97 protein-coding genes and 2 tRNA genes (1 of these 99 running past the window's edge) are annotated in these 115,343 nt (G+C 70.3%); 38 read left to right on the forward strand and 61 right to left on the reverse strand.

All coding sequences use genetic code 11. The annotated features are described in order from the left end of the window. Positions 1-28 precede the first annotated feature (28 nt). On the forward strand, positions 29-961 hold the full coding sequence (gene cofC, locus ACWEOW_RS07620) for a 2-phospho-L-lactate guanylyltransferase (protein WP_452268574.1): 933 nt from the start codon (positions 29-31) through the stop codon (positions 959-961). A gap of 65 nt (positions 962-1,026) precedes the next feature. On the opposite strand, the gene ACWEOW_RS07625 is transcribed toward cofC, so the two are convergent. From ACWEOW_RS07625 to leuC, 3 genes are all read right to left on the reverse strand, one after another. After that, entirely contained in the window at positions 1,027-1,737 is a 711-nt protein-coding gene (locus tag ACWEOW_RS07625) for an HU family DNA-binding protein (protein ID WP_452268575.1), read from the reverse strand. Between the two features lie 283 nt (positions 1,738-2,020). Then, on the reverse strand, positions 2,021-2,614 hold the full coding sequence (gene leuD / locus ACWEOW_RS07630; RefSeq protein ID WP_452268576.1) for a 3-isopropylmalate dehydratase small subunit: 594 nt from the start codon (positions 2,612-2,614) through the stop codon (positions 2,021-2,023). Positions 2,615-2,617: 3 nt separating this feature from the next. Beyond that, positions 2,618-4,054: a 3-isopropylmalate dehydratase large subunit gene (gene leuC, locus ACWEOW_RS07635; protein WP_452268577.1), complete on the reverse strand. Its 1,437-nt coding sequence runs from the start codon at positions 4,052-4,054 to the stop codon at positions 2,618-2,620. A 142-nt stretch (positions 4,055-4,196) separates the two neighbouring features. Between leuC and ACWEOW_RS07640 the strand changes: the two genes are divergently transcribed. The 3 genes from ACWEOW_RS07640 (at position 4,197) to fgd (ending at position 7,054) form a co-directional block, all read left to right on the forward strand. Continuing rightward, complete coding sequence (locus ACWEOW_RS07640) at positions 4,197-4,949, forward strand: IclR family transcriptional regulator (RefSeq protein ID WP_452268578.1); 753 nt, start codon at positions 4,197-4,199, stop codon at positions 4,947-4,949. Positions 4,950-5,079: 130 nt separating this feature from the next. Beyond that, positions 5,080-5,994 (forward strand): L,D-transpeptidase family protein, encoded by a 915-nt coding sequence (locus ACWEOW_RS07645; RefSeq protein ID WP_452268579.1) that lies wholly within the window; start codon positions 5,080-5,082, stop codon positions 5,992-5,994. A 52-nt stretch (positions 5,995-6,046) separates the two neighbouring features. Beyond that, positions 6,047-7,054 carry a glucose-6-phosphate dehydrogenase (coenzyme-F420) gene (gene fgd, locus ACWEOW_RS07650; RefSeq protein ID WP_452268580.1) on the forward strand — a complete coding sequence of 336 codons (1,008 nt, stop codon included), beginning with the start codon at positions 6,047-6,049 and terminating at the stop codon, positions 7,052-7,054. Positions 7,055-7,123: 69 nt separating this feature from the next. Here fgd and ACWEOW_RS07655 read toward each other — a convergent pair whose 3' ends face one another. Continuing rightward, positions 7,124-7,621 carry a DUF4188 domain-containing protein gene (locus tag ACWEOW_RS07655; RefSeq protein ID WP_452268581.1) on the reverse strand — a complete coding sequence of 166 codons (498 nt, stop codon included), beginning with the start codon at positions 7,619-7,621 and terminating at the stop codon, positions 7,124-7,126. A 72-nt stretch (positions 7,622-7,693) separates the two neighbouring features. Between ACWEOW_RS07655 and ACWEOW_RS07660 the strand changes: the two genes are divergently transcribed. Further along, complete coding sequence (locus ACWEOW_RS07660; protein ID WP_452268582.1) at positions 7,694-8,314, forward strand: MerR family transcriptional regulator; 621 nt, start codon at positions 7,694-7,696, stop codon at positions 8,312-8,314. Positions 8,315-8,351: 37 nt separating this feature from the next. Next, positions 8,352-10,553: a bifunctional lysylphosphatidylglycerol flippase/synthetase MprF gene (locus ACWEOW_RS07665; RefSeq protein ID WP_452268583.1), complete on the forward strand. Its 2,202-nt coding sequence runs from the start codon at positions 8,352-8,354 to the stop codon at positions 10,551-10,553. Positions 10,554-10,557: 4 nt separating this feature from the next. Here the strand turns inward: ACWEOW_RS07665 and ACWEOW_RS07670 are convergent. From ACWEOW_RS07670 to ACWEOW_RS07705, 8 genes are all read right to left on the reverse strand, one after another. Beyond that, a tRNA-Glu gene (locus ACWEOW_RS07670) sits at positions 10,558-10,630 on the reverse strand. 90 nt (positions 10,631-10,720) lie between these two features. After that, positions 10,721-10,792 (reverse strand) — tRNA-Gln (locus ACWEOW_RS07675). Positions 10,793-10,852: 60 nt separating this feature from the next. Further along, positions 10,853-11,602: an HAD family hydrolase gene (locus ACWEOW_RS07680; protein ID WP_452268584.1), complete on the reverse strand. Its 750-nt coding sequence runs from the start codon at positions 11,600-11,602 to the stop codon at positions 10,853-10,855. After that, positions 11,599-12,252: a GNAT family N-acetyltransferase gene (locus ACWEOW_RS07685; protein WP_452268585.1), complete on the reverse strand. Its 654-nt coding sequence runs from the start codon at positions 12,250-12,252 to the stop codon at positions 11,599-11,601. Before ACWEOW_RS07685 ends, ACWEOW_RS07680 begins: the two co-directional genes overlap by 4 nt. A 13-nt stretch (positions 12,253-12,265) precedes the next feature. Then, the gene (gene gltX, locus ACWEOW_RS07690) at positions 12,266-13,873 is read right to left on the reverse strand and encodes a glutamate--tRNA ligase (RefSeq protein WP_452268586.1); all 1,608 of its coding nucleotides are present in this window, start codon (positions 13,871-13,873) and stop codon (positions 12,266-12,268) included. A gap of 67 nt (positions 13,874-13,940) precedes the next feature. Further along, on the reverse strand, positions 13,941-14,720 hold the full coding sequence (locus ACWEOW_RS07695; protein WP_452268587.1) for a fumarylacetoacetate hydrolase family protein: 780 nt from the start codon (positions 14,718-14,720) through the stop codon (positions 13,941-13,943). Positions 14,721-14,741: 21 nt separating this feature from the next. Then, positions 14,742-16,226, reverse strand: coding sequence for a hypothetical protein (locus ACWEOW_RS07700; protein WP_452268588.1), 1,485 nt, complete (start codon positions 16,224-16,226; stop codon positions 14,742-14,744). A gap of 19 nt (positions 16,227-16,245) precedes the next feature. Next, on the reverse strand, positions 16,246-16,965 hold the full coding sequence (locus ACWEOW_RS07705) for an SDR family NAD(P)-dependent oxidoreductase (RefSeq protein WP_452268589.1): 720 nt from the start codon (positions 16,963-16,965) through the stop codon (positions 16,246-16,248). A 131-nt stretch (positions 16,966-17,096) separates the two neighbouring features. On the opposite strand from ACWEOW_RS07705, the gene ACWEOW_RS07710 reads away from it, so the two are divergent. Further along, positions 17,097-17,978, forward strand: a complete 882-nt coding sequence (locus ACWEOW_RS07710) for a 3-methyladenine DNA glycosylase (protein WP_452268590.1) — start codon at positions 17,097-17,099, stop codon at positions 17,976-17,978. Between the two features lie 294 nt (positions 17,979-18,272). Here the strand turns inward: ACWEOW_RS07710 and ACWEOW_RS07715 are convergent, their stop codons facing one another. Then, the gene (locus ACWEOW_RS07715) at positions 18,273-18,914 is read right to left on the reverse strand and encodes a GNAT family N-acetyltransferase (RefSeq protein ID WP_452268591.1); all 642 of its coding nucleotides are present in this window, start codon (positions 18,912-18,914) and stop codon (positions 18,273-18,275) included. A gap of 177 nt (positions 18,915-19,091) precedes the next feature. Here ACWEOW_RS07715 and ACWEOW_RS07720 point away from each other — a divergent pair, with 177 nt between their 5' ends. The 3 genes from ACWEOW_RS07720 (at position 19,092) to ACWEOW_RS07730 (ending at position 20,686) form a co-directional block, all read left to right on the forward strand. Continuing rightward, positions 19,092-19,565 (forward strand): VOC family protein, encoded by a 474-nt coding sequence (locus ACWEOW_RS07720; RefSeq protein ID WP_452268592.1) that lies wholly within the window; start codon positions 19,092-19,094, stop codon positions 19,563-19,565. Between the two features lie 122 nt (positions 19,566-19,687). Continuing rightward, entirely contained in the window at positions 19,688-20,047 is a 360-nt protein-coding gene (locus tag ACWEOW_RS07725) for a YciI family protein (RefSeq protein ID WP_452268593.1), read from the forward strand. A gap of 21 nt (positions 20,048-20,068) precedes the next feature. Beyond that, entirely contained in the window at positions 20,069-20,686 is a 618-nt protein-coding gene (locus tag ACWEOW_RS07730; protein ID WP_452268594.1) for a M23 family metallopeptidase, read from the forward strand. Positions 20,687-20,688: 2 nt separating this feature from the next. Here the strand turns inward: ACWEOW_RS07730 and ACWEOW_RS07735 are convergent, their stop codons facing one another. Next, positions 20,689-21,072 (reverse strand): VOC family protein, encoded by a 384-nt coding sequence (locus ACWEOW_RS07735; protein WP_452268595.1) that lies wholly within the window; start codon positions 21,070-21,072, stop codon positions 20,689-20,691. Between the two features lie 150 nt (positions 21,073-21,222). Further along, on the reverse strand, positions 21,223-21,771 hold the full coding sequence (locus ACWEOW_RS07740; RefSeq protein ID WP_452268596.1) for a TetR family transcriptional regulator: 549 nt from the start codon (positions 21,769-21,771) through the stop codon (positions 21,223-21,225). A 102-nt stretch (positions 21,772-21,873) separates the two neighbouring features. Between ACWEOW_RS07740 and bioB the strand changes: the two genes are divergently transcribed. Genes bioB through bioD form a run of 4 tightly spaced genes read left to right on the forward strand, consistent with a single transcriptional unit; the run spans position 21,874 to position 26,213 of the window. Continuing rightward, the gene (bioB, locus tag ACWEOW_RS07745) at positions 21,874-22,974 is read left to right on the forward strand and encodes a biotin synthase BioB (RefSeq protein WP_452268597.1); all 1,101 of its coding nucleotides are present in this window, start codon (positions 21,874-21,876) and stop codon (positions 22,972-22,974) included. After that, positions 22,967-24,310, forward strand: coding sequence for an adenosylmethionine--8-amino-7-oxononanoate transaminase (locus ACWEOW_RS07750; RefSeq protein ID WP_452268598.1), 1,344 nt, complete (start codon positions 22,967-22,969; stop codon positions 24,308-24,310). The genes bioB and ACWEOW_RS07750 overlap by 8 nt, the downstream gene beginning before the upstream one ends. Beyond that, positions 24,307-25,512, forward strand: a complete 1,206-nt coding sequence (locus ACWEOW_RS07755) for an 8-amino-7-oxononanoate synthase (RefSeq protein ID WP_452268599.1) — start codon at positions 24,307-24,309, stop codon at positions 25,510-25,512. Before ACWEOW_RS07750 ends, ACWEOW_RS07755 begins: the two co-directional genes overlap by 4 nt. Before the next feature lie 5 nt (positions 25,513-25,517). Beyond that, on the forward strand, positions 25,518-26,213 hold the full coding sequence (bioD, locus tag ACWEOW_RS07760; RefSeq protein ID WP_452268600.1) for a dethiobiotin synthase: 696 nt from the start codon (positions 25,518-25,520) through the stop codon (positions 26,211-26,213). On the opposite strand, the gene cimA is transcribed toward bioD, so the two are convergent. Then, a complete protein-coding gene (cimA, locus tag ACWEOW_RS07765; protein ID WP_452268601.1) occupies positions 26,192-27,790 on the reverse strand; it encodes a citramalate synthase in 1,599 nt (532 codons plus the stop codon). The genes bioD and cimA overlap by 22 nt on opposite strands. Before the next feature lie 416 nt (positions 27,791-28,206). Here cimA and ACWEOW_RS07770 point away from each other — a divergent pair, with 416 nt between their 5' ends. Beyond that, the gene (locus ACWEOW_RS07770) at positions 28,207-28,692 is read left to right on the forward strand and encodes a hypothetical protein (RefSeq protein WP_452268602.1); all 486 of its coding nucleotides are present in this window, start codon (positions 28,207-28,209) and stop codon (positions 28,690-28,692) included. A 164-nt stretch (positions 28,693-28,856) separates the two neighbouring features. Here the strand turns inward: ACWEOW_RS07770 and ACWEOW_RS07775 are convergent, their stop codons facing one another. Continuing rightward, positions 28,857-30,560, reverse strand: a complete 1,704-nt coding sequence (locus ACWEOW_RS07775) for a DUF222 domain-containing protein (RefSeq protein ID WP_452268603.1) — start codon at positions 30,558-30,560, stop codon at positions 28,857-28,859. A gap of 183 nt (positions 30,561-30,743) precedes the next feature. Here ACWEOW_RS07775 and ACWEOW_RS07780 point away from each other — a divergent pair, with 183 nt between their 5' ends. Next, positions 30,744-32,219: a carboxylesterase/lipase family protein gene (locus ACWEOW_RS07780; RefSeq protein ID WP_452268604.1), complete on the forward strand. Its 1,476-nt coding sequence runs from the start codon at positions 30,744-30,746 to the stop codon at positions 32,217-32,219. A gap of 4 nt (positions 32,220-32,223) precedes the next feature. Here the strand turns inward: ACWEOW_RS07780 and ACWEOW_RS07785 are convergent, their stop codons facing one another. From ACWEOW_RS07785 to ACWEOW_RS07835, 11 genes are all read right to left on the reverse strand, one after another. After that, positions 32,224-32,961 (reverse strand): gamma-glutamyl-gamma-aminobutyrate hydrolase family protein, encoded by a 738-nt coding sequence (locus ACWEOW_RS07785; RefSeq protein ID WP_452268605.1) that lies wholly within the window; start codon positions 32,959-32,961, stop codon positions 32,224-32,226. Between the two features lie 67 nt (positions 32,962-33,028). After that, the gene (locus tag ACWEOW_RS07790; RefSeq protein WP_452268606.1) at positions 33,029-33,796 is read right to left on the reverse strand and encodes a 3-oxoacyl-ACP reductase; all 768 of its coding nucleotides are present in this window, start codon (positions 33,794-33,796) and stop codon (positions 33,029-33,031) included. A gap of 38 nt (positions 33,797-33,834) precedes the next feature. Next, positions 33,835-35,208 carry an aldehyde dehydrogenase family protein gene (locus ACWEOW_RS07795; RefSeq protein ID WP_452268607.1) on the reverse strand — a complete coding sequence of 458 codons (1,374 nt, stop codon included), beginning with the start codon at positions 35,206-35,208 and terminating at the stop codon, positions 33,835-33,837. An 82-nt stretch (positions 35,209-35,290) separates the two neighbouring features. Beyond that, on the reverse strand, positions 35,291-36,658 hold the full coding sequence (locus ACWEOW_RS07800; RefSeq protein WP_452268608.1) for a glutamine synthetase family protein: 1,368 nt from the start codon (positions 36,656-36,658) through the stop codon (positions 35,291-35,293). A gap of 50 nt (positions 36,659-36,708) precedes the next feature. After that, entirely contained in the window at positions 36,709-37,440 is a 732-nt protein-coding gene (locus ACWEOW_RS07805) for a FadR/GntR family transcriptional regulator (RefSeq protein WP_452268609.1), read from the reverse strand. A gap of 53 nt (positions 37,441-37,493) precedes the next feature. Continuing rightward, positions 37,494-39,965: a GcvT family protein gene (locus ACWEOW_RS07810; protein ID WP_452268610.1), complete on the reverse strand. Its 2,472-nt coding sequence runs from the start codon at positions 39,963-39,965 to the stop codon at positions 37,494-37,496. Beyond that, positions 39,962-40,900 carry a phosphotransferase gene (locus tag ACWEOW_RS07815; RefSeq protein WP_452268611.1) on the reverse strand — a complete coding sequence of 313 codons (939 nt, stop codon included), beginning with the start codon at positions 40,898-40,900 and terminating at the stop codon, positions 39,962-39,964. Before ACWEOW_RS07815 ends, ACWEOW_RS07810 begins: the two co-directional genes overlap by 4 nt. Before the next feature lie 7 nt (positions 40,901-40,907). Then, positions 40,908-42,497: an amino acid permease gene (locus ACWEOW_RS07820; RefSeq protein WP_452268612.1), complete on the reverse strand. Its 1,590-nt coding sequence runs from the start codon at positions 42,495-42,497 to the stop codon at positions 40,908-40,910. Positions 42,498-42,694: 197 nt separating this feature from the next. After that, the gene (locus ACWEOW_RS07825) at positions 42,695-43,507 is read right to left on the reverse strand and encodes an HAD family hydrolase (protein WP_452268613.1); all 813 of its coding nucleotides are present in this window, start codon (positions 43,505-43,507) and stop codon (positions 42,695-42,697) included. A gap of 20 nt (positions 43,508-43,527) precedes the next feature. Next, positions 43,528-44,652 (reverse strand): branched-chain amino acid aminotransferase, encoded by a 1,125-nt coding sequence (locus ACWEOW_RS07830; protein WP_452268614.1) that lies wholly within the window; start codon positions 44,650-44,652, stop codon positions 43,528-43,530. A gap of 217 nt (positions 44,653-44,869) precedes the next feature. Further along, positions 44,870-45,934 carry a 3-isopropylmalate dehydrogenase gene (locus ACWEOW_RS07835; RefSeq protein WP_452268615.1) on the reverse strand — a complete coding sequence of 355 codons (1,065 nt, stop codon included), beginning with the start codon at positions 45,932-45,934 and terminating at the stop codon, positions 44,870-44,872. A 503-nt stretch (positions 45,935-46,437) separates the two neighbouring features. Here ACWEOW_RS07835 and ACWEOW_RS07840 point away from each other — a divergent pair. Further along, complete coding sequence (locus tag ACWEOW_RS07840; RefSeq protein WP_452268616.1) at positions 46,438-47,736, forward strand: AI-2E family transporter; 1,299 nt, start codon at positions 46,438-46,440, stop codon at positions 47,734-47,736. A gap of 112 nt (positions 47,737-47,848) precedes the next feature. Here ACWEOW_RS07840 and serA read toward each other — a convergent pair whose 3' ends face one another. Beyond that, positions 47,849-49,432, reverse strand: coding sequence for a phosphoglycerate dehydrogenase (gene serA / locus ACWEOW_RS07845; protein WP_452268617.1), 1,584 nt, complete (start codon positions 49,430-49,432; stop codon positions 47,849-47,851). Positions 49,433-49,680: 248 nt separating this feature from the next. Here serA and ACWEOW_RS07850 point away from each other — a divergent pair, with 248 nt between their 5' ends. Continuing rightward, the gene (locus ACWEOW_RS07850; protein ID WP_452268618.1) at positions 49,681-50,445 is read left to right on the forward strand and encodes an SDR family oxidoreductase; all 765 of its coding nucleotides are present in this window, start codon (positions 49,681-49,683) and stop codon (positions 50,443-50,445) included. 61 nt (positions 50,446-50,506) lie between these two features. Here the strand turns inward: ACWEOW_RS07850 and ilvC are convergent, their stop codons facing one another. The 3 genes from ilvC to ACWEOW_RS07865 all read right to left on the reverse strand — a co-directional run bounded on the left by ilvC (position 50,507) and on the right by ACWEOW_RS07865 (position 53,991). After that, positions 50,507-51,535: a ketol-acid reductoisomerase gene (ilvC, locus tag ACWEOW_RS07855; RefSeq protein ID WP_452268619.1), complete on the reverse strand. Its 1,029-nt coding sequence runs from the start codon at positions 51,533-51,535 to the stop codon at positions 50,507-50,509. 136 nt (positions 51,536-51,671) lie between these two features. Continuing rightward, the gene (ilvN, locus tag ACWEOW_RS07860) at positions 51,672-52,184 is read right to left on the reverse strand and encodes an acetolactate synthase small subunit (RefSeq protein ID WP_452268620.1); all 513 of its coding nucleotides are present in this window, start codon (positions 52,182-52,184) and stop codon (positions 51,672-51,674) included. A 1-nt stretch (position 52,185) separates the two neighbouring features. Next, positions 52,186-53,991, reverse strand: coding sequence for an acetolactate synthase large subunit (locus ACWEOW_RS07865; protein ID WP_452268714.1), 1,806 nt, complete (start codon positions 53,989-53,991; stop codon positions 52,186-52,188). A 341-nt stretch (positions 53,992-54,332) separates the two neighbouring features. On the opposite strand from ACWEOW_RS07865, the gene ACWEOW_RS07870 reads away from it, so the two are divergent. From ACWEOW_RS07870 to ACWEOW_RS07880, 3 genes are all read left to right on the forward strand, one after another. Further along, positions 54,333-55,007, forward strand: coding sequence for a GNAT family N-acetyltransferase (locus tag ACWEOW_RS07870; protein ID WP_452268621.1), 675 nt, complete (start codon positions 54,333-54,335; stop codon positions 55,005-55,007). Further along, positions 55,004-55,972 (forward strand): GNAT family N-acetyltransferase, encoded by a 969-nt coding sequence (locus ACWEOW_RS07875; protein ID WP_452268622.1) that lies wholly within the window; start codon positions 55,004-55,006, stop codon positions 55,970-55,972. The genes ACWEOW_RS07870 and ACWEOW_RS07875 overlap by 4 nt, the downstream gene beginning before the upstream one ends. Before the next feature lie 82 nt (positions 55,973-56,054). Further along, entirely contained in the window at positions 56,055-56,489 is a 435-nt protein-coding gene (locus ACWEOW_RS07880; RefSeq protein ID WP_452268623.1) for an SRPBCC family protein, read from the forward strand. A gap of 159 nt (positions 56,490-56,648) precedes the next feature. On the opposite strand, the gene ilvD is transcribed toward ACWEOW_RS07880, so the two are convergent. The 4 genes from ilvD to ACWEOW_RS07900 all read right to left on the reverse strand — a co-directional run bounded on the left by ilvD (position 56,649) and on the right by ACWEOW_RS07900 (position 61,710). Then, the gene (ilvD, locus tag ACWEOW_RS07885; RefSeq protein WP_452268624.1) at positions 56,649-58,349 is read right to left on the reverse strand and encodes a dihydroxy-acid dehydratase; all 1,701 of its coding nucleotides are present in this window, start codon (positions 58,347-58,349) and stop codon (positions 56,649-56,651) included. 83 nt (positions 58,350-58,432) lie between these two features. Then, positions 58,433-58,957, reverse strand: coding sequence for a SixA phosphatase family protein (locus tag ACWEOW_RS07890; protein WP_452268625.1), 525 nt, complete (start codon positions 58,955-58,957; stop codon positions 58,433-58,435). A gap of 69 nt (positions 58,958-59,026) precedes the next feature. Then, positions 59,027-61,090, reverse strand: coding sequence for a YhgE/Pip family protein (locus ACWEOW_RS07895; RefSeq protein WP_452268626.1), 2,064 nt, complete (start codon positions 61,088-61,090; stop codon positions 59,027-59,029). Further along, complete coding sequence (locus ACWEOW_RS07900; RefSeq protein ID WP_452268627.1) at positions 61,087-61,710, reverse strand: hypothetical protein; 624 nt, start codon at positions 61,708-61,710, stop codon at positions 61,087-61,089. The genes ACWEOW_RS07895 and ACWEOW_RS07900 overlap by 4 nt, the downstream gene beginning before the upstream one ends. Positions 61,711-61,804: 94 nt before the next feature. Between ACWEOW_RS07900 and ACWEOW_RS07905 the strand changes: the two genes are divergently transcribed. Further along, on the forward strand, positions 61,805-62,452 hold the full coding sequence (locus ACWEOW_RS07905) for a TetR/AcrR family transcriptional regulator (RefSeq protein WP_452268628.1): 648 nt from the start codon (positions 61,805-61,807) through the stop codon (positions 62,450-62,452). A 185-nt stretch (positions 62,453-62,637) separates the two neighbouring features. Here ACWEOW_RS07905 and ACWEOW_RS07910 read toward each other — a convergent pair whose 3' ends face one another. The 3 genes from ACWEOW_RS07910 to ACWEOW_RS07920 all read right to left on the reverse strand — a co-directional run bounded on the left by ACWEOW_RS07910 (position 62,638) and on the right by ACWEOW_RS07920 (position 65,072). Further along, entirely contained in the window at positions 62,638-62,934 is a 297-nt protein-coding gene (locus tag ACWEOW_RS07910; protein ID WP_452268629.1) for a MoaD/ThiS family protein, read from the reverse strand. Between the two features lie 17 nt (positions 62,935-62,951). Next, positions 62,952-64,034: a WD40/YVTN/BNR-like repeat-containing protein gene (locus ACWEOW_RS07915; protein WP_452268630.1), complete on the reverse strand. Its 1,083-nt coding sequence runs from the start codon at positions 64,032-64,034 to the stop codon at positions 62,952-62,954. A 96-nt stretch (positions 64,035-64,130) separates the two neighbouring features. Next, entirely contained in the window at positions 64,131-65,072 is a 942-nt protein-coding gene (locus ACWEOW_RS07920) for a 2-hydroxyacid dehydrogenase (RefSeq protein ID WP_452268631.1), read from the reverse strand. 75 nt (positions 65,073-65,147) lie between these two features. Here ACWEOW_RS07920 and ACWEOW_RS07925 point away from each other — a divergent pair, with 75 nt between their 5' ends. Continuing rightward, entirely contained in the window at positions 65,148-66,332 is a 1,185-nt protein-coding gene (locus ACWEOW_RS07925; RefSeq protein WP_452268632.1) for a PQQ-dependent sugar dehydrogenase, read from the forward strand. 116 nt (positions 66,333-66,448) lie between these two features. Further along, positions 66,449-67,111, forward strand: coding sequence for a DUF937 domain-containing protein (locus ACWEOW_RS07930; RefSeq protein ID WP_452268633.1), 663 nt, complete (start codon positions 66,449-66,451; stop codon positions 67,109-67,111). Positions 67,112-67,159: 48 nt separating this feature from the next. Here ACWEOW_RS07930 and gatB read toward each other — a convergent pair whose 3' ends face one another. From gatB to ligA, 11 genes are all read right to left on the reverse strand, one after another. Next, a complete protein-coding gene (gene gatB, locus ACWEOW_RS07935; RefSeq protein ID WP_452268634.1) occupies positions 67,160-68,713 on the reverse strand; it encodes an Asp-tRNA(Asn)/Glu-tRNA(Gln) amidotransferase subunit GatB in 1,554 nt (517 codons plus the stop codon). Between the two features lies 1 nt (position 68,714). Further along, positions 68,715-70,244 (reverse strand): Asp-tRNA(Asn)/Glu-tRNA(Gln) amidotransferase subunit GatA, encoded by a 1,530-nt coding sequence (gatA, locus tag ACWEOW_RS07940; protein ID WP_452268715.1) that lies wholly within the window; start codon positions 70,242-70,244, stop codon positions 68,715-68,717. Positions 70,245-70,374: 130 nt separating this feature from the next. Next, positions 70,375-70,671, reverse strand: coding sequence for an Asp-tRNA(Asn)/Glu-tRNA(Gln) amidotransferase subunit GatC (gatC, locus tag ACWEOW_RS07945; protein ID WP_452268635.1), 297 nt, complete (start codon positions 70,669-70,671; stop codon positions 70,375-70,377). Positions 70,672-70,749: 78 nt separating this feature from the next. Next, positions 70,750-71,766: a branched-chain amino acid ABC transporter permease gene (locus tag ACWEOW_RS07950; RefSeq protein WP_452268636.1), complete on the reverse strand. Its 1,017-nt coding sequence runs from the start codon at positions 71,764-71,766 to the stop codon at positions 70,750-70,752. Beyond that, positions 71,763-72,632, reverse strand: a complete 870-nt coding sequence (locus ACWEOW_RS07955) for a branched-chain amino acid ABC transporter permease (RefSeq protein WP_452268637.1) — start codon at positions 72,630-72,632, stop codon at positions 71,763-71,765. Before ACWEOW_RS07955 ends, ACWEOW_RS07950 begins: the two co-directional genes overlap by 4 nt. 102 nt (positions 72,633-72,734) lie before the next feature. Continuing rightward, positions 72,735-73,979 (reverse strand): ABC transporter substrate-binding protein, encoded by a 1,245-nt coding sequence (locus tag ACWEOW_RS07960; RefSeq protein WP_452268638.1) that lies wholly within the window; start codon positions 73,977-73,979, stop codon positions 72,735-72,737. Positions 73,980-74,064: 85 nt separating this feature from the next. Then, positions 74,065-74,829 (reverse strand): ABC transporter ATP-binding protein, encoded by a 765-nt coding sequence (locus tag ACWEOW_RS07965; protein WP_452268639.1) that lies wholly within the window; start codon positions 74,827-74,829, stop codon positions 74,065-74,067. Next, the gene (locus tag ACWEOW_RS07970; RefSeq protein WP_452268640.1) at positions 74,822-75,577 is read right to left on the reverse strand and encodes an ABC transporter ATP-binding protein; all 756 of its coding nucleotides are present in this window, start codon (positions 75,575-75,577) and stop codon (positions 74,822-74,824) included. Before ACWEOW_RS07970 ends, ACWEOW_RS07965 begins: the two co-directional genes overlap by 8 nt. Before the next feature lie 254 nt (positions 75,578-75,831). After that, positions 75,832-76,365 (reverse strand): DUF1990 family protein, encoded by a 534-nt coding sequence (locus tag ACWEOW_RS07975; RefSeq protein WP_452268641.1) that lies wholly within the window; start codon positions 76,363-76,365, stop codon positions 75,832-75,834. Between the two features lie 32 nt (positions 76,366-76,397). Further along, a complete protein-coding gene (locus tag ACWEOW_RS07980) occupies positions 76,398-78,125 on the reverse strand; it encodes a DUF222 domain-containing protein (RefSeq protein ID WP_452268642.1) in 1,728 nt (575 codons plus the stop codon). 279 nt (positions 78,126-78,404) lie between these two features. Beyond that, positions 78,405-80,585, reverse strand: coding sequence for an NAD-dependent DNA ligase LigA (gene ligA / locus ACWEOW_RS07985; protein ID WP_452268643.1), 2,181 nt, complete (start codon positions 80,583-80,585; stop codon positions 78,405-78,407). Between the two features lie 145 nt (positions 80,586-80,730). Between ligA and ACWEOW_RS07990 the strand changes: the two genes are divergently transcribed. Beyond that, complete coding sequence (locus ACWEOW_RS07990) at positions 80,731-82,236, forward strand: long-chain-fatty-acid--CoA ligase (protein WP_452268644.1); 1,506 nt, start codon at positions 80,731-80,733, stop codon at positions 82,234-82,236. Between the two features lie 46 nt (positions 82,237-82,282). Here ACWEOW_RS07990 and ACWEOW_RS07995 read toward each other — a convergent pair whose 3' ends face one another. After that, complete coding sequence (locus tag ACWEOW_RS07995; RefSeq protein ID WP_452268645.1) at positions 82,283-84,460, reverse strand: glycogen debranching N-terminal domain-containing protein; 2,178 nt, start codon at positions 84,458-84,460, stop codon at positions 82,283-82,285. 214 nt (positions 84,461-84,674) lie between these two features. Between ACWEOW_RS07995 and ACWEOW_RS08000 the strand changes: the two genes are divergently transcribed. From ACWEOW_RS08000 to ACWEOW_RS08020, 5 genes are all read left to right on the forward strand, one after another. Further along, positions 84,675-85,736 (forward strand): substrate-binding domain-containing protein, encoded by a 1,062-nt coding sequence (locus ACWEOW_RS08000; RefSeq protein WP_452268646.1) that lies wholly within the window; start codon positions 84,675-84,677, stop codon positions 85,734-85,736. A gap of 1 nt (position 85,737) precedes the next feature. Then, complete coding sequence (locus tag ACWEOW_RS08005) at positions 85,738-87,003, forward strand: sugar ABC transporter substrate-binding protein (protein WP_452268647.1); 1,266 nt, start codon at positions 85,738-85,740, stop codon at positions 87,001-87,003. A 180-nt stretch (positions 87,004-87,183) separates the two neighbouring features. Continuing rightward, positions 87,184-88,284, forward strand: coding sequence for a carbohydrate ABC transporter permease (locus ACWEOW_RS08010; RefSeq protein WP_452268648.1), 1,101 nt, complete (start codon positions 87,184-87,186; stop codon positions 88,282-88,284). Then, positions 88,281-89,135, forward strand: coding sequence for a carbohydrate ABC transporter permease (locus ACWEOW_RS08015; RefSeq protein ID WP_452268649.1), 855 nt, complete (start codon positions 88,281-88,283; stop codon positions 89,133-89,135). The genes ACWEOW_RS08010 and ACWEOW_RS08015 overlap by 4 nt, the downstream gene beginning before the upstream one ends. A 158-nt stretch (positions 89,136-89,293) precedes the next feature. Next, complete coding sequence (locus tag ACWEOW_RS08020; protein ID WP_452268650.1) at positions 89,294-90,526, forward strand: Ig-like domain-containing protein; 1,233 nt, start codon at positions 89,294-89,296, stop codon at positions 90,524-90,526. A gap of 21 nt (positions 90,527-90,547) precedes the next feature. Here the strand turns inward: ACWEOW_RS08020 and ACWEOW_RS08025 are convergent, their stop codons facing one another. Beyond that, positions 90,548-91,528: a methionine synthase gene (locus ACWEOW_RS08025; protein ID WP_452268651.1), complete on the reverse strand. Its 981-nt coding sequence runs from the start codon at positions 91,526-91,528 to the stop codon at positions 90,548-90,550. Between the two features lie 38 nt (positions 91,529-91,566). On the opposite strand from ACWEOW_RS08025, the gene ACWEOW_RS08030 reads away from it, so the two are divergent. Beyond that, a complete protein-coding gene (locus tag ACWEOW_RS08030; protein WP_452268652.1) occupies positions 91,567-92,478 on the forward strand; it encodes a GNAT family N-acetyltransferase in 912 nt (303 codons plus the stop codon). On the opposite strand, the gene mnmA is transcribed toward ACWEOW_RS08030, so the two are convergent. The 3 genes from mnmA to ACWEOW_RS08045 all read right to left on the reverse strand — a co-directional run bounded on the left by mnmA (position 92,453) and on the right by ACWEOW_RS08045 (position 98,174). After that, positions 92,453-93,589 (reverse strand): tRNA 2-thiouridine(34) synthase MnmA, encoded by a 1,137-nt coding sequence (gene mnmA, locus ACWEOW_RS08035; protein WP_452268653.1) that lies wholly within the window; start codon positions 93,587-93,589, stop codon positions 92,453-92,455. The genes ACWEOW_RS08030 and mnmA overlap by 26 nt on opposite strands. Then, complete coding sequence (locus tag ACWEOW_RS08040) at positions 93,586-94,776, reverse strand: cysteine desulfurase family protein (protein ID WP_452268654.1); 1,191 nt, start codon at positions 94,774-94,776, stop codon at positions 93,586-93,588. The genes mnmA and ACWEOW_RS08040 overlap by 4 nt, the downstream gene beginning before the upstream one ends. A gap of 161 nt (positions 94,777-94,937) precedes the next feature. Beyond that, positions 94,938-98,174 carry a S8 family serine peptidase gene (locus ACWEOW_RS08045; RefSeq protein WP_452268655.1) on the reverse strand — a complete coding sequence of 1,079 codons (3,237 nt, stop codon included), beginning with the start codon at positions 98,172-98,174 and terminating at the stop codon, positions 94,938-94,940. 174 nt (positions 98,175-98,348) lie between these two features. Here ACWEOW_RS08045 and ACWEOW_RS08050 point away from each other — a divergent pair, with 174 nt between their 5' ends. Beyond that, positions 98,349-98,834, forward strand: coding sequence for a hypothetical protein (locus ACWEOW_RS08050; RefSeq protein WP_452268656.1), 486 nt, complete (start codon positions 98,349-98,351; stop codon positions 98,832-98,834). A gap of 154 nt (positions 98,835-98,988) precedes the next feature. On the opposite strand, the gene ACWEOW_RS08055 is transcribed toward ACWEOW_RS08050, so the two are convergent. The 5 genes from ACWEOW_RS08055 to ACWEOW_RS08075 all read right to left on the reverse strand — a co-directional run bounded on the left by ACWEOW_RS08055 (position 98,989) and on the right by ACWEOW_RS08075 (position 102,616). Continuing rightward, positions 98,989-99,945, reverse strand: a complete 957-nt coding sequence (locus tag ACWEOW_RS08055) for an electron transfer flavoprotein subunit alpha/FixB family protein (RefSeq protein WP_452268657.1) — start codon at positions 99,943-99,945, stop codon at positions 98,989-98,991. Positions 99,946-99,997: 52 nt separating this feature from the next. Continuing rightward, on the reverse strand, positions 99,998-100,789 hold the full coding sequence (locus tag ACWEOW_RS08060) for an electron transfer flavoprotein subunit beta/FixA family protein (protein WP_452268658.1): 792 nt from the start codon (positions 100,787-100,789) through the stop codon (positions 99,998-100,000). Between the two features lie 131 nt (positions 100,790-100,920). Further along, positions 100,921-101,256, reverse strand: a complete 336-nt coding sequence (locus tag ACWEOW_RS08065; protein WP_452268659.1) for a hypothetical protein — start codon at positions 101,254-101,256, stop codon at positions 100,921-100,923. Between the two features lie 71 nt (positions 101,257-101,327). Next, on the reverse strand, positions 101,328-102,107 hold the full coding sequence (locus ACWEOW_RS08070; RefSeq protein ID WP_452268660.1) for an enoyl-CoA hydratase/isomerase family protein: 780 nt from the start codon (positions 102,105-102,107) through the stop codon (positions 101,328-101,330). Then, the gene (locus tag ACWEOW_RS08075) at positions 102,107-102,616 is read right to left on the reverse strand and encodes a hypothetical protein (protein WP_452268661.1); all 510 of its coding nucleotides are present in this window, start codon (positions 102,614-102,616) and stop codon (positions 102,107-102,109) included. Before ACWEOW_RS08075 ends, ACWEOW_RS08070 begins: the two co-directional genes overlap by 1 nt. A 45-nt stretch (positions 102,617-102,661) precedes the next feature. Here ACWEOW_RS08075 and ACWEOW_RS08080 point away from each other — a divergent pair, with 45 nt between their 5' ends. Both ACWEOW_RS08080 and glgX read left to right on the forward strand, forming a co-directional pair. Beyond that, complete coding sequence (locus ACWEOW_RS08080) at positions 102,662-103,438, forward strand: endonuclease/exonuclease/phosphatase family protein (protein ID WP_452268662.1); 777 nt, start codon at positions 102,662-102,664, stop codon at positions 103,436-103,438. 18 nt (positions 103,439-103,456) lie between these two features. Further along, positions 103,457-105,595: a glycogen debranching protein GlgX gene (gene glgX, locus ACWEOW_RS08085; RefSeq protein WP_452268663.1), complete on the forward strand. Its 2,139-nt coding sequence runs from the start codon at positions 103,457-103,459 to the stop codon at positions 105,593-105,595. Positions 105,596-106,190: 595 nt separating this feature from the next. On the opposite strand, the gene glgP is transcribed toward glgX, so the two are convergent. Continuing rightward, on the reverse strand, positions 106,191-108,779 hold the full coding sequence (gene glgP / locus ACWEOW_RS08090) for an alpha-glucan family phosphorylase (protein ID WP_452268664.1): 2,589 nt from the start codon (positions 108,777-108,779) through the stop codon (positions 106,191-106,193). Between the two features lie 488 nt (positions 108,780-109,267). Here glgP and ACWEOW_RS08095 point away from each other — a divergent pair, with 488 nt between their 5' ends. The 4 genes in view from ACWEOW_RS08095 to glgB are tightly spaced (at most 4 nt apart) and all read left to right on the forward strand, a layout consistent with a single transcriptional unit that may run on beyond the window. Next, positions 109,268-111,271 (forward strand): alpha-1,4-glucan--maltose-1-phosphate maltosyltransferase, encoded by a 2,004-nt coding sequence (locus ACWEOW_RS08095; protein WP_452268716.1) that lies wholly within the window; start codon positions 109,268-109,270, stop codon positions 111,269-111,271. A gap of 4 nt (positions 111,272-111,275) precedes the next feature. Beyond that, positions 111,276-112,982: a maltose alpha-D-glucosyltransferase gene (gene treS / locus ACWEOW_RS08100; protein ID WP_452268665.1), complete on the forward strand. Its 1,707-nt coding sequence runs from the start codon at positions 111,276-111,278 to the stop codon at positions 112,980-112,982. Then, complete coding sequence (locus tag ACWEOW_RS08105) at positions 112,982-114,409, forward strand: maltokinase N-terminal cap-like domain-containing protein (RefSeq protein WP_452268666.1); 1,428 nt, start codon at positions 112,982-112,984, stop codon at positions 114,407-114,409. The genes treS and ACWEOW_RS08105 overlap by 1 nt, the downstream gene beginning before the upstream one ends. Further along, positions 114,406-115,343, forward strand: the 5' portion of a protein-coding gene (glgB, locus tag ACWEOW_RS08110; protein ID WP_452268667.1) for a 1,4-alpha-glucan branching protein GlgB. The gene runs 1,351 nt beyond the window's last position; the window shows 938 of its 2,289 coding nt (coding positions 1-938); it begins with the start codon at positions 114,406-114,408; its stop codon lies off the right edge, out of view. The genes ACWEOW_RS08105 and glgB overlap by 4 nt, the downstream gene beginning before the upstream one ends.

A 115,343-nucleotide genomic window follows, 5' to 3' on the forward strand; every position in this document is an offset into this window, starting at 1 on the left:
CCGATCCGAGTGGGACGATTGCGCAAGCATGTCGACTCCCCCTTCCGTCCCGTCGAGCGCGGCCGCGCGCTCGAGCGCATCCTCTCCCACCGCGCCCGAGCGATCCTCGCCGGGTGCCGGCGACGGCCCTGGCCAGAGGTGGCACGTCGTCGTCCCGGTCAAGGACACGCGCCACGGCAAGTCGCGGCTGGCACGAGCCGTCGGGCGCGACCGTGCCGACCTGAGCCATGCGATCGCGACCGACACCCTCGAGGCCGTGGTCTCGGCCGTGGGTGCGCCGCAGGTCATCCTCGTGACGGCCGACACGGCACTGGACCGGGAGTGGCGCGAGCGCGGAGTACTCGTCGTGCCCGAGCCGGGCACGGGGCTCAACGGCGCCATCACCGCAGGTATGCAGCAGGCCGGGCAGGGAGCCCGGGTGGCCGCGCTGCTCGGCGACCTTCCGGCGCTCGACGCCTGGTCGCTGCGCACGGCCCTGGTCGTTGCGGGGCGGCACGACGAGGCGTTCGTGCCGGATGCGGACGGCACCGGCACCGTCCTGCGATCCGGGACCGGGTTCACCCCGAGGTTCGGGCATCTCAGCGCAGCCCAGCACGAGCGTGACGGGGCGTCGCGCCTCGACCTGGCGCTGCCGCGGCTGCGCACCGACGTCGACGACGCGAGGAGCCTCGCCGCAGCCAACGCGCTCGGCCTGGGTCGGGCGACGCTGTCGGTCCTGCAGGACCGCGCATCTGGTTGGATCAGAGCCATGCAGGCGACCGTCCACCGCTTCGACCCCGAGACGCGTTCCGGCAGCGTGCTGCGCGACGACGGCGTCGAGCTGCACTTCTCGGCACCGGCCTTCGAGTCGAGCGGCCTGCGCCACCTTCGCGTCGGCCAGCGCCTCACCATCGACGTCGTCGACGACCTCGTCGTCGCGATGCGCATCGTCGGGATCGGCACCGGGCAGGCGATCCGCTAGAGCGCCCGGAGTCACGGGCCGGCATCGTTGTCCGGCCCGTGACCCTTCGACCCAGCGGGCGGCGCTCAGCGAGCCGCGGTCTTCTTGGCGGTCGTCTTCCTCGCGGTCGTGGTCTTCTTCGCGGCAGTCGTCTTGGCGGTCGTGGCCCGTGCCGTCGTCTTCTTCGCGGTCGACTTCGCGGCAGTCTTGGCCGGGGCGGCCTTGGTTGTCGTCGTCTTCTTCGCCGCGGCCGCGGTGCGGGCCGGGGCGGCCTTGGTCGCCGTCGTCTTCTTGGCTGCCGCCGCGGTGCGGGCCGGGGCGGCCTTGGTCGCCGTCGTCTTCTTCGCCGCGGCCGCGGTGCGGGCCGGGGCGGCCTTGGTCGCCGTCGTCTTCTTCGCCGCGGCCGCGGTGCGGGCCGGGGCAGCCTTGGTGGTCGTCTTGCGCACGGCCGTCTTCGTGGCTGCCGCGGTTGCGGTCCCGGCCGAAGCACGCGACGCGGCGGACTCGGTCTTCGACAGCTTCTTGCTGCCGGCGACGATGTCCTTGAAGTTCGTGCCCGACCGGAACTTCGGGACACGGGTCTTCTTGATCCTCACCGTGGCACCGGTCTTGGGATTGCGCCCGGTCCGGGCAGCACGGTCGGCGCGTTCGAAGGTGCCGAAGCCGGTGATCCCGACCTTGCCGCCCTTGGCCACCTCGCGGATCACCACGTCGAGGAACGCCTCGAGGGCGTCGGATGCCACCTTCTTGCTACCGAGCTTGGCCTCAAGGGCGTCGATCAGCTCTGCCTTGTTCACGTCTTCCCCTCCAGAGGACTGTCGGTGTCAGGCGACCCGACGATGTGTCCGGAACCAGTCCGGCTAACTCACGACGTTAGGCCGCTGACGTGGGCGCGTCCATCACCTCGGGAGGGGTTTTTCATTGTGTCGCAAGGACTTTGACCCCTCGGGGGCCGCCCCTCAGACGTCGGTCAGGCACTCTTCGACCGGCATCTCTCGGCACAACGAACAACGGATCCCGTTGCAGTGCAACGGGATCCGTTGAGTCAGCCCAAACCGGGCGTTGTCCGGCGGACGGCTCTCAGGCGGGCGTGGTCACCGGCTTGTGGCTCGGACGACGCAACTCGAAATCTGCAACCTCGTCCTCGTGTCGCAGGGTCAGTCCGATGTCGTCGAGGCCCTCCAGCAGCCGCCAGCGGGTGTAGTCGTCGATCTCGAACGGGGCCACGATCTCTCCAGCGCGGACCGTCCGGCTCACGAGGTCGACGGCGATCTCCGCACCCGGGTTGTTCTCCAGGTACTTCCAGATCAGCTCGACGTCGTCCTGGGCGACCACGGCGGTGAGCAGGCCCTGCTTGCCGCTGTTTCCACGGAAGATGTCCGCGAAGCGCGAGCTGATGACGACCCGGAAGCCGAAGTCCATCAGCGCCCAGACCGCGTGCTCGCGGCTCGACCCCGTGCCGAAGTCCGGCCCGGCCACGAGAACCGACCCATCGGCATACACCGGGCTGTTGAGGATGAACGACTCGTCCTTGCGCCAGGCGGCGAACAGGCCGTCCTCGAAGCCCGTGCGCGTGACGCGCTTGAGGTACTCGGCCGGGATGATCTGGTCGGTGTCGACGTTGCTGCGTCGCAGGGGCACCCCGACGCCGGTATGCGTCTCGAACTTCTCCATGGCTCAGGCCTCTCCGGTCGTGGCGGACGCCAGCGAAGCGTCGGCGGTCTGCAGGTCGGCGGGGCTGGACAGCGTGCCGCGGAGGGCGGTGGCGGCGGCGACGAGGGGGCTGACGAGATGGGTCCGACCGCCCTTGCCCTGGCGGCCCTCGAAGTTGCGGTTGGACGTCGAGGCGCTGCGCTCGCCCGGCGCGAGGGTGTCGGGGTTCATCCCGAGGCACATCGAGCAGCCGGGAAGACGCCACTCGGCTCCGGCGGCCGTGAACACCTTGTCGAGGCCCTCGGCCTCGGCCTGGAGCCGGACCTTGGCAGAGCCGGGGACCACGAGCATGCGCACGCCGTCGGCGACCGTGCGGCCCTTGACGACGGCGGCTGCGGCGCGGAGGTCCTCGATGCGACCGTTGGTGCACGAGCCGACGAAGACGGTGTCGACCTTGATGTCGCGCAGCGGTGTGCCGGGCTCGAGACCCATGTAGGCCAAGGCGTTCTCGGCCGCGAGGCGGTCGGACTCGTCGGCGAACGTCTCGGGGTCCGGCACGGACTCGGACAGCGGGAGGCCCTGGCCCGGGTTGGTCCCCCACGTCACGAACGGCGTCAGCGCCGACGCGTCGATGTCGACCTCGGCGTCGAAGACGGCGTCGTCATCGGTGCGCAGCGCGGTCCACTCGGCGACCGCGGCGTCCCAGTCGGCCCCGGACGGCGCGTGCGGACGGCCCTCGAGATAGTCGAACGTCGTCTGGTCCGGCGCGATCATGCCGGCGCGGGCGCCGGCCTCGATCGACATGTTGCATACCGTCATCCGGGCCTCCATCGACAGCGCCTCGATGGCCTCGCCGCGGTACTCGATGACATAGCCCTGGCCGCCGCCCGTGCCGATCTTGGCGATCACGGCGAGGATGATGTCCTTGGCCGTGACACCGTCGGCGAGGTGGCCGTGGACGTTGACGGCGAGCGTGCGGAACGGCTTGAGCGGCAGCGTCTGCGTCGCGAGGACGTGCTCGACCTCCGAGGTGCCGATGCCGAACGCGAGAGCGCCGAAGGCGCCGTGGGTCGAGGTGTGGCTGTCGCCGCAGACCACCGTCATCCCGGGCTGGGTGAGGCCGAGCTGAGGGCCGACGACGTGGACGATGCCCTGCTCCGCGTCGCCCATGGGGTAGAGGCGGACGCCGAACTCCTCGCAGTTGCGGCGCAGGGTCTCGACCTGGACCTTCGACACCGGGTCGGTGATCGGGCCGGGCGTGGTCGGGACGTTGTGGTCCTCGGTGGCGAGGGTCAGGTCGGGGCGACGCACCGGGCGGCCGGCGAGCCGGAGCCCGTCGAAGGCCTGCGGACTGGTCACCTCGTGGAGCAGGTGCAGATCGATGTAGAGCAGGTCGGGCTCCCCATCGGCGCGACGAACGACGTGCGCGTCCCAGACCTTTTCGGCCAGTGTCCCTGACATCTCTTCCCTCCGCCGTGACTGTCTCTCGGGCGAGCGCGCGCGGCATCGAGGACCTGGTCGCGACATCGCTCATCCGCAAGCGTGGACCTTTTGTGGGCCCAGTGGATTGACGTCTCAGTGCCTGAGACGTCAATATCAGTGCATGGACAACTCTTCTGGGGTCGGCGTACTCGACAAGGCGGCCACCGTGCTGGGCGCCCTCGAGGCAGGCCCAGCCACCCTCGCCCAGCTCGTCGGGGCCACCGGCCTGGCGCGTCCCACGGCGCACCGCCTGGCCGTGGCCCTCGAGCACCACCGGCTCGTCTCCCGTGACATGCAGGGCCGCTTCGTCCTCGGCCCACGTCTCGGCGAGCTCGCGTCGGCGGCCGGCGAGGACCGGCTGCTGGCAGCGGCCGGCCCGGTGCTCGGCGCCCTGCGGGACCACACCAACGAGAGCGCGCAGCTGTTCCGGCGCCAGGGCGACCAGCGCATCTGCGTCGCCGCAGCCGAGCGCCCCGTGGGCCTGCGCGACTCGATCCCCGTGGGTGCCACGCTGTCCATGCTGGCCGGCTCGGCCGCCCAGGTGCTGCTCGCGTGGGAGGAGCCCGACCGGCTCCACCGTGGCTTGCAGGGTGCGGCCTTCTCGGCGACGACGCTGTCCGCGGTCCGTCGGCGTGGTTGGGCCCAGAGCGTGGCCGAGCGCGAGGCCGGAGTCGCCTCGGTGTCGGCCCCGGTGCGCGGGCCGTCCGGACGGGTCGTCGCAGCCGTGTCCATCTCGGGCCCGATCGAGCGCCTGTCGCGCCAGCCGGGGCGGCTCCACGCGGCGACCGTCGTCGCCGGGGCGAACAAGCTCACGGAGGTGCTGCGCCGCCACCACGCGCAGCAGCAACAGCAGCAGCAACAGCAGAACGCCTGACCCAGCCAGGCAACGGATCGGTCACGATCGTCACCCCGCCCGCCGCGTGTGACAACCCTTTATGCCCCCACCGCGTCACTCTCGATGTCACGATCAGACTTCAGGTGTCGCGTTCAGATGGGGGACGAGGATGCAGACAGCTTTCAGGCGTGCCGTTGTGGTGACCGGCGCGCTCGCAGTCATCGCGGCCTCTGCCGCGTGCACCGCCGACGGCGGCTCTCAGGCGGCCGCGACGCAGGTCCGCCACGGGTCGGTGACCACGAGCCCACCCGGGGAGCCGAGCAGTATGCCGCCCGCCCCGCCCAGCAACACGCCGACGGTCCCGCCGAGCACGACCCCACCACAGTCCCCACCGCCGGCCACGCCGCCCTCGGCCACGCCGGCGCCCCCGCCCGTAGTGCTCCTGGCCCGGGGCGACTCCGGCCCCAAGGTGCGCTCGCTCCAGGCCCGGCTGCGCCAGATCGGCTGGTTCGAGGGCGACGTCTCGAACAGGTACGGCACGCGGACGGTCGCCGCCGTCCGAGGCTTCCAGGCCAAGCGTGGCTACGAGGCCACGGGACAGCTCGATGAGAAGACGTACGACAAGCTGGTGTCGATGACCCACCGTCCGACGGCGGACGAGCTGGCGAACGTCAAGCCCAAGCCGGAGCCGAGCGCCGGCTCGACCTCGTGGGACGTCGACCCGAGGTGCCTCGTCGGCCGGGTCATGTGCATCAGCAAGAGCACCCGCCGGCTCACGTGGGTCATCGACGGCGTGCCGCAGTACGGCTTCGCCGTGCGGTTCGGCAGTGACGAGCTGCCCACCCGCGAGGGCGTGTTCCACGTCTACAAGAAGAAGGTCGACGTGATCTCGAACCTCTACCACACGCCGATGCCCTACAGCATGTTCTTCTCCGGCGGCCAGGCGGTGCACTACTCCTCCAACTTCGCCCGGCTGGGCTACACGGGAGCGTCGCACGGGTGCGTCAACGTCCGGGACTGGGACGGCATCGTGCGCCTCTACAACGAGAGCCGGATCGGGGACGCGGTCGTCATCCACTGGTGATGTCGGTCGTAGGCTGACGGGGTCCGCTCCCCCACTGCGACAAGGAGCTCCCGTGCTCAAGGTTGGTTGGAAGGCGTCGGCCGAGCAGTTCGGCGCTCGTGAGCTCGTCACGTACGCAGCGCAGGCCGAGAGAGTAGGGCTCGACTCCGTCTTCATCTCCGACCACTTCCAGCCCTGGCGCCACCACGGTGGCCACGCGCCGTTCGCGATGTCCTGGCTCGCGGCGGTCGGCGAGCGCACCGAGCGGGTGATGCTCGGCACCTCCGTCATGACGCCGACGTTCCGCTACAACCCCGCGGTCGTCGCGCAGGCCTTCGGGACTCTCGGCGCCCTGAACCCGGGCCGTGTCGTGCTCGGCATCGGCACCGGCGAGGCCCTCAACGAGGTCGCGGTCGGCGCGTCCGGGTCGCCGTGGCCGGAGTTCAAGGAGCGTTTCGCCCGGCTGCGCGAGGCCGTCACCCTGATGCGCCGGCTGTGGACCGAAGAGCGGGTCGACTTCGAGGGCGACCACTACCGCACCCACGCTGCCACGGTCTATGACCGGCCGGCCGAGCCGGTCCCGGTGTACGTCGCCGCGGGCGGTCCCCTGGTCGCGCGGTATGCCGGCCGGTCGGGGGACGGGTTCATCTGCACGTCCGGCAAGGGCCGGGAGCTCTACGAGGACAAGCTGCTGCCCGCGGTCGACGAGGGCCTGGAGAAGTCCGGGCGCACTCGGGAGGACATCGACCGGATGATCGAGATCAAGCTCTCGTACGACCGCGACCCGGACCAGGCACTGCACAACGTGCGGTTCTGGGCACCGCTGTCGCTCTCGGCCGAGCAGAAGCACGGGGTCGAGGACCCGGTCGAGATGGAGCGACTCGCGGACGAGCTGAGCGACGAGCAGATCGCCAAGCGCTGGATCGTCACGAGCGACCCCGCAGAGGCCGTCGCCCAGGTGCGGCAGTACGTCGACTGGGGCTTCAACCATGTGGTCTTCCACGCGCCCGGGCACGACCAGGCACGGTTCCTCGATCAGTTCGCGGCCGACGTGCTGCCGGGTCTGCGCGAGCTCGGCTGAGCTTTTGGCGCCTCGCTTCGCTGCGGCGCGAGCCGCGCCGCCTTTGAGGCGTTATGCTCCGATTCCTTCTCAGGCGGCGTTCTGGAGCCGGGCGTGCCGGCGACGGGAGCGGTCGTCGGTGAGCCCGAACGCCTTGCCCAGCCCGGTGGGCGGCATCGCGACGTAGAGGCTCTCGTGCGCACCGGCAGGGACGGCATATGTCTCGTGCCAGATTCCGACGGCGCCGGAGGCCTTGCGGCCGCGTCGGTAGAACGCCGCCCACGCCGGGCGGTGGCGCCGCTCCGGGTCGTTGGCGTAGGCGTAGATGTCCTCGACGCTGCGCCAGTACTGCACGACCGTGGGCCCGCGCATCCCGACGAGCGTCCGGGCCTCGAGGAAGCCGAGGTCGGGCCCCTCGCCGCGCGCGTGGGCGGCCTTGGCGGCATACAGCTCGGCGATCATGCCGGGCATCGCCGACACGACCGGCCCCCAGAGGTCGGGTCGCCAGAGGTGGTTGATCCGCATCCCGATGAGGAAGACCGCAAGGTCGCCGTCGTGCGTGTGGCTGGTGTGGGTGGACGCCGACATGACGAGCTCCTTCGATAGTCTGACTATCCAATCTTGGACAGCGGTACTATCCAAAGTCAAGAAGGAGGGCGGATGAGAATCTCCGAGCTAACCGACCTGACCGGCGTGAGCATCCCGACGCTCAAGTACTACCTGCGCGAGGGCCTGCTCCCGGCCGGCGAGGCCCAGGGCGCGACGAGAGCCAGCTACGACGAGCGCCACGTCGAGCGGGTCCGCCTGATCCGCACCCTCATCGACGTAGGCCGGCTGTCGATCGAGCGCGTCCGCGAGGTCGTCGCAGCGCTCGACGACCCACCGGGCACGAGGCACGAGCTGCTCGGCACCGCGCACGCGGTGCTGCGGTCGACGACCGCCGGGCCGGAGGCGAGCGAGCCGAGCGCCCGAGCCCTGGCGCAGGTGGACCGGCTCGGCCTCCCCCGCTGCGAGAGCTCGTCGGCATCGACTCAGCTGGCCCGCGCACTCACCGACGCGGAGGCCGCGGGCTGGCCGCTGGCCGACGCCGCGATCGACACGTGGTATGCCGCGATGGTGGAGATCGCGCAGAGCGACGTCGTGCCCGAGCTCGCCGACATGAGCCCCGGCGACGCGCTGCGCTATGTCGTGGTCGGCAACGTGCTGACCGACCCTGTCATCATCGCGCTGCGCCGAGCGGCCCAGGAGATCGTCAGCAGCCAGCGCCTCGATCGCCACTAGGCTGACGCCAACGGCTTCTACGTGGCCAGGGGGTGGCGTGGCGATCGACGCGGCAGCGGAGGGCGACGTCGACCGGACGGCCGGCGCCGGCCGTCTCGCGCGCCTCGCCCGGCTCCTGCGACGGGTCCCGTTCACGGTCACGGTCGCGACGATCATGTTCGTCCTCGGGGTCGCAACCCAGTCGCTGTGGTCGCCGCTCAACGATCGTCCGCTGCTCGACGACGTCGCCTACGGCCTGCCCAGCCTGCAGGCCGGGCTGTGGTGGACGCCCGTCACCGGCGCGTTCTTCGCGCTGATCCCCGCCCAGTACCTCCCGGTGCTCGGTGGCGCCGCCCTGCTCATCGGCTGGTCCGAGCTGCGGCTCGGCACCCGCCGCGTGGCCGTCGCCGCGGTCACCTGCCACCTCGTCGGTGTACTCGGGTCGTCGCTGCTGCTCCTGCTGTGGTCACGGGGCACGTGGGACTGGGCGGACCGCCTGGCCCAGGTGGTGGACGTCGGCTTCAGCGCCGGCGCTCTGGGCGCCGTCACCGCCGCCTCCGCGACCCTGACGCCGCCCTGGCGCGGCCGGCTGCGGACGCTCCTGCTCCTTTATGCCGTCCTGTCCCTGCTCTACATCGGCGTCCTCTGGGACCTCGAGCACTTTCTCGCGGTCCTGACCGGGCTGCTCCTCGGTCCGGTCCTGATCGGGCGCCGTCCGAACCCGCCCGGACTGCGCCTGACCCGGCACGAGTGGCGGATCACGGCCTTCACCCTGTTCGTCGTCAGCGCCCTCGTGCGCGTCGTGCTCTACTTCACGCCCTCCGACGGCCCGCTCGGCGCGACGACCGACGACACCGACGCGACGGCTGTCCTGTTCGGCGCGGCCATCTCGCTGCTCCTGGCGAACGGGCTGCGCAAGGGGTCCCGCCGGGTCTGGCACCTCGCCGGCATGCTCACGACCCTCTCGCTCGTCTCCGGGATCCTGCTGCTGCTCCTCGAGGTCTACGCCCCCGATCGGCTCAACGGCGCCGGCCAGGTCGCATCCTCGGTCCCGCAGCTCGCCGTCGACGTCCTGCTCTGGGCCGTGCAGCTCTGGGTCATCGTGGCAGGCCGCTCGGCCTTCCGAGCCCGACCCAGCCGCCGCGGCCGTGCGCAGTCGCTGGCGGGGATGAGCGACCGCGACGCCGCGGTGGAGCTGCTCAAGACCCATGGCGGGACGACGATGTCGTGGATGGGAACGTGGCCGGACAACAACTGGTTCATCCAGCGCGACCAGGCGGGCGTCCCCACGGGCTACCTCGCGTTCCAGACACACCGGGGCGTCGCCATCGGGCTGGGCGACCCCGTTGCCGCCGACGCGGCCGCTCGAGCGGCGGTCCTGGGCGCGTTCGCCGACGACCGCGAGGCCGCCGGCGAGCTGAGCTGCTTCTTCTCCGTCACCGACGAGGTCCTCGACTGGGGCCGCGCGAACGGCCGTCGCGACGTCCTCGTCGCCGAGGAGGCGATCATCGACCTGCCCACGCTCGAGTTCCGGGGCAAGAAGTGGCAGGACGTGCGGACGGCGCTCAACCGGGCCGCCAAGGAGGGCATCTCCTACCGCGAGGGCCACCTCGCCTCGATGCCGCGCGGCATCACCACCCAGGTCCGGGCGATCTCCGAGGTGTGGGTGGGCGACAAGGGCCTGCCCGAGATGGGCTTCACGCTCGGCGGCGTCGACGAGGCGCTCGACCCGGACACCGTCGTCGGGCTCGCCGTCGACGCGGACTCCACGGTGCACGGCATCACGTCCTGGCTCCCGGTCTACTCGCCGGGAGGTCACGTGCGGGGCTGGACGCTCGATGTCATGCGCCGGCTCCCCGACGGCTTCCGCCCGGTCACCGAGTTCCTCATCGCGAGCGCGTGCCTGTCCTTCAAGGACCGCGGCGCCGAGGTCGTCTCGCTCTCGGGTGCACCGCTGGCACATGCCGGGGCGGGCGGCGCCGACAGCGAGCCGCTCGACCGGCTGCTCGGCACGCTCGGCGAGGCCCTCGAGCCCCTGTACGGCTTCCGCTCTCTCGAGAGCTTCAAGCAGAAGTTCTCACCGCGCAGCGAGCCAGTCCATCTCGTGTTTCCCGACGAGGCGGCGCTGCCACGGATCGGCCTGGCGCTGACCGCGGCATACCTGCCGGGCGCGTCGATGCGCGAGCTCGCCATGGCCGGCATCCGGGCCCGCCGGCATACAGAAGCTCCCCGGACCCTAGGGGGATCCGGGGAGCTCTGACACGTAGCCCCGACGGGATTCGAACCCGCGCTACCGCCTTGAGAGGGCGGCGTGCTAGGCCGCTACACAACGGGGCCGTGAGCGGTGCCGAGCAGACTCGGCACAGGAGAGAACCTTACCGTGAGGGCTTGATTTCTCCGAATCGGCCCACCTGGCGTGGACCGGAGCTGGGGTACCAGGACTCGAACCTAGAATGACGGAACCAGAATCCGTAGTGTTGCCAATTACACCATACCCCAAGGGGTTTCACTCCCCAGCGCGCCCGAGGGCCATTCTGTGGGGTGAACCGAAGAGGAATACTACCGGTCGACGGGCGGTCTCCCAAATCGGTCGGTGAGCGCGGCCGTGACCTCGTCGAGTGAGCGCACGGTCGCCACGTCCGCCGCGGTGCCGGCGCCGGCTCGGTCCAGCCACAGCCCGCGCAGCCCGGCTGCCTGCGCCCCGAGGACATCCCATTCGAGGTTGTCGCCGATACAGACGATCGTCTCGGGCACCAGGTCCAGCAGCCGGCAGGCCTCGAGGTAGACCCTAGGGTCCGGCTTGCCGAAGCCGAGCGTGTCGGTCGTCACGACGATGTCGAACCGCTCGTGCAGGCCGACCGCCTCGAGCTTGACTCGGGTCGGCGCCTCAGCGGAGTTGGTGAGCAGAGCAACCGGCAGACCGGCGGTCTCGGCCGCCGTGAGCAGGCCCAGAGTGTCCGGAAACAGCCGTTGTGCGAGGCGGAAGGCCGGCGCGTAGGCGTCCTCGTAGGCCAGGTGTGCACCGTCCGGCAGCTCGACCCCGTAGGCCCGGGCAACCTCGCGCAGTCGCCCCTCGCGCATCGCGTCGAACGCGAGGTCGCCGGCGGCATACCGCGCGAACCACCGCTCGGGGTCGTGGTAGTACCGCTGCGCCATGGCGCGATGGTCCGACCGCTCCGGCCAGATCGCCGCCGCCGCGTCTGTGCCCGCGACCACCATGGCCTGCTGGGTGTCGACGATGGTGTCGTCGAGGTCGAGAAGCAGCCCCTTGGACCCGCCGAGGACCACGTCCAGCGTGTGGGCCGTCATCGCCCAGCCTCCATCCCGAAGAGCGGCAGGGCGGCCTCCACCCCGTCGATGTGTATGCCGGAGGACAGCCCGGACGTCTCCCACACAGCCCGTTCGAGGCGGACGTGCTGAAGCTGCTCGCCGGAGTGCTCGAGGACCGACGTGTGGGTGTCGACGTAGCCGAGCCGGCGCGAGACCCCGAGTGAGGCGGCGTTGCCGACGACCGCGGAGCTGATCGCGGCCTCGGCACGCAGGGGACCGAAGGCGAGAGCCAGCACGGCTGCCCGCATCCGGGTGCCGAGGCCCCTCCCCAGGGCCTGCGGGACCAGCCAGGACGACGAGTCGACGGTGCGGTCGGAGCGCCAGTCCGGCCCCTCGAGCCACTGCATGCCGACGACGTCACCTCCCTGCTCCGCGGACCGCACGACGAACGGCAGGGCCCAGTCGTCGGGCGACCACATGCCGAGAGCGCGCCAGTAGCCCTGGGCCACGACGGCTCTCCGGTTGGCAGATCGGTCAAACGCCGCGTAGGTGGTCGCGTGGGGGTTCAGCTCGAGGTCGCCGGGCAGGAGCGCCCAGACGGTCGGCAGGTCTGCCTCGACCATGACACGCAGGTCCAGGCCGGCCAGGCGCACGCGTATGCCGTGCAACGGCCAGACGGGGTCGCTCACACCACTCTCGACATCACAGCGAGTCGCGGAGCGCGCGAAGGCGGCTCAGCGTCGAGGTCTTGCCGAGGATCTCCATCGACTCGAACAGCGGCGGCGAGATCCGTGCCCCGGACACAGCGGTGCGCAGCGGGCCGAAGGCGAATCGCGGCTTGATGCCGAGACCGTCGACGATCGCCCCGCGCAGGGCTCCCTCGATGGTCGGGGCGTTCCAGGCGCTGCCGGTGCCGAGCACGGCGCGGCCGTGGTCGTCGATGTCGCCGAGCACGTGCAGAGCGGCGTCGAGGACCTGCGCCGAGTCGTCCTTGAGCGTGGCCCGTGCGTCGTCCGCGATCTCGAGCTGGTCGTCGGCCACGAAGAAGGGGCCGACGAGAGCGGGCGCCTCGGTGAGCAGGGCCATCCGCGGCTGGATCAGCTCGGCGACGGCTTTGAGCCGCCCCAGCTCGCCGAGGGAGGGGTTGTCGCCGAGGATGCCGGCGTCCTGGAGGTAGGGCAGGAGGCGGCCGGCGAAGTCCCCGGTGTCGAGGGAGCGGATGTAGACACCGTTGAGCCACTCGAGCTTCTTGAGGTCGAAGATCGGGCCGATGGGGTTGACCTTCGCCCAGTCGAAGGTGCGGCTGAACTCGTCGAACGTGAACACCTCGACGTCGTTGCCCTCGTCGTCCTGCTGCGGCGGATAGGCAAGGAGCGCAAGGAAGTTCACCAGGGCCTCAGGCAGGTAGCCCTGCTCGCGGAACCAGGTCAGGCGGGCTGCGGGGTTCTTGCGCTTGGAGATCTTCGACTTGTCGGTGTTGCGCAGCAGGGGCATGTGCGCGAACTTCGGCGGCTCGAGCCCGAGCCACCGGTACAGCAGGATGTGCTTCGGCGTCGAGCTGATCCACTCCTCGCCGCGCACGACATGCGTGATGCCCATCTCGTGGTCGTCGACGACGACCGCGAGGTGGTAGGTGGGGAAGCCGTCGGCCTTGAGGATCACCTGGTCGTCGGGCGTCGGGGCGGAGACCTTGCCGCGGATCACGTCGTCGAAGACGAGCGGCACGTCGTCGGGGATGAGCATCCGCACGACAGGCGTCTCGGTGAAGCCAGGCAGGGCCGCGCGTTCCTCACGGGTCTTGCCGAGACAGAGCCGGTCATAGCCGGTCGGTTGCTTCGTCTTCTGCTGGACCTCACGCATCTGGTCGAGGCGCTCCTTGGAGCACCAGCAGTAGTAGGCGTTGCCGGACTCGACGAGCCTGTCGACGTAGGGCCGGTACGTCTCCAGCCGCTCCGACTGGCGGTAGGGAGCGAAGGGGCCGCCGATGTCGGGCCCCTCGTCCCAGTGCAGGCCCAGCCAGGAGAGGGTGTCGTACAGCTGGGCCTCGCTGTCCTCACGGAAACGGGCGCGGTCGGTGTCCTCGACCCGCAGCACGAACTGCCCACCCTGCTGGCGGGTGAAGGCGAGGTTGAACAGCGACATGTATGCCGTGCCGACGTGAGGGTCGCCCGTCGGGCTCGGGGCCACGCGGGTGCGGACCGGGCCCCGGCCGTCGGACGTGCTCCGGCGCGGCTCCGGAGCGGGCCGCACCTCGACCTGGCTGGCGTCGGGAAGGGCACTGCTCGGCATACCTGCTGTGTCGTCGCTCATGGTGCGACCAGCCTAGTGGCCGTCGAGAGGGCCACGAGGAGGGTCACAGAGAGGGTCACAGAGGGGGTCACCGACGAACGAAGGTGTTGGTCAGCGACCCGATGCCCTCGATCTCGACGGTGACTTGCTGGCCGGCCTCGACGAGGCCGACTCCGGCCGGTGTGCCGGTGAGGATGACGTCGCCCGGCAGCAGCGTGAAGGCCGCCGAGGCGTGCTCGATGATGGCCCCGATGCCGTGCACCATGTCCGCGGTCGTGCCGTCCTGGCGCACCTCGCCGGCGAGGGTCGTGGTGATGTGCAGGTCAGCGGGGTCGAGCTCGGTCTCGATCCACGGGCCGAGCGGGCAGCTCGTGTCGAAACCCTTCGCGCGGGCCCACTGCCCGTCGCTGCGCTGCCAGTCGCGGGCGGTCACGTCGTTGGCGATGGTGTAGCCGTAGATGCACTCGGCGGCGTTCTCGGCCTTGACGCCCTTGGTGATCGTCTTGATGACGACGGCGAGCTCGCCCTCGTAGGAGACCTCGCTGCTCCCCGTGGGCAGCACGACCGGGTCGAACGGGCCGACGACCGAGGTGTTGGGCTTGAAGAACATCATCGGCTCGGCCGGTGCCTCGCCGCCCATCTCGGCGGCGTGGTCGGCGTAGTTCTTGCCGATCGCCACGACTTTCGACCGTGGGATCACCGGCGCGAGCAGGCGGACGTCCTCGAGCAGGACCGGACCGGCGCCGCTCGGCTGCAGGCCGACGTACAGCGGGTCTCCGGCCAGCGGCGTGATCACCTCGCTGCCGGGGTCGCCCTGGACGATGCCGTATGCCGGGTCGTCCCCGGTCGTGTACCTCGCGATGCGCACGGGCCCCAGCCTACGACCGAGTCACCGCGGCTCGACGATGGTCACCCGTGTCGGCGCACCCGGCGTCCCTGCGCGACCAGACCGGTACTCGCCGAAGCCGACACAGGTCCACAGCAGGCAGCCGAGGTCGTCACCGAGGCCCTGCGGCCCGTCCTCGCCGAGGAGCGCGGGGACTGCCGAGTCGATGAAGGTCATGCCGCTCGCGGCGGCGCCCAGCGCCCCGGCGACGAGGTGGAGTCGCCCCTCCACCAGGCCGCCGGCGAGCTGCACCTCACGGTACGCATGGTCATCGATCTTCCTGAGGTCGACCGCCGAGATCGCCACGTACGCAGCGTCTTTGGCGAGTCCCTGCTCGAGCGCGGCGACGTAGAGCTCGTGGCGCATCGCGGACTCGTCGACACTCCTGATGGCGTTGTCCAGGTCGGGCCACCGGTACACGCCTGAGGGGACGTCGTCGACCGCGTTGACCGCCACCCAGTGCGGGACGTCGATGCCGCGCATCGCGACGGCCATGGTGTCGGCCAGCACTGCCCTCGGGATCGACCGACTGGGGTCCAGCCTGCGGATCGAGCCGCGCCCGAGCACGATGTCGTCGATCGTGCGGTCGCGGTCGGCGGCGGGGACGGCGGCCACGACTCGGACCGGCTCGCCCCGTCCGAGCTCCGGGCCCCAGGCCTCGCGGTCGCCGGCATGCTGGGCGCTGGTCACGAGCGGGAACACGCGACCGTCGGAGTCGAGGTCGCCGTCGTCAGCCGGCCCGGCCGGCGTCGACGCGGGGACGCCCGCGCCGAGCGCCACAACAGCGACAGGGAACTCGTCAGTGCCGTCCGCCCCGACGAGGTCGGCGAGCCCGCGGTCCGGGAAGTCCAGGTGCAGCCGGGCAGCGAGGCCCGCCGAGTCGGCCACGGCGAGCAGCTGCGAGAGCATCGTCCCCGCGTCCCAGTAGATGTGCCTGAACCCGCGCTCGCGGTAGCGCCAGCCGGTGCGCCACGGGATCCCGGTGACGACGACCGATGGCGTGTCACCCGACGGTGGGGGGCCGGTCGTCACGAGCGCGTGCTCGGCCGGGTCGTACCAGTGCACGCCGGGAGGCAGGGGCTCGGTCGCGTCCTCCGGGACGACGACGTAGAGCTCGAGGGGGAAGCGAGCTCCCGCCGAGCCCGCGGCGCGGTACACCATCGCGTTGCCGTGGTACTCGGAGGTGCGCGTCACGCCTGCCGAAAGGAAGAGCAGCCGTCCGAGCGAGTGCAGGTCGACCGGCTGCCGCGCCACGGCGACCGAGCCGGACAGGACGTCCAGCGCAGGCGCCGGCGCGGGTCGCAGCTCCCGCGGGAGCGCCACACGCGGCAGGTTCTCGTTGTAGTGCTTGTAGTGCCGGGGCCGGTGCGCGCGGTCGTTCGGCTCGAAGCCCCGCACGACCCGCTCGTCCGGATGGGGCGCCGTCCAGTCATTGTCCGTGTAGGTCGTCAGGCGGTGGACCAGCTGTGTCGGTGTCTCCTCGGCCATGGACCCATCATCCCGACCGTCAGACCCAGCCGCCGTCGACGCGCAGGGTCTGACCGGTCACGTACGACGAGTCCTCGCCCGCGAGGAACAGCACCGGCCCGACCATCTCACCGACGAGACCCGGCCGCCGGAGCGAGGTGTGGGCATCGATCCAGGCCCGCTGGTCGCCGTCTTCCAGGAAGCCGTTCATCCGCGTCGGGAACCATCCGGGCGACACGGCATTCACCCGTATGCCGCGCGGGCCCCATTGGTACGCAAGCTCCCTCGTCAGCGCGACGAGTCCGGCCTTGCTGGCCGTGTAGGACGCGAGGCCGTACCGGTCCATCACCGCGAAGGCCGACACGGACGCGACGTTGACGATGCTGCCGCCCCCGCTGTTGGCCATGTGCTCGGCTGCGAGCTGGCACAGATGCATCGCGCCGACGAGGTTGGTCTCGACCGTCCGGGCGATGCCGTCGAGCGGTTCGTTCTCGGCGGGGCCGGCCTGGGCGTAGCCGGCGTTGTTCACGAGGACGTCGATGCGGCCATGGCGGGCGACGACCTCCGCGACGAGCCGCTCCCGGTCCTCGGACACTCCCACGTCGGCCCGCACCTCGGTGTGGTCGTCCGTCGCATCCTCGACATGTCGCGCCGAGACGACGAGCCGTGCGTGGGCGTCCCGGAACGCCTCCGCGAGACCTGCCCCGATCCCCATGGTCCCGCCTGTGAGCAGGACGACCTTGCCCTCGACACCGGTCATGGGTCGATGGTGACCCCTGGGGGTGGCTCGCGTCTTCACTTCGCCCAGATGAAAGACCTTGCGGGACCGGACGATCCGCACTTGGCTCGGGGCGTTTGGGTCGGATGCCGCCACGCGCCTACCCTCGACGGGTGCAGATCCTGACCGAGACCGAGTGGCGCGAGCGCGCGACGGCCCATGCGGCCCGCGTCGACGCCGCCACATCGGCGCACCTCGCGCGGCGGCAGGACCACCGCAAGCACCCGGTCGAGGACTTCCTGTTCACGTACTACTCCTTCAAGCCGGCCCAGCTCCGCCGGTGGCACCCTGGCGCAGGCGTGGCCCTCGAGGCCGCTCATCGCGCTCCGCATCGCGACTGGCGGTTCTACCGAACCATCGGAGAGGTCGTGGGGGTCGACATCGAGGCCTTTGTCGTCGACCGCGGTGAGACGCTCCGGTTCGTGCGTGAGCTGGTCTCGAGGACCGCTGCACGGCAGGGACGCTTCGGGTGCTTCGGCATGCACGAGTGGGCGATGGTCTACCGCCTCGACCAGTCGGACGTCCGGCACTCGGACTGGCCGCTGCGCCTGGGGCAGGACGGCACCGACGCCGTCGTCGAGAGCCATCACATCGCGTGCTCGCACTACGACGCCTACCGCTTCTTCACCCCGGCCGCAGCTCCACGAAACTCGTTGTCGCCCACGCGAGCCGACCAGACGGCATACGAACAGCCTGGCTGCCTCCATGCCGGGATGGACCTCTACAAGTGGGCCCACAAGCTCCTGCCGGCCATGCCGAGCGACCTCGTCATGGACTGCTTCGAGCTCGCGCGGGACATCCGCGGGCTCGACATGCGCGCGGCGCCGTACGACCTGCGCGAGCTCGGCTACGAGCCCGTGCGCATCGAGACTTCAGAGGGCAAGGCGCAGTATGCCGCCGAGCAGCGCGCCTTCGCCGCGCGCGGTCAGGCGCTGCGAGAGCGTTTGGTCGCGGCGATCGATCTCTTGTTCAGCCCTCCAGGTCAGTCCGAGTAGGTCCGCCGGGCCATCTTCGTTCCAGCAGACCCTTGACGGACATACCGAGTTGGGGATGTTGTATGCACGCTCTGCCGCATACAGAATCCAGCCGGAGAGGGACCTGGTAGCCGAATCCGCGAACATCGCCTGCCAAGTCCGGCCGCGGCTGGATCTTGTAGCGGGCCCAGTCCCTTTCGCCGATGCCCGGTGGCACCACAGTCGACCAGATGCTCACTTGTCGCGCCACATCAACGCCACGCGCCGCAACAACCGACCGGTTGGTCGACTGTTGTGGGATCACGCTGTGTGCTGTCAGGACAAGGGCAGCAGGGCGTGACAGGCCTCGAGGTTGTGGAGCTGGATGTCATCTCGGCGTCGTTGTCCCCAGCTGTCGCTGGTGAGCCGCCACCGGTTGAGCAGGGCGGGCTCGCCTTGCCTGGTCGCCCAGTCGAACCCGTTGGGGTCGTAACCGAGTCCCCGCGAGATCGCGTTGGAGCCAGGGTTGTCGACGAAGGCGTCGCTCGATGCTTCCTTCGCCCCGAGGCCGTCGAAGGCGAGGTGGAGGACCGCCTCGCGCATCTCGCGTCCGATCCCCCGGCCGCGCTGGTCGACCGACAGCCAGGAGAACGTGGTGACCGTCCCGAGTGTGGAGAAGCTCACCCCGGTCAGTGTCTGTTCGCCGACGGGCCGGCCGTCGACCATGACCACGAAGTAGAGCCGCCAGGCGTCCGGCTCGACCCTGCCGCGGCCACGCCAGATCGCCCGGAGCCAGTTGGCGACGCGCAGGTCGGGATCAGTCTCGTAGAACGACATCGGGTCGTCGTACGGAGCCGGATCGGCATGGGTCTTGCCCGCGCGCACGAGGTCGGCGAGCTGGTCCAGCAGCTCGTCCGTGGCGCTGCGCAGCTCCAGCGTCGGCGTGCTGACCCGCATGTCGAGGAGCGGATAGCTCATCACCCAGAGATCCAACCTCAGAAGGTGGCGACGATGCACACGGTTTTTGCACGGCCGAGGTGTCGACCGGTCATTCGCGGCGATCGCGCGGTCACGAGACCCGGATCGGGCACCGGCTCGGGCAATACTGTCCTGACCGGACCCGGTCGGGAGGGTCCCGGACGTGAGGAGACGCACATGGCATCGGTACGCACGCACCTGTGGTTCGGAAACGACAAGGCCGTCGAGGCTGCCAACTTCTACGCCGAGCACATCCCGAACTCGGCCGTCACGAGAGTGTTCACGGCCCGCGCCGAGCCCGACAGCGCCGTCGCCGAGGTCGTGGAGTTCACCGTCGCCGGACACGAGGTGACCGGGCTCAACGCGGGACCGGAGTTCCAGCTCAACGAAGCGTTCTCCTTCTATCTGCGGGTCGACGGGCAGGACGAGGTGGACCGGTTCTGGGAGATCCTCACCGCCGACGGCGGCGAGCCTGGTCCTTGTGGCTGGTGCAAGGACAAGTTCGGAGTCTCGTGGCAGGTCATCCCCCGCGAGCTCGAGGAGCTGTCGGGCGACTACGCCACCGCGGCCAACCAGCGGGTGTGCCAGGCGATGCTGAAGATGGGCAAGATCGACGTCGCCGGACTTCAGGCGGCGTACGACGGAGCCTGATCGCCCGACGCCGAGGTCCGAACCGACATTTCAGGTGCCATCGTGTCGGATTCGCGTGTCGCTGTTCGTGGAGTAGGTGTCAACGCGGACCGACCTGGCCCGCCAGAGCAGAAGGAGCAGTTGTGACCGAGTACCTCCTCTACTTCAACCAGCAGTGGGTGGGCGACCACACCGAGGAGTGGTTCCGCGGCCGCGGACCGCTCGCCATGGCGGTCGTGAACGAGATGAAGGCTGCCGGCGTGTACGTCTTCGCCGGAGGGCTGGAGGAGGAAGACGGCCCGGTCTACAACGCGGACCCCACCAACGGCACCCCGTTGATCACCGACGGACCCTACGTCGAGACCAAGGAGTTCCTGGGCGGGTTCGCCGTGGTGGACGTGGCCGACGACGAGACCGCCAAGATGTGGGCGGGCAAGATCGCGAAGGCATGCGGCTGGCCCCACGAGGTTCGCCGGTTCAAGCCGCAGCCACAGACCGACTGACTCGATACTGGATTCGCTGCCATGGGCGGGGCCTTGGACCTGGCGTTTCCGTTCCGCGGACGGTGGCTGGTCCAGAACAGCCCTGCCAACCGTGTACCCAGCCACGGCACCACGGCATTCGCCAGCGCGTACGCCATCGACTTCGTGCCGGTAGGCGACGACGGCAGGTCAGCCCCCGTGAGATTCTCGACGCTCGTCCGGAGCGAGTCACCAGACCGTTTCCCGGGTTTCGGCCAGCCGGTGCTCGCCCCGGTCGAGGGATCCGTCATCACCGTGGACGACCGGGCGGAGGACCACCACGCCTTTCGGGGACTGCCGTCCGTCGGCTACGCACTCACGCAGCGCCGACGGGCGGCGGCAGGCTGGCCGGCTCTCGCCGGCAACCATGTGCTGATCGCCACGCGCTCCGGGGTCGTCGTGGCCCTGTGCCACCTCCAGCAGGACAGTGTGCGGGTCCAGCCCGGCCAGCCGCTGCACATCGGGCAGGTCATCGGACGATGCGGCAACTCCGGCAACAGCACCGAACCCCACGTTCACGTGCAGGCCTCCGACGGGACGGACCCCGAGCACGCTCGACCCGTGCCGGTCGCCTTCGACGGCACGCTCCCCCGCAACGGCGAGGTCGTGCACATCGAGTGACCTCAGTCGTCGACATAGAGGCAGAACGGGTGCCCGGCCGGGTCGTAGCAGACCCGGACGTCGTGCTGGGGCTGGAACTCGGCCACCTGCGCACCGACGCTCACGGCATACGCAGTGGCGTCATCGAGGTCGTCCACCTGGATGTCGAGATGGATCATCATCAGCGGCTCCCCGGGGCGGCTCGGCCACACTGGCCTGACGTAGTTGGGCTCGCGCTGGAAGGACAGGTTGTACCCGGCCGTGTCGTCCGGGGCGAGCGTCGCCCACTCGGGTGAGTCCTTGTAGAGCGTCCAGCCGAGGAGCTGCTGGTAGAAGTGTGCAAGCTCCGACGCGTCGGGCGCGTCGAGGACGACGCCGAACCATGGGCGGGACCGGGTGAGAGGCATCCCTCACTCTGGCATCACGGACGTATCAGATCGGAGCCGACGCGCTCTGAACGGTGTCGGCGAAGGTACAGGCACGCGCGTCGACGACATCCACTCCTTACAGGGGGGTGGTGCTGGGCGGGGCCTGAGCCGCCCAGCACTTTCGCGCGTCTAGTGGGCCGTCAGGCCCCGGACGATCACGCCCAGGCCGACCTCGAACGCCTTCAGCTCGCCCATCGTGTCGACCACGACCGCGTCCGGATCGACGTCGGCGGCCAGCGACCGATTCTGTTGCGCCGCAACGGATCCCAGAATGTGGTTCAGAACGAGGCCGGCGATCGCATCGCGCTCGCCGACCGGTACTCCAGAACGTGCGACGAGCGCCGCCAGGTGACGCATCGGCCGCCCGGGCTCGACGGCATAGGCCAGGGCCACGACGTCGGCACCGTCGGGGACCTGCACGAGCGCTTCCCGGATCGCGACCGCGAGGCTCGCCAGGGCCTCGCGCGGCGGTTGGTCCGGGCTCGGCTCGGGAATCCGGGCGAGCAGGGCATCGGCGACCTCGACGAGCAGCTCCTGCTTGTTCGCCACGTGCCAGTAGATGGCTCCGGGCGCGACCCCGAGCTCGCGCGCGAGCCGACGCATCGTGAGATCGGCGAGGCCATAGCGGCGCAGCAGGTCCACGGCGGCGCCGACGACCTGGTCCCGGCTCAGTGCCATGTCACCCCTGCTCCCGTCACGTTGACAGCCGAGCCTAGCCACCCGGCATACTGAACGCTGTTCAAGTTGAACACCGTTCAACGCCGAGCGCAAGGAGCCCGCATGACCCGCCGTTTCGAGGACCTCGCCGACGCCGTGCTCGCCGGCACGCCTGCGACGCCTGACGACGCGCTCGACGTGCTCCGAGCTACCGACGACGAGCTTCTTGCCCTGGTCGGGGCGGCAGCACGCCTGCGCCGCAAGCACTTCGGCAACACGGTCAAGGTCAACTACCTCGTCAACCTCAAGTCGGGCCTGTGCCCGGAGGACTGCCACTACTGTTCCCAGCGGCTCGGGTCGACGGCCGACATCCTCAGGTACACCTGGCTGCGGGCTGACGAGGCCGTCGCCCAGGCCGAGGCGGGCCTGCGTGGGGGCGCGACCCGCGTCTGCATGGTCTCCAGCGGGCGCGGCCCCACCGACCGTGACATCGAGCGGGTCGCCGGCATGGTCGGCGCGCTCAAGACCGAGCACCCGCAGGTCGAGGTGTGCGCCTGCCTCGGCCTGCTCAAGGACGGCCAGGCAGAACGCCTCCGCGAGGCTGGCGTCGACGCCTACAACCACAACATCAACACGGCCGAGTCGCACCACGACGAGATCGTCTCGACACACACGTACGCCGACCGCGTCGACACCGTGACCAAGGCCAAGAGCGCGGGCCTCTCCCCCTGCTCCGGCCTCATCGCCGGGCTCGGCGAGACCGACGAGCAGCTCGTCGAGGCGCTGTTCGCGCTCAGGGCGCTCGACTCCGACTCGATCCCCGTGAACTTCCTCATGCCGTTCGACGGGACGCCGCTCGAAGGCACCTGGGAGCTGACGCCGGCGCGCTGCCTCAAGATCCTCACGATGGCGCGGTTCGTGTGCCCCGACAAGGAGATTCGCATCGCAGGCGGCCGTGAGATGCACCTGCGCTCCCTCCAGGCTCTTGCTCTGCACGTGGCCAACTCCATCTTCCTCGGCGACTACCTCACGTCCGAGGGCCAGGCTGCCGAGGCAGACCTCGAGCTGATCCGCGACAACGGCTTCGTCGTGCTGGGATCGAGCGGGAACACCGGCCCCGGCGACGGCGTCGATCCGTCCGGCGCGCTCTTGACCGCCATGACCGGCCACGACCCGGCCAAGCGACGACGTGGAGCCGGGACGAACCTGCTGCCCAATGCGTGACCCCCGGCCGGGGCCGGCCGCTACCCTCGCCCCTTCGGTCGTGCAGCGCGACCGAGGTCTCGTCTGGCACCCCTACGCCCCTCTCGACGGTCCCGAGCCGTATGCCGTCCGGTCGGCTGACGGGGTCCGGCTCGGGCTCACTGCGGCTGACGGCACGCGGTTCGAGGCCGTGGACGCCATGGCCTCGTGGTGGTGCGCGATCCACGGGTACCGTCACCCGGCGCTCGATGCCGCCGCGCACGCGCAGATCGAGCGCTTCAGCCATGTCATGTTCGGCGGCCTGACCCACGAGCCCGCAGTCGCCCTGGCCGAGCGCCTCGTGGCCTTGGCTCCGGGTCCGATGGCCCATGTCTTCTTCGCCGACTCAGGCTCCGTCTCGGTCGAGGTGGCCCTCAAGCTCAGCCTCCAGTACCAGGCGGCGACCGGTCGACCGCGCCGCCAGCACTTCCTCACCGTTCGGGGCGGCTACCACGGCGACACCTTCGCCGCGATGAGCGTCTGCGACCCGGTGGACGGGATGCACTCGGCCTTTCCCGGTGCTCTCGCGCCGCAGGTCTTCGCGCCTCGGCCACCAGCCGCCCGGTTCACCCAGCGGTGGGAGGTTGATGAGCAGGCACAGACCGCCTGGGAGGCCGAGTTCCGCGACCTGGCGCGACGGCATACCGACGACCTGGCTGCGATCGTCGTCGAGCCGGTGCTTCAGGGCGCCGGGGGGATGCACGTCTACCACCCGCATGCCCTGCGGGTCATGCGAGACGTCGCGGACGAGCACGGCCTGCTGCTGGTGGTCGACGAGATCGCGACCGGATTCGGCCGCACGGGAAGGCTCTTCGCGACCGAATGGGCAGGAGTGGCACCTGACGTGATGTGCGTCGGGAAGGCGCTCACCGGCGGATATCTCACTCTCGCAGCGGTGCTCACGTCCCGCGCGGTGGGTGAGGTGATCACGCGCTCGGAGTTCCGGGCTCTGCTGCACGGCCCGACCTTCATGGCGAACCCGCTCGCGTGTGCGGTCGCCGACGCGTCCCTCGACCTCGTCGAGTGCGGGTGGACGGACAACGTGTCACGCGTTGGTCGTGCGCTGAATGAGTTCCTTTCTCCTGCAACGGAACTGGACGGCGTGCGCGACGTCCGCACCCTCGGCGCCGTCGGTGTGGTCCAGCTCGACCGGCCCGTCGACGTGACCCGCGTGACCCGCGCTGCACTCGAGCGCGGCGTGTGGGTACGACCGTTCCGCGACCTCGTCTACACAATGCCACCCTACGTCTGCGGCGAGGACGACATCCGGACCATCGCCGACGCTGTCATCGGCGCCATCGAGGAGGTGCACTCGTGACCACGAGCGTGTGGGACGGCTGGCTGCGCGAGCGCGCGGCCCTGCGGACGCAGCGGGGAGTCGAGCGGCAGGACCCCGTCCTGCGGCTCGGTGGTCGCCTCGCTGGCGCGCACGACATCCTCGACCTCGCATCGAACGACTACCTCGGGCTCTCCCAGGACGCACGAGTGGTCGCCGGAGCGCGCGAGGCGCTCGAGCGGTACGGCGCATCGGCCACGGCCAGTCGCCTCGTCACCGGCACGCTCCCGGTCCATCGCGAGCTGGAGGCGGCGCTCTGCCGCCTGACCGGCCAGCCGAGCGCCCTGGCCTTCTCCACCGGGTATGCAGCCAACCTCGGCGTGCTCACCGCGCTCAGCGGGCGCGGGGCGGAGGTCCTGCTCGACGCCCACGCACACGCCTCGCTGCACGATGCGGCGCGCATGTCGCGTGTGCCCTACGCGACCTTCGCCCACAACGACCCGGCGGCTCTCGACAGCCAGCTCCGGCTTCGCGCGGGAGCACGCGTCGTCGTGGCCGTCGAGTCGATCTACTCGGTTCTCGGTGATGCGGCACCGCTCCTCGACCTCGTCGACGTCTGCCGCCGGCACGACGCCCTGCTGGTCGTCGACGAGGCCCACGGCATCGGGGTCGCCGGCCACGGGAGGGGGCTGGTCGACGAGCTCGGACTCGTCGGGAGCCCGAACGTCGTGCTCACCGTCACGCTGTCCAAGGCGCTCGGGTCGCAGGGCGGTGCCGTGCTGGCCCCCGTTGCCGTCCGGGACCACCTCGTGAACACGGCGCGCACCTTCATCTTCGACACGGGCCTGGCTCCGGCTGCCGCAGGGGCTGCCCTGACGGCCGCAGACATCATCTCGGACGACCCGACGCTGTCCGCAGCCGTGCGGGCCAACGCACGGACGATCGCCTCCATCTGTGGCATCGACCGCGCCGTCGGCGCCGTGCAGTCGCTGCCGATGCCCAGCCCCGACGCGGCCGTGTCCGCGGCGCTCACCCTGCGCCAGCACGGCGTGCTCGTCGGGTGTTTCCGCCCGCCCAGCGTCCCGGACGGCATCTCACGCCTGCGCATCACCGCTCGAGCGGACCTGTCGACGTCGGAGGTCGCCGAGGCCGCCGCTCTGGTGGCCACCGTCGTGAGCCCCGTCCCGGGCCGCGCTCTCGGCAACGGCGCGAGCACCCGCACAGCTGGCTCGCTCCCCCGGTGACCGGCATGAGGCTGCCCCCCGTGGTCGTCGTCACCGGGACCGACACCGAGGTCGGCAAGACCGTCGCGACGGCGGCGCTCGCGGCACTGCTGGTTTCCGTGGGACGCAGCGTGACGGCATACAAGCCCACCCAGACGGGCGTCGAGCCCGGCGAGCCCGGCGACATGGCCGAGGTGGCCAGACTGGCGGGCGTGTCAAGCCACGAGGGAGTCCGGCTCAGGGCAGCGATGGCACCGCGCCCCGCCGCGGCAATCGAGGGAGCGGCCCTCCCCACGCTCGCACAGCACCTCGCGACGGTCGCACAGCTCGCCGCGACACACGACCATGTGCTCGTGGAGGGTGCGGGCGGGCTGCTCGTCGAGCTCACGGAGGCGGCTGAGACGCTCGCGGACCTTGCGAAGGCGCTGCCGGGAGCGGGGGTCGTCGTCGTGGCCCGCAGTGGGCTGGGCACGCTGAACCACACGATGCTGACACGAGAGGCCCTGGCGCACAGGGAGATCGAGTGCTCCGGCATGGTGCTGGGTGCTTGGCCGCAGGAGCCGAGCACGGTCGAGAGGACGAATCGCGAGTACCTCGCGTCACTCCCCGAAGGCCTTCTCGGCGCGATCCCTCAGGGAGCGCCGAGCCGTGGTTCCGAGACGTTCCGCGGCGAGGCGCCGGTCTGGCTGGCCGCCCTGGCTCAGCGGATGGGCACTCCCTGACGCAGCAGGCCGTGCACGATGCCGTCGGTCAGGGCCCGCCACGACGCGGCGAGGATCGAGCCCGCGACGCCGATGGTGTCCCATGACGTCTCGCCGTCCGACGTCTCGATGAGTACACGCGTGATCGCGTCGGTGCCGTGGGACGCGTCGAGGATGCGGACCTTGAAGTCGATGAGCTCGAGCTTCTCGATCTCGGGGTACGCACGGGTCAGGGCGTCGCGGAGTGCGTGGTCCAGCGCGTTGACCGGACCGTTGCCCTCACCGGTTGCGATGAGGCGAGCACCGTCGGCGCGGAGCTTGACCGTGGCCTCTGAAGTCGCGTCGCCCACGGCCGATGAGCCGCTCGCGCCGGTCGAGTCCGTGATGACCCTCCAGGACTCGACCTCGAAGTAGTGCGTGCAGCCCGGCTGGAGCGCCTCACGGACCATGAGCTCGACCGTCGCGTCGGCCGCGTCGAACGTCCACCCGCGCAGCTCGAGGTCCTTGACCTCGGCGAGCACCTTGGCGACGACGTCCGGGCGGTCGGACAGGTCGAGCCCGGCCTCGCGGGCCTTGAGCTCGATGCTCGCCCGCCCGGCCATGTCCGAGACGAGCGTGCGCATGCCGTTGCCCACCTGGGCGGGGTCCATGTGCTGGTAGAGGTCGGGGTCGACCTTCAGCGCGCTGGCGTGCAGGCCTGCTTTGTGCGCGAACGCGCTCGCACCGACGTACGGCTGACGGCTGTAGGCGGGGACGTTGGTGACCTCGCTGATCGCGTGGGCGATGTGCATGGCCCGGCGGAACGACTCGGGCGCCATCGCGTCGAGGCCGAGCTTGAACTGGAGGTTCGCGGCGACGGTGATGAGGTCGGCGTTCCCGGTGCGCTCGCCGTAGCCGTTCACCGTGCCCTGGACGTGGGTCGCGCCGGCGCGAACGGCTGCGACCGAGTTGGCGGCCGCACAGCCGGTGTCGTTGTGACAGTGAGCACCGATCCGGGCTCCGGTCGAGGCGATGACGTCGGTGACGACCTGCTCGACCTGGTGCGGCAGCATGCCGCCGTTGGTGTCGCAGAGCACGACGACCTCGGCGCCGGCGTCGTGCGCGGCGCGCACCACCGACAGCGCGTAGTCGCGGTCGAGGTGCCAGCCGTCGAAGAAGTGCTCGGCGTCGAGGAAGACCCGGCGCCCTTGGCCGACGAGGTGGCTCACGGTGTCGCGCACCATGGCGAGGTTCTCGTCGAGCGTCGTGCGCAGGGCTTCCTCGACGTGCCGGACGTGCGACTTCGCGACGAGGCAGACCACTGATGCGCCGGAGTCGACGAGCGCGCGGACCAGCGGGTCCTCTGCCGCCGTCCCACCGGCACGGCGGGTCGCCCCGAAGGCCGCGAGGGTCGCGTTGCGCAGGTGCAGCTCGGTCTTGGCGCGCTCGAAGAACTCGGTGTCCTTCGGGTTCGCTCCGGGCCAGCCACCCTCGACGAAGTCGACCCCGAGGTCGTCGAGCAGCTCGGCAATGGCCAGCTTGTCCGACACCGAGAGGTTGAGCCCCTCCTGTTGGGCGCCGTCGCGCAGGGTGGTGTCGTAGACGTGCAGGGCTTCCATGACCTCGATTGTCCTCGATCTCGGAGTGGTCGCCGACCACCTCTGGTGGCGGTCCGGCCTGTGCAGGTTGCTGCTGCGACTCGCGCTCTTCTCGTATGCCGTCCGGCCGGGTGTGGCCTCGCGACGCCTCCCTCATGGGTGGATCGGGAAACAAAAAGACCCCCCAAGGGTTGGGAGGTCTGCGCGACGAGGGTCTCTCGTCGCGCTATTCGATAATGAGCGTGCAGGTGGGCACGAGTCGCTTCATCACACGCTCAAGGTAGGGTGCCGGCCCGTCGAGCGAAACGCCTGGTCCGGATGCTGGACGGCCAGCGGCCCGCCCTCGCGTCTGGGAGACTCCGGGGCGTGACCCACAACCGCTCATGCACCTTCAGACTCGCCCTGCGGTCCCATCGGCGCGCGCCAAGAGTCGTCGCGTGATCCTGCTGTTTGCCCGCTCGGTCCGATCGGTGTGGTCATTTCTCGTCATCGGGCTTGGCCTCATGTTGGCCCTGCTGGGCGTCGTGGCGCTGACAGCGTCGGCCGAGCCGGGCGAGGCGAAGGACACCCACGTCAGCGGTCTGGTCATCGGCGCCGTCTGTGCCGCGCTCGGGACCGCTTTCACGTATGGAGGCGCACGTATGGGCGTCTTCGCGCGCGGCGACGGTGTCATGGTCCGTCAAGCCTTCGGCCGGGGACGAACACTCGGGCCGGACGAGATCGCGGGCTTCACTACGGGTGAGGCGGCACATCAGTCGATGCCACTCATGCTGATCTACCCGGTCATCCTCTCGCCCGAGGGATTCGACGTTGGTGTTACGTCACTGGCGTCCTTGCGCGTGGTCCCGGGAGCTCGACGACAGGTCCAGTCGGCGATCCTGCGGATGAGCGAGTGGACGGGCAAGCCAGTACACCCGGAGTGACTGGCGTGCGTCGCGCGGTCGTTCTCGGCATAGCAGCCCAGCGCGACGGGTAGTCGCGGACCGGCGCCGGCGATCACGGCTGCGGCCGCGTCCGCGTCCCTCCGTGAGCTGGCCAGATGTTCCAGTGGTGCGGAGGTAGCGGGTCAGGTGCTCGGCCGTGAACCTCAGGGGGGTGCGGGACGGGTCCCGGTCCTCGTACTGGTCTTGGCGGGTCGCGCCGAGGATGCCGTCGACGCCGATACCGATGAGGTCGACATGGCCGTCGGGCGGGTCTGCGGGCGTGGTGGCCGGTGCCAGGTGACCTCCCATGGGGTCACTTCAGCTGTGAGGCCGAGCTCGTGGACTCGGGTGTGGTGGCGGCCGCAGAGCAGGGCTCCGTTGAGCAGGTCGGTCGGCCCGTCGTTGACCCAGTGGACGACATGGTGAGCGTCACACCACTGCGCGGGAACCGTGCAGCCCGGGTACGAGCAGCCGCCGTCGCGGGCCGCCAGAGCCAGGCGCTGAGCCGGGGTGAAGTACCGCTCGGTGAACCCGAGGTCCAGCACCTGCGAGGGCCCGCCGAGCACCATCGGCACGATCCCGGCCTCACACGCGAGCCGGCGCACGGTGCCCGCGGAGAGCACCTCGTCGTCACCGGCCACACCGGCGCCTTGGACGAGACCGGCCAGGGCCTCGTGGGACATGGTGACCACCACCTTGGCCCGCGGTGTCCGGGTCACCCCCATCGGGGCGGCCACCGCCCGAGCGACCAGCTCCAGCAGCGCGTCAGCACGTCGAGTCGCGGGCAGCCGCGGGTCGGCCACCGGCACGGCACAGACCTCACATGCCGGCCCGACAAAGCGCCAGTCCGGTAGCCCAGCGTGCGTATCCGGGTCTCCGGCCAGCCCTTGTTCGCCGGCCCGGCGATCCGGCCCGGAGTCATCGACGGAGGTGCCCGGTTCGGGGATCAGGTGCCCACAGACCGGGTGCCGGTACGGCGCCGCACGCTCTGCCCAGTCCAGGTCTGGCCGCGGCCGGGCCAGCGGGTCGATCGCGGCATCAAGCACCGCCGCGCCCTCGGGATCCAGTCGCAGCCGATACTCGACCAGACCCGCGGAGCGACCCACTCGAGACAGCGACCGACCCGCCCGCATCCGCGCATCATCGGCCTCTACCTGCTCGGCCGGCCGCAGCGAGACCCGCGCCCGAGCAACCACCCGACGCAGCTCTTTCGCCCCCAGCACCCCGGCCTGCTCCACCATCGAGTCGACCACACCCTCGAGATGCTCGCGCTCGGCGTACGTCACCGCGTCCTGGTGGAACCGCACGATCACCGCAGCCCGGTCCACCGTGGTCGCGCCCGAACGCAGCATCCGCGCCAGCGGCCGCCACCGCGGCTCGGCTAGCACCGCACCCACGGCCGTCAGCTCTGCCGCCCCCGCACCATCCAGGACCGGCGCATGAGCCGCGATCCAGTCGTTGCGCGAGAGCCCCTCTCGCATCCCCAGACCACGCGAGGTCACCTCGCCCGCCAACACCGCCGTCAGGGTGTGAGCGGCATCGCGCACCCGTTGCGCCTGCTCGATCGCGTCCCCAACCCCGGCCTCCGGCATGCACCACGTCGGGTACGACCGAGCGATCAGCCAGATCTCCTCCGAGATCGAGGCCAAGCGGGCGGCGAGCCCAGGCATGCCCTGCAGAGCCTCCAGCTCCGCACCCGCCCCCGGCTCAGCCGACGCCAGCAACGCCAGCTGGGTGACCGGGTCCATGACCTCACGTGGCTTCGCCGCCACTCCGGGTCCCGCTGACGCACCTGGGTCCCGCTCCGGCGAAGGGGCGCCCTCGGGCGCGCCCGGTCGGCGCTCCTGGTCGCAAGCTGTCGTGCTCATGAGTCAAACATATGATCGACCACCGACAGCCGTCCGTCGCTACCCACAGCAAACCGATGCAAACAGCCGAGTTGTCCACAGCGTGGAGCCGCCGCACCCACACGGCTCCCTGGTCCGCGTCGTCGACCACGACGGAGGGGAAATGGCTGGCGCCGTCGAAGCCCAGACGGCGACCATTGCTGCGTGCACATCGACATCGAGGTGGCCGGCGGCGTCGTGCGCGGCGGTTCGGAGGGCGAGCTCGCGGTCTGGCGCGGCATACCCTACGCAGAGCTCCCCGAGCGCTTCGGTGCGCCGCAGCGCGCCTCCGCCTGGGCCGGCATACGGGAGGCGCTGAGGTTCGGGCCGCCGCCTCCGCAGCCCGGCATCTTCGGGATGGACACCCTGGCCGCAGACGGCGACCAGGGTGTCGAGGGCGGCGACGACTGGCTGACCGTCAACGTGTGGTCGCCCGAGGTCGACGGTCGCCTGCCCGTGATGGTGTGGATCCAGGGCGGCGCCTACACCTTCGGAATGTCCGGCCTGCCCGAGTACGACGGCAGCAACCTGGCGCGCGACGGCGTGGTGGTGGTGACGTTCAACTACCGCGTCGGCCTCGAAGGGTTCGGGTACGTCGAGGGACTGCCCGCCAACCGGGGTCTCCTCGACCAGGTCGCCGCGCTCGAGTGGGTGCAGGCCAACATCGGCGCGTTCGGAGGTGACCCCGACAGGGTCACCGTCTTCGGCCAGTCCGCCGGCGGAGGCTCGGTGGCAGCGCTGCTGGCGATGCCGCGTGCAGCAGGGCTGTTCCACCGAGCCATCGCCCAGAGCGTGCCCGGCACGTTCTTCACACCTAGGCTTGCCGCAGACATCACCCGAGCGTGCGCTGCCGAGCTCGGCCTGGAGGCGGCGGCCGGCCTGCCCACGGTCGATCCGGACCTGCTGCCATCCGCCGGGGACGCCCTCTCGGGCCACCTCGCCGAGCACGCTGACCGGTGGGGCCGAGCGGCACACGCGCTCATCCCGTTCGCGCCGGTCGTCGACGGAGACGTGCTGCCCACGACGCCGTGGCAAGGACTCACGGGCGACGTCGAGCTGATGGTCGGGCACACACGTCACGAGCAGCGCCTGCTCACCCTCATCAGCGGCCAGCTGGGCACGATCTCCGAGGCTCAGGCGGACGAGACCGCGGAGATCTTCGGCCCGGATCCGCAGCGGTACCGAGAGGCCTTTCCCGACCCGCAGGAGCTGTACGAGGTCGTCCGCTCGGACTGGCTCTTCCGTATGCCGTCCCTGCACCTAGCCGAGGCACAGCTCGCGGCCGGAGGGCGCGCCCACCTCTACGAGCTGACCTGGCCCGCGCCTGGCATGGGAGGCGTGCTCGGCGCCTGCCACGGCCTGGACGTGCCGCTGGTGTTCGGCAACCTCACCCTGGGTCAGCCGGCGATGCTCATCGGCGATCCCACGCCGGAGGCCGTGGCCCTGTCCGAGCAGATGCGCCGCGCGTGGACGGCCTTCGCGACCACCGGGGATCCCGGGTGGCCTTCCTATGACACCGGGTCGGTGAGGCTGTTCGACGCCCGGCCGGCGGTCACGGCATACCCCGAGCAGGTGTCGCGCCAGATCTGGGGGGAGCACCCCGCCGTGCTCGACCTCGTGTCGTCGGTCCCCAGTCGCTAGCCAGCTAGCGAGCGACGCTCGCGCGCTCGGCGGCATACGCGGTCGCGGCGGCGATGAACCCTACGAAGAGCCGCGGGTCGTCGCTCACCTCGGGGTGCCACTGCACGGCGAGGCGGAACCTCGAGTGCGGGTCCTCCATGGCCTCGAGCGTGCCGTCGTCGGCCCACCCGGAGGCGACGTAGCCCGGGTGGGTCAGCACCGACTGGTGGTGGTAGCTCGGCACGTCGACCGTGCGCCCGAGGAGGGCGGCCACGGTGCTGCCCTCGACCGTGTGCACGGGGTGGTTGCCGTACGTCGCGGGCGCCGGGGAGTGGTTCGAGTGACCGACCCGGTCGGGCAGGTGCTGCTCGAGGTGCCCGCCGGCCGCCACGGCCATGATCTGCATCCCCCTGCAGATGCCGAGCACCGGCACGTCGAGCTCGTGGGTGGCCTGCGCGAGCGCGAGCTCCGTGATGTCACGGTCAGGCCGCGACGCCTGCACCGAGGAGTGCCGCTCGTCCGAATACAGCTCTGGCGCCACATCCACGCCGCCGGCGAGCACGAGACCGTCGAGGCGAGTGAGCAGCTCGGCGGCGATGTGGTCATCGGCATCGTGCCGTGGCGGGATGACGACCGCGATGCCCCCGGCTCGCTCGATGTGGTGGACGTACCGATGGGGCACCAGCGCCCCCGGCACCGACACCCAACGGCCCCACGAGGCGCGTTCGACGTAGGCCGTGATGCCGATGACCGGGCGACTCATGGTGTGCACTTCGGATCTGACGTTTCGTAGCTCATACGTGCCGTCGCAACTCTCTACCTCCACGGTCTCACAACGGCGTGACGTAGGCGCCGGAGATGCCGCCGTCGACGAGGAACGTCGAGGCAGTGACGAAGCTCGACTCGTCGGAGGCGAGGAACAGCACGGCGTTGGCCATCTCCTCGGGCTCCCCGAACCGCCCCATGGGCACATGCACGAGACGCCGCGCGGCACGTTCCTCGTCCTTGGCGAACAGCTCCTGGAGCAGTGGCGTGTTGACCGGCCCCGGGCAGAGCGCGTTGACGCGGACACCCTCGCGCGCGAACTGGACGCCGAGCTCGCGCGACATCGACAGCACGCCGCCCTTGCTGGCGCTGTAGGAGATCTGCGACGTGGCGGCGCCCATCACGGCGACGAACGAGGCGGTGTTGATGATCGAGCCCTTCTTCTGCTCGAGCATGTAGGGCAGGGCCGCCTTGCAGCAGAGGTAGACCGACGTGAGGTTGACCTCCTGGACCCGGCGCCACGCGTCGAGGTCCGTGTCGAGGATGGAGTCGTCGTCGGGCGGGCTGATGCCGGCGTTGTTGAAGGCGATGTCGACCGAGCCGTAGGTGTCCTTGGCGACCTTGAAGAGGTTGTCGACCTGCTCCTTGCTCGTCACGTCGACGAGCACGAAGGTGCCCCCGACCTCGTCGGCGACGCGCGGCCCGTTGGCGGCGTCGACGTCGCCGATGACGACCTTCGCGCCCTCTTGCGCGAAGCGTCGCACCGTAGCGAGCCCGATGCCGGAGCACCCCCCGGTGACAACCGCGACCTTGCCGTCGAGTCTGCCTGCCATGTCTCCTCTTTCCTTTGTGTTCAAGGGGATTCGATCGTTCACTCGGTGGAGATGAACACGTTCTTGACGTCGGTGAAAGCGTCCAGGGCGTCCGGGCCCAGCTCGCGCCCGATGCCGCTCTGCTTGAAACCCCCGAAGGGCGTCCAGTACCGCACCGAGCTGTGGGAGTTCACCGAGAGGTTGCCCGCCTCGACGCCTCGAGCGACGCGCAAGCCGCGCCCGATGTCTCGCGTCCAGATCGAGCCGGAGAGGCCGTATGCCGTGTCGTTGGCCTTGGCGACCGCGTCCGCCTCGTCGTCGAAGGGAAGCACCGCCACGACCGGTCCGAACACCTCCTCCTGCCAGACCCGGTCACTCGTCGAGCGGGGCAGCACGACGGTCGCGGGGTACCAGAAGCCTGAGCCGTCGGGCGCGTCGCCGCGGAAGGCGACGTCGACCTCGTCGGGCGCATCCTCCACGTAGGAGCGCACGGCCGAACGCTGGCCACCACTGATGAGCGGCCCCATCTCCGCCGTCTCGTCGCGAGGGTCGGTGACGACGACGCCCCGCACCGCCTCCTCGAAGAGTCCCATGAACCGGTCGAAGACGCTCCGCTCGACGAGGATCCGGCTGCGGGCACAGCAGTCCTGACCGGCGTTGTCGAACACGGCATACGGGGCGCTCGCGGCGGCCACCTCGAGGTCGGAGTCGGCGAAGACGATGTTCGCGCTCTTTCCGCCGAGCTCCAGCGTGACCCGCTTCACCTGGTCGGCGGCGCCCTTCATGATCCGCTGGCCGACGGCTGTGGACCCGGTGAAGCACACCTTGCGGACGGCGGGGTGCGTCACGAAGCGCTCCCCCACGACCGAGCCCTTGCCGGGGATGACGGTGAAGACGTGCTGCGGCAGGCCCGCCTCGAGGGCGAGCTCGCCGAGGCGCATCGCGGTGAGCGGTGTCAGCTCGGCCGGTTTGAGCACGACCGTGTTGCCCGCGGCCAGCGCCGGGGCGAAACCCCAGCCGGCGATGGGCATCGGGAAGTTCCACGGGACGATGATGCCGACGACGCCGAGGGGCTCCTTGAAGGTCACGTCGATGCCACCCGGCACGGGGATCTGCCGGCCGAAGTTCCGTTCGGGCGCGGCCGAGTAGTACGCGAGCACGTCTCGGACGTTGCCCGCCTCCCACCGGGCGTTGCCGATCGTGTGGCCGGAGTTCGCGACCTCGAGAAGCGCCAGCTCCTCCTGGTGCTCGCCGACCAGGTCCGAGAACCGCCGCAGCAGGCGCCCGCGGTCGCCCGGGCTCACCGCCCGCCAGGCAGGCCCTGCCTCGGACGCGCGAGCGATCGCCTCGTCGGTCTCGTCGACGCTGGCGAGCCCGACCGTCCGGACCAGCTCCTCGGTCGCTGGGTTGATGACGTCGTGCGTCGTGGTCATGTCACTCCTCGTGTCGCCGGTCGATGTCATAGGGCGTCGTCACCGGCGCGCAGATGCATCGAACCGGGGGCGTGTGCCGCGGTCACAGTCGCTCGAAGCCGCGCCGGCGCTCCCAGTCGGTCACGGCGGCGTCGAAGGCGGTGATCTCGACGTCCGCTGCGTTGACGTAGTGGTCGACCACGTCGTCGCCGAAGACGCCTCGCGCGAGCTCGGACCGGCTCAGCAGGTCGCGGGCCTCGTGGAGCGTCGTCGGGACGCGCAGCTTGTCGGAGGTGTACGCGTTGCCCTCGAAGGCCGGCTCGAGCTCGAGCTGACGCTCGATGCCGTACAGGCCTCCGGCGAGCATCGCGGCGACGGCGAGGTACGGGTTGACGTCGCCACCCGGCACGCGGTTCTCGACGCGCAGGCCGGCGCCGTGGCCGACGACCCGCAGGGCACAGGTGCGGTTGTCGTGGCCCCACGCGACTGCGGTCGGGGCGAAGCTGCCCGGCTGGAACCGCTTGTAGGAGTTGATGTTCGGCGCATAGAAGTACGTGAAGTCGCGCATCGTGGCGAGGATGCCGGCGATGAACTGGTCGAAGAGCTCACTGTGCCCGTGCGGCCGGTCCTCGTCCGCGAAGGCGATGGACCCGTCCAGTCCCCGCAGCGACAGGTGGATGTGGCAGGAGCTGCCCTCGCGCTGGTCGTACTTGGCCATGAACGTGATCGACTTGCCGTGCCGCGCAGCGATCTCCTTTGCGGCGTTGCGGTAGATGACGTGGTTGTCGCACGTCCGGACGACCTCGTCATAGAGGAACGCGATCTCGTGCTGGCCGAAGTTGCACTCGCCCTTGGCGCCCTCGACGATGGCGCCCGCGGCATACATCTCGTTGCGGATCTCCCGCAGCAGCGGCTCGACCCGGTCGCCGCCGAGGATGGAGTAGTCGACGTTGTAGCGGTTGGCCGGAGTCATCCCGGTGTACCCGCGGTCCCAGGCTGCCTCGTAGGAGTCCTCGAAGACGATGAACTCGAGCTCGGTGCCGCAGTATGCCGCCTGGCCGAGCTGGGCCGCCCGGTCCACCTGGGCCTTGAGCACGGACCGGGGCGCCTGCGCGACGGCGCCGGTGCCGTCGAGCCAGGTGAGGTCGCACTGGATGGTCGCCGAGTGACGTGCCCCCGGGGTGCGGCGCAGCGTGGTGAGGTCGAGGTCGAAGAACATGTCGCCATAGCCGCGCTCCCACGACGAGATGGCGTAGCCGTCGACGGTGTTCATCTCGACGTCGACCGCGAGCAGGTAGTTGCAGCCCTCGGTGCCCTGCACGAGAACGTGGTCGAGGAAGTAGCGGCCGTGCAGCCGCTTGCCCTGGAGCCGGCCCTGCATGTCGGTGAAGGCGACGACGACGGTGTCGATGTCGCCCGAGTCGATCTCGAGGCGGAGCTGGGCGAGGGTGAGCGTCGGTGCTGTCGCCATGGCCACTTCCTTGGTCGTCGGGGTCTGGGTTCTCTGCGGTCCTTGGGTCGCTACCCGATCAGGCCGCGCAACAGGGCGGAGGTCGCGTCACAGTGCTCCTCCATGACCGCCCTGGCCCGCTCGGGGTTGCCGCCGAGGATGGCCCCGACGATCTGGTGGTGCTGGGCGTTCGAGTGCTCGATGTTGCGCTTGAGCACGGGGATCGCCATGAGCATGTCGTGCAGGGCAGCCTGCGAGCGGGTCACCGCGTCGATGAGCATCGGCGAGCCCGACAGGGTCGCGATGGCCAGGTGCAGCCGGGAGTCGGCCACGCGGTGCGCGGCAGGGTCGGACGCTGCCTCGTCGACGTCGTGCAGGCTCGTCGCGAGCCACGCCCGCTGGTCGCCGGCGAGCGGCTGGGTGGCGGCGAGCCAGGCGGCCCCCGGCTCGACGACACGGCGGAACGTCAGCGCGTCGAGCATCGCCGCGCCGCTGCGCACGAACGGGCCCTTGGCCGTAGCCGGGAACTCCGCGGCATAGGTCACCCAGGTGCCCCCGCCGCGGCCCCGCTTGGTCTCGACCAGCCCGGAGTCACGCAGTGCGGCGATCGCCTCGCGCAGGGTGTTGCGGCTGACGCCGAGGCGGTCGGCGAGCTCTCGCTCGGGTGGCAGCTGCTCGCCCTGCGTGAAGACGCCCAGCCGGATTGCGGTGGCGAGCTGCTCGACGGTGCCCTCGAAGACGTTGCCCGTGGTGGGCCGCAGGACGACGTCCGGCAGCGACGTCAGACGCTCTGCCGAACTCACGCTCTGATCCAATACCGTCACCACCTCGTCGTCAATGGTCTGAGAAAGTACCATTATGGCGCGCCGGGGTCCAACCTCCCCAGGCGCACTCCCTCCGGGTCGAGCGGCGGCCGCAGGCCCACCTTGACGGGGTACCGCACGCCGCCGACGTCGACCTCCCAGTCGCCCGAGCGCACCCAACCCGCCGGAGCCTCGCGCTCGGCTCGGTCCCCCACGAGCGCGAGGCCCACGCCGGCCCCGAGGGTGGCGCCCCACGCCGCACTCGTCACGTGTCCCGCGGGGACGCCGTCACGCAGGACGAGCTCGCCACCCCAGGGGTATGCCGCAGGGTCCTCGACGACGAACGACACGACCCGGCGGGCGGGCGTCATAGCCCTGGCCTGCTCCACCGCCGCGCGCCCCAGGAAGTCCACGTCACCGGCCAGCTTGCAGGCGAACGTGAGCCCCGCGGAGACCGGTCCGGTCTCGGTGGTCAGCTCGCGCCCGAAGGCCCGATAGCCCTTCTCGAGCCGCATCGCCTCGATGGCGTAGTAGCCGGCCGGACGCACGCCCAGCGAGGCTCCCGTACGGAAGAGCGCGTCGTAGACCCCGGCCGCGAGGTCAGTAGGCACATAGAGCTCCCAGCCGAGCTCCCCGACGTAGGTGATGCGAGTGGCGCGGATCGTGGCCGGGCCGAGCCGGACCTCGCGACTCGTGCCGAACGGAAAGGCGTCGTTGTCGAACTGGTCGGGCGACAGGGCCTGGAGCAGGTCCCGCGACCGCGGTCCCATGACTCCCAGGACGGCATACGCACTGGTCACGTCGACGACGCTCGCGTCGAGCCCGACGGGCACATGCCGCGCGATCCAGTCGACGTCCCGGACGGTCGTCGCGGCGCTGCTCACCACGAGGTACTCGCGCTCGCCCGTGCGTGTGACCGTGACATCGGACTCGTACGTGCCGCCCTCGTTGAGGATGCCCGTGTAGACCGTGCGGCCCACCGGGACAGCGACATCCGCGGTGCAGACCCACTGCAGCGCGCGCTCGGCCTCCCGACCGACGACCAGATACTTCGAGAACGACGTCTGGTCGAAGACCGCGACCCCTTCGCGGGTCGCCACCTGCTCGGCAACACACCAGTCCACCCAGCGCGGCCGCTCCCAGGAGTAGTCCAGCACCGGCGGATCTCCCTGTGGTGCAAAGACATTGGGCCGCTCCCAGTGGTTGCGACTGCCGAGCACGGCGCCCTGTGCCAGGACCCGGTCGTGCACCGGCGACAGCCGCTGCGGACGACCGGTCTCGAGCTCGCGGTTGGGCCACGGCACGGCATAGTGCAGGCCGAGCACCTCGACCACGCGGTCGCGCAGCCACGCGTTGTTGTCGGCGAGCGGAGAGAAGCGTCGGATGTCAGCACTGATGAGGTCGATCGTCGGGCGGCCCTCGACGACCCACTCGGCCAGCGCCCGCCCGGCGCCGCCGGCGGTCGCGATGCCGACCGAGTTGAAGCCTGCCGCCACGAAGAAGCCCGGCAGCTCCGGCGCCTCACCCACCACGAACTGGTTGTCCGGCGTGAAGCTCTCAGGACCGTTGTAGAACTTGCGGATCCCGGTATCGGCCAGCACGGGCAGGCGGTGCACCGCGCTGTCCATCAGGACCTCGAACTGGTCCCAGTCCTCGTCGAGCAGGGCGAACTCGAACGGGTACGGGATGCGGTCCGGCGCCACCCACGGCTTCGCCTTCGGCTCGAACCCTCCGACGAGCAGACCGCCGACCTCCTCCTTGACGTAGATGAAGCCGTCCGGGTCACGTAGCACCGGAAGGTCGCGGTGCACGCCGTCGATCGGCTCGGTCACGACGTAGAAGTGCTCAGCCGAGTGCAGCGGGACGTTGACGCCGGCCATCGCCCCCACGGCCCGGGCCCACTGCCCCGCGCAGTTGACCACCACTTCCGCCTCGACGTCGCCGCGGTCCGTCGTGACGCCCGCGGCACGGCCGTCACGCGTGATGACGCCTGTCACACGGACGTGCTCGGCGATCGTCACCCCGCGCTGACGTGCCCCTTTGGCGAGCGCCTGGGTGAGGTCCGTCGGGTTGGCCTTGCCGTCACCGGGCAGCCAGATCGCGCCGACGACGTCGTCCGCGCGGATGAGCGGGTAGCGCTCGGCAGCCTGCTCGGCGGTGAGCAGCTCGCACTCGAGGTCGTATGCCGCAGCGCTGGCTGCTGTGCGCCGCAGCTGGACCATGCGCTCCTCGGTCCGGGCGACGGTGAGGCCGCCGCAGACCCGGTAACCGGTGCCGAGACCGGTCTCGGCCTCGAGCTGGGAGTACAGATCGGTCGAGTACTGCACCAGCCGGGTGCCGGCTTCGGTCGCTCGAAGCTGACCGACGAGTCCCGCTGCGTGCCAGGTGGTTCCACACGACAGCGACCCCTGCTCGATGACCAGCACGTCGGTGCGCCCGAGGTGGGCCAGGTGGTAGGCGACGCTGGCTCCGATGACGCCACCGCCGATGACGACGATCTCGGCACGCGTGGGCAGCCCGCTCACACGACCTCCTTCTCGTCGGCGTCGACGGCGCTGGCCGACTCGATGAGGCCCGCCAGACGACCACTCGTCAGGAGCTCGGCGGCCGGCTCGAAGCGCTCGGTCGCGAAGGCCCAGAAGTCCGCATCGACATCCGAGACGCCGTGCTGGATCGCGCCCCAGAGGGTCCAGGCGTAGCGGCCCGCGAGGCCCCAGAGCTCGGCCCGGGCAAGGAGCCGCTCGCTGACCCGGCCGTAGTAGGCCTCGACCAGCTCGGTGAGGTGCTCGTGGTCGAGCTGCGACTCGTTGACGAGGTTGCCCAGCTCGAATGACGCCTCGTTGGTGCCGGAGTACTCGTAGTCGATGATGCGCACCTCCCCGCCGTCGTCGAGAAAGTTCGCCGCGAGCAGGTCGTTGTGGCAGGGCACCAGCGGGTCGGGGTGCAGGCGCAGAGCGGCCTCGACCCGAGCCGCCGGCTCGGCGAGCGCGTCGTACCCGCTCGGGACTTGCAGGCCACGCTCTCGGACGATCGCGGCATACCCCCTCTGGATGTCGAACATGTCGAAGCGAGAGGCGAACTCAGGCCCGGCGTGCAGCCGACGGAGCGCTCGCGCGATGCGCGGCAGGTTCGCGGCGACGTCGCCCGCGGCATACGTGCGTCCGGGGAGGAACTCGACGACGAGGATGCCCCGGCCGGGGAGGAAGTCGACGACCGGGGCACCCACGCCGGCTTCGGCCGCGGCGCGCGAGTTCAGCCACTCGTGCTCGCGGTCGACCGCGAGGAGCTCACTGCTCGGCGACGAGACCCGCACGACGACGTCGTGCGTCGGTGTGCGGACGCGGTAGTTGTGGTTGGTCAGTCCTCCCGGCAGCTCGGTGACCTCGCGCGGCTGCCCCAGGTGGGGCAGCCGCGCGAGCGCGTCTGCGAGCTGCTCGTCCGCGTCCGGGACGGGTGTCACGCGCGTGTCACTCCGCGTACAGCGCCGCGACCTCGGGGTCGATGTTGACCTTCGGCCCCTTGAACCAGTGCCGTGCCGACACGCGCCACCAGATCGTCAGTACGAGCAGGGCTCCGAGCGTGACGATGGGGGCGTAGTTGACGTACTTCCACTCGAAGGTGTCGCTGCCCGGGACGGCCCCGGGCACGAACGGCAGCATGAGGTAGATCGAGACGATGACGATCTCGGCGACCGCGATCGGGTTCATCCACCGGTACTTCGCGCCGTTGTTCCAGCTGCCGGTCACGAAGTCCGCGCCCTTGCGCCAGCGCAGCCAGATCGGGATCGCGAACGACAGGTAGAGCCCGATGACGGCGATCGAGGTCACGGCGTAGAACGCCACCGGCACGATGAGCGGTGACTGGTCGGTGCCGAGGTTCACCTTGATGAGGGCCGGGAGGGTCACGATGGCACTGACGAGGGCGACGATGAGCACCGCGTTCGCGGGCACCCGCTTCGACGACAGGTGCGACCAGCGCGACGAGAACGGCACGGCTCCGTCACGGCTGAACGCGAAGAGCATCCGCGACGCCGACGTCATGCACGACGTGGCACAGAACACCTGGGCGGAAGCCGAGATGAACAGCACGAGACCACCCCAGCTGGTGCCGAGCGCCGTGTTGAAGATGTACGCGACACCACCCGCGCCGACGCCGGCGTCGTCCGGCGCGCCTTCCTTGTTCGGCACGGCGAAGACCACGCAGAGGAGCAGCAGGTATCCGCCCAGAGCGGAGTACGCGATCGAGCGCCACATGCCCTTGGCCGCGGCCTTGGACGCCGACTGGGTCTCCTCCGAGAGGTGCGCGGAGGCGTCGAAGCCGGTGATCGTGTACTGCGTGAGCAGGAACCCGAACGGGATGATCACGAACCAGTAGCCCAGCCCGCTGGTCTCCCCGTCGAAGAAGCCGGAGTTGTTGAACCGATGGGTGAAGACGTAGCTGAACGACTGGTGCTGGTCCGGGATGACGATGAGGATGAGGATGATCGCGGCCGCGCCGATGACGTGCCACCACACCGAGACGTTGTTGAGGATGGCCATGAGGTGGCCGCTGAAGATGTTGAGCCCCGCCACGACGGCGAGAACGACGAGGAAGGTGATGAACACCCTCGTCAGCGAGTAGCTCGCGAGGTAGCTCTCCGACCAGGTCGAGATGGTCAGGTCGATGAACGTCGCGCAGCCGTAGGCGACACCGGCCGTGACGGCGATGAGGCCGATGAGGTTGAGCCAGCCGGTGAAGAACCCGGCGCGGGGCCCGCCGAGCTTGGAGGCCCACCAGTAGATGCCGCCCGAGGTCGGGAAGGCCGAGACCAGCTCCGACATCGTGAAGCCGATGATGAGGATGAAGACGGACAGGATCGGCCACGTCCACGAGATCGAGATCGGGCCGCCGTTGTTCCAGCCGGCCCCGAAGTTCGTGAAGCATCCGGCGAGGATCGAGATGATCGAGAACGAGATGGCGAAGTTCGAGAAGCCCGACCATGAGCGGTGGAGCTCCTGTTTGTAGCCGAGTTCCGCCAGGCGGCGTTCGTCGTCGGAGAGTTCGGTCACTTCGGACATGCGTGCACTCCTTGCTTCGGTATGAAGTTGAGCCGATGCTACTGACGAACATCGGAGTCGAACAGACCTCGAAGCACCCCTGATTCCGCGCAAATGCGGCCCTGAAGCGGCGCATTCCGAAGGCGTGCCGACGATAATGGCACCAAGGCAGACCATTCGGACACGTGGGTCTGGCCGCGTAGAGGCCGTGCCCGGCGTCAGTCGCTGAAGGCCGCCTCGAGCACGCGGGCCACACCGTCGTCATCGTTGGCCGCGCACCGCCGGTCGGCCACCGCGAGCACGTCCGGGTGGGCGTTGGCCACCGCCCACCCGATGCCGGCCCACCGCAGCATCGGCACGTCGTTCGGCATGTCGCCGAACGCCCAGACCTGCTCTGCCCGCACGCCGACCCGCTCGCACCAGCGCACGAGACCCGACGCCTTGGTCACACCGGGCGCAGATATCTCCGCGAGCCCGCCGGTGCCGGAGTGCTGGACCAGTGCCCGGTCGCCGACCACCTCGGCCACGCGCGGGATGATCTCGTCCTTCGGGAGCGAGAGCGTCCGGGCGAGCAGCTTGCCGACGACCGCGTCGCCGGGCAGCTCCTCGATGGGTGCCGGAATGAGGCCGGCCGGCACCCACCCGGGATGCAGCTCGGGGTAGTCAGGCTCGGTGTGCACCCCGTCGGTCAGCTCGGCGCTGAAGCCGATCCCGGGCACGTTGGCGCGCAGGTCGGCGACGAGCTCGCGAAGGAGCGCGCGATCCAAGGGGTATGCCGCCGTGACCCGTCGGGTGCGCACGTCGTAGTCGAACGCGCCGTTGGCGCTGATGACCGTGCCGTCGCCGCCGACTGCGTCGGCCAAGGGGTCGAGCCACCGCGGCGGCCGGGCCGTGACGAACACGACGGCTGCCCCCGCAGCCTCGGCGCGCCGAAGCGCTTGGGTGGTTCGTTCCGAGATCGTGCCGTCCGAGCGCAGCAGTGTGCCGTCGAGGTCGGTCGCGACGAGGCGCGGGCGCGTGGGACCTGGCACTGAGCCTGCCAAGCCTGCCGTCAGACCAGGCGGGTCAGCCAGCCGTGGGCGTCCTCGGCGCGCCCGTACTGGATGTCGAGCAGCGTGTTGCGGATCGCCTCCGCGTAGCGGTCCACGTGTCCGTCGCGGCGGTGGTCGACGGACCCGCCCTCCCAGCGCAGCTCGCCCACCGGGGTGATGACGGCCGCCGTGCCGCAGGCGAAGACCTCGAGGATGTCGCCGCTCGCGGCTCCGTCCTTCCACTCCTCGATCGGGATCCGGCGCTCCTCCGGTTCGAGGTCGAGCTCCTTGGCGAGCTCGAGGATCGACCGGCGCGTCACTCCCTCGAGGATAGTGCCGGTCAGCTCGGGCGTGACGATCTTGCCGTCCTTGGTGACGATGAACAGGTTCATCCCACCGAGCTCCTCGATGTACGTGTGTGTCGAGGAGTCGAGGAAGACCGCCTGGTCACACCCGTGCTCGATCCCCTCGAGCTGTCCGGCGAGCGACGACGCGTAGTTGCCGCCACACTTGGCCGCTCCGGTGCCCCCCTCGCCCGCGCGGGCGTAGTCGGTGGAGATCCACAGCGTGACCGGCTTGAGGCCGCTGGGGAAGTACGCGCCCGCGGGCGAGGCGATCACCGAGTAGGTGACCCGCTGCGCCGGGCGCACCCCGAGGAACGCCTCCGAGGCGAACATGAACGGCCGCAGGTAGAGGCTCTTCTCCCCCGCGTCGCCCGCCGGGACCCAGGCCTGGTCGACGGTCACGAGCTGCCGCAGCGACTCGATGAAGTCGGCCTCGGGAAGCACCGGAAGAGCCAGGCGCCGGGCGCTGCGAGCGAACCGGGCGGCGTTGGCCTCGGGGCGGAAGGTCCAGATCGAGCCGTCCGCGTGGCGGTAGGCCTTCATCCCCTCGAAGATCTCCTGCGCGTAGTGCAGGACCGCGGCGGCCGGGTCGATCTGGAAGGGACCGTACGGACGCACCTGCGCCTCGCCCCAGCCCCCGTCGGCGGACCAGGTGGCCACGACCATGTGGTCGGTGAAGACCTTGCCGAACCCAGGGTTCTCGAGGACCTGCGCGATGCGCTCAGGCGGCGTGACGTCCTCGCGTCGCGTGACCTCGAAGGCCAGCTGGGGCGAGTGGGCCTGGGCGGCGTCCGTGGACATGACATACCTCCAAAAGCGGTCAGCGGTGATCCGACGTCAGGCTATCTCCCACATCGTGAGACGGCGAAACGGAGTGGAGCGGCCCACCCGGCGGGCGAGTGTCAGAGCTGCCGGAGACTCGGAGCCGTCGGTGCGGCCAGAACCGTCGGTGCGGCCAGAACCGTCGGTGCGGCCAGAGCCGTCGGTGCGGCCAGAGCCGTCGGTGCGGCCAGAGCCGTCAGATCCGGGCGAGCACGGCGTTTCCGACCGCGGTGGTCGACCGCGGTGCGGCTCCGCGCTCGACGAGGTCGGCGGCCACCGCCGCCTCGACCCGTGCGGCCTCGGCGTCGAGGCCCAGGTGGGCAAGGAGCATGCCGACCGAGAGGATGGCCGCGGTCGGGTCGGCCTTGGACTGCCCGGCGATGTCGGGCGCCGAGCCGTGCACGGGCTCGAACATGCTCGGCGTCGTGCGGGCCGGGTTGATGTTGCCCGATGCCGCCAGTCCGATGCCCCCGGCGATGGCCGCGGCGATGTCGGTGAGGATGTCGCCGAAGAGGTTGTCGGTGACGATGACGTCGAAGCGGCCGGGGTCGGTGGCCATGAAGATCGTCGCGGCGTCGACGTGCTGGTACGCGGTCCGGACCTCGGGGAACTCCGCACCGACCTCCTCGACGGTGCGCCGCCACAGGTGCCCGGCATGGGTCAGCACGTTGTGCTTGTGGACCAGGGTCAGGTGCTTGCGCGGACGAGCCTGGGCACGGGCGAACGCGTCGCGGACGACCCGTTCGACGCCGAAGCGCGTGTTGACGCTGACCTCGGTCGCGATCTCCGCGGGCGTGCCGACCCGCAGGGCACCACCGTTGCCGACGTAAGGGCCCTCGGTGCCCTCCCGCACGACGACGAAGTCGATGCCGTCGGGTGCGACTCGCGCGACATCGAGAGGGCTCTCGACGCCCGGGTACAACCGCGCCGGACGGAGGTTCACGTAGTGGTCGAGGGCGAACCGCAGCGGCAGCAGTACGCCACGCTCGAGGACACCACTGGGCACGCTCGGGTCGCCGATGGCGCCGAGCAGGATGGCGTCGTGGCCGCGGAGCTCCTCGAGGACCGACTCGGGCAGCGTCTCGCCCGTCGCGTGCCAGCGCCGGGCACCCAGGTCGTACTCGGTCGTCGCGAACTTCGGACCGCCGGCCCCGGACACCGCCTCGAGGACCCTCAGCCCCTCACCGACGACCTCCGGGCCGATGCCGTCACCGCCGATGACAGCGATCGAGTAGGCGTCCTTGACCTGCGTCTGTGCCATGTTCTCAGCCTATTTCCCGTCTTGTGATGTGGAACGCTCGTCTCAGCACGTGAACAGACGACGAAGGCCCCCACCCAGCGGGCGGGGGCCTCGGTCAGCGGGACGGTCAGTCCTGCGTGTGGCCCTGGTCGCGCAGGTCCATCGACTCCTGCAGCGCCTGACGGGCGGCCATGGCATCTTCGCTCATGGGGATCACATCCTTTGTTGCCAGTGTTGAGTGGTTTCAGTGCTCGAGCCCGGGTGGGCGAGCCGTCAGCTGTCGCAGAACGCGGGATCTCCGCGGCGAGGTAGCTGACTACTGAAACTCGCCGCGGCTGGCAATAAGGAGTACGAGCTGCCGCGTCATGCATAAGACGGTACGCCCGGCTACCCAGCGGTAAAGGGGGTTTCCAGAAAATGAGACGCCGCGTCCGGCATATGTGCAGAAGATCCTTCGGCCGATGGCGCAGATCACACGGGACGTCATCCCACCCCACCACGGGGGTTCGCCGTAGGCTCGCCACGTGAGCGCGGAACAGGCTGACCAGGCTGACCAGGCCGTCCAGCACGCCTCGGCGCACCACACCGGAAGACATCCCGAACAGCCTCCCGACCAGCGTGCCAACGAGCACCCGACCCAGCACGCCGACCACCGTGCCAACGAGCACCCCAACCAGCACGCCGACCACCCACAGCCGGCTCACCGTGAGCACCGCGACCATCGCATCCAGTGGATCGCGATCTCCCCGAGCAACGCCCGCCGGATCGTGGCGATCGTGCTCTTCTCGGTGGTGCTGCTGTGGATCGCCACGTGGGCGTTCCAGGCGATGGGGTCGTTCCTGTTCCTGCTGCTGCTCGCCTGGCTGTTGTCGATCGCGATGGAGCCGGTCGTCCTCTGGATGTCGGAGCGCGGGATGCGCCGCGGCATGGCCACCGGCCTGACGATGCTCGGGATGCTGCTCGTCGTCGGCGGACTGATCGAGCTCTTCGGAGCGGTGTTCGCCGCGCAGCTGTCTCAGCTGAGCACGCAGTTCCCCAATGCGATCACCAACGCGATCAACTGGGTCAACTCGACCTTCAACACCCGCTTCGACCTCGAGCAGATCAAGCAGGCGCTGTCCCTGACCCCCGACAAGCTCGGCGAGCTCGCGGGCAAGTACGGCGGCGGGATCATCGGCGTGTTCGGCTCGGTCTTCGCGTTCATCTTCGACCTCCTGACGATCCTCGTCTTCGCCTACTACTTCTCGGCAGACAGCCCGCGGCTGCGCCAGTCAATCGGGTCCTGGCTCCCCCAGCGCTACCAACGGGTCTTCGTCACCGTCTGGACGATCTCGGTCGAGAAGACCGGCGGCTACGTCGTCTCGAAGGTCGTGCTCGCAACCATCTCGGCGTTCTTCCACTCCACGTTCTTCTGGATCATCGACGTCCCGTTCTGGCTCCCCCTCGGCGTGTTCGCCGGCATCGTCGGCCAGTTCATCCCGACGATCGGCACGTACATCGGAGTCATCCTGCCGGCGCTCTTCGCCCTCATCGACAAGCCGATCAACGCGCTCTGGATCGTCATCTTCGCCACGATCTACCAGCAGGTCGAGAACTACGTCTTCACCCCGAGGATCAGCCGCCGCACCATGGACGTGCACCCCGCCATCGCGCTCGGGTCGGTCATCGCGGGCGCTGCCCTGTTCGGCCCGATCGGCGCCCTCATCGGCATCCCGATCGCCGCCGTGGCCCTGGCGATCCTCGACACCTTCAGCAAGCGCCACGAGCTGCTCCCTGAGCTGGCCGAGCTCGAAGCAGGCACATCCGAGTCCCCCGAGGACTAGCGTCCACGGCGGCACACGGCGGGGCATATGTGACGAAGCGCCCACTCGACGGGGGTGGATCCCTCCGTCGAGTGGGCGCTCGGTCTCACGCGTCACACGGGTTGAGCCGCAGTCAGTCCTGCAGGTCGATGGCCGTGAAGGTCTTGGCCTCGACGGCCTCGCTCAGCGCGGCCGCCAGGTGTGCGGGCACGGCGCCGTCGATGTTCAGCACGCCGATGGCGCGGTCCTGCTGGCGCGACACCTGCATGCCGCCGATGTTGATGTCGGCGTCGCCGAGGATCTTGCCGACCGAGCCGATGACGCCCGGACGGTCGGAGTACTCGAAGACGAGCATGTGGTCCGAGAGCGGCACCTCGAGGTCGTAGCCGTTGACGCCGACGAGCTTCTCGACCATCTTCGGGCCGGTGAGCGTGCCCGACACCGACACGACAGTGCCGTCGGCGAGCGTGCCCCGCAGCGTCGTCACGTTGCGGAAGTCGCCCGAGTCGGTGTCGGTGACCAGGCGCACGACGCAGCCGCGCTGCTCGGCGAGGACCGGCGCGTTCACGTAGGTGACGGCGTCCTCGACGACGTCGGTGAACAGCCCCTTGAGCGCGACGAGCTTCCACACGCTGACGTCGTGCTCGATGATCTCGCCGCGCACGTCGACGTCGAGCTGGGCGGGCACGGTGCCGGCGACGGCGGTGAAGATCCGCCCGAGCTTCTCGACGAGGGGGATGCCGGGGCGCACCTCTTCGGCGATGAAGCCGCTGCTCACGTTGACGGCGTCCGGCACGAGCTCGCCGCCGAGTGCCAGGCGCACCGACTTGGCGACCGCGATGCCGGCCTTCTCCTGGGCCTCCTCCGTCGACGCGCCGAGGTGGGGCGTGACGACGACGGACTCGTGGGCGAAGAGCGGGGACTCGGTCGTCGGCTCAGAGGCGAAGACGTCGATGCCGGCACCGGCCACCCGACCCTCGTCGATCGCGCGGGCGAGCGCGGCCTCGTCGACGATGCCGCCGCGGGCCGCGTTGACGATGCGCACGGTCGGCTTGACCTTCGACAGCGCCTCCTCACCGATGAGCCCGAGCGTCTCGGGCGTCTTCGGCAGGTGGATCGTGATGAAGTCGGACTGGGCCAGCAGCTCGTCGAGGCCCACCAGCTGCGCGCCGAGCTGGCCCGCCTTGGCCGGCGACGCGTAGGGGTCGTACGCGACGATCTTCATGCCGAAGCCCTTGAGCCGCTCGGCCACGAGGGCGCCGATCCGGCCGAGGCCGACGACGCCGACGGTCTTGTCGAGCAGCTCCACGCCGGAGTACTTGCTCCGCTTCCACTGCCCGCCCTTGAGGGCCTCGTTGGCCGGGGCGATGTTGCGGGCCGTCGCGAGCAGCAGCCCGACCGCGAGCTCGGCGGCGGAGGTGATGTTGGAGGTCGGCGCGTTGACGACCATGACGCCCGCCTGGGTGGCCGCCTGGACGTCCACGTTGTCGAGACCGACGCCGGCGCGGGCGATGACCTTCAGCTGCTTGCCGGCGGAGATCGCCTCGGCATCCATCTTGGTCGCCGAGCGGATGAGGACGGCGTCGACGTCGGCGAGCGCCGGGAGCAGCTCGTCGCGGTTGGCTCCATCGGCCGAACGGACCTCGAAGTCGGGTCCCAGCGCCTCGATCGTGGCTGGTGAGAGTTCTTCGGCGATGAGGACAACGGGCTTGCTCACAGGGATTCCCTTCCGGAACGGGGTGCGTGCGGGTGCGCTCAGATGAGGCAGGGGGCCCTGTCCAGGCGGACGCGGGCCACCGACGGCACCGCGTTGTGCCGGGGCGAGTCTAGGCCTTAGCACGGCGAAGATCACGAGTTGTAACCAACATGTGAACAGCGCCACTCCGGAGCATGCCAGTCCCAGCGTATGGACGGCCGATCCCGTATGCCGGGACGGAGGTAGGCGCCGACGGCTACGGTGGTGCCATGCGGATCGTCGTCACAGGAGGGGCGGGCGACCTCGGCTCGCGGGTCGTGCGGGAGCTGGCCGGGCGCGGTCACGAGGCGGTCGCTGCCAGCCGTCGGACCGGGGTCGACCTGACCAACGGGGCAGGACTCGACGCGGTGCTGGACGGGGCTGACGCCGTGGTGCACTGCGCCGACGACCCGGCCCAGGGCGACACCGTGACGGTGTACGGCACTCGCCGGGTCGCCGATGCCGCGGCCGCGCGCGGCATCCATCTCGTGCACATCTCCATCGTCGGCATCGACCGCTTCCCCGTTGCCTACTACCGCCGCAAGCTTCGTGCCGAGCAGGGCATCGCCGGGGCGGGCGGGCCTGCGACGGTGCTGCGCGCGACCCAGTTCCACTCGCTCGCAGCGTTCTTCGGCCGCTCGCTCACCAAGGGCCCGTTCACCTTCTCGATCGGCGACATGGCCTTCCAGCCGGTCGACACGGACCACGTGGCGGCCCGCCTCGCCGACCTCGCGCTGGGAGCCCGCCCGACGGCATACACCCGTGCGACCGACCTGGCCGGGCCCGACGTGCTCGACCTCGGCGAGATCGCCACGCTGGTTCGAGCGCACCGGGGCGCACGGCCGCCGCGCGTGGTCCGGCTGCCGCCCTTCAACAACACCACACGTGCTCTCAGCGAGCGACGCAACGTGCCCGTCCTGGGCACCGCGGAGACGGGCGGACCGACCTTCGGCGACTGGCTGGACCACCAGCCGCGCGTCCTCACCGGGCGCTGACGAGCGACGGCCGGCCACCCCACGAACGGGTGGCCGGCCGTCGACGGTCTCTTCGGCTGGCTCAGCGGGCCGCGCTGCCCTCGACGTAGTCCGCGTCGGTCTGCTTGACCCAGGCCATGAGCTTGCGCAGCTCGCGGCCGGTGGCCTCGATGGGGTGCTGGGCGCCCTTCTCGCGCAGCGCCTTGAACTCCGGGGCACCGGCGTCCTGGTCGTCGATGAACCGCTTGGCGAACGTGCCGTTCTGGATGTCGGCGAGGACCGCCTTCATGTTCTCCTTGACGTGCGGGTCGATGACCCGCGGGCCGGAGACGTAGTCGCCGTACTCGGCGGTGTCGGAGACCGACCAGCGCTGCTTGGCGATGCCGCCCTCGATCATGAGGTCGACGATGAGCTTGAGCTCGTGGAGGCACTCGAAGTAGGCGACCTCGGGCTGGTAGCCGGCCTCGACGAGCGTCTCGAAGCCGTACATGACGAGCTGGCTCGCGCCGCCGCATAGGACGGCCTGCTCGCCGAAGAGGTCGGTCTCGGTCTCCTCGGTGAACGTCGTCTTGATGCCGCCGGCCCGCAGGCCACCGATCGCCTTGCCGTAGGACTTTGCCAGGTCCCAGGCCGTGCCCGACGCGTCCTGCTCGACGGCAAGCAGCACGGGCACCCCACGGCCGTCGGCGAACTCACGGCGCACGATGTGGCCGGGCCCCTTGGGCGCGACCATGAGGACGTCGGCGTCGGTCTCGGGCTTGATGTAGCCGAACCGGATGTTGAAGCCGTGCCCGAACAGCAGTGCCGCGCCGTCCTTGAGGTTGGGCTGGATGTCGTTGGCGTAGACGGTGCGCTGCACCTGGTCCGGCGTGAGGATGACGACGAGGTCGGCCTCCTTCACGGCGTCGGCGACCGATGCGACCGCAAGCCCCTCGGCCTCGGCCTTCGCCGTGCTCTTGCTGCCCTCAGCGAGCCCGACGCGGACGTCGACCCCCGAGTCGCGCAGGTTGAGCGCATGGGCGTGGCCCTGGCTGCCGTAGCCGATGACGGCGACCTTCTTGCCCTGGATGATCGACAGGTCGGCGTCGTCGTCGTAGAACATCTCGGCCATTCTGGCCTTCTCCTTCTCGTTGGGATTGCGGTGTCGTGCTGGTTCGTTTTCGTGGTCGCTGCCGGGTCGCTGCCGGGTCCACTTCGGCTCGCTGCCGGGTCGCTGCCGGCTGCTGCCGGCCGTTGCCGGCAGACGGTCAGGCGCTGCGGAGCGAACGGTCCGTGATCGAGCGGCCGCCACGTCCGACGGCGACCATCCCCGACTGGACGAGCTCCTTGATGCCGAACGGCTCGAGGACGTCGAGGAGGGCTCGGAGCTTGTCGGAGTTGCCGGTGGCCTCGATCACGACGGCGTCGGTGGTCACGTCGACGACCTTGGCCTTGAACAGGGTGATCGTGTCGATGATCTGGCTCCGCGTCGCCGCGTCGGCCCGAACCTTGACGAGGACGATCTCGCGCTGCACCGACGCGCCCGGGTCGAGCTCGACGACCTTGAGCACCTCGATGAGCTTGTTCAGCTGTTTGGTGACCTGCTCGAGGGCCGACCCCTCGACCTCGACGACGACGGTCATCCGTGAGATCTCGGGGATCTCGGTCGGACCGACGGCGAGCGAGTCGATGTTGAAGCCGCGCCGGGAGAAGAGGGCGGCGACGCGCGTGAGCACGCCGGGCTTGTTCTCGACCAGGACGGACAGGGTGTGCTTGCTCATCTCAGTCCTCCCGCTCCCACACCGGCGCCTCGTGCCGCGCGGCCTGGATCATGTCGTTGCTGACTCCCGCCGGGACCATCGGCCAGACCATCGCGTCCCGGTGGACGATGAAGTCGATGACGACGGGACGGTCGTTGGTCTCGAGCGCCTGCCTGATCACCGCATCGACCTCTTCAGGTGTCTCGGCCCGCAGGCCGAGACACCCGTAGGCGTCGGCGAGCTTGACGAAGTCCGGCACCCGCTGCGTCCCCGGCTGCAGGTCGGTGTTGGAGTACCGCTCGTTGTAGAACAGCGTCTGCCACTGGCGCACCATCCCGAGCGAGCTGTTGTTGATGATGGCGACCTTGATCGGGATGTTGTTGATGACGCAGGTCGCGAGCTCCTGGTTGGTCATCTGGAAGCAGCCGTCGCCGTCGATCGCCCAGACGGTGCGACCGGGCTCGGCCACCTTGGCGCCCATGGCGGCCGGGACGGCATACCCCATCGTCCCGAGGCCACCGGAGTTGAGCCAGGCGTTCGGGCGTTCGTACTGCACGAACTGGGCAGCCCACATCTGGTGCTGGCCCACGCCGGCGACGTATGTCCCTTCCGGGCCGGTGAGCTCGCCGATCCGCTTGATGACGTACTGCGGGGAGAGCGTGCCGTCCTCGCTCTCGGTCCAGCCGAGCGGGAAGGTGGCCTTCCAGTCCGCGACCCGGTCGCGCCAGGCGGCGTAGTCCCAGGCGCCCGCTGCGTCGTCGGCCGCGGCGCGGTCGAGGGTGATCTGCTCGATGAGGTCGCCGATGACCTCGCCCACGTCGCCGACGATCGGCACGTCGGCGATGCGGTTCTTGGAGATCTCGGCGGGGTCGATGTCCGCATGGACGACCTTTGCCCCGGGGGCGAACGAGGCGAGCTGGCCCGTGACGCGGTCGTCGAACCGGGCACCCAGCGCGACGATGAGGTCCGCTTTCTGCAGGCCGGTGACGGCAGCGACCGTGCCGTGCATGCCGGGCATCCCGAGGTTGAGCGGGTTGCTGTCCGGCACCGTGCCCCGGGCCATGAGGGTCGTCACGACGGGGATCTGTGTGAGCTCGACGAGGCGGCGCAGCTTCTCGCTGGCGTGAGCTCGCACGACCCCGCCTCCGACGTAGAAGATCGGGCGCTTGGCGGCGGCGATGAGCCGCGACGCCTCCCGGATCTGCTTGCCGTGGGGCCGCAGCACGGGGCGGTAGCCGGGCAGCTCGATCGGCGGCGGCCAGACGAACGTGGTCTTCGCCTGGAGGGCGTCCTTGCTGATGTCCACGAGGACGGGCCCGGGCCGGCCGGTGCTGGCGACGTGGAACGCCTCGGCGATGGCCTGCGGGATCTTCGACGCCTCGGTGACGAGGTAGTTGTGCTTGGTGATCGGCATCGTGATGCCGCGGATGTCGGCCTCCTGGAACGCGTCGGTGCCGATCGAGCTGCTCGCCACCTGGCCGGTGATCGCGACGATCGGCACCGAGTCCATGTGCGCGTCGGCGATCGGGGTGACGAGGTTGGTGGCGCCGGGGCCCGACGTGGCCATGCAGACCCCGACCTTGCCGGTCGCCGAGGCGTAGCCCTCGGCCGCGTGGCCCGCGCCCTGCTCGTGGCGCACGAGGATGTGCCGCACCTTGTCGGAGTCGAGCATCGGGTCGTATGCCGGCAGGATCGCCCCACCGGGGATGCCGAAGACCGTGTCGGCACCGACGGCCTCGAGCGAGAGTACGAGCGCCTGCGCCCCGGTGACCTCGAGGGTCGGCTTGACGGCCGGCTTGGCCTCCGACGTCGGTCTGGGACGGGCCATGGAGGCCACGTCGGCGGGCGAGGGCGCCTGCTTCGTCGTGTCGCTCACGATCTCTTCCTTGTCTCGAGCACTTCATTGTCCTGCCGTGGTCCGGCCGACTCCACCCACAAAAAAACCCTTCAGTCCTCTTGCGGGACGGAAGGGAGCGCGCTGACCGTTCGTGCTGGTCGGCGCGCTATGGAAGTACGAGGAGTCGAGCCACGTGACAACCGTCCTACGCTGCCCAACGACTGTCAATCGACCCCCAGACCCGTCTCACCATGTGACCTCGTGATCTCACCCACCGTCATGGCGCCAAAAGTCGGTTGTCCGCCACCTTCCACCCCGGGACACTGTGCGCCGTGACCACGACCGCCGACCTGCTGCCCGCCCTCGGCCTGCGCATCACCGCGGGGCCCGTCGAGCTGCGCGGCCTCGGCGACGGTGACCTCGCGACCCTGGCCGACCTGGCCGTGCAGGGTGTGCACGAGCCGGGCCGGATGCCGTTCTACGTGCCCTGGACCGAGGCACCCGCCGAGGACCTGCCTCGCAACCTGGCGCAGTACCACTGGCGCTGCCGGGCCGAGTTCTCCCCCGACTCCTGGGACCTCAACCTCGGCGTCTGGCACGACGGCGTCCTGGTCGGCACCCAGGGCCTCTCGGCGCGCCACTACCTCGTGACCCGCACCGGCGAGACCGGTTCCTGGCTGGGGATCGCCCACCAGGGCAAGGGGATCGGGACGATGATGCGCCAGGCGATCTGCGCCTTCGCCTTCGACCACCTCGACGCCGAGGAGGTCACCTCCGGCGCGTTCGCCGACAACCCGGCATCCCTCGCCGTGAGCCGCAAGGTCGGGTACCGGCACGACGGCACCATCCGGCTGAAGCGACGTGGCGGTGAGCTGGCGTTCAACCACAGGCTCGTGCTGCGGCCGCAGGACCTGGTCCGCGGGGGCCACGAGCTCGTCGTCGAGGGTGTGGCGGCCTTCCGCCGCTCGATCGGCCTCGACATCCACGACAAGGGGAGGAACACATGACCATCGACGACACGACCACCGCACCTGCTCCGGTGCCGTTCGGGCTGCCGCCCACCGCGGGAGCGGCCCTGACGACGCGCCCGCTCGAGCGCGACGACGCCGCCGCGGTGACGGCCCTCATGGCCGCGTGCGAGCTGCACGACGTCGGGGAGATGCTCATCGAGGAGGCCGACATCGTCGGCGACTGGCAGCGACCGGCCTTCGACCTCGCCTCCCAGACGGTGTCGGTGCACGACGGCGACCGGCTGGTCGCCTACGCCGAGGTCTACAAGGGGCGGTGGGCCGACGCAGCGGTCGACCCGGCATACCGCGGCCGCGGCCTCGGCACGGCGCTCGCACGCTGGACCCAGGCGGTCTCAGCCCGCGACGGCGGCACGCTCGTCGGGCAGCCCGTGCCCGGCGACTCCGCCGGGGAGCGGCTCTTCTCCGGCCTGGGCTACCGCACGCTCTGGACGTCGTGGGTCCTCGAGCTGCCGGCCGGCCAGGCGATCGAGCCGCAGCCCATCCCGCAGGGGTATGCCGTCCGCGAGCCTTCCGGGGACGACGACTACCGCGCTGCCTGGACCGTCAACGAGGACGCCTTCCTCGAGTGGTCGGAGCGGGAGCGGGCGTCCTTCGAGGAGTGGTCGGCGAACGTCGTCAACCGCCCCGGCTTCGAGCCCTGGCAGCTTCGGCTCGTGGTCGACCCGGCCGGCGAGGTCGTCGGGATGGCGTTCGTCATCGTGTCCAACGGCTGCGCCTACGTCGACAAGCTCGCCGTCCGCCGGGACCAGCGCAACCGCGGGCTCGCGCGTGCCCTGCTCGTCGACGCCTTCGAGACCGGCCGCGCCCACGGAGGCGAACGGTCCGAGCTGTCGACGGACTCGCGCACCGGCGCGCTCGGCCTCTACGAGAAGGTCGGCATGCAGGTCACATCGGTGTGGCGCCACTGGGCAACCGACGTGACCTCTGTGACACCAGCGTGACACCTGTGACACCGGTGACACCGGTGACCCCGACGTGACGGCGCAGGCTCCGTCTGACGCTCGTCTGGGGGACCATGGGGCGATGGAGCAGAGCATCACGGTGGAGATCAACGCTCCGGCGGACCGCGTCTGGGCCGTCGTCAGCGACCCCGAGCGCTGGAAGGAGTGGACCGCGTCGGTCACCGACGTCACCATGCTCGACGGTCCCCTCCGGCTCGGGGCCCGGGCGAGGATCTCCCAGCCGAGGATCCCGACCGTGGTCTGGACGGTCACCGAGCTGGACGATGGTCGCGAGTTCGTCTGGGTCTCCGAGGGGCCCGGCGCGCGCACGACGGCGCGCCACCGGGTCGAGGAGATCTCGGTGGAGCGCAGCCGGGCGTTCCTGTCGGTGAGCATGGACGGCTGGCTCGGGTCGGTCATGGGCCGGTTCTACCGTGGCCTGACGGCGCGCTACCTCGCGATGGAGGCCGGCGGGCTCAAGGCGCGGGCCGAGGCGCCGGACGTCGACCACGCCTGAAAGCGCCGCCAGCGAGGCGCCGCGGCCCCCAAATCGTGGCGCACCGCACCGAAAACGCCGCACCTGGGCGCCGCGGCCCCCAAATCGTGGCGCACCCCGCCGAAAACACCGCACTTGGGCGCCACGGCCCCCAAATGGAGGGCCGCGGCGGCATGGGAGTCAGCCGCAGACGGCGCCACGGCTCGCGCTGCCGACGAGCTTGCGGTACTTCGCGAGCACGCCGCGGGTGTACTTCGGCGCAGGGTGAGTGACGCCCTCCGCGCGGCGGCGCGCCAGCTCGTCCTCGCCGACGAGCAGGTCGAGCGTGCCGTTGGCGACATCGAGCCGGATCCGGTCGCCGTCGTGGACGAACGCGATCGGTCCGTCGTCGACCGCCTCGGGTGCGACGTGTCCGACGCACAGGCCGGTGGTGCCGCCGGAGAACCGGCCGTCGGTGAGCAGCAGGACGTCCTTGCCGAGCCCCGCTCCCTTGATGGCCCCGGTGACCGCGAGCATCTCGCGCATGCCCGGGCCTCCCTTCGGCCCCTCGTACCGGATGACCACGACGTCGTTCTTGGCGAGCCGGCCCGCCTCGACGGCATCCATCGCGGCGCGCTCGCCGTCGAAGACGCGCGCGGTTCCCTCGAAGACCGACTCGTCGAAGCCGGCGGACTTGACCACGGCACCCTCGGGCGCGAGCGATCCGGTGAGGATCGTCAGGCCGCCGGTCTTGTGGATCGGGGCAGACATCTGCCGGATGACGCGACCGTCGATGTGAGGGGGCTTGATCTCGTCGAGGTTCTCGGCCATGGTCTTGCCGGTGACTGTCATGACGTCGCCGTCGAGCAGCCCGGCCTCGAGCAGGGTCTTCATGACGACGGGGATGCCGCCGATGTGGTCGATGTCCTTCATGACGAACGAGCCGAACGGCTTGACGTCAGCCAGGTGCGGGACCTTCGCACCGATCCTGCGGAAGTCCTCGATGGTCAGGTCGACCTCGGCCTCGTGCGCGATCGCGAGCAGGTGCAGCACGGCGTTGGTCGACCCACCGAACGCCATGACGACCGCGATGGCGTTCTCGAACGCAGCCTTGGTCATGACGTCGCGTGCGCGAATTCCCTTGCGCAGCAGCTCGACCACGGCCTCACCGGACTTGCGGGCGTACATGTCGCGGCGCCGGTCGGTCGCCGGCGGAGCAGCCGACCCGGGGATCGACATGCCGATCGCCTCGGCCACGGCCGCCATCGTGTTCGCGGTGTAGAAGCCGCCGCAGGCCCCCTCGCCCGGGCAGATCGCGCGCTCGATCGCGTCGACGTCCTCGCGCGACATGAGCCCGGCGTTGCACGCACCGACCGCCTCGAAGGCGTCGATGATGGTGACCTCCTTCTCGGTGCCGTCGGAGAGCTTGGCGACCCCGGGAAGGATGGTGCCGGCATACAGGAAGACCGAGGCGAGGTTGAGCCGCGCCGCGGCCATGAGCATGCCCGGCAGCGACTTGTCGCAGCCCGCGAGCAGCACTGAGCCGTCAAGGCGCTCGGCGTTCATCACGGTCTCGACCGAGTCGGCGATGATCTCGCGCGACACGAGCGAGAAGTGCATCCCCTCGTGTCCCATGGAGATGCCGTCGGACACCGAGATGGTGCCGAACTCGAGCGGATAGCCGCCGCCGGCGTGCACGCCCTCCTTCACCGCCTTGGCGAGGCGGTCGAGCGACAGGTTGCACGGCGTGATCTCGTTCCACGAGCTCGCGACGCCGATCTGCGGTTTGGCGAAGTCGTCGTCGCCGAGGCCTACGGCCCGGAGCATCCCCCGCGCGGCGGTCTTCTCGAGACCGTCGGTGACGTCACGGCTGCGGGGCTTGATGTCAGGCGTCTGCGTCATGGGTGCAGCATAGGACCGTGTCCGCTCCGTGGACACCGCATCTCATGGCTTGGCTTTCCACCGGATTCGGTGCCGCTTCCACGTCAGCCGCGGCTGACGTGGAAGCGCTGGAGCGCGCATGTGCCGATATCGATGTCGGCCCAGTCGCCGGGGTAGCTGAGGATCGCGAGGCCACTCGTGACGAAGCCTCGGCCGAGCGCGTCGTGTGCCTCTCGGGAGCCCTCGCCGTCGGTGAGCATGGTCGTCAGGTGCGCCATGGTCGGGTTGTGGCCGACGACGAGCACGGTCGCCATGTCCCCCGCATCCTCGCGGAGCGTCTCGAGCGTCTGCTCCGAGCCGCCGAGGTACACGCTCTTGCGGTACTCGACGAACTCCGTCTGGGCACCTCCGTGGCAGGCCTCGTCCCAGGTCTGGCGAGTGCGTTTGGACGTGGAGCAGATGACCAGGTCAGGCACGAGCCCCTGCTCGCGGAGCCAGGCTCCCGCAGCCTTCGCATCGCGCCGGCCGCGGCTCGCGAGCTCGCGGTCATGGTCGGGCATGCCCAGGCCTTCCTCCGCCTTGGCGTGACGCATGAGGATGAGGGTCTTCTCTCTCGCTGCGCTGCTCATACCAAGAGAGCATGCTCCCGACCCGCGGCCTTTGTCAGCCCGACGCCGAGGCTCAGCGGGGCCGCGCGATCACAGGCTCAGCTCGGGCTTGATCCGCGCGGGGGTCCACACGCGGGCCCGGCGCGCCGCCACGGTCGAGACCGCGAGCGCACCGACGAGGAATGCCGTGAGCACCCCAAGGTCGCCCAGCACCGGCGTGAGGTCGGCGCCGTACATCAGCCGGCGCAGGCCGTCGATCGCGTAGGTCATGGGCACGACGTGGTGGATGGCCTGCAGGGGCGCAGGCAGCGTCTGCCACGGGAACGTGCCGCCAGCGCTGACCAGTTGCACGACCATGAAGACGAGGCCCAGGAACTTGCCCACCGCGCCGAGCCGGGCCGCGAGCGCGTGCAGGATGGCCACGAACGTGAGCGACACGAAGCCGAGGAAGAGCACGGCGAGCACGGGTTGCGCGACCCGGATGTCGAGGCCCATGGATACGACCGCGTAGAGGGCGAGGGTCTGGACGAGCCCGACGGCCAGCGGCGCGAGCCAGCCGCCGAGGGCGGTCCGCAGGGAGCGTTGGCTGGTGGCCAGGGCTCGCGTGGAGAACGGGCGGACGAGCAGGAACAGCGTGTAGGCGCCGATCCACAGGGCCAGGCTGAGGAAGAGTGGCGCGAGCCCGGCTCCGTAGGTCCCGGCGGCCGCCATGCTGTCGGACGACACCGAGACAGGGTCGCCGACGGTCGCGGCGACGGCCTTGCGCTGGGCGTCCGTCGGGTTGGGCACCGAGTCGCGCCCCCTGGCAAGCTCCGAGTGCAGCTTCGAGGCTCCGTCGGCGAGCTTGTCGATGCCCGCCTCGAGCTGGGCGACCCCGTCGGCGAGGGAGTCGCCGGCAGCCGCGGCCCGAGTGGCGCCGGTCTGCAGATCGGCGGACCCGGCGGCGAGCCGCCCGAGCCCGACGTCGAGCGTGCCGGCCCCGTCGCGCAGTGAACGGGCACCGGTCGCTGCCTGGTGGATGCCGCTCGTCAGCGCCGGCGTCGCGTCGGCGAGGGCCCGCGAACCGGCGGCGACCTGTGCCGCGCCACCCGCGAGGCGGTCGAGGTCGGACGACGCCTGCTGGATCGTCCCGTCGGCCTGCGTGACCGCAGCGTCGAGACGGTCGAGCCGTGCCTCGACGCGAGCGATCTGATCCTCGGTCAGGCCGGCGGTACGGAGCTCCTCGACGAGTGCGCTGCGCTGACCCGCCAGGTCGGTGCGAAGGGTCGTGGACGCCGTCGCGACCGTGCGCCCGATGCCGGCGATCTTCGCGTTTCCCGCGGCGACCTGGGACGCCCCGTCGGCGAGCTCTCGCGTCTGCGCAGGCAGGCCGGCGGTGCGCGAGTCGAGCGTCGCGAGGCCGGTCGCGAGCGTCGTCGCTCCGTCGTGGAGGCGGCCGGCGCCGACGGAAGCCTGGGCGATGCTGGAGTGCAGCTGCGTGGCACCGGCCGCCAGGTCCTGCAGCCCTGCAGCGAGCTGGTGCGCGCCGGAGGACGCCTTGGCGGCGCCGGCATCCGCCGAGGCCAGCCCGGACCGCACCTGCTCCGCTCCGTCGACGGCCTTGCCCAGCTGGTCGTGGATGTCGCTGAACCCGAGGAGCATCCGATCGGCGGCGGTCTGGCTCACCTGCGAGGCGACCGATGCACGGACCTCCTTGATCACGGTGTTGCCCATGATCGAGGTCATGTAGTTGTTGGCGTCGTTGGTCTCGAGCACGACAGTCGCCTTGCGTGGCTCGAGGTCACCCGTCGCGGCCAGGTCTGCCGAGAACGTCGCCGGGAGCAGCACCGCGAAGGAGTAGCGCCCGTCGTGCACGCCGGCGAGGGCCTCCTCGCGCGAGACCTTGTGCCAGTCGAAGGTCTTGGAGTCGACGAGGTGGTCGGCCACGCCCGCACCAGCGTCGAGCCGCCCCCCGGACTCGAGGGTGGCGCCGGTGTCGTCGCTGACCACGGCCGCCGGGACCTGTGAGAGGGCGCCGTACGGGTCGTGGTTGGCATAGAGGTAGAGGCCGCCGTAGAGCGTCGGGATGACCACGAGCGCGATGAGCCCGAGCCGGGCGAGGCGCGAAGACGTCAGGCGTCGCAGCTCGGCGATCGCGAGCCGGACAGGGCTCATGCGAGTGCTCCGGTCAGGGTCAGAGGTGCGAGGGTGGCGGCGGTCGCCGGCGCGCAGAGAACGACGACCGTGAGGCCGCGGGCAGTCAGGGCGCGGGCGGCCTCGAACCACTCGTGCGGGTCGCCGCCGTGGCGGTCGGGCCCGGCGAGCACGACGACGCGGACGCGTGGGTGCCAGGAGCCGAGCTCGAGCAACAGCCGCGTGCGCCGGCCGGGCGGCAGGCTCTCCCACCGGCGGCCGGCCATGGCGGACAGGTCTCGGTCGGCGAGGAACTCGCTGACGTCCCGGCGCGACGACGGGCGTTCCGCGAGCGCGAGCTCCTCGGCGATGACGGCGCGGAGCGGGAGGGCGTCCTCGGGGGCCGTCACATCTGGGACGTCAACCAGCCGGGTGCGCATCTGCAGCTCGGCCCGCTCGGCGCTCCCGCCGATCGTGAGCGACCCGGTCATGAGATCTACCCGGCCGCCGATGGCCAGGGCCAGTGCGACCTGGGCAGCACCCGGGTCGACCGCGACCACCGTCACCTCGCCGCCTGGGGCGACGAAGTCGACCCCCTGGACGAACGGCTCATGTGTCCCTCGAACGGACACCTCACGTGCGACGACCTCTCGCGCGTCCACCTGAATCTCCTCGTCGACGGGCCCTTCCCGCCATCGATACAAGTATGCATCCAATACATAGTCGTATTCAATTCGAGGTTGTATCGTGTGATGTATGCCGCGTCCGACCCCTCCCACATCCGCAGGCCCCCGCACATCCCGGCCGACACGCATCACGGCACGTCGTCGCGCCACTCGCGGGCGGCTGCTCGACGCAGCGAGCGAGGTGTTCGCCGAGCGTGGCTTCCACGGCGCAAGCGTCGAGGACATCTGCGACCGCGCAGGCTTCACCCGCGGCGCCTTCTACTCGAACTTCTCGTCGAAGGACGACCTCGTCGTCGAGCTCTCCACCCGCCAGTCCGAGGCGCTCGTCGAACGGGTGCGCGTGGCGAGCAGTCGTGACAGCGCCAGCGCCCAGGACGTCCTGCGCGACGTCTTCGCGGCGATCTCCGGTGACAGCCAGAGCCGGGAGCAGTGGTTCGTCCTCACCACGGAGTTCACCTTGCATGCCATCCGCGATGCCGCGGCCAGGCGGTCCTGGGCCGTCCAGCAGCGCCGCATCAGGGACGAGCTCGTCGCCGTCGTCGACGAGGCGGTCGCACGTCAGGGCATCACCCTGCCGATGCCGACCCAGATCTTCGTGCGGGCGGCGATGTCACTCGTGCACGGCTCGATCACGGCGCGGCTCATCGAGCCGCGCTCGCTCGCCGCGGGGGAGCTCGAACGCACCGTCCTGCCGGTCCTGCTCGGCCTCGACCCCTGAGCCCGCGCGCCCTCTCGTCGAGTGAGCAGCCCGTCACACCAGCCCCACGCGGCCCCCGGGCGCTGTGACGGGAGTGACCACCCGCTCAGTCGACTGGGGTGGGGGCCGGCATCGGGCTGGGTCGGGTGGGACGGGGCGCTCACTCGACCGGGTCGGGGGCGTCACCCCGAGCCCTGGGTGCGGGGTCAGCCGCCGGAGACGGCGTTGATGATGTGCACCCGGGCGCCTGCGGGGACCGGGGTCGCGACCCCGGCGCCGCGTGTCGCGTCCTCGCCATTGACGAAGATCTTCACGTGACGCCGGATCTGGCCGCGCTCGTCGCGGACCTTCCCGTCGAGGATCCGGTGCTCGGAGAAAGCGCGGTCGAGCACCTGGGCGACGGTCTGCTCGTCGCTCGGCGACTCGACCTCGATCTCGGCCACGCCACCCACGAGGTCGCGAAGCATTCCCGGCAGGATCAGCCGGACGGGAGCGGACGGCATACGAAACCCCTTGCGCCTCAGGCGATCTGGGCGGCGCGGACCACCAGGACGTCGGGCAGCTGAGTGGCAACCCGCTGGAACGACTCACCCTCGTTGGCCGAGGCGAAGACGTCGCCGTTGCGGGTGCCGACGTAGACACCGACGGGGTCGTGGTCGTCGAGTGCGGCGGCGTCGCGCAGCACGCAGGTGTAGCTGTGGTCCGGCAGGCCCTTGTCCTGCTGGTGCCAGGTCGCACCCGAGTCGTCCGAGCGCTGGACCTGCAGCTGGGCACCCGGCGGGATGCGCTCGCCGGAGTCAGCAACCGGCACGACCCACACGACACCCGGCCTGCGCGGATGGGCGAGGATCGTGAACCCGAAGTCGGTGGGCAGGCCGTCGGCGATCGACTGCCAGCTGCGGCCGTTGTCGGCCGACCGGTAGACGCCGTTGTGGTTCTGGGCGAAGAGCTCCCCGTCGGCCTGTCCGCGCGCGACCTTGTGCACGCACTGGCCGTACTCCGGGTACTCGTTCTCGGGGTTGAACCCGGCACGAATCCCGGGGTTGCTGGGCTCCCAGGTCGCCCCGGAGTCGCCCGACCGGTAGACCCCGCCCGCGCTCATCGCGACGAGGAGGTTTTCCGGGTGGCCGGGCTCCGGCACGATGGTGTGCACCGCACCCCCACCGAAGCCGGGCTCCCACGTGGGCCGGTGCGGGTGGTCCCACAGCCCGCGGACGAGCTCGTACTTCTCCCCGCGGTCGGTGCTCTTGAACAGCGCGTGCGGCTCGACGCCCGCCCAGACGACATCGGAGTCGTTGGGGTCGGGGGTCAGCTGCCAGATGCGCTCGAGCGCGGTGTCGGTGTCGGACGGGAACGCGACCGCGCGCTCGGCGCTCTCGGTCCACGTGCGGCCGCCGTCGGTGCTCGCCTGGACGGTGGGGCCCCAGTGCCAGGACTTGACGCCGGCGAGGATGGTCGTGCGACCCTCCCGCGTGTCGATCGCGACCGACGCGACCTCACTCATGAGGAAGTGCGGACCCTCGACGGACCACTCCTGCCGGTCGTTGCTGCGAGCGATCCAGAGCCCTTTGCGGGTGCCAATGGCAACGATGGTCTCGGTCATGTTGACAGTGTCCACTAGGCCACTGACACTGACAAGGTATGCCGCGTTGCCAGGTCGCCGGTTCGTGATGGCGTGCGGGCTGCACCGGGAGCCGGGTCAGGACCCCCCGGCGACGACGTTGTCGAGCGGGCTCCCGGCGAGCATGGCCTCGACCTGCCGTCGGACCAGCGCTTTGGCACGTGGTCGCATCGCCTGTGTCGCTCCCCCGATGTGTGGCGTGATGATCACCCCAGGGGTGGTCCACAGCGGATGACCGGCAGGGAGTGGCTCGGGGTCCGTCACATCGAGCGCGGCGCGCAGCCGGCCTGAGGCACATGCCGCCGCCAACGCGTCGGTGTCGACCACCGCCCCCCGCGAGACGTTGACGAGCAGCGCGCCGTCGCGCATGCGGCCGAGCAGGTCGGCGTCGACGAGGCTTCGCGTCGTTTCTGTCAGCGGGACGATCACGACCACGACGTCGTGGTGGCCGATCAGGTCCGGCAGCTCGTCGATGCCATGCACCTGATCGACGAGGCCGTCGCCGGGCCTGGCTTTCGACGCGACCGCGGCGACGGTCACCTCGAAGGGCTGGAGACGATGGGCTATCGCCTGGCCGATCCGGCCGTAGCCGACGACCAGCACGGAGCGGTCGGCCAGCGACGGGCGGATCCTCAGCGGCTCCCAACGCGAGTCAGCTTGTGCCGCAAGCAGCTCCGGCAGCTCCCTGACCGAAGCCAGGGTCAGCGCCACCGCGAGCTCGGCCGTCGAGGCGTCGTGGACGCCAGCCGCGTTGCAGAGCAGCACACCGTCGGGCAGCCCGTCGACGAACTGCTCATAGCCGGCACTCTGGATCTGGACCACCTGCAGCGACTCGAGCCCGGGCGTGATGTCCGGCATCCGCAGCTGCGTCATGTACGGGACTACCGCAAGCTGGATCTCCCCTCCACGGGAGTGCCGAGACGCCATGTCCCACACGATCACGTCGGCGCCCTCGAGGTCCGCGAGCGACGCGGCATAGTCGGGCTCGGGCACGGAAACGACAAGCGGCTGGCGAGTCATGCGAACACGCTAGCGAGCGCGCAGACCGAGGCCGCGGCGGCCCCGTTCGCGGGCAGCCATGGGACACAATGAGGTATGCCGCACCCCTCCCGATCGGTCCGCCGCGCCCTCGCGAGCGGCGGATGTGCGGCCGCGCTGCTCCTGGCGGGCTGCACCTCCGATGGACCGGACGGCTCGCAGAGCTCCGGCACCACCGCGCCGGCGACGGCGACGGACTCAGGAACGATCCCGGCCACGGGCTCCCCGACAGCCTCGGCCCCGCCGAGCTCCGGCGGCGCCGCACCGCAGCCGGCCGGACCTGTCACGCTGCTAGGGAGCCTCGACGTGCCGTGGTCGATCGCCGTCCTGCCCGACGGCACGGCCCTCGTCAGCGAGCGAAACACCGGCCGGATCTACCACGTGCCGAAGCCCGGGACCACGGGCGCGGCCCGCGTCGTCGGGAGGCTGCCGATCCAACGCACGGAGGGCGAAGGCGGCCTGCTCGGGCTTGCAGTGCCCGTCGACTTCGACGCCAACCCCGTCTTCTATGCCTACTACTCGACCGACAGCGACAACCGAGTCGCGGCCGTGCCGTGGCGGGGTGACAGCATCGGCGACCCGAACGTCGTCTTCTCCGGCATCCCGCGAGGGATCAACCACAACGGCGGCCGGATCGCCTTCGGGCCTGACGGCTACCTCTACATCGGCACCGGCGAGGCGGGCGACACCTCCCTGTCGCAGAACCTCGGGTCGCTCGGCGGCAAGATCCTGCGGATCACCCCGGAAGGCGCACCGGCCCCTGGCAACCCGTTCGGCGGCTCCGCGATCTGGTCCTATGGCCACCGCAACGTCCAAGGTCTCGCATGGGACAACCGGAAACGCTTGTGGGCCAGCGAGTTCGGTGCAAGCACCTGGGACGAGCTCAACCTCATCCACGCCGGCGACAACTACGGATGGCCGACCGCCGAAGGCAAGGTGGACAACCCCGAGTTCGTCGACCCGGTCGCCCAGTGGCCGACATCTGACATGTCGCCGAGCGGCATCGACATCGGACCCGACGGCGCCGTCTACATGGCCGCGCTTCGCGGACAGTCGGTGTGGCGAGTGCCGCTCGACGCCGACGGCACCGCAGGCACGCCGACCCGCCACCTCGAGGGGGTCTACGGCCGGATCCGCGACATCAAGTTCGTCGGCGGGCGGGCCTGGATCCTCACGAGCAACGGCAGCGACGACCGTCTGCTGTCCCTGCCGGTCGCCGCTGTCGGCGTTCGCGCCGGCTGAGCCACCACGGCCTTCGGAGCCACCCGTGCGCCAGGTCTGAGCCGGGCCTACCCGATGTGGCTAGCGTGTAGCCGTGCGGCAGCGGAGCCGCGTACTCGCGAGAAGGGGACGAGCGCATGACGGAGTACGACGAGATTCTCAACCAGGTTCCGATCGACGAGCTGGCCGCACAGCTCGGGGTGGACCGCAGCGAGGTTCAGCAGGCCGTCGAGAGTGCGCTGCCGGCCCTGCTCGGCGGGCTCCAGGCGAACGCCTCGGACGCGGCCGGTGCCAGCTCACTCATGGCAGCGCTGTCCGACCATCAGGCACCGGTGTCGAGCCTCGGGGACGTCGACGTGAACGACGGACAGGCGATCGTCGGAAACATCTTCGGCGGCAACACCGACCAGGTCGTGAACCAGCTCGGCGGCCTCGGCTCGGGCGGGTCCGGCAGCGGCATGGGCGGTCTCGTGCAGAAGCTCCTGCCGCTGCTCGCCCCGATCGTGATGTCGTGGCTCGCGAACAAGATGGGATCGGGCGGCCTCGGGAGCGTGCTCGGCGGCGCATCGGCCGGTGGACAGACCCAGACCGGCAGCGGCCCGCTGTTCCCGGGCGGCCAAGGCGCGGACAGCGGACCGGTCCAGTCGCCGACCGGCTCCGGCGGGTCGTCCAACCCGCTCCAGGACATCCTCGGGCAGGTGCTCGGTGGCGCAGCCGGCGGCTCGGGCGGGTCGGGAGGCGGCGCGGGCGACATCCTCGGGGGCCTGCTCGGCGGCCTCCTGGGCGGCGGCAAGCGCTGACAGCCCGCTCCGTCGGCGCCGGGGTGACCCGGCGCCGACGGAGCACGGTCAGCTGGTCAGCTTGGCCAGAATGAGCTCGCGGGCCTTGCCGGCGTCGGCCTGGCCCTTCATCTCCCGCATCACCTGACCGATGAGGGCGCCGGCCGCCTGGACCTTGCCCGCGCGGATCTTCTCGGCCACATCAGGGTTCGCGGCGATGACCGTTTCGACGGCGGCCTCGAGCGCGCTGTCGTCCTGCACGAGCTCCAGCCCGCGCGCGTCCGCCACGGCCGTGGGCGAGCCCTCGCCCCCGAGAACGCCGTCGAGCACCTGCCGAGCCATCGAGTCGTTGAGGCGTCCCGCGGTGACCAGGCCATCGAGCTCGGCGATGGCCGCGGGTGTCAGACCCAGCCCCGCGGCATACGTGACGATGTCCTGGCCCTCGGCGTTCGCGCGGCGGGACGGCTCACCGAGCCACCACTTCTTCGCCGCAGCAGCACTCGCCCCGGCCGCAACGGTCTCCTCGATGAGCTCGACCGCGCCTGCGTTGACGACGTCGCGCATCTCGAGATCGCTGTAGCCCCAGTCGGACTGGAGGCGCTTGCGCCGGACGGCAGGGTTCTCCGGCAGGGTCGACCGCAGCTGCTCGACCCAGTCGCTCGCGGGCGCGACCGGCACCAGGTCGGGCTCCGGGAAGTAGCGGTAGTCCTCGGCGTCGGACTTCTCGCGACCCGACGTCGTGACGCCGGTGTCCTCGTGCCAGTGCCGGGTCTCCTGCAGGATCGAGCCGCCGGCGTCGAGGATCGCGGCGTGGCGCGAGATCTCGTAGCGCACCGCTCGCTCGACGGACCGCAGCGAGTTGACGTTCTTGGTCTCGGTGCGAGTGCCGAGAGGGACGGCCAGCTGCTCGGCGCTGGTCGGGTCGTCGCCGACCCTGACCCGCAGTGACACGTTCGCGTCGCAGCGCATCGAGCCCTGTTCCATCTTGACGTCGCTGACATCCAGGGCGCGCATCAGGTCACGCAGGGCGGACACGTACGCGCGAGCGACCTCGGGCGCCCGCTCCCCCGTGCCCACGATGGGTTTGGTGACGATCTCGATGAGGGGGATGCCGGCGCGGTTGTAGTCGACGAGGGAGTACTCGGCACCGTGGATGCGACCCGTCGCGCCACCGACGTGGAGCGACTTGCCGGTGTCCTCCTCCATGTGCGCGCGCTCGATCTCGATGCGGTGCACCGTGCCGTCCTCGAGCTCGACGTCGAGGTACCCGTTGAAGGCGATCGGCTCGTCGTACTGCGAGGTCTGGAAGTTCTTCGGCATGTCCGGGTAGAAGTAGTTCTTCCGGGCGAACCGGCACCAGCCGGCGATCTCGCAGTTCAGCGCCAGGCCGATCCGGATCGCGGACTCGACCGCCTTCTCGTTGACGACCGGGAGGGCACCCGGCAGGCCGAGGCACACCGGGCACACCTGCGAGTTCGGCTCGGCCCCGAAGACGGTCGGGCAGCCGCAGAACATCTTCGTGGTCGTGTGCAGCTCGACGTGGACCTCGAGACCCATGACCGGGTCGAACTTCGAGACGGCCTCGTCGTAGTCCATGACCTGGTCGGTCGTGACGGCGGTCATGTCAGGCTCCCTTCGCGGTCGTGGCGGCACCCAGCGCGGGCGCGCGGTCGAGGATCGGGCCACCCCAGCGGTCGACCAGCGCGGCCTCGAGCGCAGCGCCGACCGAGTAGAGCCGCTCGTCCTTGGTCGCAGGAGCGAGCACCTGGATGCCCACTGGTAGGCCGTCCTCCTGCGCCAGTCCCGACGGCAGCGACATGCCGGGGACACCCGCGAGGTTGGCCGGGATCGTCGCGATGTCGTTGAGGTACATCGCCATCGGGTCCTCGAGCTTGTCGCCGAGCTTGAACGCCGTCGTCGGCGCGGTCGGGCTGACGAGGACGTCAACCCTCTCGAAGGCGTTGGCGAAGTCCTGGGCGATGAGAGCTCGCACCTTCTGGGCCGAGCCGTAGTAGGCGTCGTAGTAGCCGGAGCTCAGGGCGTAGGTGCCAAGGATGATGCGGCGCTTGACCTCCGGACCGAAGCCCGCATCGCGCGTGGCGTTCATGACCTGCTCGGCGCTCGGCGAGTCGATCCCGTCGGGCAGCACGCGCAGGCCGTAGCGCATCGCGTCGAACTTGGCGAGGTTGGAGCTCGCCTCGCTCGGCAGGATCAGGTAGTAGGCGGCGAGCGCGTAGTCGAAGTTCGGGCAGCTGACCTCGACGACCTCGGCGCCGAGCTCCTCGAGCAGCGCCACCGACTCCTCGAAGCGCGACCGAACGCCGGCCTGGTAGCCCTCGCCACCGAGCTCCTTGACGACACCGATCCTCATCCCACGCACGTCGGCGGCGCGCGCGGCCTCGACGACGGGAGGCACCGGCGCGTCGATCGACGTGGAGTCCATCGGGTCGTGCCCGCCCATCACGGCGTGCAGCAGAGCGGTGTCGAGCACCGTGCGCGCGCAGGGGCCGGCCTGGTCGAGCGAGCTCGCGAGGGCGACGAGGCCGTAGCGGGACACCCCGCCGTAGGTCGGCTTGGTCCCGACCGTGCCCGTCACCGCGGCCGGCTGCCGGATCGAGCCTCCCGTGTCGGTGCCGGTGGCCAGGGGCGCCTGGAACGACGCGACCACCGAGCTGGACCCACCACCGGACCCACCCGGGATGCGCTCGAGGTCCCACGGGTTGCGCGACGGACCGTACGCGGAGTGCTCCGTCGAGCTGCCCATGGCGAACTCGTCCATGTTCGTCTTGCCGAGGATCGGCAGCCCGGCCTCCCGCAGCTTCGCGACGACGGTCGCGTCGTACGGCGGGATCCAGCCCTCCAGGATCTTGCTTCCGCACGTGGTCGGGATCCCCTTGGTCGCCATGACGTCCTTCACGGCGATCGGGACGCCCGCGAGCGCACCGAGCGCCTCGCCGGCGCTGCGACGCCGGTCGACCGCGCGCGCCTGCGCGAGCGCGCCCTCGGCATCGACGTAGAGGTACGAGTGCACCTGGCCGTCGACGGCCGCGATGCGGTCGAGATGTGCCTGGGTCGCCTCGACCGAGGAGATCGCCTTGGTCGCAAGGGCGTCCGCCAGGTCGGCGGCGGTGGCCCGGGTCAGGTCGGTTGGCAGGTCGCTCACGTCAGTTGCCTTCGTCGTCGTTCTGCTACAGGGGGTTCGTCGGGTGCCCGCTCGAGGGCAGTGTGGCCGGTATGCCGGGTGGCCGGCCACGCGGCATACGCGGCGGGGGCCGGGCGGCCGGTCAGTCCTCGTCGAGGATCCGCGGCACGGAGAAGCGCTGCTGCTCGGACTCAGGCGCTCCCGAGAGCGCCGCCTCGGTGCCGAGGGTCGGGCGAACCACGTCGGGGCGCGTCACGTTGGTCAGCGGCATCGGGTGCGACATCGGCGCCACGCCCTCGGTGGGCGCCTGCTGGACCTTCTCCACGGACTCCAGGATCACCCCGAGCTCGCCGACCATGCGGTCGAGCTCGGCGTCGGACAACGCGATGCGGGCGAGGCCGGCGAGGTGGGCGACGTCGTCGCGCGTGAGGGATGACATGCGGGCCAGTCTATGGGTCGACCGCACTGCGCCGGACGGAGCCTGCCACGCTCACGGAGGCCCGGCTTTCGGACGCGGTCAGTCGCGGCTGCGCCGCCGGTCGAGCACGAACCGCCGGACCATGTTCCGGCCGGTGCCCCAGATGCCGTGCCGGAACAACAGCACGATGACGACGAAGATCGTGCCGGTGATGAGGCCGATGCCCTCGAAGCCGGAGCTCGCGAGATAGTCCTCGAGGTTCACCACGACCGCGGCGCCGACGAGGCCACCCCAGAGGGTGCCGATGCCGCCGAGCACGGTGATGAGCACGACCTTGCCCGACGTCGTCCAGGCGAGCTCCTGCAGCGAGGCGAAGCCGTGGCCGACCGCGAACACACCACCGGCGAGACCCGCGAGCCCGGCCGAGATGACGAACGCCTTGATCTTGAACCGCTCGACGTCGTAGCCCAGCGCCCGAGCGCGGGCCGGGTTGTCCCGCACGGCCACCAGGACGCGGCCGAACGGGGAGCTGACCACGCGCCAGGCCACGAGGATGCCGACGAGGATCAGCGCGGCGCCCGCGTAGTAGAAGTAGAAGGAGTCGGTCTCGACCGCTTCGATCCCGAAGAAGTTCTTGGGGATCCCCTGAAGGCCGTTCTCGCCACCGGTGAGGTCCCGCGCCTGGTTGGCGATGAAGTAGATCATCTGGGCGAACGCGAGAGTGACCATGGCGAAGTAGATCCCGGTGCGCCGGACCGACAGGTAGCCGATCGGCCAGGCGACGAGCATCGCGAAGACGGCCCCGCCGAGCACCGCGACCGGGAACGCCACGCCCCAGTGGATCGCGATGAGCCCGGTGCAGTAGGCCGACCCGCCCCAGAAGGCGGCGTGCCCGAAGCTGAGCAGCCCGGTGAAGCCCAACAGCAGGTCGACGCTGACGGCGAACAGCCCCCAGCACAGGATGTCCATCGCGACAGGCGGGTAGACCCAGTACGGCAGCAGCACCAGCACGGCCAGCCCGCCGAGCAGCAGGACGTAGCGCAGGGGGTTGCGTCGCGACAGGATCGAGGGCTCGGCCAGGTCGACGTCGACCTTGGCGGTCAGCTGCTCGCTCATGCGACCTCCTCCCGCCCGAACAGGCCCGACGGCCTGACGAGCACGACAGCCGCCATCAGCACGAAGATGACGATCTGGGCGTATGCCGGGGCGTAGGCGATGCCGTACGCCTCGACGAGACCGACGAGGAACCCGCCGACAACGGCGCCGAGGATCGAGCCGAGGCCGCCGATGACGACCACGGCGAACAGGATGATGATGAAGTTGCTCCCCATCTCGGCGGTGATCGCGCGGGTGGGTGCGGCCAGGACGCCGGCGAGGCCCGCGAGCGCGATGCCGAAGCCGAAGACCGGCGTGACCCAGCGTCCGACGTTGATGCCAAGCGCGCGGGTCCGCTCGGGTGCCTCGGTCGCGGCGCGCACGATCATGCCGACGCGGGTCCGGGTGAGCACGAGCCCGACGGCGAGGCAGACGATGACGGAGAAGACGCAGGCGAAGATCGCGTACACCGACAGGTTCACGCTGCCGACCGTCACCTGCCCGCCCAGGCCCGCGGGGATCTGGTACGGCAGCCCGGAGACGCCGTACCTCAGCTTCACCACCTCGACGAGGATCAGGGTCAGCCCGAAGGTGAGCAGGAAGTTGTACAGCGGGTCCAGCGGCAGCAGCCACCGCACGAGCAGCCGCTCCATGAGCACCCCGAAGAGGAACATGACCACCGGGACCACCACGAGCGCGGTCCAGAACCCGAGATGGAGCTCGGCCAGGAGCACCGCGGACAGCACGGCGCCGAGCATGTAGCAGGCGCCGTGAGAGAAGTTCACGACGCCGAGCACGCCGAAGATGACGGCGAGCCCGAGCGCCGACAACGCGTAGAAGCCGCCGGCCGCGAGGCCCTGCAGGGTGTACTGGATGAGTTCGCTCATGTCGCTTCGCTCGTGTCGGGGACGGTCCCGGTATGCCGTCCGGCGCGCGTGTGACCGAACGCGCCGGACGGCATACGGGGCTTGGTCTGTCCTTGGGGTGGCTCAGGAGAGCGTGCAGGCGGGGTTCGGGTCGCCGTAGGCCTCGGCGGCCGGGATCGTCTTGACGATGTCCTCGTAGTCCCACTCCTCGGGCGCGGAGGCCTTCACCTTGGCGAGGTACACGTCGTGGATGACGGCGTGGTCGGCCTTGCGGACCTCGCCGTTGCGCAGGAACACGTCGTTGATCTTCTTGCCCTCGAGCTTGGCGACGACGTCGTCGGCGTTGTCGCTGCCCGCCTCCTGCACCGCCTCGAGGTAGTTCATGGCGGCCGAGTAGTTGGCGGCGTGGGCGAACGACGGACGGGTGTTCGTCTTCTCCTTGAAGCGGTCCGCCCAGGCCTTGTTCTGCGCGTCGTAGTTCCAGTACCACGCGTCGGTGAACTGGGTCCCGGCGAACTGGTCCACCCCGAGCGAGTGGATGTCAGTGATGAACATCAGGCCGACCGCGAGCTGGACCTGGCCCCTGAGCGGGCTCTGGTTGAACTGCTTGACGAAGTTGATGAGATCACCGCCCGCATGCATCGAGCCGATCACCTTGGGGCTGCCCTCACCGGCCTTGGTGATGAAGGTCGCGAAGTTGTCGCTCGGGAACGGCGAGGCGATCGACTGGCCGACCGTGCCGCCCGCGGCGGTGACCTCCTTGGTGAAGGACTTGTTCATGTCCTGCCCGAAGGCGTAGTCCGGGTAGACGATGTTCCAGGAGGTGCCACCCTCCTTGGTGATGGTGCCGGCGGTGCCCCGGGCGAGGACCGCCGTGTTGTAGGCCCAGTGGAACGTGTACTTGTTGCACTTGTCGCCGGTGAGGGCGGTCGTGCCTGCGCCGATGTTGATGTAGAGCTTCTTCTTGTTGGCGGCCTGGGTGGCCACGGCGAGCGCGGCGGCGGAGTTCGGCACGTCGAGGATGACATCAGCCTTCTGGCGGTCGTACATCTCCTGCGCCTTGGAGTTCGCGATGTCGGCCTTGTTCTGGTGGTCGGCGGTGACGATCTCGATGTCCTTCGCGACCGCCTTGTCGCCGTACTTGGCCTTGTAGTCGTCGATCGCGAGCTGGATGGCGACCTTCGAGTTCGGGCCGGACAGGTCCTTGTACACGCCGGACTGGTCGTTGAGCAGCCCGATGACGACCTTGCCGTCGGACAGGGCGCCCGAGCCTCCGGACTGCGGCCCGCCGGCACCGCCGCACGCGGCGAGCGCGAGCGACGCCGACGTCGCGATGGCGACCGGCGCAATGATGTTCCTGCTACGCATGAACCCTCCTGGGTTGCCTGGATGAGCTGGTGTTCCGGTGTCGGTGGTCCGCCGGCCCGCGGCGCGGGCCGGAGGGCCGGGTGCCTTACATCCCGAGATAGGTGAGCAGCTCGCTGGTGCGAGCCGAGAAGTCGTCGTTGCCGAGGTGCTCGACGACCCTGCCCTGCGCCAGCAGGTAGTGCCGGTCGGCGACGGTCGAGGCGAACCTGACGTTCTGCTCGACGAGCAGGACACCGACACCCTGACTCTTGATCTCGCGGACGATGTCCCCGATGCGCTGCACGATGACCGGGGCCAGACCCTCGCTCGGCTCGTCCAGAAGCAGCAGACGCGACCCCATCCGCAGGACCCTGGCCATCGCGAGCATCTGCTGCTCGCCGCCGGACAGCTTGGTGCCGGCAAAGTCCCGCCGCTCATGCAGCACCGGGAAGAACTCGTAGATCCGGTCGAGCGACCACGCATCCTTGTGGACCACTGGCGGCAGGAGCAGGTTCTCGGCAACCGTGAGGCTCGCGTAGGTCCCGCGGTCATCCGGCACCCAGCCGATGCCCGCGCGGGCCCGGGCGTCGGCCGAGGCCCGGGTGAGGTCTGCCCCGGCGAACCCGACGGTGCCCTGGACCTGTCGGTGCAGGCCCATGACCGAACGGAGCAGTGTCGTCTTGCCGGCGCCGTTGCGCCCGACAAGCGTGACGACCTCGCCTTCGCCGACCTCGATCGACACGTCCGTCAGAGCTCGGGCCTCGCCGTACCACGCCGAGAGGCCGGAGACTCGCAGCATCCCGGTCGTGTGCTCGGCCTTGGCTGCGGTGCCGCCCGACGCGAGCGTCGCGGTGGTCGACTCGTCACTCATGTGCTGCTCCGAGGTATGCCGCGATGACCCGCTCGTCGTTGCGGACCTGGTCGTAGGGCCCCTCGGCCAGGATCTGGCCGGACTGCAGCACGGTGACGTGGTCCGCGAGCGACCCGACGACGTGCATGTTGTGGTCGACGAAGACCACCGTGCGTCCGGTGGCGATCTGCCGCACGAGGGCAATGGTGCGGTCGACGTCCTCGATGCCCATGCCCGCAGTCGGCTCGTCGAGCAGCAGCAGCTTGGGGTCGAGAGCCATCGCGATGGCGAGCTCGAGGGCGCGCTTCTGGCCGTAGGCGAGCGACGAGGCCGGGGCGCCCGCCCGGTCGGCCAGGCCGACCTGCTCGAGCAGGTCCATGGCCCGGTCCTTGAAGACGGCCAGTCGGGTGACGGACCGCCACCACTGGTTTCCCATGCCGGTCGGGCTGGCGAGGGCGAGCTCGAGATGCTCCCGTAGGGTCATCGCGTCGAACAGGCTGGTGATCTGGAAGGATCGCGCGATCCCCAGGGGTGCGATCTGCTCTGGGGCCTTTCCGGTGATGTCGCGCCCGTCGAACAGCACCGAACCGGTCGATGGGGTGAGAAAGCCGGTGAGCAGGTTGAACAGCGTCGTCTTGCCGGCGCCGTTCGGACCGACGAGCGCGTGGACGGTGTCGGCCGTCACCGACAGGTTCACGTCAGCGACGGCGCGGAATCCGCGGAACTCCTTGGTCAGCGACCGAGTCTCCAGCAACGGCGTACCCGCCAAGACGTGCACCTCCTCGTGCTTCGTGCCTCATGTCCCCCTCGACCTCCACGCCAGGAGCGGCGTGGAGTCGGGTCTCGACTTCGGGAAAGCCTAGGGAGGGCAAACCGTCAGAAGACGGGTGGGTCCCACACATCTCGGGCGTGGCTATGGGGGCCCGCCACATGCACGGTCCGGCGACGAGCCGCCGGATCACAGACGGGTCAGGCGCCGGTCACGACCAGGTCACAACCCCGGCGCGACCAGAGGCCCTGCAGTCAGAGGCGGTCGAGGGCGCTCAGGTAGCGCCGAGTCGCGATGGCCTGTGCTGCTCTGGTGAGCGGGCCACCAAGGCGAGCAGGCAGGCTTGCCGGACGGGACACTGCTGCGACAGTGAGCTGGATGGAGCCGTCCGCGCGATGGTCGAGGACGAAGCTCTCCTCGCCGGACTCGGGATGCCCGGGTAGCGTGCCGTAGGAGAACCCCTGACGACTGGGTTCGTCGACGACGGCGACGACCCGGCAAGGAACCTGGAGGGCCAGCCTCCCGACACCGAGGTACATCACGACGACGGTGCCCGGCCGGGCCCGAATGTCGGTGGCCTCGACGCGGAGACCTGCCTTCTCATGCATGCGCCAGCCCATGAGGTCGTCCACGGCGGCTGGGAAGTCGCGTCTTCGCAGGGCCGCCGTGCACTCCAGCCGCCGGTACCCATGCGGCACGGATCCGCCCGCGAGATCGTCCGGCGAGTAGGTCAGCGGCGCAAGGCGCCACTGGGCCGCTCGGTCCTCGTCAAGTCGCTGAACAGACATCAACCCCTCGTGCCGCACCCCCGATGGGAAGCTCAGGCGGCGTAGAGGAGCTGAGCGACGTAGAGCTCGATGCGGTTGCGCGGGTCGAGCGTTAGGCCCGGCAACAGCGGCGGCGCCTGCGAGGCGTACTGGTGCCCCGTGGGAGTGGTCGTGACCACGGTGTGGCCGGGGCGACTGGCCTGTCCGCCGGGTCCTCCCCGGGAGGCTGGTGCTCTCGCGGCCGACCAGCCGGCCAGCTGCTTCAGGTGGTTGCAGCGCACGCACAGCCCCTGGCCGTTGTCCGCGCTGGTCGGCCCTCCCAGGGCGTGATCATGCACGTGGTCGAGGTGCCTCACCGGGGCGTCGCACCATGGCGTCCGGCAGGTCGCCGCGTCCCGTGCGACCAGGTAGCGGCGAAGCCCGCCGTCGAACGTGCGCCGGGCCGAGTCCATCGCTACCAGCTCGGTCCCGCTCGGGTCGCTGTAGAGCCGGCGCAGCCACATCCGGGCCCGAGACCCCTCGACATCGCCGGCTGGATCACGCTCGACGCCTCGACACTCGCCACGGTCAGCACGCATCTCACCGTCAGCACACGTCTCGCCGTCGACGCGCTCGGCACATATCCCACCGTCAGGGCGCGTCTCGCCGTCGGCGCCATCGTCGCCTTCCTCAGACACGGCATCGGCGGACACGGCCGCCGCGGGCACTGCATCGAACGGCAGGGCGCGAGACGAGACGGAGTCGACATCGACGGGGGCGGCGAGCAGCTCCCGCGCCCACCCTGCTGGGACTGTGCCATACCCGTTCAGCTGCGCCGGACGGTCATCACCGGCGAACAACGCCCGGTCCGTCATCACCAGCTGCACCTCGACCGGCACATCCTGCGCCCGCGCCTGCCCGGTCACCCGCATCACCAGCTCATCGGCCATCACCTGACCCTTGCCGCGTACGTCACCGCTGGCCCGGGCCGAGTCCGCCGCCGCGGTCAGCGCCGCGTGCGCTGCCACCGCCTGCGCCACCGGCAGCAAGGCGTTCAGATACGCCATCGTGTCGGGAGCGGGCCGAATCGTGACCCGCCGCTCGGACTGCGCCCGCGCCGTGCGGGCCATAACCGAAGCCGGGTCCAGCTGGTAGGCCACCGCCCGCACCCGACGCGCCAGCTCCCGGTCCCCAAGCAACCCCAGCCGCGCTCCGAGGCGCCCAGCGATCCCCACATCGACCAGGCCTCGGTTCGCCGGATCCAGCTGGGCGGTCTCCCGGGCGATGATCATCGCCCGCCACTCGCTGATCAGCCCCGCCTCCAGCGCCGCCAGCGTGTGCGGCATCTCGCGCACCAGCCGCAGAGCGAACACCACCTGCTGCGAGCCCTGCGTCGGCGACACCCGGCGCGCCAAGGCCACCTGCGCTGACACGCCGTTCCCGCTCACCCGACGCCGCCTTCGGCTCCCTGTCCCGCCCTCCCCCGCGCGGCCCTCGGCCGGCTCGGCGGGCCAGAAGGTGGCCCGGTCCGCCTGCTCCCTAGCCGCGCGCCACCCCTCGAAGTCACCCGCCGCCGAGCATTCCCCGGCCCGCGCTCGCCACGCCTGAGCGGCCTCCGCATGGGAGTCCACGAACGCCGCCGTAACCCGAGCCTGCGCCGCCGCCGCGGCAGCCTTGACCCGCTCCAGCATCCCCAGCTGGTCGACCCGCTCGGCATCATCGACCCGCTCATCCAGTCGGCACAGCGCCTCGACCACGGACCCCAGATCCCCGGTCGTCAGCGCCATGCCATCCTCGAACATGTGTTCGATCCTACTACCTGCCGCAGACACAGCCGAGTCGTCATCCACAGCACGAATCCCTTCGACCCGCAGACAGGTCAAGGGTCCCCGACCGGGAGTGGGGCCGCCCGATGCCGTGGGGCTGGTGTGACGGCGCGCCCACTCGACTGTGAGATGGCGCGGGGCCGTCGGCAGGCGCCGGTCCCCCGACCTGGAGTGGCGCCGCCCGATGCCGCACCGCCCGATGCCGTGGGGCTGGTGTGACGGCGCGCCCACTCGACCGGCCCCCGGCAAGGCGGCTCAGTCGGGCGAGCCGGTCTGGAGGAGGCGGCGGAAGCCGCCCTCGTCGAGCACCGGGATGCCGAGCTCCTCGGCCTTGGCGGCCTTGGTGCCGGCGTTGGCGCCCACGACGACGAAGTCGGTGTTCTTCGACACGGAGCCGGATGCCTTGCCGCCGCGGCTGATGATCGCCTCCTTGGTCTCGTCGCGCGAGAACCCCTCCAGCGATCCGGTGACCACGACGGTCTTGCCCTCGAGGGTGCGCTCCACGGACGCGTCGACCTCGTCCTGCATACGGACCCCCGCCGCGGCCCACTTGCGGACGATCTCGGCATGCCAGTCGACCGCGAACCATGCCGTCACCGCCTCCGCGATGACGCCGCCGACGCCCTCGGCCTCGGCGAGCTCCTCGGTGGTGGCCGAGCGGATCGCGTCCATCGAGCCGAACTGGGTGGCCAGGGCCCGGGCGGCAGTCGGCCCCACGTGGCGGATGGACAGGGCGACCAGGACCCGCCACAGCGGCTGGGTCTTGGCCTTCTCGAGCTCGGTGAGCAGCTTCTCGCCGTTCGCCGACAGCACGCGGCCCTCCACGACCCGGTCAGCGGTGTCGGTCTTCTTCGCCGCCCTGGTGTAGAGGGCCACCGACGACAGGCGCTCGCGCATGACCCCGAACTGTCCCGCCAGCTCGCTGTCCTGCGGCGGCGCGAACAGATCGCCCTCGTCGGTCAGGATGCCGGAGGTCAGCATCGCGACTGCGCCCTCCCAGCCGAGGGCCTCGATGTCGAGCGCCGAACGCGAGGCGAGCGCGAAGATCCGCTCGCGCAGCTGGCTCGGGCAGGACCGGGAGTTGGGGCAGCGGATGTCCTTGTCGCCCTCTTTCTCGGGCGCCAGCGGGGTGCCGCACGCGGGGCACTCGGTCGGCATGACGAACGGACGCTCGGTGCCGTCGCGCAGGTCGACGACCGGGCCGACGATCTCGGGGATGACGTCTCCGGCCTTGCGGAGCACCACCGTGTCACCGATGAGCACGCCCTTGCGCTCGACCTCGTAGGCGTTGTGCAGCGTGGCGTTCTCGACGGTGGAGCCGGCCACGACGACGGGCTTCATGACGCCGTACGGCGTGACCCGCCCGGTGCGCCCGACGTTGACGCGGATGTCGAGCAGCTTGGTGTTGACCTCCTCGGGCGGGTACTTGAACGCGATCGCCCAGCGCGGCGCCCGCGAGGTTGCGCCGAGCTGGCGTTGCAGGGCCACCTCGTCGACCTTGACGACGATGCCGTCGATCTCGTGCAGGCCGTCGTGGCGGTGCTCCCCGTGGTAGGTCACGAACTCCTCGACCGCCTTGATGTCGTCGAGGACGCGCACCTTGTCGGAGGTCGGCAGCCCCCACTCGTGCAGCGCGGCATACGCCTCGCTCTGGCGCTCGATGTCGAACCCGCGGCGCGCCCCGATGCCGTGCACCAGCATCTGGAGCTGCCGGGTGGCGGTGACCTTGGGGTCCTTCTGCCGCAGCGATCCGGCGGCGGCGTTGCGCGGGTTGGCGAACGGCGCCTTCCCTGCGTCGACCAGGCTCGCGTTGAGGTCGGCGAACGCCGCCGTCGGGAAGAACACCTCGCCGCGGATCTCGACCAGATCCGGCACGCCGTCGCCGGCGAGGCGGTCAGGGATTCCGCGGATCGTCCGGACGTTGTTGGTGACGTCCTCGCCCGTCCGGCCGTCGCCGCGGGTGAGAGCGCGCGTGAGGCGCCCCTTCTCGTACAGCAGGTTGATCGCCAGCCCGTCGATCTTGAGCTCGGTGAGGAAGTGCGCACCCGTGCCGACGTCGCGCTCGACGCGGTCCGCCCAGGCCTCGAGCTCCTCGAACGAGAAGGCGTTGTCGAGACTGAGCATGCGCTCGACGTGGTCGACGGTCTGGAAACCCGTCGCGAACGAAGCCCCGCCGACGTTCTGCGTCGGGCTCTCCGGCGTGCGCATCGAGGGAAACTCCTCCTCGATCGCGTTGAGGCGGCGCATGATCTGGTCGTACTCGCCGTCGCTGATCGTCGGCGCATCCTTGACGTGGTAGGCGAACTGGGCCGCTGACGCCTGCTCGGCGAGGTCGGTCCACTCCTGGTGGATCTCGGTGGGCACCTCGTCGGTGATCGGGGCTGGACCGGTCGCCGGGGTGGTCGCTGGGGCTGCGGTGCCTGTGGTCTCGCTCACCCGCTCATCCTGCCAGCCGGCGCCGACAGGCGGCGGGGTGCGGCGCAGGTCACGCCGGTCCGGCGACCTGGCTCGCTGCACCCTCTGTTCACGACCGGACCGACCGGTAACAATGGGCGCGACCACGCGTTGCAAAGGAGCTTCGATGTCAAACCTCGCCACCAACCTCGCCGCGACCGCGTCCAGGATCCCGGACAAGGTCGGCATCAAGCTCGACCAGATCGAGGTCACGTGGTCGACCCTGCACCAGGCCGCGGCCAAGGTCGCCGGCCAGCTGCGGGCAGCGGGTCTCGAGCCCGGCGACCGCGTGTCCCTCATCCTTCCCAACGTGCCGGCATACCCCGTGACGTTCTACGGTGTCCTGCTGGCGGGCGGCGTTGTCGTGCCGATGAACCCGCTCCTGAAGGCCGGCGAGATCCAGTACTATTTCGAAGACAGCGGTGCCCGGTTCAGCTTCGTCTGGCCCGACTTCGCCGAGGAGGCCGGCAAGGCGGCCGCCGAGACGGGGACGAGGATCGTGGTGTGCGGCCCGATGGGCCCCGCCGACGGTCAGTTCGACGCGGCCGAGTCTGCGGGTGAGCCGGTCCTCGACCCGGTCGCCCGGGCAGACGACGAGACTGCCGTGATCCTCTACACCAGTGGTACGACGGGCAAGCCGAAGGGTGCCGAGCTGACGCACTTCAACCTGCACCAGAACGCCCACCGGTCCGCCGACGACATCATGGAGATGACCGAGGACGACGTCATCATGGGGTGCCTCCCGCTGTTCCACGTCTTCGGGCTCACCTGCGGCCTCAACACCTCGGTGCAGCGGGGCTGCACGTTGACGCTGATCCCGCGGTTCGACCCGGCCAAGGCGATCGAGGTCATCGGACGCGACCGCGTGACGATCTTCCAGGGCGTGCCCACGATGTATGCCGCGATCCTCAACCACCCCGATGCCGAGGGCGCCGACACCTCGAGCCTGCGCACGTGCGTGTCGGGTGGGTCGGCGATGCCCGAGGCCGTGATGCGGGCGTTCGAGGCGAAGTTCGGCTGCCAGATCCTCGAGGGCTACGGCCTGTCCGAGACCTCACCGGTCGCCTCTTTCAACATGCCCGACCGGCCGACCAAGCCGGGAACGATCGGCCGCGCCATCCCCGGGTGCGAGATGAAGCTGGTCGACCTCGACGGCAACGAGACGGCATCGGGCGAGATCGGCGAGATCGCGATCCGCGGGGAGAACATCATGAAGGGCTACTGGAACCGGCCCGAGGCCACCAAGGAGGCCATTCCCGACGGGTGGTTCCGAAGCGGCGACCTCGCGACCGTCGACGAGGACGGCTACTACACGATCGTCGACCGCAAGAAGGACATGATCATCCGCGGCGGCCTCAACGTGTACCCCCGCGAGGTCGAAGAGGTGCTCTACACCCACCCCGACGTCCTCGAAGCGGCTGTCGTCGGCGTCCCGGACGACCTCATGGGCGAGGAGGTCGGCGCGGCAGTCGTGTTCCGGCCCGGGTCGACCGCGACGCTTGACGACGTGCAGGCGTTCGTCAAGGACCGGATCGCGGCATACAAGTACCCCCGCCGGCTCTGGACCCTCGGCGAGCTGCCGAAGGGACCGACCGGCAAGATCCTGCGCCGGGAGGTCCGCCCACAGGGGTGAGCCAGCCCGGAAGGCCTTGAGGCCAAAGGGGCTCGGCACGTGGCCCTCAGGCCAGCAGCGTGAGCCCTCGTGGCAGCCCTTCCACCGCAACGGCGCCGTCGAGGCCCACGGTGACGGTGACGGCCGCTCCGGCGATCCGTAGCCCGCTGACCCGGAGCGGTCCGAACGGCATCGAAGCCGGCGGCCGCAGCGTCACCGTCCCGGCAGGGACGTCGACGCTGAGCCCGAGCGCCACCGTCAGCATCGCCACAGCCGAGGCAGCAGCCCAGGCCTGGGGACGGCACGACGCCGGGTAGGGCGCCGGGAGCCCGAGCGGGCCGGCGTCGGCGAAGAGCTCGGGCAGGCGGTAGCCGACCGCCTCCCCCAGGTCGACCATTCGCGAGACGACCTGTCCCGCAAGGTCGCCGTGGCCCTCGCGGGCGAGGCCGAGCGCGCAGATCGCGGTGTCGTGCACCCAGACCGAGCCGGTGTGGTAGCCGATCGGGTTGAAGCCTCCGTTGTCGGTGGCGAGGGTCGCGATGCCGTAGCGGCCCAGCATGGTCGGGCCGGTGAGCACGCCGGCGACCTGATCGGCCTCGACGGGCTCGAGGACCCCGGTGCCGAGCACGTGACCCATGTTGGACCCGACGCCGTCGACCGGTGCGCCACGGCCGTCGATCGCCATCGCCAGCAGGCGCCGCCCGTCCACATCGACCCAGAAGCGGTCACGAATCCGTGCGGCGAGTGAGTCCCCCCACGCCACAAGGGAGTCCGCGAGCTCCGCGTCGTCGTCGGCACCCACCGCGCGCAGCAGCACCGCTGCCGCGCGGGCGGCCTCCACGGCATACGCCTGTGCCTCCACGAGCGCGATGGGTGCATCGGCGACCCGCCCGTCACGGAAGCGCATGGAGTCGCCGGAGTCCTTCCAGCCCTGGTTGACGAGCCCATGGCCGCTCTCGTCGACGTACTTGACCAGGCCGTCGGCGTCGGGGGCGGCGAGCTCGGTGAGCCACCGCCCAGCGGCCCGAAGGGCCGGGACCAGGTCGCGCACCTCCGCCTCCGGCAGGCCCCACCTCCAGGCGTCGTGGAGCAGTGAGATCCACAGTGCCGTCGCGTCGACGGTGCCGTAGTACACGGGCGGTAGGGCAAAGCCCACGGCGTCGTCGACGTATGCCGTCCGCCGCAGCTCGTGGGGAATCTTGCCCGGCGCTTCGGCCGTGTCGACGTCGACCCGGACGCCCTGCCGCCTGGCGAGGGCTCGGAGCGTGCCCCCGGCGAGCTCGGTGCCCAACGGCAGCGCCATGCGTGCCGCCCAGATCGAGTCGCGCCCGAAGAGAGTGAGATACCAAGGGGTTCCGGCGCCGACGAAGATGTCGTCGGGGTTGCTCGGGTCGGTGAGGAGCAGGCTGCGCAGGTCGGCGAGCGACGTCGCGACGACCTTTCCGAGCCGCGGGTCACCCGCGTCGACCCGGACGGCCTCGTCCCAGTGGACCGTGTGCGAGCCGGCCTCGGCGGGGAACTCCGACGGCTCCGTGCGGCGCGCGGTCACGGTCAGGCCGACCTCGGCCGGCTGCTCGGGACGAAGGTCGAGGGAGTAGGTGGCCACGAGCCGCCCCGGTGTGAGCTCGATCCGGTCCGGGACGCTCGTGAACGCTGCGTGGCCCGCGAGGCGGCTGGTCCGCCAGCTCGCGGAACTCCTCCCCACGAGTGTCAGGTCGACGGGTGGTGGTGCGGCCACACCCGCCTTGACTCGCCCGATGTCGGCGCCGTCGGCGGCCAGCGTCACGGTGAGGTCGGCATGCACCGGTCCGCTCGCGCGGGAGACGACCACGACCCGCTCGGTCAGCTCGTTGCCACGGACGCGCCGGACGCGGTGGACCTCGACGGTCGGGTCCGGGCCGGTGTCGCCGAGGTGCCGCGCCGAGGCGAGGAACTCGCTACGGGACCCGCGGCTGGCGCCAGCCACGTGGACGAGATCGCCCTCGCCCAGCGCCACGACGAGGACCGACAGGACCCGCTCGTCGTCGACGAAGAACCCCTGCGCGCCGTCGGCACGAATCGACCCGTCGGCATCGCTCAGCACCGTCCCGTTGCCGTCGACGCAGATGGCGAGGTCATGCAGCCAGGGCTGGTAGGCCCGCGGCTCACGCTCGTGTCCCGAGTCGTGAACCGAGCCGGGCTCCGCCTCCGGACCGGTCTCCGGGCTCGCGTCACGGCTGGTCCCGGCGGCCGTGTCCTGGTGCATGTCTTCTCCCTCGTCCGAGCTGCCGCTACGGTGCTGCTCCCCCAAAGAGCCCGGGCCGAGCGCACTCGGCCAGGACGCGGTTCGGGCACGATCCGAGCCCTTCAGGGTGCCTGCCCTTGACAGGCTCGGTGTCGAGGCAACAGTATCCGCATGTGCGTATGAACGTTCAAATTTGGCGGTTTGAACGTTCCACTTCGAGAGTCAGGCGTCAAGGGTGACCTCCGAACCTCCCGCGAACCAGCGGGTCACGATCAACGACGTGGCGACCGCAGCCGCCGTGTCGCGCCAGACCGTGAGCAATGCCGTCAACGCACCCGACAAGGTGGCGCCGACCACGCTCAAGCGGGTCCTCGCCGAGATCGAGCGCCTCGGCTTCCGCCCCAGCCGGGCGGCGAAGAACCTGAAGCAGGAGCGTGCCGGCGCCGTCGGGATCGAGCTCAACTCGCTCGGGTTCGGCCGCCTCGGCGCGGTCCTCGACACGTTCCTCGTCGAGCTGACGACCCGGTCTCGTCTGCACGACGCGTACGTCGTCCCGTTCACCGCAAAGGACCCGGCCAGCCCGCTCGCCGCCTACGAGGACCTCGTCGCGAGCCGGATCGCCGACGGGTTCGTGCTCACCGACACCAGGCATGACGACCCGCGCCCCGCCTGGCTCGCGCAGCGTCGCATCCCCTTCGCTGCCTTCGGGCGGGTGTGGGACGACCCCGGGGTGACGACGTGGGTCGACGTCGACGGCGCCGCCGGTGTCGAGGCTGCCGTGCGTCACCTCGTGGAACGCGGCTTCGAACGCATCGGGTGGCTCGGCTGGCCCGTCGGATCTCCGGTCGGGGACGACCGCCAGTCGGGCTGGGCACGCACCACCGAGCTGCTGGGTGTGGCGCACCCCGAGTGGCAGGCTCACGCCGAGCAGCAGCTCGACGCCGCCGCTGCAGCGGCAGCCCCTCTCATCGATGCCCTGGGTCGCGGCGGTGCCCTCGTCTGCGCGTCCGACGCGCTCGCTGTCGGGGCGTGGAAGGTCCTCCTCGAGCGTGGACTCAACCCGGGCACCGACTTCGGCCTCGTCGGCTTCGACGACACCGACCTCGCTCCCGCCATCGGCCTGACCACACTGCGCCAGCCCCTGGCGGATGTCGCCGACACCGTCCTTCACATGCTCGGGTCGGGTACGTCGACCCAGGCTGCGTCGACCCACGGTGTCCTGCTCACCCCCCAGCTGGTCGTCCGGGCCAGCTCAACCCCCGCGGGCGACCGCAACTCCCACCCGAAAGAGAAGTGACATGAGAGCACCCACATCACGCGGAGTCGCCGCGCTTGCCGTCGCCGCCGCCGGAAGCCTTGTCCTCGCAGCCTGTGGTGGCGGCGGGTTCAGCGGCGGTGGCCAGACCGCCGCGCAGAACACCTCGAAAGGTCCGGTCAAGCTGACCGTCATGATCGGCAGCTCCGGCGACGCGGAGACGAACGCGGTCAAGGAGGCCACGCAGGCGTGGGCCACGAAGACCGGCAACACCGTCGAGGTCATCGCCGCGTCGGACCTCGGCCAGCAGCTCGGTCAGGCCTTCGCGTCGACGAGCCCGCCCGACGTCTTCTACACCGACGCGTCGAAGGTCGGCACCTTCGCCAAGGCCGGCAACCTCTACGCCTATGGTGACCAGGTCAAGGACGCCGGCTTCCTGCCCGCCCTCGTCGATGCCTTCACCTACGACGGCAAGTTCTACTGCGCCCCGAAGGACTACTCAACCCTTGCCCTCCAGATCAACCCCGACCTGTGGTCCAAGGCGGGACTGACCGATGCCGACATCCCCAAGGACTGGGCCGGGCTGGAGGCGGTCGCGAAGAAGCTGACCTCGGGCAGCGTCACCGGCCTCGTCATCGGCAACGACATCAACCGCGGCGGGGCCTTCATCAAGCAGGCCGGCGGCTGGATCGTGTCGCCCGACGGCAAGACGATGACGGCTACGAGCGAGCCCGCCAAGGCCGGCCTGGCCGAGGTCCAGAAGATGATGAAGGAGGGCTCTCTCAAGTTCATGACCGACACCAAGCCGGCGACCGGCTGGGGCGGCGAAGCACTCGGCAAGGGCGTCGCGGCCATGACGATCGAGGGCAACTGGATCAGCGGGGCCAAGAAGGACTTCCCCAACCTCAAGTACAAGACCGTCGAGCTGCCCGCTGGCCCGGGCGGCAAGGGAACGCTGCTGTTCAGCAACTGCTGGGGCATCGCCGCCAAGTCGCCGAACCAGGCCCAGGCCGTCGATCTCGTGAAGTCGCTCATCTCGACCGACCAGCAGATGAAGTTCGCGGACGCCTTCGGCGTCATGCCTTCGACGCAGGAGGGAGCGACCCAGTTCGCCTCCAAGTACCCCGACTCGGCGGCGTTCGTCGCCGGCGGCCAGTACGCCCAACCCCCGGTGAACCTCCCCGGCTTCGACGAGGTCATGTCCAAGTTCAACTCGCAGCTCGCGACGATGGGCAAGGGCGGCGACCCGAACGCCTGGCTCGAGGAGCTGCAGAAGAACGGCACCGCCGCCATGGCCGGCAACGGCTGATCCCGGCCGCCCCGGGCCCTCCGCCCCACGCCGCCCCCGGCCGACACACCGCGGCCACACGACCAACCCTCCCCCGGGGCGGGTGGCGCCCCACCCCCTGCGAGCCCCGGCTCGCTCGGCGCCACCCGCCCACCCTTCGCGACGCCCGGCGTCGCCACCCAGCTGCGGAAGGAGCGCGCGATGCCCATCACGCGAAGGCGGGCCAGCGGCATACGGGGCCGCGAACGGTCTGGCAGGAGAACGCGAGGAGGCATCCGCGGACGCGAGGGTGCGGCCGGCTGGCTGTTCGTGTCTCCCATGATCGTCATCCTGGGGCTGTTCCTGGCACTCCCGGTCGTCATGGCGTTCTGGGTCAGCCTCACCAGCTGGCAGGGCAACACCGACCCGATCACCGGGTCGCCGTTCGTGGGCGTGCAGAACTACAGCGACCTGTTCACCCGTGACGGGCTCACCCGCAGCAACTTCATGCAGTCCCTCGGCAACACGTTCTACTACGTCCTGCTCGTGGTGCCGCTGCAGACCGCCCTGGCCCTGACGCTCGCGTTGCTCGTCAACGCGAAGGTGCTCAGGGGCCGCGGCTTCTTCCGCACCGCCTTCTACTTCCCGTCCGTGACCAGCTCGATCGCGATCGCGACGGTGTTCCTCTTCCTCTTCTCGAGCACCGGAGTGGTCAACGCCTTCCTCGGGTTCTTCGGCATCGACGGCCCGCAGTGGTTCAGCGACGACCGGGGCCTGTTGCACCTGGGACTCAACGCGGTCGGCATCGACAACCCGTCCTGGGCGCAGGCCGACGTCCTCGGCCGGAGCGTCTGGGACTGGCTCTCGGGGCCGTCCGTGGCGATGTGCGTCATCATCATCCTCGTCGTCTGGACGACGGCGGGCACGTTCATGCTCATGTTCATCGCCGCCCTGCAGGGCCTGCCCGAGGACGTCGACGAGGCCGCCGCGCTGGACGGTGCGTCCGGCTGGCAGAAGCTGCGCTACGTCACCCTCCCGATGATCAAGCCGGCGCTCTTCCTCGTCATCACCCTCGGGCTCATCGGCACCTGGCAGGTCTTCGACCAGATCTACGTCATGGGCAAGGGCGCCCCGTCCGGAACGACCCTCAGCCCGGCATACCTCTCGTACCAGCAGAGCTTCGGCAACTTCAAGTACGGGTCCGGCGCCGCCATGGCGTTCGTCGTCTTCCTCATCATCGTGGTCATGACGCGGATCCAGCGCCACGTGCTGACCGACAAGGACGAACGCCGCCCACGGTTCCGACTCGGAGGCCGCAAGTGAACCGCTCCAGCCCAGGCAAGACCATCGCGCTCTACGCAGTGCTGGCCCTGTTCGCGCTGCTGTTCATCTACCCGTTCCTCATCCAGATCGCCACGTCGTTCAAGACCGACCCCGACGCAACGGCCAACCCGCTCTCGCTCGTGCCCAACCCCTTCGACCTCTCGACGTGGAAGCGGATGCTCGGCCTCAGCGACGACTCCGCCGTCCCGGTGACCACCTGGGTGAGGAACTCCGTCCTCGTCACGCTCGTCGTCACGGCGTGCCGGGTCTTCTTCGACTCGCTCGCGGGCTACGCCCTCTCCCGGCTGCGTTTCCGTGGGCGCACGGCGCTGTTCGCAGGCCTGCTGGCGATCATGAGCGTGCCCGGAGTCGCGCTGCTGATCCCGAAGTTCCTCATGGTCAACTACCTCGGCATCTACGACACCTATGCCGGCATGATCCTGCCGCTCATCATCGACGCGGCCGGGATCTTCATCATGAAACAGTTCTTCGACTCGGTGCCCGTCTCGATCGAGGAGGCGGCGCGCATGGACGGGGCGAGCATCTTCCGAACCTTCTGGTCGGTCGTGCTGCCGATGGCCAAGCCCGCGCTGATCACCCTGACGATCCTGTCGTTCCAGGGGTCGTGGAACGAGTTCAGCCACTTCCTGGTGGTCACCCGGGGCACTCCCGAGCACCAGACGCTCGTCACTGGCCTCGCGAGCCTCGCAAGCGGGCAGCTCGGGGCCGGCAGCCAGTTCCCGCTCAAGCTCGGCATGGCACTGCTCACGACGATCCCCGTCGCGATCCTCTTCTTCACCCTCCAGCGCTACTTCGTGCGGGGCGCGAACGAAGGCAGCGTCAAGGGCTGACACATGCTGCATCCGGCACGACACGCCAGCGCTCGCATGCGCCTGCCGTTTTGGAGTATTGGCCCGACATCGGTGACACTTGTGCCAGGTGTCTATCGACGTGCCGCACCCCACACGCCACAGGGGCGACCCGGCCGCGCGTCCGCGAAGGGTTACGAGTGAAGTTGAGCATCCGTTCCGCCGCAGTCTCGGGCGTGGCCGTCCTGGCCATGCTGGGCCTGACCGCGTGCAACGCGGCGGCCACCGCCGACAACGGCCGCCCGGGCGTAAGCTCGGCCGCCGACCCGGGCGGGAGCGACTCGCCGAGCGCGACCCCGACGACGTCGCCGGTCGTCTACAAGACGACGCCGGCGAACCACGCCTCCGACGTGACGGTCGACACCCGAGTCACGGCCACGGCCGAGAAGGGCACGCTGACCAAGGCCTCGCTCTCCTACAAGAGCAAGAAGGGCAACACGATCAAGGTCGGCGGCACCCTCGACAACGGCACGTGGACCGCCGGCGACCTGCTCGAGCCCGGCGTCAAGTACACCCTCGCCCTGGAGGCGACGGACGCGGACGGCAAGTCCACCGAGACCACCCAGACCTTCCGCACCGAGGACCTGACGCTCGACGACCAGGTGTACGTCACCCTCTCGCCGCGCGACGGTGGCACCGTCGGCATCGGTATGCCGGTCGTGGCCCGCTTCGACCTGCCGGTCGTGGACAAGGCGACCTTCGAGAAGCACATGCTCGTGACCACCCAGCCCGCCCAGCAGGGCTCGTGGTACTGGCTGTCGTCGCGAGAGGCCCACTGGCGCCCGAAGGCGTACTGGAAGGCCGGCACCAAGGTGCACGTCGAGGCCGACCTCAACGGCGTGCCCGCAGGGGGTGGCCGCTACGGCCAGATGACCCGCACCTCCGACTTCACGATCGGGCGCGCGCTGGTGGCCAAGGTCAACCTGAAGACCGACCAGATGGACGTCTACATCAACGGCAAGTTCACCAAGCGCATCCCGGTCACCGGCGGGCGTCCGGGCTTCATCACGCGCTCGGGCGTCAAGGTCATCGTGGACAAGGTCACCAACATCACCATGCGCGCCGAGACGATCGGCCTCAAGGTGGGCGACCCCGGCTACTACCCGGACACGCCGGTCAAGTACGCCATGCGCGTGACCAACTCGGGTGAGTTCCTCCATTCGGCACCGTGGTCCGTTGCCGACCAGGGGCACCGCAACGTCAGCCACGGCTGCACCGGTATGAGCGACGCCAACGGCAAGTGGATGTACGACCACACCATGATCGGTGACGTCGTCGTGACGACCGGAACCACCAGGTCGATGGAGCTGGGCAACGGCTACGGCGACTGGAACCTCAGCTGGTCCACGTGGACGTCAGGCTCGGCGCTCTGACCTGACAGTCCGAGGGTCCGCTCAGTCGACACTTCGCTCGTCGAGCTCGGTCGCGGTCTCGACCGCGGCACGCTGCACCGCGCGGGCAACGTCCGGCCGCGCGGTGGCCAGGCCACAGGCCGGCGTCACCACGACGTCCGCCAGGGAGGCGAGCGGCATACCGATGCGCCGCCACGCCTCGACGACGCGGTCGGCCAGGGCCTGCGCCCGGGTGAGCGAGCCGTCCGTGGGCACGGCGCCGGCGTACAGCCGTATGCCGTCCTCGACCGCGACGGCGACCCCTTCCCAGCCGCGCGGGCGCAGCAGGGAGGTGTCGATGGACAGCCCTGCGGCACCGATCGATCGCAGCAGAGGCAGCGGAGGCTCGGCCGCGCAGCAGTGCACGATGGTCGCGCCGTCGTGCGCGTCGAGCACGGTGCGCAGCCCGGACGCGGCGACCTGCGGGTCGAGACTGGGCAGGCGCCCGAAGCCCGAGGCCGTCGGGAGCCGACCGTCGAGGACCGTGGGCAGCGACGGCTCGTCGACCTGGAGCAGGATCTCGGCGCCTGGGACGAGACGGCTCACGGCGGCGACGTGGACGCGGATGCCCTCGGCCAGGGACTCGACGAGGTCGCGGCTGGCTCCCTCGTCGACGATGACCCGCTCGCCTCGCTGGAGCCAGACGTTGGCAGCGAGCGTCCACGGGCCGACCACCTGGAGCTTGAGCGGCCCGGTGTGTCCGTCGAACGCCTCCGCCAGCTCGTCCAGGTCCTCACGCAGCAGGGCCGCGGTCCGGGCGGCGTCCCGTCCGGGCCGGTCGACGAAGCGCCAGCCGACGGGCTGGAGGTCGACCGGGAGCTCGACGAGCAGACCCGCCGAGCGACCGACCATGTCGGCTCCGGGGCCACGCGCGGGCAGCTCGGGCAGGTAGGGCAGGTGCCCGTCGAGCAGCTCGCGCACCTGGCCCAGGGCGTCGCGGACTGAGGTGCCGGGCCAGGAGCCGATGCCGGTCGCGAGAGTCACCGGCCCAGCCTAGGTGCAGCTCCGGCTACGCTGGCGCGATGCCGCTGGAGCGTGCCGACTTCTCGAGCCCGGGCGACCTGCGGTCGATGCAGGAGATGTGCTCGCGGCTCTGGACCCCGCGGGCGAGGTTCCACCCCGGCCAGCTCGCCTGGAGCCGGTACTCCCAGCCCGTCGACCCGGACCGGCCCGCCGAGGGTGAGGCGATCAGCCTGTGGCGCCGCGACGGCGTCGTCGTCGGGTTCGGCTGGGCCGAGGCGCCGGACTGGCTCGAGCTGCAGGTCGACCCGGCCTTCCCCGGTGTGGCAGAGGCGGTCGTGGACTGGTTCGAGGAGCTCAGTGACGCGGACACCCAGTCGGTCCACGTCATGGTGGACGACGTGGCGGAGCCGGCGCTGGCGGCGGCCGGATTCAGCCCGGAGCCCGACGGCCCCCACTTCGACCACCATCTGCTCGACCTGGCCGACCTGGCCGACCTGACGGACGTGACCACGCTCCCGGCCGGAGCCGGCTACCGGTTCCGGACCGTGGACGCGTCCGAGGCTGCCGAACGGGCCGTCGTGCACGCCGAGTCGTGGGGCGACTTCGGACCGTCGCGGGTCAGCCCGGCGGCATACGCCCGGCTCATGACGGCCTGGCCCTACCGGCACGACCTCGACTGGGTCGCGGTCGACGAAAGCGGTGCCATGGTGGCCTCCGCGCTGGTCTGGCTCGACCCGGCGACCTCGGTGTGCCTCGTCGAGCCGGTCGGCTGCGTGCCCGAGCATCGCGGCCGCGGCCTGGCCGCTTCCGTCACGCTCGCAGCGCTGCATCGGGCCCGAGAGCTGGGTGCCACCATCGCCCAGGTGACCCCGCGCGGCGACGACGCCTACCCCGGCCCGAGGCGCCTCTACCAGTCGCTCGGGTTCCGTCCCCGAGCGCGAACCGTCACGTGGACGCGCTCCCTGTCCTGACGGCGCCGCGCTCCAGCCTGCTCGCGGCGATCGTCGCGGACCCGACCACCCGCGTGCCGTCGTAGAGCACGACGGACTGGCCCGGGGCGACGCCCCGGATGCGGGAGTCCAGGCGCACCTCGACCTTCGCATCGGCGCCGTCACCATCGGCCCACGCCGTCGCGGGGAACTCCTCACCATGGGCGCGGACCTGAGCGCCGACCCGCACGACTCCCTTCGGTGCCGGCCCGCACCAGCGGGCGTGGTCGCCGGTCAGAGCGTCGACGCCGAGCAGGTCAGCCGTCCCGACGACCACCTGGTTCGAGCTCGGCCGCACCTCGACGACGTAGCGCGGCTGCCCGTCCGGAGCAGGTCGGTGCAGGCCCAGGCCCTTGCGCTGCCCGACGGTGTAGGCGAAGGCACCGTCGTGACGCCCCACCACCTGGCCGTCCGTGTCGACGATCTCGCCGGGCGCCTCGCCGAGCTCGCGCGTGAGCCAGCCCCGGGTGTCACCGTCGGCGATGAAGCAGATGTCGTGGCTGTCCGGCTTCCTGGCGACGTAGAAGCCGCGCTCCGCGGCCTCCTCACGGATCTGCGGCTTGGTCGTGTCACCGAGCGGGAAGAACGACCGCGCCAGCTGCTCCTCGTCGAGGACGCCGAGCACGTAGCTCTGGTCCTTGGCCGCGTCGACCGCCCGGTGCAGCTCCCGGCGCACTCCCCCGGCACCGTCGGGCACCTGACGCACCTGGGCGTAGTGACCCGTCGCGACGGCGTCGAAACCGAGCGCGACGGCCTTGTCGAGCAGCGCGGCGAACTTGATCTTCTCGTTGCACCGCAAGCACGGGTTGGGGGTGCGCCCGGCGGCATACTCCCGTGTGAAGTCCTCGACCACATCACGCTTGAAGCGGGCAGCCATGTCCCAGACGTAGAACGGGATGCCGAGCACGTCGGCCACCCGGCGGGCGTCTCCGGCGTCCTCGATGGTGCAGCAGCCTCGGGCCGACTCGCGCAAGGTCGCCGCGCTCTGGCTCAGCGCGAGGTGCACGCCCACGACCTCGTGACCGGCGTCGACCATGCGGGCGGCGGCCACGGCAGAGTCGACGCCGCCACTCATGGCGGCGACGACCCTCACGACGCGGTCACCTCGCGCGCCCGGCGAGCCCGCTCGATGGCGGCAGGCAGCGCGTCGATGAAGGCGTCGACGTCCTCGGACGTCGACGTGTGGCCGAGCGTGACGCGAAGCGCACCGCGGGCCTCGCTCTCCGCGATGCCCATCGCGAGCAGGACATGGCTCGGCTGCGGCACGCCGGCCTGGCAGGCAGACCCGGTCGAGCAGGACACGCCCGCAGCGTCGAGCAGGTAGAGCAACGAGTCGCCGTCACAGCCCGGGACGAGCAGGTGGGCATTGCCCGGCAGGCGCCGCGCAGCATCGCCGCGCTGCCAGAACCCGGTGGGTCGAATGTCGGGCGACACGGCCATGGCGCGCTCGATGAGGTCGTCGCGCAACGAAACGAGGCGGCTCGCCTCGGAGGCCATCGACTCGAAGGCGGCGGTCAGGGCCGTGGCGAAGCCGACGATGGCCGGGGCGTCGAGAGTGCCCGAGCGGACCTGGCGCTCCTGACCCCCGCCGTGCGTGAGCGGGACCAGACGCGCTGCGCGCCGGGCTACCAGTGCGCCCACCCCGATCGGGCCGCCGAGCTTGTGCGCAGTGACCGACATCAGGTCGGCCCCGCTCTGCGTGAAGTCGACCGGGAGGTGGCCGACCGCCTGCACCGCATCCGTGTGGAACGGCACGTCGAACTCGTGAGCCACCTCGGCGATGGCGCGGATGTCCTGGACCGTGCCCACCTCGTTGTTGGCCCACATGACCGACACCAGGGCGACCGACTCGGGCTCCTGCTCGATGGCGCGGCGAACCGTCTCCGGCTCGACCAGGCCCTCCGGGGTGCACTCCAGCCACGTCACCTTGGCGCCTTCGTGCGCGACGAGGAAGTCGACGCAGTCGAGTACGGCGTGGTGCTCCGTCGCGCCGACGAGCAGGCGCACGCGCGCCGGGTCGCGGTCGCGTCGAGCCCAGAAGGTGCCCTTGACCGCAAGGTTGTCGGACTCCGTGCCACCGGAGGTGAAGATGATCTCGGACGGGCGCGCGCCGAGGCACTTGGCGATGCTCTCGCGCGACTCCTCGACGGCACGCCGGGCCGCTCGCCCCGTGCGGTGCAGCGACGACGGGTTGCCCACGATCGCCAGCTGCTTCGTCATGGCCGCGAGCGCCGCCGGAAGCATCGGCGTGGTCGCCGCGTGGTCGAGGTAGGCAGTCACCCACTGATTCTAGGGCGCTGCGCGCACGACCCTGGACTCCGCGGGACCGAGGCGCCGCACGCAGGGAGGCTCTGCCGTGGCGCTTCATGGACGGAGGCGCCGGGAGAGCCCCGGCGCCTCCGTCCGACCTACCCGGGCCTCACGGCCCGCGGTCGGTCACCTCACGGGCTGACCGACTGGACCACGACGTCTCCGGACCCCACGACCGAGCCTGTGCTGGTAGCCACCAGGACCTGGCCGATGAGCGTCCGCCCCTCTGCCGGCACGGCGTTGGCGGTGACCTGGCCGGGAACCGTCCAGGCCGTCGCCGAGGGTCGTAGGGCGTTCGCGTCCGTAACGCTCACCGCGCCGAAGGCCGGGTTGGAGAACACGTCGACGTAGTTGTACGTCGTGGTGCCCGCCGGCACGGCGAAGCCGTCCACCAGGACCACCCACGCGCCGGCGGCCGGGTTGGCGATCGTCACGGACTCCTCGCTGTCACCGTCGGCGCTCTGGCCGGCGAGGACGCAGGTCCCGGAGGTGCAGTTGAACACGAACAGGTCGAGGTCTGCGGCCGGATCGGAGGTTCCGCCGATCGTCGCCCGCAGCGACGAGCTTCCCGGGGCCACCGTCACGCCGTAGGTCTTCTGCTCATGGTTGGCGATCGTCTCGACGTTGCGGAACGCGCTGCCCAGAGTGCTTCCGACGAGCCTCCCGGTGAACGGGCCGAAGAGGTTCGTGGCCGTGTACGACCTGGCCACGGGGACCCCGACCGTCGCGGACGCGATGACGTCAGGGTTCGGCGAGACCAAGGCGCCGAGGATGGACGTCGTCAGCGTGTACGGCACGGCGTCGGCGTCCGAGGTGCGCCGGACCTCGACCGTCACCTCCCACACACCGGCCTGTGGGTTGGCCACAGTCCGGCTGGTCGCCGGCCCCACGCCGCAGTTCTGCGAGCAGCCGGGCACCGGCGGGTTGTAGGCGTTCGGCGTCTGGTTGCTGTCGATGCTCACGCCGTACGGGTGGACCCGCAGGAAGCGGATCTGGCCCGCGCCGGCGGTGGCGCCGCCACCAGCGAGGTCGACCTTGAGGGCCGGCACCCCGGCAGGAACGTTGACGAAGGTGCTCACCGTCTGGTTGCGGTAGGCGGTGCCCGCCGTCGTCACGGTGTATCCGTCCGCTGCTGTGAACTGCCGGGCCGCGATGACGGTGTTGAGGGTCTGGGCCTCGACACCGGCGATCGTGGGGTCATCGAGGTTGAGGATCGCCGAGTGCGCCCCCGGCGTCGCCGGGTTCACCGAGACCGGGAAGGTCACCGTGGCGTTGAGCGGGAGTGCCACCGAGCCGGCCGAGGAGAAGGTCCCGTCGTTGCCGACCCAGGTGACGGCATACGTCTTGGTGCCGCCACCGCCACTCGTGCGCGTGAACGTGTAGCTGCGGGTGAACGAGTCGCCCGCCTTGACGCCTTCGCGGTCGAAGATGCCCTGCCCGATCCCGGGGGTCGCGAGGAACCCGCTGAGGACGGTGTTCACCGGCACCGACGAGCTGATGTCGACGGTCTTGGCGTTCGTCTTGAGCACATCCCACGCGCTCGAGACGTTGACCAGGCCGTTGCCCTGCTCGTACGCGCCATACCCCGCGATGAACCTGGCGCTCGAGTTCATCGCCTTGCGCAGCTGCTCGGGCTGGTGCTGGACGCCGGTCTGCTTGGCCGCAGACACGAGCAGAGCGGCAGCGCCGGCGGCCTGCGGCGAGGCCATCGAGGTGCCGTTGAACATCGCGTAGCCGACGGCGCACACGTAGGGCAGGCACTGCCCGGCCTGGCCCTGCCAGGTCGGGATCGTCGAGACGGCCGAGCCCGGCGCGATGACCTGCGGCTTGAAACCGCCGTCCTCACGCGGGCCGCGCGACGAGAACGGGTGCAGGCCCTCGGCCTGGCTGGAGTCGGAGCCGTAGTTGCTCTGCCACGTCTCGCGCGTGATGTACGACCCGACGCTCATGACCTTGGATGCGACGGCGGGGTCACCGATGGTGTTGACACCGGGCCCGTCGTTGCCCGCCGAGAAGAACATCTGGACGTCGCTCTGCGTGATGAGCTTGTCGTAGAGCGCGGCTCGCGCGTTGTTGCCGTCGTTGAGGGCGGGCAGTCCGCCGATCGACATGTTGATCACGTCGACGTTGGCCGTCTTGGCGGCGTAGATCATCCCTTCCAGGAGTGCATGGGACGTGCATCCTGCGATGAAGAGGCACACCCGGACGGAGACGATCTTGGCTCCCGGGGCCGCACCCGTCATCGCGCCACCGAACATGCCGTTCGCTGCCGTGATGCCTGCGACGTGAGACCCGTGGGCGGCCGAGACGATGCCGATGTTCACGGCCTTGTTCTTGCCGTCGGTCTGGACGACGAACGGCAGCTGTTCGACGACCGGCGTCGCGGGATTGTCTGTGCCGAACGTTCCGATGTCGCGCGCCTGCCTGTAGTCGCGCATCGCGGGCTCGTCGGCGAAGGACGAGTTCTGGTTGCTGTCGACCCAGACGGTGCCGGCCTTGGCATCCCAGAGGACCGCGAAAACGCCCGAGGAGCCCGCCGGGTTGCCGTCCCGGTTCACGTCGTTCCCGAGCTCGCCGCCGAGCCGCGGGTCGCGCTCGTTGAAGACGCCGAAGCGGTATGCCGCCGTGCCGGGTGCCGTGTACGTGACGTTGCCGATGGAGAAGCTGGCGCCAGACACCTGGGTGTTCATGGCGATCCAGGTCGGGTCGTTGTCGTCGTTCACCCCGTTCGTGAAGGTCGGGGCGGTCATCGTCACCCAGTCGACGATCTTGCGCTCGCCGGTGGTGGTCGTCTGGAGGGCCGGGTTGCCGAGGTCCACGCCCGAGTCGATGATGCCGATCGTCGTGCCGCGGCCGTCCCAGGTCGGGTGGGCCTGCACGAACTGGGCGGCGCCGGTGTCGCCGATGGGCATGTACGGGTTGACCAACGGGGTCGCCGGGCCGGGTGCCGGCTGGGAGGTCGGGGGCACCTGGCCGTCGGGCCGCGGATCCTCGAGCGGGATCACCTCGTCGACGTCCACCGCCTCCACTCCGCCGACCGACGGGACGGCGTAGGCCCGATCGGTCGCGATCGTGACGCGGAGGTACCCGAGGGCGTCGTCGCGGTATCCGACCTGCCCACCGAGTGCGGCGATGGATGCGGCGGCCTTCGCGGTGGCCGTCGGGGTGGTCGACACGATCAGGGTGACGGTCTTGGCACCGTTCGCCTTCGCCTGGGCGACGAGCTCCCGGTCATGCTTGCCCAACCCGTCGTCACCCGGTCCTCCCGGGCCCGGCGCTGCCCCGGCCGACGAGGCGAGGGTTGCCAGGGCGATCGCTGCCGCTCCCGCGGCAGCCACGAGGCCGCGCATTCGAAACGTCGAGGTCATTGGCTTCCTTTCAGCGCTGTGGAGCCCCCGCGGGCCTCCCTGCCCACTCCCAGCGTCGAGTGTGCTCGCCCTGGGAACTTCCTGAGAGCGAATTGCCGATAGTCGTCGGTGCGCCGACCGCGGAGCCGGTGCCGGTGCCCCATCGGCGGGGCCGCTCGACCTAAGATCGGGCCCATGAGCGGCAGGCACGAGAGCACGGGACGGAGCCGGTTGCGCGCACCGGCTCTCCATCGCGCCATCGCCGCGCTCGCGTGCCCGGTCGTCGGCTACTTCGTCGCGCGCCTGCTGCTGCGCTACGTGCACACCCTGCCGGTGACGCCGACGTATGCCGTGTGCCTGGGGGTCGCGCTCGTGCTCGCCGTGCGCGCGTGGCGGGCCCGGATCGACCTCGGCACCAAGACGCTCAAGGTGCACAACACGCTCATCACCCGGCGGCTCGAGCGGCAGGACGTCAAGCGGGTCTCCGACACCGGGCGCATCGAGTGGCTGGCGGGTCAGCGGCGACCGATGCGCCTGCCCTCGGAGGCGCTGCACGGGCCGTGGTGGACGTTCGGCACCGGCCGCGCCAGCTACGCCTCCAACAGGGCGCGGCTCGCCTCCTGGCAGCGCACCTCCCCGCGGGTCGACGTCGAGGCCCCGCCGGCGGAGCCGGCCGCCTGAGACTCCACCCGACCTGATCGGTACGCGGACTGCGGCACCGACCATGCGGCATACCCGGCGTTGCGGCCAGCAACCCGCGAAGGGCCCCGCAACCCGCGACATGACAGAAGGCCGGCCCGCAAGAGCGGACCGGCCTTCTGAGGTTGGTCGCCGGTCAGCCCTTGGCGGCCTTGATCGCCTCGGTCGCCTGCGGCAGCACGTTGAACAGGTCGCCGACGACGCCGAAGTCGACGAGCTCGAAGATCGGCGCCTCGTTGTCCTTGTTGACCGCGACGATCGTCTTGGACGTCTGCATGCCCGCCCGGTGCTGGATCGCGCCGGAGATGCCGCACGCGACGTACAGCTGCGGGCTGACCTGCTTGCCGGTCTGGCCGACCTGCGAGGTGTGGGGGTACCACCCCGCGTCGACGGCCGCGCGGGAGGCGCCGACGGCGGCACCGAGCGAGTCCGCGAACTCCTCGACCTTGGAGAAGTCGCCGCCCGTGCCACGCCCGCCCGAGACGACGATGGCGGCCTCGGTGAGCTCCGGCCGGCCCGTGGCCTGCTTGGGCTTGGACTCGACGATCCGAGCGGCCTTGGCGGCGTCCGACGGCGTGAAGTCGACCACCTCGTCGGCGGCGGCCGCAGGTGCCTCCTCGGGCGTGGCCGAGTTGGGCTTGACGGCTATCACCGGCGTGCCCTTGGTCACGATCGCCTCGACCGTGTACGAGCCGGCGAACACCGACTGCGTCGTCGCGACGCCACCATCGGCAGCCTGCACGTCGACCGCATCGGTGATGAGGCCGGAGTCGGTCTTGACCGCCAAGCGAGCCGCGATCTCCTTGCCCTCCGGGGATGCCGACAGCAGCACGGCGGCCGGGGACGTCGCTCCGACGAGCTGGGCGAGCAGCTCGGCCTGCGGGACGACGAGGTGCTCGAGCACCTCGGGGGTCTCGACGCGGTAGACCTTCTCGGCGCCGAACCGCGCCAGAGTGTCCTTGGCGGCGTCGAACCCGGCACCGACGAGGACCGCCGACGGCTCGCCGATACGCCGCGCGATGGTGAGCAGCTCGGACGTCGTCTTGCGGACCTTGCCGTCGACATGGTCCACGAGGACGAGAACTTCAGCCATGTTCGTGAATCTCCTTTGCTGGCTGGCGAATCAGACGACTGGATCTGGGGTGTCAGACGAACTTGCGCTCGGCGAGGAAGGCCGCGAGCTTCGTGCCGCCGTCACCCTCGTCGGTGACGATCTGGCCCTGCGTGCGCGGCGGCCGGGCGGCGAAGGACTGCACCTTCGTCCAGGCGGCATCGAGACCAACCTGCGCGGCGTCGATGCCGAGGTCGGCGAGCGTCCAGGACTCCACCGGCTTCTTCTTCGCGGCCATGATCCCCTTGAACGACGGGTAGCGCGGCTCGTTGATCTGGTCGGTGACCGACACCAGGGCCGGCAGCGTGGCCTGGATCGTCTGGGTCGAGACGTCACCGTCACGACGGATCGTGACGGTCCCGCCCTCGACGGTGAGCTCGGAAGCGAACGTCACCGCGGGCAGGCCGAGGCGCTCGGCCAGCATGGTGGGCACGACGCCCATCGTGCCGTCGGTGCTCGCCATGCCGGTGACGACGAGGTCGACGGGTGCGTCGCCGGCGACCTTCTTGATCGCCTCGGCGAGCACGAGCGAGGTCGCGATGGCGTCCGAGCCATGGATCGCCGCGTCGTTGACGTGGACGCCCTTGTCGGCACCCATCTGCAGCGCCTTCTTGATCGCGTCGGCCGCCTGGTCGGGACCCACGGTGAGGACGGTGACCTCACCCTCGCCCGCCTCGACGATCTTCAGGGCCTCCTCGACGGCATACTCGTCGAGCTCGGACAGCAGGCCGTCGACGTTCTCGCGGTCGGTCGTGTTGTCAGATGCGTTGAACGTGCGCTCGGCCTGGGCGTCGGGCACGTACTTGACACAGACGACGATGTTCATGGATGAACGTCCTCTTCCGTTACGTGGTCAGATGATGCCGGAGGTCGCTCCGGCACTGCCGCCCATCCTCTCACTGAGCGTTTGCATACCGAGCATGCTCGGGGCGTGACGCTCACCACCCGTGCGCTGCCTCACTCAGGATCGAGGCCGGCGGTCTCGATGACGTGGAAGGCGGGCTCCTCGTAGGGGTGGGACGCGCGCAGGGCCGCCACCACCTGGCTTCGCAGCCCGCGCTCGAAGGTCACCTCGACCCGATGCTCGGGCAGCCGCTCGAGGGCGCCGACGACGCCGACCGCTGGACTTGCGCCGGCACCAGGGCGGAACTGCCCCGTGCCCTCGACGAGCCACGCACACTCCGAGTAGTCGCCGACCCGACCCGCCCCGGCCGCGAAGAGGGCGGCGAGCACGCGCTCGGTCGCCTCGACCGGTGAGTAGAAGACGAGCACGTCGAGTGGCCGCTCCGTCACACGACCCGCGGCCGGGGTGACCACAGGAGCAGCGGGTGTGTCGAAGCGGCCACTCGACGCAGGGGAATCGGTCACTGGCCTTCGAACTTCGCCTTGCCCGGCCCCTGCTCGACGAACGAGGTCATGCCCGTCTCGCGGTCCTTGGTGGCGAACAGCCCGGCGAAGAGCATCCGCTCGATCTCCAGACCGGTCTCGAGATCCGTCTCGAGACCACGGTCGATGGCCTCCTTGGCCGCGCGAACGGCATACGAGGCGGCGCCGACGAAGCTCCCGGCCCACTCGCGCGCCGTGGCGTAGACGTCCGCCGCGGGCACGACCTTGTCGGCCAGCCCGATCGCGAGCGCCTCGGTGGCGTCGACGAACCGGCCGCTGAGGATGATGTCCTTGGCCTTGGCGGCGCCGACGAGGCGCGAGAGTCGCTGGGTGCCGCCGGCGCCGGGGATGATGCCCAGCAGGATCTCAGGCTGGCCCAGCTTGGCGTCGTCGGCCACGACCCGGAAGTCGCACGCGAGCGCGAGCTCGCAGCCGCCGCCGAGGGCGTAGCCTGTGATCGCGGCGATCACGGGCTTGGGGATGCGGGCGACCGCACTGATCGAGGTCGTGAGCGGCCCGGAGCGGTCGACCATGCCGGTGTACGACATGGTCTGCATCTCCTTGATGTCGGCGCCGGCGGCGAAGACCCGCTCGCCGCCGTAGACGATGACCGCCTTGACGTCCGAGCGCGCCGACGCCTCGGAGGCCGCCTCGCGGATCTCCTCCTGGACCTGGACGTTGAGCGCGTTCATCTTCGGCCGGTCGAGGCGGATCGTGCCGATGCCGCTCTCGACCTCGAGACGGACGAACTCGCCCATCAGTCGGTGCCGAGGCCGGCGCCGGGCTCCTCGGCCGGCAGCCACGACTGGAAGAAGAAGCCGACGCTCTGGAGGATGTGGTTCACCGAGAGCGGGACGAGGATGTCGAGGTCGGCGTTGGGCGTGATGACGTGCTCTGCCGAGACGACGAGGCTCTCCTGGACCAGCGAGAGCTTGACGATGTTGAGCTGCATCGTCATGTCGTTGCAGCGGGCGAGGCGCTCGTTGCGGTCGGTCGACACCGGGTCGGCGAGCTGCCACTGGCCGAAGAACCGCACCAGCGCCAGGTCTCCCTCGGCGACGCGGGCGAACAGCGTCGTGCTCGTGCCCTCGTTGTCGACGATCGCGAACTCGAGGTCTCCGTCGCTGTCGACGGCGGCGTCGATGCCAAGGCCCTTCAGCACCTGCATGATGCGGTCACGCACAGGCGTTTCGCTGACGGGTGCGCCGTTCGGGCCGGCGTCAGGCACGCTCGGCATGAAGTTGGGCAGCGAAGTCGGATCGGTCATGCGCCCCACCGTAGACTGCGACCACGGACGGACGCGAGGTGGCCCATGACTCTGCTCACGGTCGCGACGGCCAACACGTGCTCGGGAGACCTGCTCCGCACGACCGACGGTCTCGGCCCGTTCCGGGCCGCCGGCGTGCAGGTGCTGGGCCTGCAGGAGGTCTTCGGCCTCGACGAGCGGGCCGTGTCGGCCGCGCTCGAGTCGTCCGGCTACCGGCTCGCTCACCTGCACGCGCCCGCGGGCCTCGCGATCGCCCATGACCCCGCCACGACGCATGTCGAGCCTGACGTGCTCGTCACCACCCTGGCTCCTGCGGGGCCGCTGCTGCGCTGGTTCGACCACTGGCACGAGCGTGCCATGGTCAGCGCGGGGGTCGCGGTCGGCACCTCGCAGGGTCTCCCGGGCGCGCACTCGGTGACCTTCTCGACGGCGCACCTCATCGTGTTCGCGCGTGCGGTGGCGCGCGGACGGCAGGTGGTCCGCCTGCGCTCGGCGATGCAGCAGGACCGGCTGCGCCGCGGGCCGCACATCGTGACCGGCGACATGAACCACTATCCGGGGCCGACCCGGCGGGACCTGGCCATGCATGTCGCGGGCGGCTTCGACCGCGTCGTCCTCGACGAGCCGACGTGGCGCATCGCAGGGTCCAAGCACGAGTGGATGGGCCGCGTCGCCGCCATGGCGACACACCGTAACCTGTCCGCCTTCGACGCCCAGCTCGACGTCGTCCTGCACCGTGGGCTGGACCTGCGCTCCTCGGCCGTCATCGACATCGCCTCGGACCACCGCGCCGTCGTGTGCACGTTCGACCTCGCGACGTGACCCCATACGCTTCTCGACATGTGCCCCCGACCGCCAGCGACGCCCGACCTGCCGCCCGACCTCGGCGTCCGTGTGAAGGCGGACGGCGCGCAGTTCTGCGTGTACGCCGGCCACGCGCGCTCGGTGGAGGTGTGCCTGTTCGATGTGGCGCCGGACGGCTCTGAGACCGAGCGTCGCGTGCCCTTGCAGCACCGCGCCCACGGCACGTGGTTCGACACCATCAGGGGCGTCGGTGTGGGCCAGCGCTACGCGCTGCGCGTCGACGGTGACTGGGACCCCGACCGCGCGCTGCTCTACAACCCGACGAAGCTGCTGCTCGACCCGTACGCCCGGGCCGTCGAGGGCGACGTCGTGCTCGACCCGGCTCTCTACAGCCACCGCGTCGGCCGCGACCTCAAGGGCGACCTCAGTGTCCGGGACACTCGCGACTCCGCCGACCACATGCCGCGGTGCGTCATCGTCGACGACGAGTTCGACTGGGGGGCAGATCGATTCCCGCGCCACTCGCTCACCGAGTCGCTGATCTACGAGGTCCACGTCAAGAATGCCACGCGGCTGCACCCCGACGTCCCCGAGCAGCTTCGGGGGACGTATGCCGGCCTCGCCCACCCGGCCTTCGTGGACCACCTGCGTGAGCTGGGTGTGACCGCCGTGGAGCTGCTTCCCGTGCACACGTTCACGCACGAGCCGGAGCTCGTGCTCCGTGGGCTGACCAACCACTGGGGCTACAACACGCTGGGCTTCTTCGCCCCGCACGCCGCCTATGCCGCGGCCAAAGACCCACAGGGTGTGCTCGACGAGTTCAAGGGCATGGTCAAGCTGCTGCACGCTGCGGGCATCGAGGTCATCCTCGACGTGGTCTACAACCACACTGCCGAGCAGTCCCGCGAGGGCATGACGCTGTCCTGGCGCGGGCTGGACCAGCGCGCCTACTACCGGCTCGACGGCCGGGGCCGCGACATCGACGTCACCGGCTGCGGCAACACCCTCGACCTCACCCACCCGATCGTGGCGCGGATGGTGCTCGACTCGCTCCGGTACTGGGTCAACGAGTGCCACGTCGACGGCTTCCGCTTCGACCTCGCCGTGGCCCTCGGGCGGGGCAAGGACGACAACTTCGATCCCGACCATCCGTTCCTGGTCGCGCTGCGCACCGACCCGGTGCTGTCCCGTTCCAAGCTCATCGCCGAGCCGTGGGACGTCGGCATCCACGGCTGGCGCACGGGCCAGTTCCCGCCGCCCTTCTCCGAGTGGAACGACCGCTTCCGCGACACGGCGCGCACGTTCTGGCTCCGCGACGTCGCGGCCGCCACCAAGGGCGGCGTGCGGCACGGCGTGCGCGACCTCGCCACGCGGCTCGCCGGGTCGCAGGACCTCTTCGACAGCCACGACCGCGGCACCATCGCGTCGGTCAACTTCGTCACCGCGCACGACGGCTTCACGCTCGCCGACCTCACGGCATACGACGTCAAGCACAACGGCGCCAACGGGCACGGCGGCACCGACGGGTCCGATGACAACCGCTCGTGGAACCACGGGGTCGAGGGACGCACCGACGACCCGGCGATCAATGCTGCCCGCCGGCGCTCGATGCGTAACCTGCTCGGCACCCTGCTGCTGTCGACAGGCGTCCCGATGCTCAACGGCGGCGACGAGCTGGGCCGGGGCCAGCGCGGCAACAACAACCCTTTCTCCCAGGACAACGAGGTCAGCTGGATGGGGTGGGAGCACGAGCAGTGGCAGTCCGACCTGCTCGAGACGACCCGCCACCTCGTCCGGCTCCGACGCGAGCACCCGGTGCTGCGCCAGCGGACCTTCTTCTCCGGCAGGCAGATCCACGAGGACGGGTCCACCGACCTGGCGTGGTTCGGCGGCGACGGCGAGCCGATGGGACACCGCTGGGACGGGCCCGCGACCGATGTGATGCAGGCGCTCTACAACGGCGCGTGGCTGGGCGAGCAGACCGTCCTGGTCACCCTGAACGGCTCGGCGCAGCCAACCGACGTGACGCTGCCTGCCGCCCCGGGCGCACCGGCATACCAGCTGCTGTGGGACAGCAGTGACGACCGCCCCTCGCCCCCTGGAGAACCACTGGAGGCGGGGGCGGCCGTCACGATGGTGAGCGCGTCGATGCGCGTCTGGCGCGTCGTCGACTAGGCACCCCGCCAACCCAGTGGCTGTGGCGGGTCGTCGGATAGGCGCCGCCCTGCCGAACCCAGTCGAGTGGCCCCGCTGTCACACCGGCCCCAGCAAAGGGGGCCCGCTCTGGCGCGAGCGCCTGTGACGACGGGGCCACTCGACTCCGGCAGGGGGGCCGCGCTCTGCTCCTCGGCGCTGCAGGCCAAGCCCGCTCGACTGGTCGAGGCGGCATCGAAGGGCCCCATCGCAGATACCCGAGGACCCCACCCGGAACCTGCCGCCTGCCGAACCCAGTCGAGTGGCCCCGCTGTCACACCGGCCCCAGCAAAGGGGGTCCGCTCTGGCGCGAGCGCCTGTGACGACGGGGCCACTCGACTCCGGCGGGGGGCCGCGCTCTGCGCCTCGGCGCTGCAGGCCAAGCCCGCTCGACCGGTCGAGGCGGCATCGAAGGGCCCCATCGCAGATACCCGAGGACCCCACCCGGAACCTGCCGCGCGCAAACCAGTCGAGTGGCCCCGCTGTCACACGAGCCCCAGCGAAGGGGGCCCGCTCTGGCGCGAGCGCCTGCGACGACGGGGCCACTCGACTCCGGCGGCGGGGCCGCGCTCTGCTCCTAGGCGTTTCGGGCCAGGCCCAGCTCGGCCGGCGTCGCGAGCGCAGGGTGCTTCGGCACGATGCGGACGCTGTAGCCGAACGAACCAGTGCGGCGCAGCGGCTGGGAGCCGGCGAACTGGTGACGGCCGCCGTCATACGACTCGACGAGCTCGAGCGGTGCGGTCTCCATGCCCCAGATGTCGTCGGTGTCGCTGACGTGGCCGTGGACCAGCTGCACCGCTACGTCGTCGGGCGACAGCCCGTCGAGGGCCACGAACGCACGCAGCGACAGCGTGTCGCCGATCTGCGGGGAGTCCGACAGGCCCGAGGGCTCGACGTGCTCGACCTTGACCTTCGGCCACGAGGCCCGGACCCTCGCCTTGTATGCCGCGAGCTCCTTGGCGCCGGCGTACTCAGGGCCGTTGAGGCTGCGTCCCGCGCCTGCGGCCGGGCTGTAGAGCGTGGTGACGTAGTCCTGGACCATGCGGCTCGCGAGCACCTTCGGGCCGAGGGTCTTGAGCGTGTGGGTCATCATCTGGATCCAGCCGTGCGGCAGGCCGGCGGCGTCACGGTCGTAGAACTTGGCCGCGACGTCGTTCTCGATGAGGTCGTAGAGGGCGGCAGCCTCGATGTCGTCGCGGCGGTCTGCGTCCTCGACGCCGTCGGCCGTCGGGATCGCCCAGCCGTTGCGGCCGTCGAACCACTCGTCCCACCAGCCGTCGAGGATCGACAGGTTGAGCCCGCCGTTGAGTGCCGCCTTCATGCCCGACGTGCCGCACGCCTCGAACGGGCGTAGCGGGTTGTTGAGCCAGACGTCGCAGCCCGGGTAGAGCTGCTGAGCCATGGCGATGTCGTAGTTCGGCAGGAAGACGATGCGGTGGCGCACCTCCGGGTCGTCGGCGAAACGCACCATCTCCTGGATGAGCCGCTTGCCGGTCTCGTCGGCGGGGTGCGACTTGCCGGCGATGACGAGCTGGACCGGGCGCTCGGGGTGAAGCAGCAGCGACTTGAGCCGCTCGGGGTCGCGCAGCATGAGCGTCAGTCGCTTGTAGGTCGGGACGCGGCGCGCGAACCCGATCGTGAGCACGTCGGGGTCGAGCACGTCGTCGACCCAGCCCAGCTCGGCCTCGGTCGCGCCGCGCTTCTGCCACGAGGAGCGCACCCGGCGGCGAGCGTCGAGCACGAGCTTCTCGCGCATCTCGCGCTTCGTCGACCAGACCGCGTCGGCCGGGACCTCGTCGATGCGGTGCCACGCGTCGGTGCCCGCGATGTCAGCGGTCCCGAGGTGCTTGAGAGCGACGTCGTACACCGCTCGGTCGACCCACGTCGGGGCGTGGACCCCGTTGGTGATGCTGGAGATCGGCACCTCGACGTCGTCGAAGCCCGGCCACAGGCCGTCGAACATCTCGCGGCTCACGACGCCGTGCAGCTTCGAGACGCCGTTGGCGCGCTGGGCCAGACGCAGGCCCATGACGGCCATGTTGAAGATGCCCGGCTGGCCACCCTGGTAGTCCTCAGCGCCGAGGGCGAGCAGCCGCTCGACCGGAACGCCGGGGATCGCGTTGGCGCCGCCGAAGAAGAGGTTGATCTTGGCTGCGTCGAACCGGTCGATGCCGGCGGGGACGGGCGTGTGCGTGGTGAAGACGGTCGCGCTTCGGACCGCCTCGAGCGCCTCGTCGAACGTCAGGCCGTGGTCGCGAACCAGCTCGGTGATCCGCTCGACGCCAAGGAAGCCGGCGTGGCCCTCGTTGCTGTGGTACACCTCCGGCGTCGGCGCGCCGGTGAGACGCGACCACACACGCAGTGCGCGCACGCCGCCGACTCCGAGCAGCAGCTCCTGCTCGAGGCGGGTGTCGCCGCCGCCGCCATAGAGCGACTCGGTGACCTTGCGGGTCTGCTCGTCGTTGCCGGCCACGTCGGAGTCGAGGAGCAGCAGCGGGACGCGGCCCACCTGCGCCTTCCAGACGTGCGCGTTGAGCACGCGCCCGGCAGGCAGGTCCACGGACACGACGGCCGGGGTGCCGTCGTCCTCGCGAAGCAGCGACAGCGGCAGCCCGTCGGGGTCGAGCACGGGGTAGGTCTCGACCTGCCATCCGTCGCGCGAGAGTGCCTGCTTGAAGTAGCCGGTCTTGTAGAACAGCCCGACGCCGACGATCGGGACACCGAGGTCGGACGCGGACTTGAGGTGGTCTCCCGCCAGGATGCCGAGACCGCCGGAGTACTGCGGGAGCACGGCTGTGATGCCGAACTCGGGGCTGAAGTAGGCGATGGCCGTCGGGGCCGCCTTCCCGGCAGCCTGCTGCTCACGGCTCCACGACTGGTACCAGCGCTCCTCGGTGAGGTACGCGTGCAGGTCCTCGTTGGCGGCCACGACGCTGGCGACGAACTCGTCGTCGGCCGCCAGGGCCGCGAGCTCGTCGGCCGAGAGGCGCGACAGGAGCTTGACGGGGTCCTGGCTCGCGTCGGCCCACTTGCGGGGACTGATGGTTGCGAACAGGTCGCGGGTCGGCGGGTGCCACGACCAGCGAAGGTTGCTCGCAAGGACGCCGAGCCCCTCGATGCGGGGAGGCAGCACGGTGCGGACGCTGAAACGACGGATGGCCTTCACGAGGGAACAGCATAGGGGTGCCGATGACGTGTTCTTGCAACACTTGCAGCCGGGTTTCAGCCGGTGGACGCCCGAGGTCCACCCGACGGACGGCATGGGGGGCTGCCTCATGTGCCAACGGCCCCAACTTCGATACGGTCGATTCCGTGACTGGCAAAGCGAAGAAGACCCGTTCCCGCAAGCCCTCACCCCAGCGCCGCAGGTCCGTCGCGGCGGAGGCGCCGCGGCCGCAGACGTCGACGGCCGCCATCCCGACGGCCCCGCCTGAACCGTCCGAACCCTCCGAGCCGCCCGAGCCGCCCGAGCGACCCGAGCCCGCCGCGGCCTCGGCGGCCGAGGCCTCGTCGCGCACCACGGTGACCGCCGCCCTGGCCGAGCCCGACGACGCCGTGCCGCACGCGGACGCGGCATTCGTCGACGACACGGAAGCCGGAGCCGTTCACCTCGCTCCCGAGCATCCCGTGAGCACGGCCCCCACCGTCGCCGGTATGCCGGGTGGTGCCCTCCCGTTCGGACGCATCCCCGTCACCGACGTGCGGCCCCTCGTCGACGGCGGCGCCAGGTTCGCCAAGTCGGTCGTGGGCGAGGAGTTCGTCATACGGGCCAAGGTCTTCCGCGAGGGCCACGACGCCGTCAACGCCACCGCCGTGCTCACCGACCCCGACGGGCACGACCACTACTTCGCGATGCACTCGGACAACCCCGGGACCTCCGAGTGGTCCACCACGGTGGTGGCCAACCGCGAGGGCTGGTGGACCTACCGGGTCGAGGGGTGGTCCGACCCCTACGCCACGTGGGTGCACGACGCCGGCATCAAGATCGCGGCCGGAGTCGACGAGGACCTCATGTGCGCCGAGGGCGTCAGGGTGCTCGAGCGGTTCGCCCAGGCGGTCCGCGGGCAGGGCACCGACGCGTCCGAGATCGACAAGGGCATCGCGGCGCTCAGCGACACCCGGCGACCCGCCGCGCATCGCTTCGGGGCGGCGACGTCTCCGGAGATCATCGGTCTTGCCACGATGATGCCGCTGCGTGAGTTCGTCTCTCCCACAACGGCATACCCTCTGCTTGTCGAGCGCGAGCTGGCTCTCTACGGCGCGTGGTACGAGATCTTCCCGCGCTCAGAGGGCTGCTTCCGCGACGACAAGACCGGCGCCTGGGTCTCCGGGACCTTCCGGTCGGCCGCCAAGCGGCTGCCGGCGATCGCCGACATGGGCTTCGACGTCGTCTACCTCACCCCGATCCACCCGATCGGCACCACGGCGCGCAAGGGCCGCAACAACACGCTCACGGCCCAGCCGGGCGACCCCGGCTCGCCCTACGCCATCGGCTCGCCCGACGGCGGCCACGACGCGATCCACCCGGACCTCGGCACGTTCGAGGACTTCGACGCCTTCGTGGCCGAGGCGCGGCGGCTCGGGCTGGAGGTCGCGCTCGACATCGCCCTGCAGGCCTCCCCCGACCACCCGTGGGTCAAGACCCACCCGGAGCTGTTCACGACGCGCGCCGACGGCACGATCGCCTACGCGGAGAACCCGCCCAAGAAGTACCAGGACATCTACCCGCTCAACTTCGACAACGACCCCGCGGGCGCCTACGCGGAGGTGCGTCGCGTCATCCAGGTATGGCTCGACCATGGCATCCGGATCTTCCGCGTCGACAACCCCCACACCAAGCCGGTCGCCTTCTGGCAGTGGCTCATCGCCGACGTCGCCCAGGACCACCCCGACACCATCTGGCTGTCGGAGGCCTTCACCAAGCCGGCCATGATGCACACCCTGGCCAAGGCCGGGTTCCAGCAGAGCTACACCTACTACGCCTGGCGCAACGCCGCGTGGGAGCTCGAGGAGTACGGCCGCGAGATCGCCGGGGACGCCGCGGCATACATGCGCCCGTCGTTCTGGCCCACGACCCACGACATCCTCACGCCCCCCATGCAGTACGGCGGCCCGACCGAGTGGAAGCTGCGCGCGGCCCTGGCTGCGACGATGGTCCCGACCTACGGCATCTATGCCGGGTACGAGCTCATGGAGCACGTGGCGCGGCCCGGCGCCGAGGAGCAGATCGACAACGAGAAGTACGAGTACAAGGACCGCCAGTGGTTCCTCTACGAGCCCGGCGGTCCCCTCGAGCACCGAAGCCTCGCGTGGTACCTCAAGCGGCTCAACGACATCCGCGGCTGGCACCCGGCCCTGCGCTGGCTGCGCAACCTGCGCTTCCACTCGGCAGACGACGAGAACTTCCTCGTCTACAGCAAGACCCGCGTCGTCGGCGGCCAGCGCGACACCGTCCTCGTCGTCGCCAACCTCGACCCCCACGGGACGCGCGAGACCTGGGTGCACCTCGACCTGGAGGCGTTGGGGATGGCCTCCTGGTCGACGTTCGACGCCCACGACCACATCACGAACCAGACCTGGCAGTGGCGCGCCGACAACTACGTCCGCCTCGGCCCCGACTCCGAGCCGGTGCACATCCTCAGCGTGAGGAGCCACTGACCGGATGCAGGGACTCAACCTCTCCCAGCCGGGTCTGAGGCATGACCCGCAGTGGTTTCGGAAGGCGGTCTTCTACGAGGTGCTGGTCCGTGCGTTCGCAGACTCGAAGGGGGTGGGTGCCGGCGACTTCACCGGGCTCATCGGCAAGCTCGACTATCTCCAGTGGCTGGGCATCGACTGCCTGTGGCTGCCGCCGTTCTACGCCTCACCGCTGCGCGACGGCGGCTACGACATCTCCGACTACAAGGCGGTCCTGCCGGAGTTCGGCACCCTGCCGGAGTTCACCGAGCTCGTCGCGCAGGCCCACCTGCGCGGCATCCGCGTCATCACCGACCTGGTCATGAACCACACCAGCGACCAGCACCCGTGGTTCCAGGCCAGCCGGGCCGAGCCGACCGGGCCGTTCGGCGACTACTACGTGTGGTCCGACACCGACGACGGCTACCGCGACGCGCGCGTCATCTTCATCGACTCCGAGGTGTCCAACTGGGCCTTCGACCCGATCCGTCGGCAGTTCTTCTGGCACCGGTTCTTCAGCCACCAGCCCGACCTCAACTTCGACAACCCGGACGTCCAGGAGGCGATGTTCGACATCGTCCGCTTCTGGATGGACCTCGGCATCGACGGCTTCCGGCTCGACGCGGTCCCGTACCTGTTCGAGCAGGAGGGCACGAGCTGCGAGAACCTGCCACGCACCCACGCCTTCGTAGCGCGGCTGCGCGCCATGGTCGACGCCGAGTACCCCGGCCGCATCCTGCTCGCCGAGGCAAACCAGCCACCCACCGAGGTGGTGGACTACTTCGGCAGCCCGGATGCACCGGAGTGCCAGATGTGCTTCCACTTCCCGGTGATGCCACGGCTCTTCTATGCGCTACGCGAGGAAAGGGCCAAGCCGGTCGCCGAAGTCATGGCCGACACGCCCTCGATCCCTCCCGGATCGCAGTGGGGCACGTTCCTTCGCAACCACGACGAGCTCACGCTCGAGATGGTCACGCCCGAGGAGCGAGTCGCGATGTACGGCTGGTACGCCCCAGACCCGCGGATGCGGGCGAACGTCGGCATCCGCCGCCGGCTCGCGCCGCTGCTGGACAACTCCCGCCCGGAGATCGAGCTCATCCACGCCCTGCTGCTGTCGCTGCCCGGGTCGCCGTGCCTCTACTACGGCGACGAGATCGGCATGGGCGACAACATCTGGCTCAACGACCGCGATGCCGTGCGCACACCCATGCAGTGGACCCCTGACCGCAACGCCGGCTTCTCGAGCGTCGACCCCGGCAGGCTCTACCTCCCGGTGATCTCGAGCCTCGTGTACCACTACAACAACATCAACGTCGAGGCCCTCATGGCCTCCTCGGGGTCGCTGCTGCACTGGCTGCGGGGCATGCTCCAGATCCGGTCCCTGCACCCGGTCTTCGGCCTCGGCGACTTCACCGTGGTCGAGGCCGACAACGAGGCGGTCCTGTCGTTCTCGCGGGTCCTGTGTGGCGACCCCGCCCACGAGGACGAGGCCGTGCTGTGCGTCAACAACCTGTCCAGCCGACCGCAAGCGGCGACCGTCCAGCTGCCCGAGCACCTGTCCGGACGGCAGCTCGTCGACCTCTTCGGCGGCAGCGGCTTCCCATGGGTCGCTCCCGACGGTCGCGTCACCTTCACGCTCGGGTCCCGAGACTTCTTCTGGCTGCAGGTCCGCGGCAGAGAGGACAACCACTGATGGCCATCGTCCACAAGGGCGCGACACTCGTGCCCACCAAGACAGAGCTCGTCACCCAGTGGATGCCGCGACAGAGGTGGTACCACGGCAAGGGACACACGCCCCGGCTCCAACGCGTCGGTGGCTTCCGCTTCGAGGACCCGGCCGGCGAGGTGGGCGTCGAGACGGTGCTGTTCGCCGACACGGCGGTCAGCCCTGCCGTCGTCTACCAGGTCCCCCTCACCTACCGGGGCGCGCCGCTCGAAGGCGCCGCGGCTGCCCTGCTCGGCACCATGGAGCACAGTGTGCTCGGCCGTCGCTGGGTCTACGACGCACCTCACGACCCCGTCTACGTGTCGCAGCTCATGGCGACCATCCTCACCTCGGGCGTCTCCGACGAGGCGCAGGCCTCCGTCGGGAGCAACGCCCTGGCGGTCGGGTCTGCGACCGGCGCTTGGGCGGGCTCCGTGGCCTCGTCCTCGGTGCTCACGGGCGAGCAGTCCAACACCTCGATCATCTGCCGCATGTCAGCGCCAGGGGGAGGGCCGGCCGAGCCGCTCATCGTCAAGGTCTTCCGCACCCTCCAGGACGGCGACAACCCCGATGTCGTCGTGCAGTCCGCGCTGACGCAGGCGGGCTCGCACCGGGTCCCGCTGGCGATCGGCAACCTCTCGGGTGCCTGGGACTCCCCCGATGGCGGCCCGGAGGCGCACGGGCACCTCGCGTTCGCCCAGGAGTTCATCCCCGGCGTCGAGGACGCCTGGCGGGTCGCGCTGGTCGCCGCAGCCTCGGGCACGGACTTCACCGGTCGCGCTCGGGACCTCGGGGTCGTCACCGCCGAGATCCACTCGGACCTCGCGGACACGCTCGGCACGGCCGAGGTGACGCCCGAGGCCCGCGAGGCGCTTGCAGCCTCGATGCGCCAGCGGTATGCCGCCGCTGTGGCCCTCGTGCCCGACCTGGCCTCCCAGGCGGCCGCGTTCGAGCGCGTCGTCGCCTCGGTGCGCGACACCGCCTGGCCAGCGCTGCAGCGGATCCACGGTGACTATCACCTCGGACAGGTGCTCGACGTGCCCGAGCGTGGCTGGGTCGCGCTCGACTTCGAGGGTGAGCCCCTGCGGCCGCTCGCCGAGCGCGTCCAGCCCGACCTCACCCAGCGCGACGTCGCCGGCATGCTGAGGTCCTTCGACTACGCGGCGGGGTCCGTGGCACTCGCGGACTCCCCCGTCGACGCGACGGCGTGGGCACGCTCCTGCCGCAAGGCGTTCCTGGACGGGTATGCCTCCGTCGCAGGAGAGGCCGACGCCGATGCCGTCGCACTGACCAGAGCGCTCGAGCTCGACAAGGCGCTCTACGAGGTTGTCTACGAGGCCCGGAACCGCCCGACCTGGCTGCCGATCCCCCTCGGAGCCGTCGGCCGACTGACCAGCGAGGAAGGCACGCGATGAGCCCCCACGGAACCGACCACCCCACGACGTCCCCCGTGCTCGACGACGCGGCGATCACCGCGTTCCTGCAGGGCCGCAACGCCCAGCCGCACGACCTGCTCGGCCACCACGTCGGGCCGGGTGGGCTCACGATCACGGCATACCGGCCGTTCGCGACCCGAGTGCAGGCGCGGCTCGACTCGGGCGACGTCGTCGAGCTCCAGCACGTCCGCGACGGCATCTTCTCGATGACCTCGCCCGACTTCGGCACGACCCACGACTACCGCCTCCTGGTCGAGTACGGCGACGGCGTGGCGCACGAGCAGGACGACCCGTACCGCTTCGCGCCCACCCTCGGCGAGATGGACCGGCACCTCATCAACGAGGGGCGCCACGAGCAGCTCTGGACCGTGCTCGGGGCCCACGTACGCAGCTACCCCGGGCCGCTCGGGGAGGTGTGGGGGGCGTCCTTCGCGCTCTGGGCGCCGCGCGCCAAGGCCGTCCACGTGATCGGCGACTTCAACGACTGGGACCGGCGTACCCACCCGATGCGTGCCCTCGGTGAGAGCGGCATCTGGGAGCTGTTCCTGCCCGGCGCCCACGAGGGCATGAACTACCAGTTCGCCGTCCGAGGCCCCGACGAGCTGGTGCGGCTCAAGAGCGACCCGATGGCCCGGATGACCGAGGTGGCCCCGAAGCAGGCGGCCATCGTCACGCAGTCGCACTACAGCTGGGGCGACGGCGACTGGATGGAGCGGCGCCGCACCCGCAACTCGCACGAGGGCCCGATGAGCATCTACGAGGTCCATCTCGGGTCGTGGCGACAGGAGCTCGGCTACCGCGGCCTGGCCGAGCATCTCGTCAACTACGTGCGCGACCTCGGGTTCACCCACGTGGAGTTCCTGCCGGTGATGGAGCACCCCTACGTCCCGTCGTGGGGGTACCACGTGACCGG

It is taken from the genome of Monashia sp. NPDC004114 (genome assembly GCF_053603855.1).

Bases quoted from the DNA above. Each gene is read 5' to 3' on its own strand.
- cofC (WP_452268574.1), top strand. From the start codon at position 29: ATGTCGACTCCCCCTTCCGTCCCGTCGAGCGCGGCCGCGCGCTCGAGC.
- leuD (WP_452268576.1), bottom strand. From the start codon at position 2,614: ATGGAGAAGTTCGAGACGCATACCGGCGTCGGGGTGCCCCTGCGACGC.
- leuC (WP_452268577.1), bottom strand. From the start codon at position 4,054: ATGTCAGGGACACTGGCCGAAAAGGTCTGGGACGCGCACGTCGTTCGT.
- ACWEOW_RS07640 (WP_452268578.1), top strand. From the start codon at position 4,197: ATGGACAACTCTTCTGGGGTCGGCGTACTCGACAAGGCGGCCACCGTG.
- ACWEOW_RS07645 (WP_452268579.1), top strand. From the start codon at position 5,080: ATGCAGACAGCTTTCAGGCGTGCCGTTGTGGTGACCGGCGCGCTCGCA.
- ACWEOW_RS07655 (WP_452268581.1), bottom strand. From the start codon at position 7,621: ATGTCGGCGTCCACCCACACCAGCCACACGCACGACGGCGACCTTGCG.
- ACWEOW_RS07660 (WP_452268582.1), top strand. From the start codon at position 7,694: ATGAGAATCTCCGAGCTAACCGACCTGACCGGCGTGAGCATCCCGACG.
- ACWEOW_RS07680 (WP_452268584.1), bottom strand. From the start codon at position 11,602: ATGACGGCCCACACGCTGGACGTGGTCCTCGGCGGGTCCAAGGGGCTG.
- gltX (WP_452268586.1), bottom strand. From the start codon at position 13,873: ATGAGCGACGACACAGCAGGTATGCCGAGCAGTGCCCTTCCCGACGCC.
- ACWEOW_RS07700 (WP_452268588.1), bottom strand. From the start codon at position 16,226: ATGGCCGAGGAGACACCGACACAGCTGGTCCACCGCCTGACGACCTAC.
- ACWEOW_RS07705 (WP_452268589.1), bottom strand. From the start codon at position 16,965: ATGACCGGTGTCGAGGGCAAGGTCGTCCTGCTCACAGGCGGGACCATG.
- ACWEOW_RS07715 (WP_452268591.1), bottom strand. From the start codon at position 18,914: ATGAGCTATCCGCTCCTCGACATGCGGGTCAGCACGCCGACGCTGGAG.
- ACWEOW_RS07720 (WP_452268592.1), top strand. From the start codon at position 19,092: ATGGCATCGGTACGCACGCACCTGTGGTTCGGAAACGACAAGGCCGTC.
- ACWEOW_RS07730 (WP_452268594.1), top strand. From the start codon at position 20,069: ATGGGCGGGGCCTTGGACCTGGCGTTTCCGTTCCGCGGACGGTGGCTG.
- ACWEOW_RS07735 (WP_452268595.1), bottom strand. From the start codon at position 21,072: ATGCCTCTCACCCGGTCCCGCCCATGGTTCGGCGTCGTCCTCGACGCG.
- ACWEOW_RS07740 (WP_452268596.1), bottom strand. From the start codon at position 21,771: ATGGCACTGAGCCGGGACCAGGTCGTCGGCGCCGCCGTGGACCTGCTG.
- bioB (WP_452268597.1), top strand. From the start codon at position 21,874: ATGACCCGCCGTTTCGAGGACCTCGCCGACGCCGTGCTCGCCGGCACG.
- ACWEOW_RS07750 (WP_452268598.1), top strand. From the start codon at position 22,967: ATGCGTGACCCCCGGCCGGGGCCGGCCGCTACCCTCGCCCCTTCGGTC.
- bioD (WP_452268600.1), top strand. From the start codon at position 25,518: ATGAGGCTGCCCCCCGTGGTCGTCGTCACCGGGACCGACACCGAGGTC.
- cimA (WP_452268601.1), bottom strand. From the start codon at position 27,790: ATGGAAGCCCTGCACGTCTACGACACCACCCTGCGCGACGGCGCCCAA.
- ACWEOW_RS07775 (WP_452268603.1), bottom strand. From the start codon at position 30,560: ATGAGCACGACAGCTTGCGACCAGGAGCGCCGACCGGGCGCGCCCGAG.
- ACWEOW_RS07785 (WP_452268605.1), bottom strand. From the start codon at position 32,961: ATGAGTCGCCCGGTCATCGGCATCACGGCCTACGTCGAACGCGCCTCG.
- ACWEOW_RS07790 (WP_452268606.1), bottom strand. From the start codon at position 33,796: ATGGCAGGCAGACTCGACGGCAAGGTCGCGGTTGTCACCGGGGGGTGC.
- ACWEOW_RS07795 (WP_452268607.1), bottom strand. From the start codon at position 35,208: ATGACCACGACGCACGACGTCATCAACCCAGCGACCGAGGAGCTGGTC.
- ACWEOW_RS07800 (WP_452268608.1), bottom strand. From the start codon at position 36,658: ATGGCGACAGCACCGACGCTCACCCTCGCCCAGCTCCGCCTCGAGATC.
- ACWEOW_RS07820 (WP_452268612.1), bottom strand. From the start codon at position 42,497: ATGTCCGAAGTGACCGAACTCTCCGACGACGAACGCCGCCTGGCGGAA.
- ACWEOW_RS07830 (WP_452268614.1), bottom strand. From the start codon at position 44,652: ATGTCCACGGACGCCGCCCAGGCCCACTCGCCCCAGCTGGCCTTCGAG.
- ACWEOW_RS07835 (WP_452268615.1), bottom strand. From the start codon at position 45,934: ATGGCACAGACGCAGGTCAAGGACGCCTACTCGATCGCTGTCATCGGC.
- ACWEOW_RS07850 (WP_452268618.1), top strand. From the start codon at position 49,681: ATGCGGATCGTCGTCACAGGAGGGGCGGGCGACCTCGGCTCGCGGGTC.
- ilvC (WP_452268619.1), bottom strand. From the start codon at position 51,535: ATGGCCGAGATGTTCTACGACGACGACGCCGACCTGTCGATCATCCAG.
- ilvN (WP_452268620.1), bottom strand. From the start codon at position 52,184: ATGAGCAAGCACACCCTGTCCGTCCTGGTCGAGAACAAGCCCGGCGTG.
- ACWEOW_RS07865 (WP_452268714.1), bottom strand. From the start codon at position 53,991: ATGGCCCGTCCCAGACCGACGTCGGAGGCCAAGCCGGCCGTCAAGCCG.
- ACWEOW_RS07875 (WP_452268622.1), top strand. From the start codon at position 55,004: ATGACCATCGACGACACGACCACCGCACCTGCTCCGGTGCCGTTCGGG.
- ACWEOW_RS07880 (WP_452268623.1), top strand. From the start codon at position 56,055: ATGGAGCAGAGCATCACGGTGGAGATCAACGCTCCGGCGGACCGCGTC.
- ilvD (WP_452268624.1), bottom strand. From the start codon at position 58,349: ATGACGCAGACGCCTGACATCAAGCCCCGCAGCCGTGACGTCACCGAC.
- ACWEOW_RS07890 (WP_452268625.1), bottom strand. From the start codon at position 58,957: ATGAGCAGCGCAGCGAGAGAGAAGACCCTCATCCTCATGCGTCACGCC.
- ACWEOW_RS07895 (WP_452268626.1), bottom strand. From the start codon at position 61,090: ATGAGCCCTGTCCGGCTCGCGATCGCCGAGCTGCGACGCCTGACGTCT.
- ACWEOW_RS07905 (WP_452268628.1), top strand. From the start codon at position 61,805: ATGCCGCGTCCGACCCCTCCCACATCCGCAGGCCCCCGCACATCCCGG.
- ACWEOW_RS07910 (WP_452268629.1), bottom strand. From the start codon at position 62,934: ATGCCGTCCGCTCCCGTCCGGCTGATCCTGCCGGGAATGCTTCGCGAC.
- ACWEOW_RS07915 (WP_452268630.1), bottom strand. From the start codon at position 64,034: ATGACCGAGACCATCGTTGCCATTGGCACCCGCAAAGGGCTCTGGATC.
- ACWEOW_RS07920 (WP_452268631.1), bottom strand. From the start codon at position 65,072: ATGACTCGCCAGCCGCTTGTCGTTTCCGTGCCCGAGCCCGACTATGCC.
- ACWEOW_RS07925 (WP_452268632.1), top strand. From the start codon at position 65,148: ATGCCGCACCCCTCCCGATCGGTCCGCCGCGCCCTCGCGAGCGGCGGA.
- ACWEOW_RS07930 (WP_452268633.1), top strand. From the start codon at position 66,449: ATGACGGAGTACGACGAGATTCTCAACCAGGTTCCGATCGACGAGCTG.
- gatB (WP_452268634.1), bottom strand. From the start codon at position 68,713: ATGACCGCCGTCACGACCGACCAGGTCATGGACTACGACGAGGCCGTC.
- gatC (WP_452268635.1), bottom strand. From the start codon at position 70,671: ATGTCATCCCTCACGCGCGACGACGTCGCCCACCTCGCCGGCCTCGCC.
- ACWEOW_RS07950 (WP_452268636.1), bottom strand. From the start codon at position 71,766: ATGAGCGAGCAGCTGACCGCCAAGGTCGACGTCGACCTGGCCGAGCCC.
- ACWEOW_RS07955 (WP_452268637.1), bottom strand. From the start codon at position 72,632: ATGAGCGAACTCATCCAGTACACCCTGCAGGGCCTCGCGGCCGGCGGC.
- ACWEOW_RS07960 (WP_452268638.1), bottom strand. From the start codon at position 73,979: ATGCGTAGCAGGAACATCATTGCGCCGGTCGCCATCGCGACGTCGGCG.
- ACWEOW_RS07965 (WP_452268639.1), bottom strand. From the start codon at position 74,829: ATGAGTGACGAGTCGACCACCGCGACGCTCGCGTCGGGCGGCACCGCA.
- ACWEOW_RS07975 (WP_452268641.1), bottom strand. From the start codon at position 76,365: ATGTCTGTTCAGCGACTTGACGAGGACCGAGCGGCCCAGTGGCGCCTT.
- ACWEOW_RS07980 (WP_452268642.1), bottom strand. From the start codon at position 78,125: ATGTTCGAGGATGGCATGGCGCTGACGACCGGGGATCTGGGGTCCGTG.
- ACWEOW_RS07990 (WP_452268644.1), top strand. From the start codon at position 80,731: ATGTCAAACCTCGCCACCAACCTCGCCGCGACCGCGTCCAGGATCCCG.
- ACWEOW_RS07995 (WP_452268645.1), bottom strand. From the start codon at position 84,460: ATGCACCAGGACACGGCCGCCGGGACCAGCCGTGACGCGAGCCCGGAG.
- ACWEOW_RS08005 (WP_452268647.1), top strand. From the start codon at position 85,738: ATGAGAGCACCCACATCACGCGGAGTCGCCGCGCTTGCCGTCGCCGCC.
- ACWEOW_RS08010 (WP_452268648.1), top strand. From the start codon at position 87,184: ATGCCCATCACGCGAAGGCGGGCCAGCGGCATACGGGGCCGCGAACGG.
- ACWEOW_RS08030 (WP_452268652.1), top strand. From the start codon at position 91,567: ATGCCGCTGGAGCGTGCCGACTTCTCGAGCCCGGGCGACCTGCGGTCG.
- ACWEOW_RS08045 (WP_452268655.1), bottom strand. From the start codon at position 98,174: ATGACCTCGACGTTTCGAATGCGCGGCCTCGTGGCTGCCGCGGGAGCG.
- ACWEOW_RS08050 (WP_452268656.1), top strand. From the start codon at position 98,349: ATGAGCGGCAGGCACGAGAGCACGGGACGGAGCCGGTTGCGCGCACCG.
- ACWEOW_RS08055 (WP_452268657.1), bottom strand. From the start codon at position 99,945: ATGGCTGAAGTTCTCGTCCTCGTGGACCATGTCGACGGCAAGGTCCGC.
- ACWEOW_RS08060 (WP_452268658.1), bottom strand. From the start codon at position 100,789: ATGAACATCGTCGTCTGTGTCAAGTACGTGCCCGACGCCCAGGCCGAG.
- ACWEOW_RS08070 (WP_452268660.1), bottom strand. From the start codon at position 102,107: ATGGGCGAGTTCGTCCGTCTCGAGGTCGAGAGCGGCATCGGCACGATC.
- ACWEOW_RS08075 (WP_452268661.1), bottom strand. From the start codon at position 102,616: ATGACCGATCCGACTTCGCTGCCCAACTTCATGCCGAGCGTGCCTGAC.
- ACWEOW_RS08080 (WP_452268662.1), top strand. From the start codon at position 102,662: ATGACTCTGCTCACGGTCGCGACGGCCAACACGTGCTCGGGAGACCTG.
- glgX (WP_452268663.1), top strand. From the start codon at position 103,457: ATGTGCCCCCGACCGCCAGCGACGCCCGACCTGCCGCCCGACCTCGGC.
- ACWEOW_RS08095 (WP_452268716.1), top strand. From the start codon at position 109,268: ATGCCGGGTGGTGCCCTCCCGTTCGGACGCATCCCCGTCACCGACGTG.
- treS (WP_452268665.1), top strand. From the start codon at position 111,276: ATGCAGGGACTCAACCTCTCCCAGCCGGGTCTGAGGCATGACCCGCAG.
- ACWEOW_RS08105 (WP_452268666.1), top strand. From the start codon at position 112,982: ATGGCCATCGTCCACAAGGGCGCGACACTCGTGCCCACCAAGACAGAG.